The organism is Rhodococcus sp. P1Y (genome assembly GCF_003641205.1).
In the GTDB taxonomy this organism is placed as follows: Bacteria; Actinomycetota; Actinomycetes; order Mycobacteriales; family Mycobacteriaceae; genus Rhodococcoides.
The window spans coordinates 4,727,672-4,843,014 of the sequence record NZ_CP032762.1 but is presented as its reverse complement, the minus strand read 5'-3'; the positions used below and the strand labels follow the sequence as shown (position 1 = coordinate 4,843,014).

The following is a 115,343-nucleotide window of genomic DNA, read 5'->3' as shown; positions in this document are numbered from 1 at the left end:
ACGCGTACATCTTCGTCTGTGTCCGGCAGTCACGGGTAGTTGCCCGGCATCTTCACCGCTTGGATGGTTCTTTCATACGCCCAGAGAAGATGAATGGACCATTCAAGCGATAGGTCACACCTGCGCGAACTGCTTCCGATACGCGGTCGGGTTCAGCCCGAATGCCGACGCGAAATTCTGACGAAAGGTGACGGCGCTGCCGAATCCGCATACATGCGCGATGTTCTCGACGCTTCTCGTGCTGGTTTCCAAGAGGGTGCGCGCTTCGTTCAATCGCTGGTCGAGGACCCACTTCGCGGGGGTCGAACCGGTCGCCAGCTGGAACTGCCGGATGAAGCTGCGACGGCTCATCCGTGCCTGTTCGGCAAGCCTGTCGATCGGCAAGGACTGGTCCAATCGCCCGAGGGCCCACTCCAGAACGTCGGCAATGGCGGTATCTTCCGCGGCCTTGGTCACGGGCCGCTCGATGTACTGCGCTTGACCGCCCTCTCGGTGTGGGGCGACGACGAGACTGCGTGCGACGCGGGTGGCAGCCGCCGATCCGAGGTGCTTGCGCACGATGTGCAAGCACGAATCGATCGACGACGCGGTGCCCGCCGACGTCATCACATCGCCGTGGTCGACGTAGAGGACGGATTCGTCGACGTCGGTCTGAGCGTTGCGATGGCGAAGATCGTTCATCTTGGTCCAGTGGGTGACGGCGGCCCGGCCTGCGAGCAATCCGGTGTCGGCGATCGCGAACGAGCCGAGGCACAGTCCCGCGATCTCGGCGCCTCGACTGTGCGCCCCGCGGAGTTGGCTCTTCAGTACGTCTCCGATCGAGGGGAGGGTCTCCGGCCACGATGGAACGATCACGATGTCGGCCCAGTCGACGGTGCTCGGGTCTGCGATGTCGCCGAGCGTATAGCCCTCCATCGTTCTGACGGATCCAGGCTGATCCGACCACAGCTGTGTTTCCCAATCGGAGCTCAAGTGCAGGCGTGTGACCTCGCCGAAGACCATCAGAGGCGCGGCGAGATGGAACATCGTGATGCCGTCGAAGGCGTACAGGGCAATCTTCACAGTTGTCTCCTCAGTGGCACGGTTGAGTGCCCTCGGTGGCGCTTTACCGTGCCACTAGAGTATTGGCGCAAATCCATCGTAAGTATGCATCTGTGCCACTCGTAGATGCAACCTTCGGAGGTGCACGATGGAAACCGAGCCACTCATCACTACGTTCAGGAGCGAACAACATGACCTCACCTCGCCGCGCACTCATCGTCATCGACGTTCAGCAGGAATACTTCGAGGGTGTGCTGAAGATCCAGTACCCACCACGGGACGAGTCGCTGGCCAACATCCTCACTGCACTCGAAGTGGCGACGGCGCAAAGCCTTCCGGTTGCGATCGTGCAGCACGAGATGCCGGAAGGTGCGCCGGCGTTCGTGAAGGGCACGCCGACGTACGAACTGCACCCCGACATCGAGGCGCAACTCCAGCCGTCGTGGAAGCGTGTCGAGAAGAAGTTCAGCAGCGTCTTCGCCGGCACCGACGTCGCCGAGTGGTTGAAGTCCGAGAACATCGACACCGTCAGCATCGTCGGATACATGACCAACAACTGCGATCTTGCGACGTCGGCCGACACCGAGGTCCTCGGCTTCACCGCCGAGATTCTGTCCGACGCCACCGGCGCGATCAACCTGTCCAACGAGGCCGGGACAGTATCTGCCGAGCAACTGCACAAGGCGTTGATGGTGCTGTACCAGTCCAATTTCGCCGCTGTCGCAACAACATCCGACTGGACCGAGGCTGTGAAGTCCGGAAGTGCTTTGCCGTCGAACAACCTCGTCGTATCCGCAGCGCAGGGAAACGAGGCTGTGGGCTAGACCAGGACGACGCGCAGACCGAGGCGATGCGCTATTCCGGGACGGCAACCAACGTCCGAGTAAGCGGCGGCGAAGAAGGCAGCGGATGATTGGTCGGCGCCGATCGTAAGGCGTCGATCATCAACGCAGCGAAGCGCCGGGCGGCGCGGACTCGGTCCTTCGTAGGGGTTGTCGACAGTCCGCGGCCCGCGCTCAGGACGAGAACCAAATCGTCGACGACGAAATCGGACCGCAACTTGCCCTGGGCTTGCGCTCGACGAGCCAGGTCCGTGAATGCGCGAAGGGCTTCGCTGCGGTGAAGCGCGAGGTCGACAGCTTCCGGATACTCGGCGACGAAGGCTTCGGTGAATCCTTGGTTCTGCGCGTTCAGTTCGCTGAGTTGTTCGATGATGTAACAGAATCCGCGCCACGCATCGGGGTGATCGTAACCGTCGCGGACGATCTGCCGACATGTACGGAATTCGTCGAGGAAAGATTCGAGGATCAGGTCCTTCTTTGTGGGGAAGCGGCGATACAGAGTCGCGGGTCCCACCTCGGCGCGGCGCGCGACCTCGCGCATGGATACGCCCAGACCGTCGGAGGCGAACACCTCTCGCGCGACCTCGAGAATACGGTCACGGTTTTCCTTGGCGTCGGTGCGCAGGTTCTGAGTCAAACTCTGGGCCATGACTCTCACTTTACGGAAACGGACGGGGGTGTCCATTACCGTTCGAACGATGAAAGCAATCGCGATCCAGACCTTCGGAAGCCCCACCGGTATGCGCGTGGTCGACCTGCCTGTCCCGACGGCAGAGCCGGGCCAGGTCCTCATCGAGGTCGAGGCTATTGGAGTGGGCGGCGTCGATGCAGTCATTCGCAGAGGGGCGCTGAACAGCCTGGGATTGGCTGCGGGATTCGTCCCGGGCAGTGAAGTGGCGGGAGTCGTCACTGGCGCCGGCGACGGCGTCGACGACGCCTGGATCGGACGACGTGTGTGGGCATTCACCGGGATGGGTGGTGGGTACGTCGAGTATGCGACAGCGGCAGTCGGCGACATCGTCGCCCTACCCTCGGATCTGACGAGCATCGACGCCGTAACGCTTGGAAGTGCGGCTCCGGTAGCTCATTTCGCATTGGAGCGAGCGAACCTGAAGGCGGGGGAGTCCGTACTGGTCCGAGGTGCAGCCGGAAGTCTCGGCATTGCTGCAGTGGAGATTGCTGCGCGAACTGGATCGGTGACCGTCACGACGTCGTCGTTTGAACGTGGGGATCGACTCCGCGCGCTCGGTGCTACTCATGTGCTCGACCGTGACGGAAACGGCGACGGGCCAGAGGACTTCGACGTGGTGATCGACGTCATCGCTGGTCCCGCGCTACCCAGGTTCGTCGAGAGGCTCGCGCCGAACGGCCGACTCGTTCTCATCGGAATCGTTGGTGGGCCACTACCGCTGGACCTCGTTGATACGTTGACGGCGTCGTTCCGAAAGTCGCTGTCGATCAGCACACTCAGTCTCGATACCATCCCGATTGCTGACCGTGATCGTGTGCGCGCCGACTATTTCGCGTCGGCCACGCGCGGAGAGATCCACGCCATCGTCGACGAAGTCCTTCCGCTCGACCGAGCCGCCGAAGCGCATCGGCGCATGGACGACGGACAAGTATTCGGGAGGATAGTGCTGACGCCGTAACCGTATCGAACAGGGGGTGCCGCTAGTTGACCGCGATCAACACGATCCCACCGAGCACCACCGCGGAACCTGCAAGCCGTCGTACGGGATTGGCTTCGTGGAACAACCACCACGCAAGCAATGAGCCGACGACGATCGACGACTCTCGGGCGGGCGCGACAACCGACAGCGGAAGAGTCTTCATCGCCACCAAGACCAGAATGTAAGCAGCTGGTGACAGAACTGCGATGATCGAAATCTCTCGCCAGTACGTTCTGAGCATCTCCCGCAGCTGAGGGCCCTTGCCCAGTGTTTTGGGCGTGAGGAGGAGGGACTGCATCGAGACCGCCAGTGCAAAGTATGTGACAGGCGAGATGTTCAGTGTCACGACGGAGTAGTGGTCCCACAGCGTGTAGGCCGCGATTGTTACGCCGGTCGCGGTACCGAACAGCACGCCTGTTCGGACCGAACCGTTTCCGCGCCGACGAAAACCTGTCACGACGAGTATCCCGATCAGGATTATCAGGCCACCTAGCAGCGGTAATGGGCCAGGTCGCTCACCGAGAACAGCGACCGCGACTACAACCGTCAGGAGCGGGCCGACGCCGCGCGCCACCGGATACACGACGTTCAAATCAGCACGTGCATAGCCTGTTTGGAGGGTGATGGAGTAGGCGATGTGCAGGACCGCGGTGACGAGGGGGCCGACGACGAGAGCCCACGACACAGTCCAGTCGCCGAAAATCCATGCGACCGGCAGACACAGCGCAGCCGAGACGGTCATGTACATCCAGACGAACAGGGCTGCATCGCCGGTGAAACGTTTTGCCGCAATGTTCCACACGGCGTGGAATACGGCCGCCAACCCGACGAGCCCCAGAGCTGCGTGATTCACTGGGCCGGGGTGTCGAAGCCCATCGCCTCCGCGCGGCGGGTTCGGTCCATGTCCGCCAACGCAACTCCGGCGTGGAGCATGTCGACGACGGTCAGGTGCGCGAGCCGGCTACTCGACTGAGCGAGTTGCAGATCCAGCTCGGAACCTCCGGCGACGAGCGCGTGATCAGCGATGTCGACGAGCGGCGACGCAGTGAAGCTGGTGATCGCGACGACCGTGGCGCCGACATGTCGCGCGGCCTTGGCCACGGCGACGGTCTGCGGAGTGATTCCGGTATGGCTGACCGCGAGGAGGACGTCGGACGGGCGGAGCAGGCGGGCGACCACCAGTGTCGACAGATTGTCCACCGGCGCTTGAACCATCAGCCCGATGGAGGTGAATCTGAACGCCGCATCTGCAGCGACGGCGGCCGACGTTCCCGAACCGGACACCAGCACACGGTCCGCTGCGTCGAGAGCGTCGACAACCTGTTGCAGCGCAGTGCTGTTCAGTGTCCCTCGGATTGCCTCCACCACGCTGACGTGGCTCGAGACAATGGAATCGACCAGCTGCGTTGTCGTTTCGACGTCCGACAGTCGGGGAGGAGGTACGAACATCCCTGCGCCTCCGGACGCGCGGGCGACAGCGAACTTCAAATCGCTGAACCCGGTGAAACCTGCTGCGCGTGCTGCACGCACCACGGTCGCGTTCGAAACAGATGCGCGCTCGGCAACTTCCGCTGTCGACGCATTCTGGATGAACCCCGGTTCGTCGAGAACCACCCGGATGACCGACGCGTCACTTGCCCTCAGGCTTGGCAGAACCGCACGCAGAGCAGCCTGAAAGCTCGTCATGTCGAACGGGTGAGTCGGCTGGGTCATCGTCGGGAGGCGCTTTCGTCGTACTCATGGCTACGGAAGCGAAGGTATCAGTGTTTCCTTATCGCTGCAATGTTGGTAATGAAGTTTCCGGCAGGTGGCGAACGGAGCGGCACCAAGGCCGGAACGACGCCTCGCAAGTCGGGAGAGCGCACGGTCACCGAAATGGCGAATTTTCTTGTCGGTACCCCTCGGTATGGTTCGACCATCATCTTCACCGCGTCCCGTAGACGCACATTCAAGTCGCACTTCTCCAGGAGGTTCTTTTGACCAATCCACAGCTGTCTCTCGTCGCCGCTCTGCTCGACCGTTCGGGTTCAATGAACGGCATCGCCGACGACACCCGCGGCGGGTTCGATTCGTTCATCGCCAAGGAGCGTGCGTCCGACGGCGAAACGAAAGTCACGCTCGCGCAGTTCGACGACCGGTACGAGCTGGTCTACAGCTCCAAAGCGATCGTCGACGTGCCGCCCCTCGTGTTGGAGCCACGCGGCATGACCGCGTTGTACGACGCCGTCGGCAGGCTCGTCACGGAGGTCGGCGCCGAGCTCGCGGCATTGTCTGAGGACGAGCGCCCGGGTTCGGTCACCGTCCTCGTCATGACCGACGGTCACGAGAATGCGAGCAAGGAGTGGACCAATACCGCTGTACGCGAGCTGATTGCGAGCCAAGAGCGGGACTATCAGTGGGACTTCGTGTTCCTCGGGTCCAACATCGATGCGGTCGAGGTTGGTGCTGATCTCGGTTTCGCGCGGGACAAGTCGATGACCTACGTGTCGACAACGGTCGGCGTCACTGCTGCCTTCGATTCGGTGTCGAGTTATCAGGACCGCAAGCGTGCACAGGTCATGGGAGCCCCTCCGGCCCGTGGGTTCTCCGAGTCCGATCGTCGCCGGGCGCGTGGGGAGTGAGCAAGAACGGCGGCAACGATGCAGCAGAAGGGATTCTCGGGTTGATCTTCTTTCTCTGCATCGTGGTCGCGGTAGTGGGATGGGTGTTCGGCTGACCTCGTCGGCTTCCGAGGGGGTGTATACCGTGAGCGCTCCCCCGGGGCGAACAAGCCCAATGCCCTGGCTGGCAGGGTCGTGGAGATTTCTGTGTTCGAAAGCCGTTGCAGTGCAAGCCCGTGCGACAGGGCGACCGGCGAGACCGCAAATTCGTACGGCGATAGCGTCAACTACAAACCGAGGCGCCCGTCGAGGTGGCAGCGGCGATAAGGGAGTTCTGACATCTCGTTGCACCGACTTACGACTCACTCCTCGGCTCGGCTGCGGCCCTGCTGCAGGCCAAGCAGTTCGCCGAGGGCTTCGCGTGCGGAAGTTCGGAACTTGTGCTCGTCGATTCCGCTCGGGCTGTTCGGATCCTGGAGATTTCGATACGCGAAGTTGTCGACTTCGCAGAACAAGTAACGCAGTGGTTTGGTCACTCGCGGGTCCAGTGATCCCCGCTGCTCGTTCAGCAGCTCGAACAAACGAGATTCGAACTGGTCCACAGAGATTCGCATCTCGACGAAGTCCTGAAGTGGCGCAATGAAGGCCGCTCTTTGTAAGGCTAGGGTGTCCATGAGTCGACTCCTGCTTCCGCGTGTGCACTCGATCTGTATTGGGCAACAACCGAATAGGGGATGACATGAATGCCTAATACCCTGCCCGTCGCGCCAACCGAATGGATCAGTCATGAAGTTTGACGCCCGGATCATCGGATCGGTTCCATACTGGTCCGTCGGAGAAGCCCGCACACACCGAGAGCGCAGGACTCAGAACAGCGTCGGTGCGGCGTAGCTCCCGTCGCGGGCCTCGCGGAGTCGTGCGCTCCACCGCTGCACGAGCCACATTTCGACGAGTTCGGGACTAGTGCCGATGTCGGTCGCCCATCTCGCAAGGAGTGCGACGTAGCGGTCGTAGCGTCGTCTGGTGAAGCCGGTGACGGCGGGATCTTCGAGCCATCCTTCGTGGATGAGGGTGGAGACGCCGTACTGGTCGATCAGCTGCGCACGTCCTCCTTCGACGGATCCCTTGACCGCCCACATGAACGTGGCGATCAGCGAGACTCCGACACCTGGGGTGTCCGGCCATCCGGACCACGATCCGGACGGGGTTTCACGAAGGATCCGGTCTCGCGCGCAACCGTCGAGAACTTTCAAGATCTTGGCGAGCGGATTCTCGTCGGGATCGGCGAGATGAGGGTTCCGCACGTCGGGGAATCGTCGCATCGCCTTGCGGTTGCGGTGACTGCCCTGCCACGCCGCGCACAGGAACAACAGTCCGAGAGAGTCCTGCTCGCAGTGAGCAAGATCGGTGCCCATCTTCAGGTCGTTTCGTTGGACGGTCGCGTTCCCGCGGGTAACGATCTGCCCGTCCAGATCCCGTCCACGCAGTCGAACATCGAGGCCGACCTCGCGTAAGTGCCGATTCCACCAGTCGAGGTCCACCTCGACACCGTCGTCGAGTACGTGCAGATCGAAATTGCGAAGCTGGCACCACTGAACACACGCGGCAGGTGGGTCGAAGCCCTCGTCGAGTCGAGACATGACGCCATCTTGGCAGCAGCCACCGACACGGATGTTCGATCGAGACCCAGGCAATTCGTTCGACGGAGGCAAGGGGATCTGGGAGGCTGCAGGACGTGGCACGTTCATTCGACGAATTGGTAGCCGAGGCAGAATCCGCCTCGGTCGATGGTTGGGATTTCAGCTGGATGGAGGGCCGCGCCACCGAAGAGCGTCCGTCGTGGGGATACCAGCGCCTGATGGGGGAGAAGCTCGGGCAGGCGAGCGCGGCGCTCGACATTCAGACCGGCGGAGGTGAGGTTCTCGCCGGCGCGCCGGCGATGCCTTCGGTGATGGTGGCAACCGAGTCGTGGCCACCGAATGTCGCGAAGGCAACCACGTTGCTTCGTCCGCGCGGCGTGGTCGTCGTCGTCGACCAGGATGAGCCGCCGCTGCCCTTCGCCGATGATGCCTTCGATCTGGTGACGAGTCGTCATCCCGCGACGGTGTGGTGGGGCGAGGTCAGTCGTGTTCTGCAACCGGGCGGAACGTACTTCGCTCAGCACGTCGGGCATTCCAGTGTCTTCGAGCTGGTCGAGTATTTTCTAGGGCCGCAGCCGAAGTGTGTCCGACGTAGCCGCCATTACGACGACGAAAGCGCCCAAGTTCTTGCTGTCGGACTCGATGTCGTAGACCTCCGATTCGAGCGCCTGAAGGTGGAGTTCTTCGATATCGGGGCAGTGATTTACTTTCTGCGCAAAGTGATTTGGATGGTCCCAGGCTTCACCGTCGACCAGTACCGCGGGCAGCTGCGGGAGCTGCACCACCAGATCGAGGACGAGGGTCCGTTCGTCGCGCACTCAAGTCGATTCCTGATAGAGGCACGCAAGCGCTGAGCCTTCGTTCGCAACAGCTTTGGGCCATTCGTCCGGGGCGGGTATGTCTCAGCTCTGACGACGCTCGACGCGTCGTCGGTCATCGAGATGTGCGCTGCGGAGAGCATCCAGAGCGCGATCGAGCGTCGAACTGCCGGGATTCACCACGCAGACCCACCCGTACGCGCCGTACAGCGGGTGAGGGTTGAACACGTCCTCGGTGCTGTAGTCCAGAGCTGCCGCATCGATGTCGCCCGGCGCGTATCCGATCAGTTCGGAGAAGGCTGGCGCCCCGACGTGGATGTTCAGTCGCCAGCGATCGGGTGCTTCGAGACGGGAAGCCGTGTCGTCCGGATAGTTCTTGGTGACGACCGTCGCGTAGGGCTGGCGGTTGCGCGGAACCTGGCCGTCGGGCGCGTAGTAGAAGAAGTGATCGCCCCACGAGATCTCGGGATGTTCGCTCCCCGGTGTGGGTGCGAGTTCGAGGACACCGTCCAGGGTCCGTAGTCCTGCCAGAATCTGCTGCATCGACATGGTTCCAGTATCATCTCCGTCGCCTTCAGATGTTTCGATGGGGTGGTGTCGGCCGTCAAAGTACGGTCACATCTGGCGCGCCGTTGACGTTGGACCACTGTTGCAGCGCTGTACCTTCGAGAACAATCGTTGCTCGCCGCCAACGTCGATTGAATGCCATGCCATCTGAATCGCGGTCACACAGAAGATGGTCGACGTGTTCACCGCACATCGAGGTCGTGCTGTGCTCGTCAGTCAGATCGAGGCCGGGGGAGTGGGCCTGAACATTCAGGCCGCCTCTGTAGTGATTCTCACTGAGCCGCAGTAGAAGCCGAGTACCGAGGTCCAAGCAATCGCGCGAGCGCATCGGATGGGCCAGGTGCGGACCGTGCAGGTGCACCGGTTGCTCGCAAAAGACATGGTCGACGAGCACATGCGTCGGGTGCTCGCTCAGAAGTCCGAGCTGTTCGACGAATAGGCACGCAAGAGTCAGGCGAACGAGACCGGCCGAGCGTCTGGGATTCATGATGCCGGCGTGGTCGTTAGATCATCTAAATAGCCTGCCGTGCTAATTGTTTCGCTACGCATAGGATGACGTAGGGATGCCTGCTTCGGCTGATCGAGTTCGCGGAAACGACATGTTCGAGTGCGTGGAAGGGGACAATCAATCAACACGCTGGTCGAGGGTCGGGAATCCTACGGAAGCGAGTGACTATGAAGAACACTGTGCGAGCGATGTCGGTGTTCGCCCTCTGTCTAGGGCTGACTGTCGGTTTTTCGGGTGTCGCGTCGGCGGCAGTACAGCCGACGGGATCGATCACCCAGGAAGGCAACCGGGTCTACGTCGATGTTCAGGGCGGCGATGAGGATGTCTTCTGCACAGCGAAGGCAAAGCAGGGAACGGCCGATCGCGCATTTGCGAGAGTGCAGACGGTGGAAGCGTTCACTTCCGCTACCTTGACATTCGAGTTGGCGCTCGCCGGCGATTACGCCGTCTCATGGGAGTGCTACAACAACCAGAACTCCTATAACGATGGTTCTGCCGCGGTAACAGTTGCCAACGATCTGCCGCAGGTGAGCGCAATCGGCCCGTTCGAGTTCTCGACAGGTTCCGCCAATCCCTTCGCCTCACCAGTGCCCACTGCGCGGCTTACACAGGTCGGCAACGACGTCACCTGGCGGGTTATTGCAGGCGATACCGAGGTCAACTGCAGAGCGCGGGTATACGACGGCGGGGGAATCGCGACCGAGACGCAGACCTATATTGTGCCGGCTCGGGTGGCAGTCAACCTCACGATGGTCGTTCCGACGGACGGCGACTTCACGACGAGCTGGAATTGCTTCACTCCGTCGAATGCGTGGGGCAACGAGCCGACTCCTGCTCCGATAGTCGTCCCGGGAAATGTGACCCCGCAGTTCGGATCGAGCTGATCGGTCGTACAGGTAGCGCGAATTCTAGCGATCAAGCATAGGCCAGCAAACGGAGGCCATCTGTTTCAGATGAAGCAGGACTGAGTGGATTAAGGGGGATTTCGATTACTGCGTCTCGCCGGCGATCAGTGGTCGACGTCCAGCAGTGGATGTAACGGGTTCGGCTGGCTCGCGATCTATTTCGCGTTGCTTCCGCTGCGACCGCGCGCGGACATCTCGGAAGTATGGAGAACAATCATGTTCGGCGAGTCCCTCCGTAATGCCAGCCCCTTCTTTCGCGGACGCGTCGTGCGATCTGTGAGCATCGCGGTTGCGGGGGTGGCGATGGCGGGCGTCGTCGCAGCATGTGGGTCCGCGGACGAGCCGTCGGCGGCGCGTGATACGTCGACTGTCGCTGCGACCACAACGGCTGAAGCAACCACAACGACGCCCACAACGACGGTGCCTCCGGCCGCACTCGCACCGGAACCGGCCGTGGTACCGCCGGTTGTCGCCGCACCGGAGGTCGTCGCTGCGCCAGTGCTGATGCCACCGGTGGTGTGTATGAACCTGCAGGCTGCTCAGAACCTCATTCAGGATGCGGGAGTGTTCTTCTCGCGTAGCGAAGACGCGACCGGTGCCGGCCGCGCGCAGATCAACGATTCGAACTGGATCGTCGTCGATCAGACCCCGGGCGTCGGCGTTCCGATCGAAGAGGGCGACGCCGTGCTCTCTGTCGTCAAAATCGATGAGCCCAACAACTGCTGAAAGGCTTTACCAGCGGTAGCCGGAGATCCGTTCGAATCGCGGATCCCGGCTCCCACAAGAATTGTGCTGGCTTCAGCGAGCATGGACCCGGCCTGCTACAAGGTTGTGCGCAAAGCAAGGCCGACGCGCGGTCGACGACCTCGAGAATTTTTTCGAGGCGAGACTGCTGCAGAGCCGGATATCGGGGTGGAATCGGATCAGCGATCTACAACGAGGCCGTCGAGCAACCACTATGGTCGTCGTGTAACAAATTACCGACCAGGGGGTATTGAATATCCGTGACTACACCTGCTGGTTGGTATCCAGACCCCGAACGTTCCGAACAGCTTCGGTGGTGGGACGGCCAACAGTGGACATCGGCTCTCCAGCCCCAGCCTGCACGTCCGTCATCGACTCAGCCAGCTTTCGGGTCATTTGCTCCACCTCGTACGGATCCGCCGACCCGCAAGAAGTGGCCATGGATCGCGGGAGCCGCGGTAGTTTTCGTGGCCCTCGTGGGTGCTATCGGAGCCCAGGGGTCGTCGTCCGATGGCACGTCAGCGAGCAACGCCACAACTTCGCGCGTCACCACGGAAGCGTCGGCCCGGGTAACACCTGCGCCCGCGATCTCTCGGCCAAGTACGCCTGCGCCGACGGCGTCCTCAGCGCCGGCGATCACAACAGAAGCACCTGCGCCGTCGGCAGCGCGAGTGGCTCCAGTGGTTCCAGTTGCGCCGCAACCAACCCGAGCGGTCGAACCAGTCACTACTCAGCCTGCTCCGGCCGCGCCCGCGATGAGCGCAGCGCGAAGCAACGCGGTTCAGTCGGCCAGGAGCTATCTCGAGTTCAGCGCTTTTTCGCGGAATAGCTTGATCGAGCAGTTGGAGTACGAGGACTACACAACGGCGGATGCGACCTTCGCCGTGGATTACGTCGACCCCGATTGGTACGAGCAAGCTGCGCTGAGCGCTGAAAGCTACCTCGACTTCACGTCATTCTCACGGCAGGGCCTGATTGATCAGTTGATATACGAGGGCTTCAGCAATGACGAAGCCCAATTCGGTGTGAACAGCGTTGGTTTGTAGGCCATTCCGTTCGATAGTCATCACCCCCAGGGCCTCTCCGCAGCTATTGCAGGTCGTAGTGGTCGAGGCTGCGACGGCGCTTCGTTTCGCGAAGGCTCTCATCGATGCCGGTTATGCGGTGGCCGGTTGTGGGCGACGACGGTGCAGCCGTCGAACCCGTCCGGCCACCTGCACCGACAACGCATTCATTGGTCACCAATGATCCACGCCATGGGCAGGATGCTCCCAAAAGGTCGAGTGTCCTGAGATAATCAGTCGCGCGTAATTGTGCTGCTGCTTCTACCTCTCAGCTTGAAACCATTGACAAGAATCCGCGTGTCTGCTTAGCGCCTGAAGACTTGGAGAATCCTCACTCGCGACAGGTATTCGTAGCGAAGAGCCGTGGAATCTTTTGTATTCACTGCTTTTCAGGTCCGGTGAGATACGCACCGTGTAATTTCGATCTACCGCAATCAGTCGTAAATCGAACAGAGCATGTAAGTCGCTTCGTAACAGAATTCCGTTAGAGATGTGGTTGCCATGGTCGCCGAAATATCGGTAGATATGAGCGGCCTCCAGTACCGGTTCGACGTCTGAATCCGAGACCGCGCACTTGCGGTCATATGCGTCGAGAAGTGACTGTCTAAATCGTTTTTGACCACGTCGGACGACAATTTCACGTTCGGCCCGGTCGCGCAAATCATCACCGTAGCTAAATGGATTGCCCGAAATTGACGGGAAAGTGATATCACTGGGACCCACAAAAAGCGATCGAAGAAACTGCTGGCCTTGAGGGTTGTCGATCTTGATCCGGCCATTTCCTGCAGGCTTGTTCGTCCCGGCGCCGGCGGCCATGGCTGTCCATCGGATCGTAGACTTCACCTGCTCGCTCACCATGTCCAAGTGAAAAACGGTACTGATAGCCGCCGCTATCGACATCGTGCCACTGCGCACGAGGGGAGTTGGCTGAGATTGCGAATGAATCGGACGTTGCGCGCGCTCAGCCTGCAAGCGTGCCGCGTGACCGCCAGAAGAAGATGTCGTCGCCGACGGATACAGATGGGTTGACTCGCGTGTCCCACAGCCGGTCTGAGCGAGCGAAGTTCAGGTGATCTGGATAGTCGGGTGAAATGTGTAGATCCAACTGGTCAAGACAGGGCCTATCCGGGATCGCACCGGGTGGAGGCGTGTCCTAGACGGAAGCCTGTCGGGCCGTGTTCGAAGTTTCAATTCGCGGAAATCTACTTTGGGTCGATCAGCGAGTGAAGGGCTTTCCTCGTTTCTGCGTCGGTGGAGTACAGAATGGTCCCAACCATTCCACGAGTTAGCAGTACCTTGTAAATGTTCCGGATCAATAAGTCAACGCGGATGTCGCTGATTTTCTTGGTGTTCTTCAGGTCGGGATCTCGGTTCGCTTCCCGCTTCACGGTTAACCGACCATCGCGCCAAACCAAGTCGGGCCCAAAGATCACACCATTCCAGTCGTACTCGAATCCCTGGGCAGTGTAGACACATCCGACTTGGTTGAACCCGCCATCCTCGGTTGCCCAGAGCGGGGCAGGAGGCGCATCGCCGACTCGCCTGTCACTCTTGCTATTCCAAGGTCGGGACCAATTATTGATCGTGACGTCGTTGACAAGCGACCCGTCGTCGCGGGCGTTGCTCCAACTCCAGCAATAGCCAGCTGTCATTCGTGCTGAGTAGCCGCGCTCCATCTGTTTGGCGAGTATCCGTTCGAGTTCCTCAGGACTGTCAGCAACTTGCACTTCGAACTGAGGATCGCCAGGCCAGGGGATTGGCCCGCCTTCTGTCAAACCAAGGAGGCGCTTCGTCCAAAGGACGTATTCTTCGCTTCCTCCGCAGCGAAACTGCTCACCGAGGTGCACGTGACGCGATGTCAGTCCAAGAGACTTCGCGTACTCCTCGATCTGTTCGAGCGAACCCATTTCACCGGGTCTCACGATCTGATGCTCATCGAGGAGGAAAACGGGAACGCGGGCGGCGGCAATGAGCTCGTCCACCTGTGGGCGGTCAGTGCGGAGCTCAGCCCTGGTATAGCGGTCCACGGATGTTTCGCGGATCCGATGCGCTTCATCCAGGATGAGCACGTCCAGGCTGTTTCGCTCGACGGACATGAACTGATTGAAGTACTTGAACATCTTCTGAACGCGTGGAGCGCGGTGACCGGCAACTTTTCGCAGCGTCTGGGTGAAAGAACGTGATCCGGTTGCGTGCAACACTGCGCGGCCACGTCGAGCCAACTCTCCGACGAGGGACAGCGCGACCACGCTCTTGCCGCTACCGGGCCCACCCGTCACGATGATGACCTGCTTGCTGTCAGCTTGCCGAGCTTGCTCGACAGCGTGAAGAACGAGGTCTACGGCGAGTTGCTGCTCACCCAGCAGATGGAACTGCGGGCGGTCACGAACTTCAGCCGCAGCGACCTTCAAAAGCTGCTGCGAAGGCGCGACTGCGGATCGGATCAACGTGTCTGCGGGTGAGTGGCTGCTGCCTGTGGCTGACAACCGTGACCGAAGAAACGCGTGTAGGTCTTGGCGATCCGCCGCGGTAAACAGCCGTCCGTCAGTCGATGGCGGTAGGGCACGCAGATCTGACACGGCTGTTGGATCAAGCGCGTTGTGTAGGTAGGCGACACCTGCCAGCGCGTCAGGCTGGTCGGCCAGCGACTTGGTGAAGTCAGCCATGTATTCGCAATATCCGCGCACCTGGGCGACTGGATGTAGCTTCGGGCCGCCCGGCATCCCGGGCACATCTACTAGCTCTTCGTTGCCCTCGAACTTGAACGCAGACGACCACTGCTTCAGCTCCACCAAGACGTAAGAAGCTGCACCGGTCACTGGATGCGTACCGGCGAGCACTACGTCGACACGTCTTGAGGTAAGTGGGAGCTGATACTCGATGAGCATCTCGACATTCGACAACCCTGCGTCGATGAGGTCACGCGCGAAGGCCGGCAGGCTCTTGCTCCACGACGTTTGCTCGGAAGGACTTGCGCGTCGACCGGTGCGGAAGAGCATCTGTTCCAGCAATTGCTCACTGACCGACGCAGGATCTGCCATGCCGACAATTCTGTCAGCGGTAGTACGAAGCAATGTCACGGAAATGTCCCCAAGGCAGCACGAATCGAGTCGTGCGGGTGGGGGCATGTCCGTAGCTGCTTCTCACAGCGGAAGTCCGTCGGGCCGCAGTGGAAGGCTATCTGAAACGGATGGTCTGTTGTTGGACCGACGACGCAGTGGCGCGCCATGTTGGCGGTTACGTGCGGTCGGCGATAGCGTCCTTGGCATGGCCACGCTCCAGCAGGTGATGGACGACCAGCGAGAGTTCGCGATCGAACGCGACTGGGGCCAGTTCCACACCCCAAAAAACCTGGCTATGGCTTTGGGTGGCGAGGTCGGAGAGCTCTCTAACGCGATAGCCGACGCGCTCTCCTCCCCGGGTGACAAGGCCGGGCTGGCATCCTTGGAGTCAGTGACCAGCGAGATTGCAGACGTCACGTTGTACCTCCTAAGGCTGTTCGACGTTCTGGGGTGCTCACTGCCTGACCGGCAAGTGCAAAGGGGCCAGGGAACCACTGCCTCCGATTCAGAGCGCCTGCTGTTTTTGGCTCTTGCAAAACTCGTAGGGGCAGTTGGGGAGATTCTGGAATTCTGGCAGTGGTCAGCGGTTGGCGAAGATGAAACCTCGCTCGAACGCGTCGAACGCCGAATTACTGCGGCCTTCGACCATCTGGCTCGTGTTGCTGGGCTGGTAGGTGTAGGGCTAGCGGACGTCGCAGAGGCAAAGCTCACCCATAACGCGGACAGATACCCAATCAGTAAGAGCTTCGGGGTTCACTCGAAGTACACCGAATTCGATTGAGGAAAAACCAAATTCGGATCCGTCGTGCTGAGCAAGTATGGCCATCGCTTCCCGAATAGTCCAGCAAAGGCGAATAGCTCGGGGTCGCTGCGCGAGGTTTTGCACTGTGCGGACTTAAAATTCGCACAGTGTCGGTTCGAGTCCGACTGGTGGCGCCAGAGTCCATATGGATCCAGAATTCTGCACCAGGACAGTGCTTTTCGGGTGGTATCGTGGTCTTCGGTGGTCTCCCGTGGATTTAAGTGGACAACCGAGACAGCGGATTTCAGATCCCAAAAGTTTGCCGATTTCATAAGCTATAATACGTATCTCCCCAGGTGCGCGCTTGCGTGTGGCTCACGTTGTCGTTCGGTGTCACAACGCTGTCGCAACTGCTTCTTGAGGCTCCATCTGAACCCGAACCGACGTCCAGGGACTCGGCACAATTACTGCGCGCGTCGCTCTCGTGCCTCAGCAATCGGGCGGCCGCGTGGAACGGGCATAGTGGGTTGGGTGAATCGGTCGGACGCGGGGCCACGCAATTGCATTTCCGCCCCTTCGATCCCGAAATGCCAGTTCAGCACAGTTTTCGCTAGCCAGATCTGTCGGTGACCTGCGCTAGGCTGCGAGTGTGGCTTCCGGCCAGACCGAACACCCTCCACAACTGCTTCTGAAGGCGTTGTAGGGCATCCGCAGACGGCAGTGGAACCTAAGATCCCGCCCGCAGTCGCGAAGCGGATCGCAAAAGCAGTCGAATCGTCACGCTCGGAGGGCACCCGTAAGACCTACGGCGCCGCGTGGCGCCGCTTCTCCGGCTGGTGCGACTGAGAGGGGCACGTCGCATTACCGGCACACCCGGTTTCCGTCGCCGCGTATCTCGTCGACGCCGCCGACACCCGCACCGAAACGGTGCGTTCGGCGCGTGAACAGGCATCAGTTCCATGTCGCTTTCTTCCCGTAGCTGTTCCCAACGCTCGTTCCTTCTTGCCAAGGTTCGGTCGCACATCGTCGTGGTCTACCGAGAAGTCGAACCGATCGGGCTCGGACATGGCCTTCAGAAGCATCCACATCGCACTGACGGCGTCGGAATACCTGTCGTCGATGTTGGGCTCGGTGCTAGGGAAGTCGATGTCGATCGTGATGCGTCTCGTCGCGAAAGAGCAATGGTCCCAGGCACGAACGCCCCGTGAACCTCTCGATCGATCGAACAATCCCTTCACTCTCGGTCAGGTACCGGACCGGACGACCGTCGCCTGGCTGCTCCCGTGCCCCCCTGCCACGCATACAGCCCTGGCGCGCGTGGGAGCGTGGACAGGTCGTCGAGGCGCTGGGTGTCATTCGAGTTTGTTCATCGCCGCTTCCCAAGCCTGCCGTTGCTCTGAATTGCGGGGTCTGGTCGCAATGGCTGCACGACCTGCGATGCGGGCTTCGGGGTCGAGATCGAGCGATGCCGCCAGTGTGGCCGATACGTGCGGGTCTTTGTGGACGCGGATCCATTGTGTGAGCGCGGCTGTGGCGAGAGGGATGATTCGATGTCGATGACCGTCGACTAGGGTGCTCGCGAGGACTAGTTCCTGGGCGTTCTCGACGTCGCCGGCGGAGCCCGACAGTGCGCGGTCGATGCCGGTGTACAGATGTTCGGCGTCGTCGCCGGTCAGTGGAGCGAGCACCGCAGTCCACGCTGCGTGGCTTGCGTAGGTGTCTCCTGCAAGTTGCCCGTCGATCTCTTTGTCGACAGTGTGGGTGTACTCGCTGGGGTAGTGAGATGCGATCAGTGCTGTAAGCCCCGGGTCCTCAACGCCAGATTCTGGGGTCGGGTGCGCCAGAAAAGTGCGCAAGAACAGACTGACAGCGGTGAGCTGATCAGGTTGTTGCGCAACGGCGTCGACGAGTGTGTGTCCCATTCCAGGGGATTCTGTCGCCACTAGGATTGCTTGCTCGAATGGTAGTGCAAGGGTGAGGTGGTCGATGCCGGCGAGGGCCTGATCTTGTCTGCCTAGTTTGACGATCGCATCGCGCAGGCCGGCGGCTAGCTCGTTCGGGATGGCCGGTACGGGATTGACAGTGCACAGCTGGCGCGCAAGGGCCTCGTAGTCTCTCTCGGAGACCGTGGAGTGGTACTGAGCTAGAAGCTGTAAAACGCTGGACCACATAGTGACCGGCCATCTAAGTGTGGTGAGTGCTGACGCGGCTGTGGATTGGCTACCGCTTTGAGAGTACAAGGGCCGGTACGACTCCAAGACTGCGCTGGCTTCGTTGTCGGGAACATCGGTACTCGTGAATATTGCGTTGAGCGCTAGAGTGGCTCGCTGGGTGGACTCGGTGTTCGAGTAGGTTATCTGCGATCGCAGGCTCTCCGTAAAAGTGGGGATCCATGTCTTGCCGGTTGCTGTGCTGAGTACGGCGGTCACTGTAGTGAGGTAGGCATCGACACTTTCCTGTGTTGCCGCCGGTGCGGTCGCGGTGACGAATGCGTCCCGGACCGCTGCCGTTGTGGGCTCGTCGAGTTCGTCGAGATAGGGGACGACGGCACCGAGGGTGGTGTGGGCTGATGCGTTTCCGATCACCCCATCTTCGTTCCAGGCGTTGACGAACGCTGAAGCCAGGATTGATCCTGCCGCGCTATCCACTTGGATCAGTTCGATCAGGAGTTGGCGGATCGGGGGTCTGGGGTCCTCTCCCTGTTGCGATTCGAGGACCGCGGCAGCGAAACGAGCTGCCGCGACGGGGACTGTGACTTCCTGCCCTCCGATGGTGAACTCATGGGCAGAAGAGTGTGCGACAGCCGACCGCATCAATTCGACGGCAGCTGTTTCCGCGTCCGGTCGGATGGATCGAGTGAGTGTTCCGTCGTCTGCGAGTCCGCCGTTATAGATGGCGAACGCAACGTCGGCCAACTCCTGTGGGTCGGTGGAGTTCCACGCACTGAATCCAAGAAGCGCGAGTCGGCCTACCTGCGATGCGATGTCGTCGCTGCCGACGATTTTCGTTATCAGTTGGGTCGCTTCCTCCCGGTGTGAAGGCCCGGCTGGATCGAAGACGTTTAGTGCCTTGTCGGCCCATGAGTTCGAGATATCGTCGTCGGTTGCGTCGATGCCGCTTAGCACTGCCCAACTCAGGATGGGATGTAGGTCGGGCGCTGGGGAGGCGTCGACTGCGTCGAACCATGATTCGAATGTGTCGTAATCGGCGGAGGTGAGGTCGGTGATCCGTTCGTTGAGGAATTGGGTGATGGTGTCTGGTCCGAGGATGGCTGCGAGGTCGCTTCGGTGAGCGAGCACTGTCAGGGCTCGGGTCGTGGCATCGTCTTCTGCAATGGCGGTGCTCAGAAGATATTGTGTGATTGATTGTGCGAGTTCATCTTCGGTGGAGCTGGTAGCTAGTTCTACAAGTCCGTCGAGTTGTGGGTCGGTGCATGTACTGCGGGCCAGTGCGCGTCCGAAGGAGTCCGCTATCCGCGGGCGCTCTGGTGCTGGCAGCTGGTCGATGATGTGGGTTATCGAGCCGAGTGTGTTGGCCAGCTCAAGATCGTACACAGTGTCGAGGGTGTCGATGATCAGAGGGACGAGGCGGTCGAGTTGTCGAGTCTGCGGGTCGGTGTTGCGACGGGACAGTAGCTGGTTGAGGCCCGCGATCTGGTTGTTGACCAGCAGTCGTCGCATTTCGCGGGCGTCTCTGCTGCCGGCCAGTCGATCGACCTCGTCTTGGCCCAAATAGATGAAGGCGAGGATATCATCGACAGGATGGACGAATCCCTTTGTTCGCGAAACGAATCGGGATAGATCTGCGTACCATGGTGTGTTGAGTGGAACGCCGTGCTCGGCGAGCCGGTCGGTGTTTCCGTCGCGTGTGGCCTCTGCGACGAGGTCCAAGATTTCGGTGTCTTCGCTGAACTTTTCGAAGAACTCGGGAAAGTCCACCTTCAGTACGGTCATTTGCGCGAGGGTGCGTGGGTGCGCGGTGACTTCGCCCGGAGTTATGGAGCGGGTACGCCGATGCTGTTCGCGTTGTGTTGCCAGTCGGTAGTCGCCGAAGAATGCGTTCAGCAGCCGGATGACGTGGCGTGGGTCTGTGACTCCGTCATGGATCAGCACTGCGAGCGTGTTGTCGAGTTCTGCTCCGAGTGCGTGTGCTCCGGCATGATCGACGGTAGCGAGCAGCTCGCGTGCGTAGGTGCGCAGATCCCGGCGCGAATGTGGGGGCATCAGCTGGCGCTGGACGAACAACCGGTCAAGGAAGGCTTTCGCAGCCGCTCGGTCTTCGCCGGGGCTCGATGCCAGCCCAGGGTGCGCTTTGGTGATCGCCTGACGGATTACGGCCTCATCGGCCGACACGATGAAGGTGGGACGTTTGTCGGCTGGGCAGGTGAGCTGGAAGCTTCTGATTGCGTTCAGTGCGGCGAGTACCTCATCGGAGGACAGTCTGTCGATGTCGTCGATCGCGATGACGACGCTTTGTTTGACTCTGCCGATAAGTTGGGCGAATGCGCGCTCGAATTCGTCTGCGGCCTCGACTCGTGGCCGCGTCGACGTACTCTGGCCTGGTCGTAGCCACGAAGAGATCCAGGAATCACCGTTGCTGACACTCCACAATGTCGACAGGGTCGGTGCGAGGATCGCGGTAAATCCGGCGCCGAGGGTGATCCAGGTCCACACTGCTTGAGTGATGTCGACACCGATGAGTGAGAGGACCAGGGTGAGAAGGCCTGCCGTAGCGATGATCGCCAGTATCCAGAGCAGGATGTTAATCAGAAGTCGCCCGCTGGCGTGCCGTAGTTTCCGAGCCCAAATCAACAGAGGTGCTGCGGTGGGGTCGACGGTCATCATCGACGACGACATCTCGAGCTCACTCAACAGGTCTTCTGCTGTGGCATCGGTGATGCATTTTTCTTCGACCAGTTTCTCGGCGAAAGAGTAAATCAGCGATCGATGGAGACCGGCATTCTCGTGACGCTCGGCCGAGATCCGCACGAGGGCGTGTGTTCGATCATGGCGCAGGTCTGATTTGAGCAGTTCGATCACGGTGCTCTTACCGACCCCGAAGGGTCCGAGTAGACCGATGAGAAGTCGCCCGTGGGTGCGGCTGCGCAGCATCATCTTGAGGTTGGAAGCAACGTCGGTGTGGCCGAACGCATCGCGCTCGGCATCGCTGATCGGCGCGTCGACGATGAACCATCGTTCGGCCTGTGTCACGTCTGTCTCCCCTGCTGTTGCGACTGTGTGAGCTGAACTAGCAATGCAAATTTGGTGGGTTGGTGACAACTCCGCCACGTCGAAACCTTATCCAATTCATCCTTGGCCGAGTTGGTTCGGCAAGACCTCCGATCTAGCGTTCTGGGCGTCGACGGCGGCCACTGTCTCAATGCGGATCTGCTCCGCGGCTAGGTGTGAGTTACAAGGTGAGAGGCGTTGTCAGCAATATGAGTCTGAGGTACGACAAACTACCGATTCGAATGCGCGCGAGGAGAGGGAAGTTGCAACGCCGTTTGCTGCTTTCGTTCGGGCGTGACGGGGAGTAGTCCGTCCGCTGCCCTCGTGGTGCATGGTAAGGGTGCGAATCGAGGATGAGCGGATCGGCCTTTGCTCGGGTGGCCGCGATGCCGTCGCGCAAGTGACTGAGTCGGAAGCGCATGTGCTAATCGATTAGCATATGGCTCGTTGGTCGACCCTACGTCGAGGCCACCGAAGCGCGGCGGTTGACCGGCAGATTGCGGTTCGCATGCCTACCGACACCGGCCTCGCTTGAGCGATTTCGACTACGACGCCGCAGGACAGATGCAGTGCGCTACGCGGAGCGCTCACGCGGCGATCTGCTCGGTCGCTGCGCGAGCGAGGTCGGCGACCGATGGCCAGTCTCCGTCGAGTAATGCCTACCTGGGCGTGCGTCCGCTCAAGTTCGGGTTGCTCGGTCATCAGAAACGACGCGGCCATCCACCCACCCGGATCAGCACTCGCCCACACCCGCAGGGCGTCTTTGCTGCCGAGGATCGGCCGTACACACGACGGCCTGCACGTCCGGCTACGGAAGTCGAACACCGGGCTCGTGTTTCGGAAGCGATGGCCGTACGACGCAGACTCGAACGGATCGGAAGGCTTCATTCGACGGCTGGATGTCATCGACTCGGGGCACCATACGTGTCAGGGGTGGGCAACCGCCGTCTCCGTCTGGATGAACCGTCCTGGATCTGATGGAGACCTGGTTCAAACCACCTCGCGGTCGGAGGTGGCGGTCGAGCGGTTCTGACGATACTTATTCTCGTAGTCGACGGGCGAGGGGTAGCCGATCGAGTAATGCAGCCGGCCGGTATTGAACCAATGCACCCACGACGCTGTTTCCCGTTCGATCTCCGCCCGTCCGGTCCACGACTTCTGCCGATCGACCAACTCCGTTTTGTACAGCCCGATCGTCGATTCCATCAATGCATTGTCGAGAGCATCGCCGACGCTTCCGATCGACCCGGCGAGCCCGGATTCGATCAATGCCTCAGTGAAAGCGAGGTCGCTCCTACGGCGGGTGAACAACGCTTGCTCGAGAACTCCGGACACCAACGGTGTCGCCTTCGTCGTCATCACCCGCCACCCCAGAATCCGGCGGGAGAACACATCGACGACGAACGATGTGTACACGAACCCGGCCAGAGCCCAGCAATAGGTGAAATCGGCAACCCACAAGTGATCGAGACGGGTCGGTGCATTCCACTGACGGTCGATCAGATCCGGGTGCCGAGGTGCCCGGTCGTAGCGCAAATGGTCACCGTTCGCCGCCGTCCGCGGACCACACCGACGGCGCCGCAAATCGTCATCAGCCGGCCGACCTGATCGCGGCCGACGTCGTGACCAGCGCGTTTCATCGCATGCCACATTCTCTGCATCCCGTAGAGCCGCCTGTTGGCCACATAGAGCCGGTGCACGGTGTTCGCGGCGTACGCCTCCTCGACGGCAGCCGCTGTGATGGTGCAGCGTTTCTTGACGGCGTAATAGGTGGACGCGGCGATTTTGATGCCGTGCTCGCGGAGCACGGTGCAGATCGGGACGACCGGCGAACCGGTCGCGGTATTCGTCGATGTAGACGACGATCACCGAAGTCGGCGGTCGACCTCCGCCGCTGCGAGAAACGCTGACGCTGTCTTGAGAATCTCGTTGGTCTTCACAATTCGGAGTTCTCGCGCCGGAATGCTTTCAGTTCGGAATCGCGATCGCCCGCCCCTGGTGACTGTCCCGCGGCGGTCACCGGGGGCGTCCTTTCCGACCCAGTTTCGGATTGTGGCGGGATTGACATCGACCAGCGCTCCGACGTGTCTTCGAGCGCCGACCTTGGTGTCGCCGTGCTCGGTCAGACGGTCCAGATACATCCGAACCGCTCGCTCACGCGTCTCGGCATCGAACTTCCTTGGTGCACCCATATCTGCATTCTCCTGGTGAGATCACAGTCTCCACCAGTCCCAGGACAGTTCATGGTGTCGCCACGGGGCTGCGAGCGTTTTGGTTTCAAGCATCGTCGCAGGACGGTGTGGTTCGGTCATGGTCCAGCTACCGTCGGAGGCTTTGCGGACTCCGAACCCGAGGTCTCTCAGGTATCCGAGCACATCTCCTCCGGCCGGCTCATCTGGAAGTGAAATGCGCACGGATCGGTGTCTGGACATAACTTCCGCTGTATGGCCGGGCCGAATCCGTCGGGGTGACTGACGAGGATTTCGCGCGTCATCGATCTGCGGGTGGCTAGCCGATTGGTTTACACATGTACTTCGGTCGGTCCGGGCACCAGTCCAGTCGTTGCTTTCGAAGAATTGCACACGGTCAGAGTGGTGAGCACCGCCGTCGGGCATCAATCTGAGCCGCGTCTTCCCTTCACCCACGGCCCGGTCGACGAACTCGGCGAGTAGGAGCTTGCCTACTCCGTGTCCTGGCTGTTTCGCTGCTAGGACCGCTACGAACGCGTCGGTTCCGTTCTTGGCCAGACGGCCTGCAAGGAACCCAACGTACTCGCCGTTTTCAACTGCCACCATCCGCTCGTACTGCTCGGAATAGGAAGCGCGGCCGGCAGGTGCTTCGCCATCGTGTGGATCTGGAGATGGTGGTGGCCGGTTGGGGACGTCCGCTGCCCAACTTGTGTCGAAGTAGTTGGTGTCCTCTAGGCGCGTTGCAGCGTTGGTTGATAGGGCGTATCGCAGCGTACCGAGTTTATGCAGGTCGATGTCTGAGTTACTCAGGAAGAAGATGGCTCCGTTTTTCGACATGCATAAAGTGTGCCGCAGAACCGGCAGCGACTGCGGGAAAGTTCTGCGACACACGCACAAGATGAGGCGACCTGCAGCGTAAACACTGGGTCGCCTCATCTTGGTCGGTTCATTCGGGTGCTTGGTCGTGCAGTGGAGACAGAGTGTAGTAGGTCAGAGCCAATCGGAGCGGTCGAAGAACTCTTGCCAATTGCTCGCACTTGAATCGACCCATCCACCCTCGACCCATCCACCCCCGACCATCGCCGTTCGTGCAGGTTCAGGAAAGTTCGGAGCTCCGAACACGAGTGCTCGGTGTCACGGGAGTGTCACAAGTCGGTATGTTCGGAGATGGACCGGTCCGGACGGTGTTGCACGAAAAGCGTCGCAAAAAACAACTATTGAGTCCAACGTAGTTCAATCGAATCCACCCCTAGGGACATAAAATTCGCACCGTGTCGGTTCGAGTCCCCCTGGGGGAAGCCGAGCCCATATTGATCCATTCTCGACTGCGGCACAGCGCATTTCGATAAGTGTCGATGTACTGGGTGAACACTCACGGATGTTTATGGGCTTCGTGGCGCAGCGAGTTCTGCTCGATGTCATAGAAATCATGCGTTTGGATTCAAAGCCCTGGGGGACATGCTTTGTGAGTGCGCCTTCGGCCAGAAATGTCCGGTTCAGAGTCACCGAAAGTCACAAGCCACTGCAAACTGGACGGGTGCGACACGAGCCGGCCAGTCGGGGCGAGGGTTTGGGTGGCATCGTCGCAGCGAAACTGTTCCGACGCGGAGCCATGGTCGAGCGCCACGGCAACTAAGGCAGACCGGCTAACGCTGACCACATCGACGTCATGGAACGTTTGACTCTGACGGAGATAACACTGACCCTCGACCTGAGCCTCGGTGGCGTGATGGTCGCGCGCAACTATCTCCAAGGTGTGGATGGCAGTCGTCGAGATGGAGTTAAGTTGATTGCGTCTACGGTTCGGTCGCCGCCGACCCATTTTTCGGTGATCGCCCGCCATATCGCAGCTTCCCGTCGAGCGGGAGGAGACGCAGTCAGCGCCAATGGCACTGCATGGGCAGGCCGGGTGTAGAAAGGTCGCCACCACCGGTCCGTGTCGCCCGCTAGGGAGGGGCACGCATATCTTAACCGCGAGTGGGCCTGCCCCAAGGTCAGTTGACTCGTCGGGCTATGTGTTCATCAGCTCAGGCGGAGGGATGATCAGGGCGGACCGGGGTGCGTTTTCAAACTTCGGGCAGTTGGGGAATACCAACTTGGAATGGCGTTCTCGGTGCTCTCTGTCCGGCTCGTGCTGAATCATTCGTCTGCCACGGTTGGTCGTGGCTACGCGGACTGGGGTGTGTTTAAGCTCGGGCCCGTCGAGGTGGGATGGCAGGACAAGCGACCGGCGCGGTAGCGTTTACGTGAGATACCAGGAGGAGGACCGTGAGAATCGAAGTGTTGCCCACGCGCCAGTTCCCGTTTGAGCTGGGCGATCGTGCCCTTGTCCTTGTGCCGGACTCCTGGAATGACTTTCACTACACAACCCTCTATGACCTGTGGTGGCGTGACGGGCAGGACAAGATTGTCCAAATTGGACAGATCAAGATCGGCAGGACAAATCTAAAACATGGTGAGAAGCCTTTAGAGCCGGGCAGCATATTCGACAATTCTCTTCCTCTTGATTGCTTCTCGCTGGGCCAAGGGCATGAGTTTTATGCGAGGGTCAGGGATGTTTTTCGGGATGAAAGAATTGAAGTTCTAAAAAGTCTTCGTGACGTCGCCTTAAACGCCGAAATGTTCGATCAGGTTATCGACTACGACGTGACGACAAAGTCCTTGCTGCGGTCATACAAAGCTAAGACTGTGCGAAATCAGTTTCGACGTATCGCTAACGGAGGACCTAGCCTCAAGGAATTCAGATTTGCATACCGCTACCCGCCGCAAGGGTTCGCGTATATACCGCCAGTGCTTGAATTCGAAGTTGAGCCTGAATCCAACCCGCCCACAAATGTCCATGTAGTAATCGGTAGAAACGGCTCGGGAAAGACAACCCTTCTCGGCAATATTGCCAAAAGTATTTTAAGTCCATCTACGGTCGAGAACGGGCAAGTTTACGACCAGATGGCAGGCGGAAAAGCGCCTTTCGTAAATCTGGTGTCGGTGGCCTGGAGTGCGTTCGACCCATTTGATGTGCCAAGTACCGATATGCAGTCTGGGACCAAGATTTTCTACAATTACGTTGGCTTGAGAAGTTCTCCAAGTAATAGTATGACTGGTGAACAATCCGACGAATCGAACTTGAACCAGAAATTCATAAAGTCCCTTGATGAAGTAATTGCAGCAGGGCGTCATGCGCGTTGGTTGAGTGCGATCGACTTGCTTAACAACGACCCAAATTTTGCCGAGTATGCGATTTCGGAGATTTTGGGTGGTCCCGCTGTACCGCAGGGCAGCGAGTCGCCTCGTCCTGATTTGAATGAAGAATTGGCTTCAATGCAATTTAATAGAATGAGTTCCGGCCACAAAATTGTTCTACTCACTGTCACGAAATTGGTCGAGCTCGTAGCCGAACAATCGCTGGTTCTACTCGATGAACCAGAATCCCACCTGCATCCGCCGCTACTTTCGGCGTTCGTGCGCGTGCTCTCCGAATTGTTGGTTGAACGAAATGGTGCCGCAATAGTGGCAACACACTCGCCAGTGCTTCTGCAAGAGGTACCTCGCTCCTGCGTGTCGATTCTGCGTCGAAGCGGAGACCTGTTAATAGTCGAGCAACCCGAATTGGAGACTTTCGCTGAAGCGGTCGGCGTGTTGACACACGAAGTTTTCGATCTAGAAGTCAGCGGGTCGGGTTTCCACCGGGAGATCGCTCGCGCAGTGCAGAACCACGACTTGTACGAAGATGTGCTCTCAGCGTTTGGAGGGCAGCTTGGTGGGGAGGGGCGTGCCCTGGTTCGCATTATGTTGAATTCCAAGAATAGACAGCGGCGTTGATGCGCGGGCTGCCAATTCCTAATTTCGACACGGAAAGAGTTGTGATTGAATGCATGTCGGGTTCCGCGGACACGGCAATGCAGATTAGGATTTTAGACGGCCTTGCGGTGTTCAAGCACGCCGAGGCCAGGTTCAAATCGGCAAGCTCGTCCCACACGGTCCATCTACTACCTGTGGCTGCGTTTGCACTACCAGGAGTGAAAGCAAGCGATCTTGCAGAAGAGTTGTATAGCCGTGGCATGGTAAACCGCAGAGCAGGAAGGCGACTCTACGACGCACTGATGCTAGTCCCAACTCACGGTAGGTGCCCACTCTGCGGAGTTGGGAGAGTGATGACTCTGGATCATCATTTACCAAAGACCAAGTTTCCGCTCTTATGCGTGACGCCACTAAACTTGGTGCCCGCCTGCAGGGACTGCAACAGTGCAAAGCTTCAGGGGTCGCCCACTACTGTTGGTGAACAGACCATCAATCCATACTTCGATCGACTATCATCCGGACAGTGGCTACACGCCAGGATCTGCGGTGGAGTACCGCCCGTGTTGGAGTTCTTTGTCGAACCTCCAGGGCATTGGGAGCCCCTTATGGCTATGCGCCTGCGTAATCACGTAGACGTTTTCGAATTACTCGACAGATTCTCGAAGGAAATGGCTAGTATCATCCCTGATCTGCGTTTCCGACTGCGAAATCTTCTGTGCGCAGGAGATCCCGCGGAAGTCTCATCGTATTTAACGAGTGAGGCAGACACGAGGTTAGCGCGCGATGGGAATAGTTATCAGGGGGTTGCGTACAAAGCGCTGGCAGCCGACAGATGGTTCTGCGGAGGAGGTTTCGAACTATTCATGTAGCGAGACGAGCTGACGGCCCGCGTGACAACGTCATGGGCAATCCCACGAAGCGAGTTCGCCTCGTGAGACATTCTCCTCTTGACAGGCTGGCTGACGCTGGCCGCAAAGCGGTTAGGAAATTGGGCGGTACTGGTCGGGTCTCCGTTCACAGCGTTCTCCTCAGTCAGAAGCCTAGTTCAGGTCTCCCTGAAAACTCGATCGGGCGTAAACGCCGCCGCAAACTCCCACAAGCGTGATCCGGGCCGGTGCTCTCGCGGCCCGGATCACCACACGCTTCCAAATTCCGTCTAAATCGCGCAATTCAAAGCGAGCCGTCCGCGTTGGCATCTTACAGAAAAGCAACATGATCGACATATTCCTAAAGACCAAGTCGGTTCTCCAGATATTTCTGTAGGGTAGCTATAGACGCTGCACTCACCGAGCGCCCAATGGACGAGAGAAAGCCACGTAGCTTCTGTCGAGCGACAACCCGATCCGAATTTCGGGCTTGTTCGTCTTCGAGTTCGTGCAGGCTGGACTCCAAAGAGGCAGTTTGCGCTGCCCCGTGATCGCGAATAAGAGCCAACAGCTCTTGAGCGTCCATTCCGAGATTTGCCGTGCCTTGAAGGTTTTGCAATACGTTGCCGCTTACCGTGCCTATAAACTGCTGGTTAACGGTAATTTGAACGCTCGAATCCGGTTGGCGTGTTAATCTGGTGAGATCCCGCAGTGCAGAAAATGCCGGGCTGGCGTCAGGAACGACTTGATTTAGCCACTCGATGGATTGTGCAGTTGCCGTAGAATTATCAGTTAATAATTCTTCCTCCATCTGATGGCGCAGGCTCAGTATGCGCTGCTCCCTTGTTTGACGTAGATCCAGGTGCAATCGACGACCTGCCTTTGCGTACCGCGTCACCATCATGTCAGCTGCCCGCGACTCAACGCCAGCGGCGATTAGACCATCCAATGCTTCCTCCGGCGCGGACTGACATGAATCCAGGAAGTCCGAGAAGTCCTGAAAGTGGCGACCAAGCTCCCCTTGCGGTTGTGTCTGCTCTCCAAAAAATTCGTAGACCTGCCCCGAGGGTGTCGAGTACCCGTCTTGACGAATCGAATCACGGCCGGTTTGATTCAGCCAGTCACGGAACAGGCCGAGCAGGGTAGAAGCCTCTTCGGCGTAAAGTCGACCGGCAGGGATATAGATTCGAAAGAATAAATTTCGATCAAGGTCTTCCAAAAATCTTCCTGCCATTACTGACCGCTCCGCGTTTGTCCTATATGGCAGCACATTCAATTGGTGGGTTGCGAGCATCTCGTTGACATTATCCCTAAGCTCATCGGGCACCTCTCCGAAAAATTGGTCTGGCGTCATATCGTCGTACCAATTGAAACCAGCATTGGCATTCACGGGTGGTTCGTACTCTGGACGTGTTGGTCCGGTTCCCCGTTGTTCTTTTTGGAGGAAGACCTGCTCGTGAATAAATATCGTGTGTGGAACCTTGGCCAGAGCATCCAGCATTTTGTCGGCAACCAACGCATATTCGTCGTCTAACAAACGATTGTAATCGTTGCCGGTAAGAACCACGATCACAGCTCGGAGCCGAGATTCTCCAAGAATGTCAATTATCGCCTGCCAGTTTTTGGGTTTCGAGTGTAATAGCTTGCGCCGATAGTGGAGACCCTCCGCTGTGATTCGACTTGTCGTCGACTCACTGTTTGCCCCACCAATTATCAAGAAGAATTTGTCGGTAGGTGGCATCGTTTGGTCCTTAGAGTTCGTCAGTAGCGGTTTAGCGGTCAGCGTACCGGAGCGGCACTCCTGGTCAACCCGTGGTTGTCTGCGCCCTTCGCGTCGTGTGGAATGGAGCCAATTTAATCGGCTACGTCCGCGTAGACGGAAAGATCGGTTGATCTGGGCGTATTGCAGCACCGCCAGACTGGTGACCGCGTTGTACATCAAACGCGATACCTTGGCCCTGCACTAGTGCAGTCGACCGCGCCCCGAACACGACTGGTGTCGATGAGTCGTGGCGGGCGGCAGCAGTGCGCGAGCCGATGGATCGCGTGAGAGAGCTCGGTGCCGTTCCGGGTCGAAGTCCCGAGACCGTTTTGTTGACGATGCAGTGTCGGTCGAAGCCCTAACTAGTCAGGGTTTTCTTGAGGGCGACCTGTTAATCAGGTCACCACCGGCGAGATTTTATCTATGCCAACCCGACCGACGTGTTCCATGCATTACGGCGCAACGTCGGTGATGTTGTTTTCCTTACCGACGAACCGGAGGCTGAGGAGTACTCGATGGGGATCGGAAGAACCGCGCCGTTCTGAGACGACACGGTAGTCACTGTTTGCGGGTCATTCAGCGTAGAAGTAAGCACGGGATCATGCCAATGACGCTTCGGGAACGGCGGGCGAAGCGTGGGGCAATTTTTCGGGCTACAAGCGCCAACGCTCTATGTCGGTGGCAAGCGAAGACGGGAGGCGAAATTGGCAGCTCCTGTTGTCGCAGGAGCCATTGTGACTCAACTGCTTTGGTTGATCGCTTGTACGCCACGCACCAGCGCAGCCCCCTGCGTTCGTTCAGGGTGGTCTGAGGTGAGGAAGTGTGTGGGCGTTCGGTGTCACGAGGGTGGCACAAGGCAGCACGATTCGGATTGGAGCGGCTTTGATGTGTATGGGTTCGGGACATGGTTGACAGATCGGCTTCGGGACATCTTTTACGTGGCACGGGGTCGGTGGGCGATGACGTTGCGGATCGGCTTTGTCGACGTTCGAGCACGGAGTGCGAGTTCGGTGGTTCCATCGGGTACGCGAAAGTAGTGGTCCTCGACCAGTACCGTGACGATCATGCCTGTGTGAGCGCGCCCGACTTTGATGCGTTGGCCGGCGACCATGAGCTTGCCGTCCTTCGGCACGCGGCGTTGCACGCTCTGGGCGCCGGCTGGTGGTGGTGCTGGGACAGTTCCTGTTGCCGCCCGAACATTGGTCAGCGACGCTATCTCATGACGGGTCAAGGGGTTCGGAAGTGTGGCGAGAAGGATATCTCCGGCGGTTGCATGAATGAGTCAGCCGTCGATTCGCAGGGTGACGCGGGTTCCGGCGGCCGCTACTCCTAGACGAAGCTGGTGGTGGGCGATCACGACGATGCCGTCGCGGCTTGCAGTACGGTCGATCTCGATCGGGACGGGTCGCGAGACCGCCTTGCTGGGGTCGACAGCATCACTGGAGGGTGCGGGGCGACCCGGACGAGCGCCGCGCATGGCGAGTCGTTCCAAGTCGATGGTGGTGAGCCTGGACAGTATCGTCTTGATGACTACGTCGTCTGCAATGACGTGAATGCTGGTCAGATCCAACCACAGCGTCACCGCGCGTGCTGCGTGATTCTTTCCGATCCACATCTGTTGTATTCCGGCGATTCCTATGACTCCACTTGGAGGAACTCGGACGTCGAGTTCTATTGCCTGCGACCTTCGTTGGCGTGTCGGTGCAGGTGGATGAGCTGCCTGGAAAGGCTGTTGGGTCGAAGGCTGTGGTGCGGCCGCAGAATCGGGCGGCGCGGGGTGGTCACGGGCCCGAAAAAGACTTGTAGGTGTAGCCATGTCGAGGCTTTGATGCGGACGGACGGTGTTGTAGGCGTGCACCCATTCGTCGAGCGCTGCCTGGGCGGATTCGATGTCGGTGAAGGCGCCTGCCTCGTCGAGGAGTTCCCGGCGAAGGGTGCGGTGGAATCGCTCGATCTTGCCGGTGGTGGTGGGTGAGTGTCGTTTGGTTAACTTGGTGCTGATTCCCAACTCTCGGCACGTCCGTTCGAATAGAACCTCTACTGGCAGCGGTCGTGTGTGCTTGCCGGTGAACTGCTTGCCGTTGTCGGTGAGGACTTCGAATGGAGCACCCCATCGGGCGACTGCGGCGAGGAATGCCTCGACCACGGCGTTGCCAGAGGGGCGCTGCAAGATCGTGGCGGTGACGACGAACCGGGAGTGGTCATCGATGCCGGTGAGAATCTTGCATTCGCGTCCATCGGCAAGGAACAATCCGCCGACGAGATCCAGCTGCCACAGATGCATCGGGGCTTCGCGTTGCCACCGTTTGTAGATTCTTTTGTGTTGTTGCTTTTGCTGATTGATCAAACCGTTGCGTACGAGTGCTCGGTAGACCGTTGATCGGGACGGCGCTCTGTCGCCGATCTCGAGAGTGAGTTGGTAGGCGATACGGCGTGCACCCCACCGACGATGATGGCGACGCATCTCGCAGATGAGTGCTTCGACGTTCGGATCGATTCGCGCTGGACTCGAGTGTGGTCGCCTCGATGCGTCGACAAGACCTTCGAGTCCCTCGGCCTCGTACCGCTTGCGCCACGTTGTGACAGTTTGACGACTGACACCGAATCGTTCCGCGACGTCTACGACGGGTGATCCGTTGATCACCTCGGTCACCGCACTCAGGCGCACCTCCACCGTGACTCTGGTGGTCGTGTCTGTTTCCGACTCGCGAGGCTCTGAATTCTGCATGAGCGGACGTTGGCAATCGGTTGTGAAGCGTCAAGGATGTCCCGATGACGATCCGTCAAAGATGTGTTGAACCCTTACACGTCAGCTTGAACGGTGATGTACGACAACTGCTACAAATCAACGAATGTCGAGGCCAGAGGGGTTCAGTGATTCCATTTCCAGGACCTAAAATCCGCACGGTGTCGGTTCGAGTCCGACTGGGGCACTGGTAGGCGGCTTGCCGTCCCGCTTCGATCAACGTCAACCCGGTCCCACCCCGGCGATGCGGCGGGTAGCCAAGTGGATCGACCGCCGAAGTAAAAATCATCTAGGGGATGACAAAGCTCGACCACTTCGACTCGCCGGACTACATCGGGGCAATCTGACGGGACGGGTATTTGAAGCCCACGGAGTCCAACATCAGCTTGAAACCGGAACATGCCGGGCCAGACGTTGCCTGGCGTACGACCAACTCCGAGCCGGCGCCGGATACGATGGGCTTCGCATCTGACTTCCGCGACAAGCTAGCTATCCGGTTAGTTGTCGAGTCACCCAAAGGTATGTTTCAAGTGGCATGAGTGGGCGCGGGCGCACGGTCCTAGTGCAGCAACTGTTCCGACTCGGGCGACGGTGGGCGGAGTGTCGTCATGGTGCGCGTGTGTGCGCTCCGTCCAGCAGAGAAAGTGGTTGGAGGTCTTCAACTTTCGGACCGGGAGGTGAATGGTCGGCGAATTGGATTGGGAAGCGAGCAAATGGGGCGTGTCCGCGGCTCGTCGGTACGGCGATGGTCGTCGGAGAGGTACGCCTGCACCCGCGTCGCCAGCCCCGGCGGCGATGGCACCATACTGCGAGACTTGCGCGACTTTGACGTGGTGGCCACCCACCGTCCGTTCTCACGTTCCTTGGTCCGGCGCGCCTGCGCGTCGCACCGCACCGTGGACGCACCCGTCCGCGCTCGTCGGCCCGGTAGTAAAGGTAAGGTCGCCAACTTCTAGGCCGGTGTTCTCGGCGGCACGGACGCCGCTGTACGCGAGGTAGTCCACCATGAGCGCATAGTGGGGGTACGACGGCAACCCGTCCACCTCACCCGCGACGGCTGCGCTGGCTTCTGCCACCTGTGCCGCAGTAAGCGGGTGGTGCTCAATGCGTTCTCGGTCGCTGGTGGAGCGGTTCCCGGAGAAGTCTACCCGGTCAGCGGGGTTGGACGCATTCGCGTTGATCAGACTAACGACGAAGGCAATTGACTGAGCGCACATCCCGGGTCTGAGTAGTCAATGCGCTCCCATAGGCCAGTATGTCTCACAACCCCTCCACCCAGTACGCCCATCTCGGGTCCGACATTTTGATCCGCGCCCGTGCCAGTTTCCACGACCCGTATTTGTGGTAGTCGAAATCCCAGGCCCCGCTGAGCTTGTGGTTCACACACCCCCACAGGCCCCACTTCACGTCGGCTAGGAAACTACACACCTGCACCCGGGAAATCATGGGCCATTCCGCGCGACCGAAGAACTCCTCGATCAACTCCATGACCTGCTGCTCGCCGTAGAACATCTCGGTGACCAACACAGCGAGCTCGTAGGCCCGATCGTTGTTCGACGCGAACTCGTAGTCCACCAACTTCATCGGCAAACCGTCACCGATTAGAATGTTGCCGGGCATCGGGTCGTTATGGCATGCAACCAGATCCAAGCCGGACGCCAGCATCGCTTGCTTCACCTGCCGGTACTCGGTCAGGATCACCTCGGCATCACGCGGCAGCCGCACGCCCAATTCGGCAACCTGTTCGAGGTGCTCGTCGATCATGTCGAAGATCGTCTTCGTCACGCTCAACTTGCTGCCCGAATGCAACGTCCGATACACATCGATCATCCCCAACGGAATCTCCGGACGCTTCAGATCACCGTTCGTGCACGCACGATAGCCCTCCAAGAACTCGATCACCTCGACACCGGTGACCGGATCGAACAGCACCACCTCCGGCCCGATTCCCAGGGCCCCGGCACGACGTGCTGCTTCGTTGGCCAGCGTGCGGTCGATGAACGAATCCGTTCCGGCACCGGGCAGCTTCATGAAGTAGCGCTTGGGTTTGCCTTCGACGGTGATGCGCCAGTTGCTGTTCATCAACCCACCGATCACGGGGGAGTAGGTGAGGTTCAGCCCCTCCCACTCGGTGACGGCAGCGAGAACCTTCTCGACCTGACGCTCGGGCTCGGTGCGGGCAGATCCGACAGCTATATCGTTCATGGTCACCTCAGATGTTCCGTACTCGGTCGTCGAAATGCGGGTCGCGCAAACCAGCGCGGGCGCGCAGGAACTGCCAATCGGAGAACTTCGAATACTCGTGCGTTCCCGGTTTTACTGCATCGCAATACAATCCGATCAGCGCCCACCGCAGCGAGTCCGCAATGCCGTAGATCCGCGTCCGATCGAACAGCGCACTGTCGAACGAACCCCACGCCATCTCGAACACCTCACGCGCATCCGAATCGAAAGGCCGAATCTCCGCCAACAACGCACCGATGTCCTGCAACGGATCCATCAACGCCGCGACATCCCAATCGACGAGCCGCATGCTGCCGTCGTCGAGCATCAGCACGTTGGAGACGTTGCCGTCACCGTGGCACGGGACTGCGTCGAAACCGGCGGATTCGATCCGAGCCTGCGCCGGGGCAAGAGTGCGCAGCATCCAGTCGAAGTCGGCCGGCAATGCTCCGCCGACCTTTGCGATCATCCCTTGCACCACAGCGAGGTCGTCGAACACTGATGCTCGACGCATCACCCCGGCCAACCCGTGCACCGACTTCCGCAGCGCCACCAGTTTCTCGACGTTCGCGTACTCGTCGAACAGATCCAGGGTGGCGGTGGAGGAGACACCGGTGAAGTCCTCCATCACGAGCACGCCGGAGTTGGCGTCGGAGGTGAAGACCTTCGGGCCGATTCCGGCGTCGCCAGCGGCGGTAGCGGCGGAGAACGTCGCACCGAAGTCGACGTAGTCGCGTGCCTGGGGTTCCATGACCTTGACGAACGCGGCCGAGCCCGCTGCGTCGTCGGCGATGTCGGCTCGTCCGGAGTAACGCTCGGAATCAGCGCCCCACCAGCTCGGGCTCGCCATGGTGGGTCCCGCGTCCAACACGGCGTCGCCGGTGGTCCAGACGCCGATGTCGCTCAATAAGTTTCGTACAGTCATCATGCTGCTCCGATCTTGTCTGACGCCACGTCGACCGGCCAGTCCATGGCGATCTCACGCTGAGTTTCGAGCCATTTGGTCAACCGCAGCACGGCCTGGTCGGCGAAGCGAGGCCCGACAACCTGGATACCGATGGGCATGCCCGAGTTGCTCCCGAACGGGCTGCTGAAGCCGAAGCACAATGCCGACGCGGGTTGCGCTGTCTGGTTGAACCACGCGGTAAAGCTGCAGTGCACCAACGGTTGTAGGGGATCGAGCCCGACTTCCTCGGCGCCGAATCCGACGGTCGGAATCACCGGACTGATCACGAAGTCGAACTCACTCGTCTTCGCTCGCACGAACTCCTGCGATCGCATCACCGAGTCGGTGTCGCGCGAGAAGTCCGCAGCTGAATAGCTCGCCGCCCCGTACGCCCACTCCGCCACGGGAGGCAGGACCTCGAACCGTCGCGCCTCTGGAATGGATTCCCACTCCGTCCGCGCACGCACCTGGAACAGGCGATCGAGAGCCGGATAAGGATCGTCGGTGAACACGGGCGGCATCTCGGTGACGACGGCACCGGCTGCGCTCAGCTGCGCGGCAGCGGTGCGCACCACGGCGGCGACGGGTTCGCTGACGCTGTGCCCATAGCCCATGTCGAGCATGACGCCGATCTTCAGTCCTGCAGGTGACAGTGGCGCATGAATGTCGGCGGTGTCCTCGTGCGGCAGGCTCCACGTGTCCCGCGGATCCGGCCGGGAGATGACGCGATACAGATCGATGAGGTCGTCGACGCTGCGTGCCATCGGGCCAGCCGATCGCATCGTCGACGGCGCCACATGCGGAATCCGTCCCTGCGTCGGCTTGAGCGCCACCAACCCGCAATGGCCAGCGGGCAGCCGCACCGATCCGGCGATATCCGAACCGACAGAACCGAAACCGATGCCCGACGCCAGGGACGCTCCCGCACCCGAGCTCGACCCACCGGTATTGCGGCTCAGATCCCACGGGTTACGCGTGATCCCGTACAGCGAACTGACGCCCGCGGCCATCATGCCCATATCGGGCATCGTCGTCTTCCCGACGATGACAGCCCCCGCCTCCTTGAGACGCGCGGCCGGGGGAGCGTCCGTCGTCGACATCTTCAGATCCGCGTTGGCAGCGACACCGTGACGCCACGGCATCCCTATCGCATGCACCGAGTCCTTGATCGTCACCGGAATTCCGTCGAGACCGCCGAAAGACTGCCCGGCGCGAAGGCGATGGGTGGCAGCCTGGGCCGCAGCACGTGCGCCCGATTCGTCGATGTACGCAATCGCGTTGATCACCGAATTGGTGACCTCGATGTGCTCGAGCGTCGCGTCGAGCACATCGAGGGGCGTGGTGTCGCCGGAGGCGAACGCGTCGCGAAGCTCGGCGATGGACTTGGTGAGGAGAGGATTCATCGAAGGCCTTTCGAACCGAGCGCGTCGACTCGCGAGCTGCCGGTGATGACGGCAGTCGTAGCGGGCAAGTCGATCATGTGCGCCTTCTTTCTAAGACGAAGTGTGGATGCTGTTGACCAGTTCCGCAGTGTGAGCTGCGCCGATATCGCCCCGGACCATGCGCGCGACGGTTTCGGTGAGCATCTTCACGCCGTCGAGCAGGTCCTCGTCGTGCGTCAGTTCTTTCTCGCTGTGCGAGATGCCGTCGACGCTGGGGACGAAGAGCATGACCGTCGGGACGACGTCTTTGAGGTTGACCGAGTCGTGCCCGGCCATCGTGAGCATCCGGCGATACGACAGGCCCAGGTCCTTCGCTGCCTCCTCGGCGAGTTCGACGCCCTCGAGCTGGTAGCTCGTCGACGGTCGCAACGACGAAGTGTCGATGCTGACGTTGACCTCGGGCACCTCGGCGATCGCTGCGAGCAGCATCTCGTGAGCCTGTTCGAGTACGTCCGGATCCGAGGACCGGAGGTCGACGGCCAGGGTGACCTTCGACGGTACGACGATGGGGGAGTTGGGTTCCACATCGAACTGCCCGACGGAGGCGAGCAGGAGTCCGTCGTCGAACTTGGTGGTGAGTTCTCTGGCGGCGAGTACGACGCGACTTGCGCCGACCAACGCGTCGCGTCGCAAAGCCATATGCGTTGCGCCGGTGTGCGACTGCTCGCCGTGCACGGTGATCGAGTACTTCCGCGCTGCCCAGTTGGCGGTCACGATGCCGATCGTCGTACCTTCCTTCTCCAGGATCGGGCCCTGCTCGATGTGGATCTCGGCGTAGGCGACGGCTTCGGGCTGTCCATCGTTGCCATGGAAGCCGATATCGGACAGGGCATCTCGCACACTGATGCCGGCGCGGTCGGTGACCTTCAGGATGTCGTCGGCGTCGAACTTGCCGATGAAGACCCCGCTTCCCATGAGAGAAGGCGAGAAGCGAGAGCCTTCCTCGTTGAACCAGTTGACGGCAGCGAGGTTGAACTGAGGCGTCAGCGAACCGCGTTCGACATGTTCCTTCAGATGGTGCACAGCGTGGGCGGCGGCGAGGACACCGTAGGCGCCGTCGTACTTCCCGGCTGTCGGCTGGCTGTCGAGATGCGAGCCGACGAGCACGTGGGGAGCACCGGGTACGAATTCGACACTGCCGTAGATGTTTCCGACGGCGTCGACGCTGGTGGTGAGGCCGTGCCGGTCGAACCAGTCGGTGAGAAACCGCCTGGTTCGGCCGTCGTCCGCGGTCGCTGCCTCCCGGTCGACGCCGCCGGCTGCGGTGGCGCCGAACGAGGACATCGTCGCGAAATCGTCAAGAAAACCCATCGTCAGATCTTCTCCGGGGTAGCGGCGAGCTCGTCGATCTGGCCTTCGAAGGACAGATCGGCGGGAGCGGTGCGGGTGGGGCGCTTGCCGACCTCGAACATGGCGTCGACGCGGGCCTTTTCCTCGGCCGTGGTGCCGGTGACCTTGGAGACGATGAGGAAGACGGCCAGGTTGACGGCCATGCCGATGACGCCGCCGGTGAGGCTGCCGAGGCCGACGATGTCGTCGGGAAAGATCGCGGTGAGCACGAGGGCGACGGTGAAGCCGGAGACCATGCCTGCGACCGCACCCTTGCCGTTGCCGCCGCGCCAGAAGACGCCGAGGAACAGCGGGATAGCGAGCTGCACGACGCCCTGGTACGAGATCTGGGCGAGGAGCTGCAGACGCGTCATGTTGAACGTGGCGTAGGCGACGACGGCTGCGGCGGCCATGAAGCCGAGCATGCTGATCTTCGCGACCTTGGTGAGCTGGCTGTCGGTGAGCTTGCGCTTGTCGGAGTTGACGAGGTCGTTGGCGATCTGCAGGCCGCAGACCTGGACGCTTCCGTCAATGTGGCCCATGGATGCGGCGAACACCATGGTGGCGGCGAGTCCGAGCAACCATGTTCCGCCGTAGCTTTCCGCGATGGTGAACCAGCCGGTCTGGGGCGATGCGACGACGTCGGGCATGACCGTGCTGGCGATACCGACGAGCATGAGCAGCGAGTAGAAGACGCCGGAGATCAGGACGGTGCGGATGGTGCCGGACTTGACGGCGCGCACGCTCGACGCGGTGTAGATGCGCTGGAAGCTCGTCGGCCAGCAGAGCGATCCGACGACGCCGGTGAAGATGAGGGCGAAGAGGTAGAACGGGCCGTATGCGTCGCCGTCGCCGGGGACCTTAAGGTACTCGTCGGCGACATCTCCGAGGGTGGAGAAGCTGATGGGGCCGCCGGCGACACCGGAGAGCAGGATCAGGCAGAGCGCTGCGGAGAAGACGTAGGCGACGATGCCCTGGAACATGTCGGTCATGATCAGGCCGCGCATGCCCATCTTGACGGTCCAGAACTGGCGGATGACGATGACGGCCAGGCCGACGAACAGGCATGTGGTGACGGACCATGCTCCGGCGCTGGCGACCTGGAAGACCTCACCGAGTGCCTGCATGCCGAGAACGACCCACGGGAACAGCGAGACGATGCCGATGACGCTAGCGACGATCTTGGTGCCGCGCGAGTTGAAGCGAAGGCCGAGCAGATCGGGCTGTGAGCGGAGGTTGTATTTCGCTCCCCAGCGCCAGGCGCGGGTGGCCATGAAGTACATCATCGCGACACCGAGGCTGGAGTATGCGAGGCCGTAGAGTCCGAATACACCTGCACCGCTCGCGAGTCCGAAGAACGCGATGAACACCGATCCGGGCCACCACGAGTTGACGTAGCTCATCGCGACGTACCAGGGGCCGTAGGAGCGGCCGCCGACGGAGTACTCGTCGAACGTCGGGCTCGTCTTCTGCTGTGTGGTGTAGAGGATGAAGATGACGATGGCGTAGAAGACCGCCAGCATTCCCAGCATGATCAACATGTCATTCTCCAGTGAGGGGTGCGGTAGCGGGGAGGAGGTCCTCGTCGAGTTCGCCGCGGATGTCCTCGACGATGTAGAGGCCCCAGAGGGTCAGGCCGAGAACGAGTCCGTTGATCAGCCAGTACATGATGGCGAACGGAATGCCGAGGATCTCGAAGCGAATTCCGCTGCCCCACATGTAGAGCGGAGGGAACAGAGCGAAGAGCAGAGCAAGAGCGTAGATGCTGCCGAAGAACGTCATGATGCTCTTCTGGCTCAGGCCGCGAATGTACTCTTTCATGTGCGTCATCCTTGGTTGACTATTTTGAGAACCGAGTCGTGCACGGCGCCGTTGGAGGCGATGCCGTTGCCACCGTTGAAGTCTCGCGCTCCGTCGAGCGAGGTGAACATGCCGCCGGCCTCTTCGATGATGACCGGCATGGGGGCGAGATCGTATGCCTGCGTGGTGTAGTCGACGATCGCTTCGGCTTGGCCGCTCGCGACCATCATGTAGCCGTAGGCGTCGCCCCAGGTTCGGATGACGGCGCCCGCGGACTGAAGGTCGACGATGGAGTCCGGGTGCCAGTCTTCGAGCCAGGTGGCCATGACGTAGGCGCCGTCGAGTTCCGTCTTGTCCGAAACGTGAACCTGCTTGCCGTTTTTCCAGCATCCCTTGCCGCGTTCGGCGTGCATGAGCACATCCGCGCTGGGCAAATTGATGACGCCCGCGACGATGGTGCCCTCCTCTTCGAGGGCGATTAGGTTGGCGTACAGCGGAACTCCGTGGACGAAGGACTTGGTACCGTCGATCGGGTCGACGATCCAGCGGTACTGTGTGGTTCCGGTGGTTTCGCCGAACTCCTCGCCGAGGAAACTGTCGTCCGGGTAGTGCTCGGCGACCTGGGCCCTGATGTACTGCTCGATCTCGCGATCCGCCTGCGTAACAGGGGAACCGTCCTGTTTCGACTCGACCGCGAGGGCCGACGTGTCGAACCAGCGGCGGGCGATCTCACCCGCCGAGCGGGCGAGCTCCACGCCGAGTGCGGCGCGGGCCGACCGAGAATCTTCCACGATGCCTCCTTTGTGCGGCTGCGCCGCCTGTGCGTGCGTAATGACACCGGGCGGTAATTCCTCACTCACGACTAGAACAATGGGCGTAGACCATTTCTGGTTTTGTTCGTGAAGTGTGAACTGCGTGTAACGCGTCGCCTGGGCGAAATGACATAGGACACCAGCGGTGTTAATCGTGCGTAAATCAGCAGGCAGATGGTCGTTTCCTGGTCCCGCACTCCATTAGATTCAATCCACAACCAGACAGGAGGTGGACCGATGCTGATGATGGTGCACACCCATGCCGCCCTACTGCGGCTGGTGGAAGAGCTCGAACAGCGCTCGGTTCCCCGGCTACCACCAGAGCGTGAACTGGCCGAGCGACTGGGTACCTCGCGCACGACGGTGCGCAAAGCCATGGACCTGCTCGAACGCGATGGAGTGATCCGCCGCATGAAGGGCCGCGCCGGTGGTGCCTACCTGACTGCAGTGTCACCGGGTTCGCCCTCGCCTGAGAGCGCGCTGTCGGTATGTCAGAGCCGGCGACTGCTCCGAAGCTTGAACACCGTCAAGGGTGTGCCGCAGATGTTGCACGAGCAAGGTTTCCGTGACGGCACCAAGGTGATCTCGGCGCGGATGACGAGTCCTTCGGTAGACGCTGCTCGAGTGCTCGGCGACGGACCGGTTGTGTCGTTGCTGCGCTTGAGGTTTGCCGACGGCGACACATTGTCGCTGGAGCAGATGTATCTCAGCGGCAGCATCTGCGGGCGTGTGCTTGAGACGCCGCTGAACTCCGTCTACGAGACGCTGCGGACGTTGCTCGGTATTTCGGTGTGCATGGCGGACGAGTCGATCGAACTGGCGACGGTGACCGCACCGGTCGGCGCGCTGCTCGGGCAGCCGGAGGGCACGCCGATCCTCAAGCTCGAGCGCATCGGGTACGACCAGCAGGAGAGGCCCGTCGAGTACTCGGTGGATCTGTTCCGGGCCGATCGGACGCGGTTGAACGTGCGGACTTCGTCGTTGGTGAGCGCGACGCTGACTTAGGAGCCGTCATTCTGTTTCAGGGCTCTTGCGTGATCGCTCCCGGCTGGAGGATGGTCGACCGCCACGTCGAGTAGCGACTGGGCTGGATCGACCGCGGGCAACCAGGCTTGAAAGTCGTTCTATTCGAACGTGATCGAATCTGCGATTGGCCAGTCTGTCGGTGTGACCCTACGGCCTTGATCATGTTGACCAATGTGCTCATGATTGAGGTGTTCGTGTTGGCTGAAGCCGGAGCTGCTCAAACGCTGACGCAAAAGACGTAGCGGAGCGGCGTCGATAGGCGGATTTCGGCAAGCGCGTGAGCCGCTCCGGTTCCTGACTTGCCCGGCAGTTGGACAAGCGATTGCTGAAACGATCTTGTTCCCTCGATCTCGTCGATGTTCGTCCCCCGCGTCGTATGCTGAAGCGCTGTCGTGCATATCGAGGGGGAGTGCCGCGTGGAGTACGAGATCGGCGAGTTCAGTGTTCGCGCACGTCAGGCGGTGAGTCCCTACGAATTGGCTAGTGAATGCCTGCGATTTGCCTCTTCGGAAGTCGGAGTCGTCGACACGTCGAAATTTGGATCGCACCGCGCCCTGGACGACATTACGAGCCAGAGTCTGGCGGCCGCAGTCTTGGCAGGTGTTGGCCCGGCTGGCCCAGTCCTCATGAGTGCGGACGTCGAAGCCATCGTTGCTGCGATCGAGGGCTATGGGTCGCCACAACTCGCGGCATGGTATGTCGCACAAGCTCTATCCGTGGAAGTCGGCGGATTCTTGAAAGCATCGCTCTCACTGTTCGAGGACGGACAGATTCTTGTCGAGGGTGACGCGGTGCCGGTCTCACTCTCAGGACCGCCTGTGTTGTACGGGTTGGTCCGGGCGGGCGGGAGAGTTGCAGCGAGCGGGTTGACCGCGAAACCGAGCATCATGCGGAACCCGCGAGGAACTGGGAAGGTGCCAGGTCTTGCGCTGTGGGACGATGGCATGCGTCTCGACGTCGTCGTCGACACAGTCGCGGGAAATCGATTCGATCCGAAAAAGTCGGCCGGGGCAGGCACCGACGCGGCATTGACTATCGGTCTCGTGTTTCCCAATTCGTCCATGATCGATTTGGACGTACAGGAGCTCATACAAGACCATGAGGCGCACACGGTGTTCAATGTTCAGTTCGCCCTCCGAGGTGCTGATGCCGACGGTGCCGAATCGGATTCAGAGGTTGTCGAAGGCAGGTACCTTGCGTCGGGGTTAGAGAGGCTTGCTTCCGCAGGCGCACAGGTTGTTATGTTTCCTGAACTTTCGTCGACTCCAGTCCGTCAGCAGATACTCGGTCGGGCAGTGCAATCTATGCTCGACGGGACTGTCGACCGAAACATGCTCGAGGTCGTGATCGGCGGCAGTCTGCATCACGTCGACGCATCGGGTTCGCGGAGGAATTCGTTGACGACGTACTTCCCCGGTAAGCGCACGATTTCGGATCGAACACACGACAAGGTAGGCGCCTTCGATTTCAACTTCGGGACTACGAGGTACCGAGAAGACGTAGAACTTGGCCGCAGCGTCAGATTGTTCTTGGGCGAGACAACGACTGCGATGGTGCTGATTTGCTCGGACTACCTGGATGACGATGTGCAGAACATTTTGCGGACTGTCGCGCCTACAGTTGTCTACGTTGCGTCGATGACGCCGCGCGTGGAGGAGTTCCTGGGGCTCGCGCAAGGCTTGTCCGCAGCCGCCCAGGTATCCACCGTTATGGTGAACAATCCGAAATCCTGGGAATCGATGATCGATGGGTGCAGTCCAAGCTCCGCGTTGTGGGTCGGACCGGTTCGTGCAACACGGGAGTCACAGTACGCAGCGGAAATTTTTCCGAGCGCCGCTCTTCTGAGGGTCGGAGAAGATTTCGAATCAGTCAAGATCATTGACTAGTACTTGACATCGCTGCGTTTTGCAGGTGCAATAGGGAGTGCCTACTGCCTACGAGCGATTCGTTGACGCTTTCCCTCGCCTGCTGAACCGAACGCCGGATCGCCGATCGGCGCCTATTTTGGGCCAAGCGATCGCAGACGTCCTGCAGAGCGAATCGGCCGAGCGCGACATTGCGGATTTGCTGACTGACTTGACCCAATCGCGAGACCACCCGACTGATGGTTCCGAGACGGCGTGGCAACCCGTGTTGTCGGCATTACTGGGCGTCGTCCGGCAGTACGTTCACAGGCGCGAACTCGACGAGGCCGCGGGAGATCCCTCGAACGCCTCAGTGCGCGCGCGGATATTGTTGGCAATCCAGGCCGGTGCCCGTCGACCGACGGACATCGCGAAGACGGTGGGTTCGCCCCCTACCGTTGTGTCACGCGCTTTGCGCATACTTGTCGAAGACGGGGATCTGCGAGGCCCGTCGACTGACCCGAACGATGGGCGGTTCCGAATATATGAGCTTTCAGCTGGTGATCAGGGGTCGGTGGTTCCCGGGCGAAACATAGTCGAATTTCGATCGACGCAAACAGAAGCAGCTCGAGATGCGCGGTCTGCCGCCAGGGTGAAGCCTGCGTTCGGGCTTCCTTATGTTTCGACCCTGAATCGGGTGGGGGCCGACAGAGCTATCGATGCCGCAGTCCGAGCGGACTCGCTCTCGGCAGCGTGCATGGTTTTGCGTTCCAATCGCGCACTGACCGAGGCTCGTACTGTCGCAGAGCAAATTTCCGAACTGGGGGACGACACCGGAGACGACTTCATCCAAGCCGTTGGCCTGTACGAGATTGCACGAACGACGGTGGAAGACCCGGAGGGTGACCGCGCTAATGCATTTGATCTGCTCACCCAGGCAGATGCGCTGTTGAAGGGTCAGGAATCCAACAGCGCGGCGATGCAGCGAGCATGGATTTTGTACTCTAAGGCTGTATTTACCCCAACAGGTCTTTCTGCCGCTGTTGATCATCTGTTCGAGTCTCGAACCCTTTTCGGTCAGACGCAGGACCGTTATGGCGAGTCTGCGTGCGACATGGTTCTGGCGCGTTTCTACGCCGAGAAACTTGACTTTTCGCAATCGTTGCAGTCTGCGCGTCGGGGATTCGAATTTGCAGACGGTGGAAATTTTGTTCGACTCACTGCCGAGTGCGCTTTGTGGATGGGCTCGGCGATTCGAGTTGCGCTGTTGTCAGGAGTGTCCAACCACGAGTCGCCGGTTGTGTATCTGGAGCTGGCTGAGCGCCGGTTCGGAGGGCTCGGATTGGCCTCCTGGGCCGCGATCGCCCAATCCGAACTCGTCCTCCACGGCCGCTTGGACGCGCAGTCCTTGCAAACATTCGGGCCTGAAAACGAGAAACTGGTCGACGCCTGCTCAACGATTGAATCTCTCGCTCAACTGGTGCACGATCTCCCAGGCGCCAGTTCATCGTGGGCGGCCGCCTCGTTATACCGACGGGTAGGCGTCCTGTGCAGGCTGAGCGGTCGGTTCGAGCATGCCGTGCGATGGTTCGATCTCGCATACCGAATACACGAAACTCGACGTGACCTCTTCGGGATGAGCATTGCCTTGGCAGGTAAACGGTCTGCGCAGCACTCGGTGTTCGAGTTGTCTATGGAGGCGATGTACGAGCTCCCCTCCGAGAACGGCCGAGACACGCTGAACCAAATTATGAAAGACCCCGCCTTGGAGCTGCATATGGTCTGAGGCAGAAGCCTTCTCGGATCTCAAAACATCTAACGCAAGAAGTATTGTTGTTTTGCTTCGCTTTGTGTCGGGTTAGTAGATTTGTCGACAGGCTAGTCCCATTCGCCGGGCGCCCGAGTGCGGTTCTCGGACCTGCTGCGCGTCAGCAATGGAACAGCTTCGACGACATCGCCGCCGTTTTCGACACTGCACCCGATCCGACGCTTGCTGCCGATCTGGCAATGATCGACGACCCCGCCCGCGATCCGTGGCAAGAGTGAGGACCGTCCTCGACACGAGTGTGCTGATCGGGGACTCTCCCGAGCGTATCGAGGGTGACCTCGCGATAAGTGCCATCAGCCTTGCGGAACTGCATTTCGGCCTGCTCGTCGCACTGACGCCGGAGCAGCGCGCTCTACGACTACAACGGCTCGTAGCCATCGAGCGAACTTTCGAGCCACTCGCGGTCGACGACAAGACTGCGCGAAGTTATGGGCAACTCGCCGCAGCCGTCCGCGCGACTGGCGGACGTCCGCACGCGCGCGCATTCGACCTGATGATTGCAGCAACTGCGCACGCCCGCGGCGCACGTCTCGTGACGCGAAATGCGCAGGACCTGAAGGGAACCGAGGCTTTGCTTCGAATCGACGCTGTCTAGCGACTGGACGCGGCTTTGTCGTCGACGTAGATCGGATACCGTGGTCACCGATGAAAAGACACGAAGATATGGAAGCCGCCGCACTCGCTGTTCTCCGTGTCCATGGTGCGTTGAGCCAGCAATAGGGCGGTGCATGCCTCTAAGCAAGCCGACAGTCAGGCGCGATCGAGGTAGAGCTCTGCAATTTCGGTTGCCACTGCCGCCGCGGAGTCGGTGATGGCATCCTCGGAATCCCCATCGTCGACGAGTGCGTTCGCAAGTTCCGCCCCTCTGAGATCACGCGACCGCAGAAGCTCCCATGCTCGCTCCATGAGGCGTACCGATGTCGCGAAGTCCAGACCCGGTTGATTCGAGCGAAGCGCGGTTGCGGCCCAATCGGCATCGAACGTCCCTCGGGGCGGGCCGAACACCCGTTCGCCGGATGAGTAACTCTGCGGTTCCATGCCCACCGATGCTATCCGTTGCCGGCTGACACCGTTCCGAAGCTGGAACTTCCCGCCCGCACGCGAACGAAAATACAAATCTTACTACGTATTTCCACTCACATGCGACGGAAAAGCCTAGCAGCAGTGACCACCCACCTTCGGGGTCTCCGGCGCCAGATCGAGCATCGGGTTCCCGTCGAAGAAACCCGTTGGCTTGAGGTGCAGACTGACGTGACTGACCGGCATGACCGGCCAATCCTCCGGACGCACGACGTGGTGCGCTGCGACCGTCGGCCAGATAACCAAGTCCGCGCCGTCGAGTGACCGGTCCTGAGCGGTGTAGGCAACGAGGCCGTCGTGCCCGGGGTTCTGGGCGACGTACTCACCGGCCGCGTATCGCTCGCGTTCGGTGAAAGGTGTTGCCCACATGTGCTTGGTCGCGAAGCCGCCGCGGCGCGCCTGCTGCGAACCGGGCTGCGCGAGAGGCAAAGCCACCGCTCCCGAAGGTTCGATCTTGTACCCGATGTGCCCACCGAGCTTGTTCGTCCTGTCCGCATTGGCGATCAGCCAACTACGAGCCTTGAGCGGATCTGCGACCCGCTGCGCCTCCGATTCGCTGGTGAGCTGACGCTTGGTCTGACGCCACGCGTTGCCGTGCGGATTCTCGGGTCCGACTGGCACAGCCTCGGCTTCGAGCTCGTACAGATTGTTGCGCTCGCCGTCGACTTTCATGTCCAGCCGCACACTGAAGAAGTGCTGGTGATGAGGCCCGTACAGGCCGGGTGCGACGAGGGTGCCGAACTCGGGAACCTGGCCCTGCTCGATCGCGCCGGTGGAGATGATGCCGGTCAGCTTGATCTCGAACTCGATCGACCCGTCCAAGTAGAGGTTCCAGTAGAAGCCGTAGTCGTAGTTGCCGACCGTCGCGAAGAACGACACGACCAGGCGGCGATTGCGACGAACTTGCCCGAGGTTGTCGCGGAAGTCGGTGTGCTTCCAGCCGATGCTGTAGTCCTCCTCGTGCATGCAGATCGCGTTCGGCAGCTCGATGGGTTGGCCGTCCTGATCGTTCACGTACGCGTCGAAGTAGTGAATTTCGCCCAGGCAGTCGCAGCCCAGCTGAAGTGAATTCGCGAGAACGCCCAGCCCGTACTCACCCTCGTCGAAGACGTTCTTGTTCCATTGACTGTCACCGGGATCGCCGTAGGGGACGTACATTTCCGACAATGACGCGCGGTGGATGACAGGACGGACTGTGCCGCGATCGACGTAGCTGACGTCGTGCAGAACGAGACCTTCGCGCGGCGTGAAACCCACGCGCAGCCGCCAATTGGCCCACTCGACGTAGTGACCATCGACGGTGAACGACGGCCCGTCGGGCTGGGTGATATCGATCTTCTTCATTGGAGCCCGCTGCTCAGCGAACTCGGGGACGTTGCCAGGGCGTTCGTAGAAGCCGGGGAGGTAGTTGCCGGGAGTCCGGGGGATGGGTACGACGCCGGTGTCGGCAACGTCGACGACTTCCATCGCGTCCATATCGACTGTCACGACCAGGTTTTCGACGGGGCGGGCGTACCCGTTCTCCTGGGCTTCGCTGCGAACGAAGGTGAGCGGGCGGGCGAGGCGTCGACCACCGGGGTTGTCGTCGTCGGTGGTGTGACCGCTGGCCCATTTGTCGACCATCGCCAGACTGAAGTTGGTGACGCCGCGGTTGATCATCGCGTCCTGCCAACGCGGGTCGGCTTTGATGACGTCCTCGCACTGCAAGAATTCTTCGAGAGTGATGGGTGGTTGGGCATCGGCGATCTCGGTGTAGCTGACCACCGCATTCTCGGTGAGGGAGACGACCGCCTCGAAGGTGGCATGTGCGTCGCGGTCACGCAGGACGATGAAGGCCCGACGGTCCGTATGTGGTTGCTTCAGTTGTTCTTTCGACGGTTCGTTGAGCTCGATGTAGACGAAACGTGCAGAGGAGGTGAGGTTCTGCTCGCGGATCACGATCGCCGACGCCAGCGAGATCTCCTGCGGGCTCAGCGGCGCTAGTGGGTGGGTGGTGACGGGCGCGAACGTGTCGGTCATCGAAGCTCCTGCAGTCTGTAAGGGCGGAATTCGGGGTGAACGTGGCGGGTTCGGAAGAAGACGACGGATGCAGCGAGTACGAGTTCTGCGGCGGCGACGGCCGAAGCTATCGTCATGCTGGACGTTCGGCTGACGGCGGTGTGATGGTGCGTCGGGAACGATGAGTGCGCGAGCAGCATGCCGGCACTCGTTGCAGCGACCATCACCCATGCTCTGTTGCCCCCGGACCGGAGCAGATCCACAGCGCAGTAGACGCACAGAAGGGCCATGGCCGTCACAAACGCACTGGTGGCGTCGGTAACGCCCATTCGCAGGTGTAGAACAGCTGACGCCAGGGCCAGTGCTGCGGCGATGCGATTGACCCACACTGTCGTTTGCTCCCGTCCGTCGTCTGTTCAGTCGACGGTAGGGGTAGACCATTACTGGTTTTCGAGACTCGTGTGAGGGGTGTGTTACTCGGGGTGTCGGATCGGGCCAGCTGGCTATTCGGTCGGCCGGTTGTCCCGGGTGGTCATTCGTTCGAATGAATCAGGACACGAAATCGAAACATTCCGACCTTTCGGTCCTATAACTACGGAGCACCACTTCGACCAGAGACCAGGACTCCATGACGTTTCCGCACGACCCCAACCAGCCCCAGCCCTCCGGACAGGCACCATACGGTCAGACTCAGCCCTTTGCGCAGACCCCTCAAGGGCAGCCCCAGGCTCCCTACGGCGCCCAACCGCCGCACGGTCAGCCCTACCCGCAGCAACCGTACGGCCAGCCGCCCGCGAAGAAGAAGCGGAAGTGGCCGTGGGTTGTGGGTGGCGTCGTGGTCGTGCTGATCGTGGCCGGGATGGTCGGTGGGGGTGACGAGGATAAGTCGAGCACGACAGCACAATCCACATCATCTGTCGCGGTTGCACCTCCTGCTGGCGCGAACGCATCGTTGGAGGCCGTGGCGGCGCCCGTCGAACCGGCTACGTCTGCACCGGAACCCGAAGAGGCGGTTCCAGGGATCGGCCAAGAAGTGCGTGACGGCAAATTCGGCTTCGTCGTGACCGGCGTCGAGACGGGTGTAGCAACTCTCGGAGATAACCCGTACCTGCAAAAGGACGCATTGGGGCAATTCGTCCTGGTCAGTGTCACGGTCACCAATGTGTCCGACAAGGCGCAGAGCTACTTCGGCTCGAATCAAAAGCTGATCGACGCGCAAGGGCGCGAGTTCGAGAACGACGCAATGGCTGCGATCAACCTCGAGGCAGAAACTGCTATTGGAGGCGACATCAACCCCGGACTGTCGCAGAACATAACAATCGTGTTCGACATACCAGTGGATGCGGTACCCGCGACGCTCGAGGTGCATGACTCCGTGTTCTCCGGTGGGGCCGAGATCTCCCTGCAGTAAGGCTGAAGTCGTCGTCAGCCGGGCGCCGCTCAGGTGCCCGGCCGTTCGTCGGCCATTTACTGGACGTCGAACGTAGCGACACCGACCTTGCCGGAGATCCGGTCCACAGCCGTGACCGTGTACGTACCTGGCGCCGTGACTTCGATGCCGTTGTCACTGCCGTTGAAGCTTGTTGCGAAGTATCCGTGGCATTCGGCGCTCTGCACCATGGGAAATGCGGTGGGTCCGGTGATCGTGACTTCGACCTGACAATCGTCACCCTCGTAGTCGGCCTCGGGATCGGACATGACCGGGATCCAGTTGAACGCCACATCGGCCGGGCCCCGGTCGTTCAGTCCGTACAGCGTGGGTCCGAGCTTCTTTCCCGTGATGACTGGTTCCGCGAGTTTGGTCGACACCGTCAGTCCGACGATGTCTCGTGCGGAGAGCTTTCCGGTAGGAGCATCGACGGGCGATGGAGCGTTGGTAGGCGTTGTCGTGGAACCGGACACGGCGAGTTGGACCGTCGCCGTGTTGGCCCCGGTGAACTCACCGATCAAGCCCGAGATGGAGTTGGCCAGCAACGCTGCGCCGCCGGGAAGCACGGTGAGAACGGCCGCCAACGACCGAGTCGCCAGAGACGCAGTCTTCTCCGCTGTGACACCTCCCGCGCACGTCGTGAATCCCTTGACGAATACGCCCACGTCCGCTGCACCACTGAGCGACCCGTTGCGCCCGACCAACGTGGACATGCACTCGGCCATCGAATCGAGCTGGAAGAGAGCGGCATTGGGATAAAGAATGTTCAGACCGTAGATGAGAATGTTCACGAGATTCATCGCAGCGTCGACTCTTAGGGTCACCGTGCCCGGCAAGGTGGCGGGATCGAACGTCAACGACGTGGACCCTCCTGGAAGCAGGAATGTGCCGGCCCCGACGACGGGTGCAAGGATGGTCGAAAACGTGGCGGCGGTCGCGATCGACTCGAGATCCGCGGGAAGGTTCACCGCCGACGATGCGGAGTTCGGAGTCGACGAGACGGTCCATCCCTGCGACGAGAGCGACGCCAGTTCGACGCTGACGTTGGAGCCGGACGCTGTAAGGCACGGCTGAACGACGGTATTCGACGACGTCTCGGCAGTAATCGTTCGTGCACCGATTGCGACGGATTGCGTAGTGCACGCGGGCGGTGGAACGGCCAAGCCCAGAAAGCCGTTGATCGCGGACGTGAACGCGGACGACATGGCCTTCGCGTCGAAAACAGCAGGAAAGAAGCTGGACAAATGAGTCGTGGTGGCAGTCAGTATCTTGCGGTCGGGGTCCCACGTGGAGGGCAGAATCTCGCTATCCGATGACCCATCGGCTACGGCAACGATCACTGGAACCTCGGATTCGCTGTCGGCAAACGTCGTCGAGGATGACGACAGGTCGAAAGCGAGAGTCATCGGTTTCGCCGGTTGTTCACCGTCGCCGAGCGTGATGTCGACGCCGGATGCGATGCCGGAGACGTACTTCGGAGCGCCCGTGGCGGGGATCGGTTCGGCGTCGGCGACCTCGACCGAGGTGCCTGCGGCCGCGATTCCTGCTGGCGCGGTGATGGTGAGTGCGCTCGTCTCGAGACCCACGCGGGCGTTCAGTCCATTGGCGTCGACAGATACGCTCGGAGAGGCCATCTCTGGGGCCGAAGCCGGCGCCGCGTCCGACGAGCAAGATGCAGTCGCAATTGCAACGACGAAGGCGACAGTCATTGCGATCGGACGTTCAGTACTGCGCACTGTGGACCTCCCGGTCTTTCGAACTCGGCGACCGGGATCGGTCGTGCATCGATTATCGATGCTCACGAACCGATCCGATGTCCGCTATTCGAATGAATCGGTGGCGAGTACAGTGTCGCCTGGCCGCGCTTCGAGAGTCGACGACGGTCCCGAATGTTATTGGGATGGCCTCGTCGACGTGGACCAGGGCGACAATGCACTGCAGGACACATCATCTAGTCAGTCGCGCATCATCATTCGTCTTGCTTTCCGCCCACCCGCGTTGGGTGAGCCGCCGATCGTCACAGGCGGCGGGTTCAGGTCACACGATGTCGAGAACCAAGCTCCTCCGCCGCACAGCGCCCACCATGCCGGTCGGAACACCGTGCCGTTGCCGGATCTAGAGAGCCGCGATCAGGATCGGTCAAGGTAGAGCTCGGCAATTTCGGTTGCCACAGCCGCCGCGGAATCCGTCAGGGCATTGTCGGAATCATCAGCGTCAGCGAGTGCGTCCGCAATCGCGGTACCCCGGAGGTCACGAGAACGCAGAAGTTCCCACCATTCACGACCGATAGTCTCCAACGACAACCCGTACTCCGAAGTACAATTCAAAACGTTGAAGTATCTTCGCGATTTCTCGCCATCGTTTGCCTCCCTTGATGATGCCCGCACATTCCTGGCCGGATTCTTCAAAGAACACAACCACATTCAGCACCACTCCGAGATCGGATGGCACACGCCGGCATCGGTGCACTTCGGTACCTCCGACGCGATCGGCGAAGTCCGACAGATCACGCTCACCGAAGCATTCCACGCCAACCCGGCCCGACTCTCGACCCGGCCGACACCACCGAAAATCCCGCACGTCGTCTACATCAACGAACCAGCACTCGAACCCCAGATCAACTGAACGACCAGTGTCTCACTTGACTTGATTAATTCCGCGGAAGCTCCCATGTTCGCTCCATGTGACGCACCCATGTCGCGAAGTCGAGCCCCGGCTGATTCGCGCGAAGCGCGGTGGCGGCCCAATCGGATTCGAACGTTCCCCGTGGCGGGACGAAGACCCGTTCACCGGATGAGTAACTCTGGGGATCCATGCCCACCGGTGCTAACCGTTGTCGGCTGGCACCGTTCTGCAGCGAAGGAGCCACCGGACAACATCGCCCAACCAACTTCGTGAACTATGGCGCGAGACCGAGCGTGCTTATCGACGAGCTTCCAGATCGTGGGACGACGAGAGTGATGCCTGATGTGAAAACAAGTGCGATCGCGTCGTCCCCGTCCGAATTGATCGCACCCACCTCCATTCCAATGAGAGCTACGAGTCTGGATGTGTGCGCGGCGAGGCCAATCGGAGACGCAGTTAAGGTCGAGCTCTCACCGTCAGCGCTGCGGAATCCGAATGTTCCGGCGACAGATATCGAACTGTGGTCGGAAAAGTACAGGGTGAATCCGGAATCGAGGGCTTCGCGCACGACCGTGCTACCCACCGTCGGGCCAACCGCAACGGATACATTTTTCATTTCATCGCCCATGTCGACAGGTCACCTTCCGGGCCCGAGATGATGTGTCGACCGTCCGATCCGCTGAACTCCCACGCCTCGCCATCGCTATGTGGGGCCGATATCTTGGTGCCATCGACGAATATGACGGTGAGGTCACCGGAATCGTTGGTCTCCGCCGCTGCGCACGTTGTACCGATCAGTTGCAACAAGGCAGCGAGACCCTGCGCGATGTTTCCGAATCCGACGTTCAACGCACCAGTGGCCGAGTCTCGCGGTCCGTTGATCGAAAAGTCGCTGAGTGCGATGGTGTCCCCGCTTTCGAACTCGAGATAGAGGTCGAAGTCGACGAGCACTCTGGCTAGCCGTTGTCCATCCAGTCCAAGTTGCATCGCTACCATCCTGGCGGGGTCGGGTAGGAACCATCCTGGTTCCTCGGGATGTGGGTTTCCGGCGAGTTCCGCGGACCCGGCTTCCCGTTGATGTCGAGGTATTGGCCATGTTCGTCTGTAAACCGCACGTACCCGTTTGGATACCGTCCGTCGCCGTCCATGATACGAATCGAGTCGGCGCGGCGTTCAGCTGCGTTCGTTCCATTCTCGGCTGCGCCGGGCCGCTGCCACACGGTTCCCTTTCCATTGTCCGCGGTACGTGCGACCCAATCATCCTTGGCGCCGGGCGGACGCCCTCCAGCTGAAGGCGATGTAGTCGCTTTCTGTGGTTGGGCTGCGTTGTCTGCCTGGTGCTGGGTCTTCTGCCGCAGCGCCTGCGATTCCTTCGAGATCCGGGCTGGGCGCTCTGCAACTCGTTCGCGGGCCAGGAATCGTGGGACCTTGGAGTGCAGAGCAGTCAGTACCGGTCGAATGAGCCGGCCTGCAGCCGCAATCGCTCGGGATACGTTTGCACTTCCCGCGATAGCTGAGGCCCCAAAGCTTACGAATGCGGCCAGCACGGTGACCGCCACCGTGATGCCCAGCTCGATTGCCAGGCTGTCAAGTATCGGAACTATCTGGTAGCGGGTCTCCTCAATTGCATCGCGGTGTTCCCGACACGACTGCGCCAATCCTCGGGATGCATCGCCGAGGTCAGCGAGCAGCGAAAGAAGCGTCTCGCAGTCTGCAATCGCGAATTCGACTTCCGGGGAGCGGACCTGATCGAGATCCTCGATGAAATGAGAGACGACGTTAGCTGCGTCGTCGACGATGTATTGCGCGACCTCGTCCCATAGTCTCGCTGCGGCTGCGAGTTTGTCGACGTCACCGTTCGGACAGGGCATGCCTATCTCATCGATCAACTCTTGAGAAGCCTGCAGCCCCGAGTTACCTTGACCGACTGCGGAGGCCGGATTGGTCGGACTGATCGGACTCGCCGATTCGGGGTCCGGTGGAAGCGCAAGCGATGAGTTGTCACCTAAAGTTGCTCCGTGCTCGGCAAGTGCATGATTTCGTCCGGCCTGCACGAACAGCCGTGCATGGTTGTCGAAGGCCAGGATCAAATCGTTTGCCGCAGTAAGCACATCGCGGACCTGCGCGTCGTAGTCCGTCCCCCACATCGAGCCCGCGTCGTCACTGCCGCCCATTGAAACGCAACCTGCAAGTGACGATGTGACCTTCTGGTACCCCGTCGAAAGCCTCTGTGCTGCTGCCGAACATCCGGTCGCGGCGAAATAGAAGTGCTCGGAGTCGACCTTGAGCACCGTGACCGGAGCCAACGCTACGCCCTGAACATTCGCAGATTCGCGGCGACGGCTGATTGATAGCTATCGCGAGCTGTCCGGGCAACTCTTCGCATTGAATCGACGCCCTCGCGCATCTGGTGCGCACCGGCGGCCCATTCGGTATGGGCGGTACGGTGCGCTTCCGCCGCGTCACCCGTCCAGCTATCGCGTAAGGAAGCGACTCGGTGATCAAGTGCGCCGAGCTTGTCCTCCAGGTACTCGACTTATGCGCCCAGCCTCACCACAGTCGCATCGAGCTCTTCGAGATCGACAATAAATCTAGCCATCAAAGAAGTCCATTCAAAACCGACGTGTGCTCGGCGTTGTTCAATTCGGCTCGTTGATAATTCTCAGTGGTCGCACCCAACAACTCCGACATGCCGGCGAGGGCGTCGAGAATCTCACAGGCACCTACCTGGACATCCGACCAGCCGGCCTCGTATGCATCTGCGGCCCGTCCGTTCCACGTCTCTAGCAGCTGATTGACGTCGTGAGCGACGGAGTCGAGTCCAGACATCAGTTCGCTCGAGACCTCGCGAACGAATCGACCGGCCTCGAGAACGTGGTCGGGTACGACCATGACAACAGATTCCCCCACTATGCCTCCCCAGACATCCCTCGGCAGATCGTAGCCGAGATTGCCACCGGTCGCACGTCATGCTCGACGCAATTGGCGGGGTCGCTGAACAACCGTTTCGGCGTGTGAGGGGTGTGTTAATCGGGACTCTAGTTGCTACCGCTCAGGCACGTCTCGCAACGCTTGACCGAGGCCCGCGCGAGACTTCACACCCAATTTGGGGAATATCCGATACAAATGAGCCCCCACTGTCCGAGGTGACAGGAAGAGCTCGGTTGCAATCTCCTTGTTGGACAGGCCCGCAGCGGCGAGTTCGGCAATCTTGTGTTCTTGAGTAGTGAGGGCATCCGACCGTTGCAGTCCTCCACCGGCAGCACGCAACTCTGTCCTCGCGCGGCTGGCCCACGGCAGTGCGCCGAGGTGCTCGAACCCTTCGGCTGCGAGGGTCAGCATCTCCCGAGCCTCCGCGGTGTGCCGTCGACGCCGCAACCACATGCCGTACGACAGTCGAATCTTGCTGCGGTCGAACGGGAACTCGGCCAAACCTGGACTATCCATGGCCTCGACGTACAACACGCTTGCCTCGGAGTCGGGGGCTGTCATCGCATCGACAGCGGTCACCACCGCCTTGAGCCGAGGAGAAATGTCACGGAGCCTCAACCGCTCGGCCTCGACGATGTGGGCCCGTACCGAATCATGTTGATGCACATGCGCAGCGGCTATGCCTCAGTCCAACAGAACATCGATCGCCGCATGCGATACGGCCGGAACTCGCCGGCTGGCGTGATGCGGAGAGCTGCAGCGTAGGCCTCACGTAGTCGCCGTCAGCGAGGGCAACGAGAACGCTCGCACGATGTACGAAGCCGAGCAACAAGCCCAGTCGTCGCGGCCCTGCCCATGCGCCGACCTCGGCCGCACACGCCCGAGCATGGACGACATCCCCGGCACACGCCGCGCGGAGGCCGTCATACGCGATGAACTGGTAGCGGAGCAGCTCGTTCTGGTGGGTGGTCGCCAACTCCACCCCAATCTGTACCGAATTCTGCGCTGCGGACCAGTCCCCGGTTCCGATCTAAGCGTCTACGGAGCACGCCGAATCACCGCCGAACTCCATGACCGGGGCGAGGTCATCACCGAGAAAACCGTCGCGAAGATCATGCGCTCCCTCGGCATCGTCGGGATCAGCCCCCGCACGTTCAAGATCCGCACCACCGTGGTCGACTCGTTCCCCGACGACCTGGTCCAGCGCCGGTTCGATCAAGGGCACGTCGATGCGGTGTGGACCTCGGACATCACGTACCTGACCTGCGGAGAGGGCTATATGTACCTGTGCGCCATCAAGGACGAACACTCGAAAAAGGCCCTTGGGTGGGCCATCGCCGATCACATGCGCACCGAGCTCGTCCTGGAAGCTCTGGACATGGGAGTTGCCGGCCGTGGCGGCGACGTCGCGGGCACAATCATGCACTCGGACAGGGGAAGCCAGTACACCGCTGAGATCATAAAGGAAGCGTGCGAACGGTACGGGTTGCGGCGCTCGATGGGTGAGACCGGCATCTGCTGGGACAACGCCGGAGCGGAGAGTTTGTGGTCGACATTCAAGCACGAGTACTACTACCGCCACACGTTCGCGTACAGGACCGAATTGGTTGCTGCAGTTGACAACTGGATGAACTTTTACAACACTCGACGACGGCACTCCACAACCGGAATGCTCAGCCCCCACAGTTACGAACAGTCACTGAACGCGCCCATTATGGCCGCGTAACCACTGTCCACTTTTCGGGGGGAACCTCAAACGTCGGCATTGCCCAGATCGTCGACCACTACGCGGACCTCATCACCGCAGTCGATGGGGAGAAGCCGGTAGTCGTCGATCACTCGTTCGGCGGATTGATTGCGCAGGAGCTCTTGGCGACCGGTCACGCTGCCGCGGCAGTTGCGATCGACCCCGCACCGATCAAGGGCGTGAAGGCGCTGCCGTTCTCGCAGTTGCGATCGGGCTTCCCAGTCCTCGGTAATCCGGCCAACCGGCACCGCACTGTGTCGTTGACCGCCACGCAATTCAAGTACTCGTTCGGCAACACCCTGATAGAGGAGGAGTCGAACGCTCTGCACGACCGCTGGACCATCCCAGGACCGGGACTACTTCTTGTTCGAAGACGCCGCAGCCAACTTCTCGAAACACTCGCCCGCGAAGGTCGACACCCACCTCGCCGACCGTGGACCGCTGCTCCTGACCTCGGGCACCGAAGATCACACGGTTCCGCTGAAGGTCACCAAGGAGGTATTCGGGTTGTACGCGAAGGGGGAGTCGGACACCGAGTTCCACGAGTTCGAGGGGCGTGGGCACTCACTGACAATCGACAGCGGGTCGCATGACGTCGCCGAGGCGGTGCTGGCGTGGTTGGACCGAAAGGGGTTCTGAGGGAGGGCGAACGCATGACGGGCTGTGGGTGGCGGCAACTAACTGGCTCTCTCGGATGTCAGGTAAGTGGCGCGGCGTTCGCGTCAGTCGTCGGGTTAGACCAACATCGACGCGAGGATCGATCTCGCCAAACGATCGGAAGCCGTCCGACCGTTCTGCCGACCGTGGACGGATGCCCTCCTGATTCGCGACCGCGCGGCGAACTGGAACCGTTTCGATGATCGGTGCGTCTAACCTGTTGAACGACGTGATCAAGGGGGATGGGTGCGTAGACAGGTGGCGACGCTGGCTGCGATCTCTGCGCTGCTGGCAGGATGCGGTGGGGGTGTCGACGGGAGTCCCGTCGCAGCTGAGCGTTGGGATCCGTGCAGCATTACGCCGGAGGCACTCGAGGCGACAGGTTTGGATCCGGCGTACCGAGACGAAGGGTGGGAAAGGGGCATCGAGGTCCCAGATTGGGGTAGCTGTGTGTTTCACGCGCCTGGGGGCGTGTACTCGCCGTACGGATTGAGCGTGCTGTCGTCAACCGACCATACGATTGCCGAAGCTCGTGCTAAACCGGGAAACATGGAGGGGCGTGACCTACAAATAGGTGGACGCGACGCCTACATGTTCAAGACAGAGTTCGATCCTGCGATAAGGGATTGTCAGATCGCACTCGAGGTGCCGGGCGGTGTCGTGGTGTTCAATGCCCTCTACAACGAGGACGACGGGGTAGACGCCTGCGAAGTGGTCCTGAACCATGTCAATGATTTGGAGTCCGCGGTTCCTGCCGCATCCAACTAAGGGGTTTCGATGGGCGGTCCGGGCGAACCGGCAACGTATTGGCAGGCACTCGCAAATGCCGCCGATCAAGGTCAGCTGTACCTCAACGCAGAAGCCGCTGAACGCTGCTTTTCAGCTTGTGACTCATACGTTCAGAAGCTCAGAAAGCACCAGGAGAAAGCCCGAATCCTCGCGAATATTAGCGGCTGGGGCGACTTCGACATGGGACTCCAGCTACGTCAGATCTTCGCCGAGAAGGCTGTAGGCGGAGAGAACAACATGGTCGACGTACTCCAGAGCCACATCGATGTCGTCGAGGAGATGAAAGTGGTCTTCAGCAAGTTCTTCACGTCGACCAATGCAGTCGATGTAGCGAACGCCGGGGGCATACAAGCTGAAGGGCCGCGGTAGAGGTTGGAGCCGGGTGCGTCCGTTGCGAGCACTGTTCCGCGTCGCAATTATCCGAGAACTGCTCCAGCGCAACAAGTTCCGTGACCTGATTCCTTCGCGGATGCCGAGATGCGGTTTCACCTCCTGAACTCCACCGACGGTGAACTCGAGCCACTGATGCTGCGTCGTGCCTCGGCTGGTCCTCTCGATTGTCGCGCAAAATCCGTTCGTCGCATGTGCACGTTTTTAACTGCATACCCTGCTATGTATTTCCGTTCACAGAGGCCACGATCAGGATCGGTCAAGGTAGAGCTCGGCAATTTCGGTTGCCACTGCCGCCGCGGCGTCCGTCAGAGCCTTGTCGGAATCATCAGCGTCAGCGAGTGCGTCCGCGAGCGCAGCGCCTCGGAGGTCACGCGACCGCAGAAGTTCCCATGCTCGCTCCATGAGACGCACCGATGTCGCGAAGTCCAGACCTTGCTGATTCGAGCGAAGCGCAGTCGCGGCCCAATCGGCATCGAACGTCCCGCGAGGCGGGCCGAATACTCGTTCGCCGGATGAGTAACTCTGAGGTTCCATGCCCACCGATGCTATCCGCTGCCGGAGTCCGACTGCGCCTGATAACGGCTGCGTGATTGGCTGAGCACATGGACGTGGAGCTTTCCCTGCTCAGACTGTTGGTCGAGATCGACCGTTCCGGCTCGATGACCGCGGCGGCCGAAACCCTGATGTACACCCCGTCTGCAGTGTCGCAGCAGATCAAACGTCTCGAAAGTATCGTCGGCACACGCGTCGTCGAACGGCACGCGCGCGGCGTTCACCTCACGGACGCAGGCCGGCTCGTCGCCGCCAAGGCGGTCGCTATCGAGACCCACTTGTCGGCGCTGGCCGTCGAGCTCTCCGATCTTCGCAACGCTCGCGCGGGCCGTGTCGACCTGGGAGTGTTTCCGTCGTTCGCTGCCTCGCTTCTGCCGGACGTCATCAGCAATTTCCGTGCGGCGCATCCTGGAATCGAACTGGGGATCATGTCGTCGAGGCTGCGCGACCTTCAGCAGATGCTGCAGGCGCGAACCGTCGACGTGGCACTTGCGTGGGACTACGCCCAATTGCCGATGACGGCACCTGGCGTCGACAGCGAGGTCATCGCCGTCGACCAGACCGTGTTGCTGGTGCCCAGCGGATGGAAACATCGGGGGAGGGTGACGCTGTCCTCGCTGGCATCCGAGCAATGGATCGTCCGGACCGGCGGGCATGCGATCACCACAGTCTTTCGACGTACGTGCCGCGATGCGGGTTTCGATCCAGACGTGTTCATCGAATCCAACGACTACATGGAATCCCAGGCGATGGTGGCTGCCGGCCTCGGGCTCGCTGTCGCACCGAAGCTGACGACGCGCTATCTACGCGACGGGGTGACCGCCATGGACCTGGCCGAACTGCCCGAGCGGCGAATACTGTTGTGTCGGTTGGAGGGAAGCGCACATACTCCGGCCGGCCAGGCGCTTCGAGCGATCCTGATCGACGTTACCTCAGGTGTGAATTCTCCTTAAGTTAGGTGTGAGTAACTCTCTCTGGTCTTCATGCTCGATGAGCGGCACTGTGTATGGCAGCGGTCACACCGGTGGCCGAGTCCGCAACGAAGCGGACGTGAACAGCTGGAGACACCTTGACCCACGAATCGCCGACAACGCCGCGCAGCAACGTGCTCGAACTGGTCGTGCTCGACGGCGACGGAATCGGCCCCGAGATCGCTGACGCCACAACCCGGGTTGTCGACGCCGTACTCGCCCCCATCGGGATCACGCCGCACTTCCGACGTGAGCTCATCGGGTTCGACGCCCTCCGCGCGTCCGGAACGACGATGCCGCCCGAGGTCGTGGACATATCCCGCGCCGCCGACGGTGTCATCCTCGGCCCGGTCTCGCACCTCGACTATCCGCCCAGCGCGGAAGGAGGCGTCAACCCATCGGGGATCCTGCGGCGCCGGCTGGACCTGTACGCAAACATTCGGCCTGCACGCACGGTCGATGCACTGCCGAATCCGCTGAACCGCTCGTTCGACCTCGTGATCGTGCGCGAGAACACCGAAGGCTTTTACGCCGACCGAACCATGTTCGCGGGCGGTGGAGAATTCATGCCCACCGAAGACCTCGCGCTCGCGATCCGCAAGGTCACCAGGGCCGGCTCGGAGCGAATCGTCCGTCGTGCATTCGAACTCGCCCGCACGCGCCGATCCAAGGTCACCGTCGTACACAAGGCAAATGTGCTCAGGCTCAGCGACGGTCTCTTCCTCGAAGCCGCGCGGCATGTCCGCGCAGACTTCCCCGACGTCACGTACGAGGAACTTCTGGTCGACGCCGTCGCCGCACTGCTGATCAGGAGCCCGGAACATTTCGACGTCATCGCCACCACGAACATGTTCGGGGACATACTCTCCGACGAGGCTACCGAGCTTTCGGGCAGTCTCGGCCTCGCCGCATCCCTGAACGTGGGCAAGGGCCACGCCGTCGCACAGGCACAACACGGCTCGGCACCGTCCATCGCAGGCCGCGGTGTAGCCAACCCCGCCTCCCTGATCGGTTCGGCTGCAATGCTGCTGACGTGGATCGGCGACCAACGAGATGACGCCAGGCTGACGGATGCAGGTGTGCGGATTCATCGTGCGATCGATCTCGCTGTCGCATCACCGGACACTCGGACCAAGGATCTTCGCGGAACAGCAGACACCGAAGGCTTCACCACGGCAGTCATCGGCCACCTCGCCGCGGAGCGCTGAGACATGCTGGCAATACTCGGCTTTGCCTCGCTGGCGTCGTTCATGCTCGTCGTCATCAAGAAGTGGGCGACGGCTCTCGTCGCGGTCGTTTTCATTCCCATCATCGTTCTGTTGATCAGTGGTCGGGGCGCCGATCTACCGGAGATGGTCGCGGTAGGGATCGAAACCGTCGCCCCCACAGCAATTCTTCTGCTGTTCGCCGTTCTCTACTTCGGCGTCATGATGGACGCTCGCCTTTTCGACCCGGTCTCACGTGCCATCATCCGCTTGTCCGGCGGTGACCCTGTCAAGATCTGCGTCGGCACCGCTGTACTCGCGCTGTTGGTCGCGTTGGACGGTGACGGCACCACCTCGTACATGATCATCTGCTCGGCGTTCCTGCCCATCTATCGGCAGTTGGAAATCAATCCTCTTGTCATCGCGACGATTTCGACGATGGCATTGGGTACCATCTCCGGAACGACGCCGTGGGGAGGGGCTGCGACTCGAGCCATCAGCGTGCTGGGTATCGACGCAACCGACTACTTCGTCCACATGCTTCCGGCGATGCTGATGATGTCCGCATCGATCATCGGGCTCGCGTATCTGCTGGGACGCAACGCACGCAAGAACATCACAGCCGAACGAATCGCTGAAGTCAGAGCTGACATCGGCTCCGGTGGTCACCAGCGGTCCGAGGACGGAACCGTGATGACCAAGGCAACGTGGCGAACATGGGCCAACGCGGCCTGCACCGTCACCTTGTTGGTGTTGCTCGTTCTCGGTGTCGCCGACCTGCTGGTGCTGTTCATGCTGGGCTTCATCATCGTTCTGGTGCTCAATCACCCGCGCCCTTCCGATCAAGGGGAGGTCATTCGCGCACACGCGGCCAACGCAGTCCCCGTCGTCATCCTCGTGCTCGGTGCCGGTGTGTTCACCGGGATTCTCACCGAGACCGGTATGACAACGGCCATGGCGAACGCTCTGATCTCGCTCATACCGGACGGCGCCGAAGGCCTTCTGCCCGCGGCAGCAGCGGTGATCGGTATTCCGTTGAGTTTCTTCATGGCCAACGACGCGTACTTCTTCGGAATCGTCCCGGTGCTGGCGGAATCGGCGGCGCAACATTCGATTCCGCCGGAGGAGATGGCCCGCGCAGCTGTCATCGGGCAGATGGCTCATTCGATCGGACCGGCGTCGGCACCGCTGTGGGTCCTGCTCGGCCTCGTCAGATCCTCACTCGGCGACTTTCAGCGCTTCGCATTCCTGTGGGTTCTGACCGCATCGCTGCTCTACGTAGTCTTCGCCGTCCTCACCGGCGCCATCTCGCTGAGTTTCTGACACAAGGCGGAACCGATTTCCACTTCCCCGCGTCTGAATCTGTAGGACCGGCTTCCACGCCGGAGCAGGGGAGGACAAACGCGTGAAGATTCCATCAGATTTTCCACCGGTGCTGTATGTGCCGTGTCATCAACACGTTTCGGATCCATCGGACGCTCGTGTGTTGCTCAACAACACACGCGACGGCAGATCCTCGCTGTTGGTCTACTCGGCCCTGGACCGCCTGCACACGTGCATGGGCAGGGACCAGCCGTGGATCGTAATTCCCACCAGCTACCTGTCGTCGCTGAGGGATGTGGCGCCCTTCGACCTGGTGTTGCTCGACGTCGTAGTGCCCGAGGAGGCACGCGCATCATGAGCATCGTCGTGGATTACGAAGAAGTACACGTGCAGGCCGGCTATGTGAACGACGCCGCGATTCGGGTCGACGCGATTGCGCCGTCGATACCCACCGCCGTCGACGGAGGAATCGGGACTGCCGCGATACTCGGCATCTTGGCGAATTTCGTGACCTCTGCGGGTGAGCTGGTGGTCGGCCTTGCAGGGATGAGCGGCGTTCTGAACGAATGTGCCACCCGATACGCCGAGCAAGACATCGTCGCAGCCGACGAAATCAACGTCGCGGCGTGGGCGGAGTAGGTCATGAGCATCGATACTCACATAGACGGTGACCCCGAATCTGTCCGCCAGGTCGCTCGTTTCCTACGAGACCGGCTCGCTCCGGCCGTGGATGAATCCGCAGACACGGTGTTCGCGGCCCGGAACAGAATCGACGGAGCGTGGGACGGGCCCGCCTCCGACGTGGCGATACCGAAGATGACCCTAGGTGCCGAGAGCGCCCTGAAGGTGTCTTCGGCGGCTCGAGATCACGCTGGGAAGGTCGACGATTTCGCCACCGGACTGCAGAAAGCATCGGACATGATGGCCGGTGCGCGACGCGACGCCGCCGGGGCAGGGCTGACCGTGGTCGGCGACGTCATCGAGGGAACATCGTCGGGAAACTTGGCTGCCGCCTACGGGCATGCGTTCGACGCCACCGATGCGGCGCGAACCGTCGAACGTGAGGCGGCCCAGGCTCTGATCGGAGTCTGGACCAACCCACTAGTCGATTGGCTCTTTCTCGCAACCGAATTGGTAGATGCTGCAGCCCTGTCGGTCGTCGATATCCAGGCGTGGGCGCTGAACGACAAGTCGGCGTGGCTGGTATCGGAATCGAATAGGTACATCGACCTCGCCCGGAACGCCCCTGAGGGGACGCCCGCCTCGGTGGTCTATCGCGATTGGGATTACGCGAGCACCACCGCCGCCAGAGCGGTAGATGTCGCCGAGACTGCAGAGGACCTTGCGAAGAAGGCGGAACGCATTTCGCTCCGTGCAGGTGGAGGGCTGGCTGCCGCTGGTGTTTTGTGGGACATCTACAGCGGGAAGCCTGCAGGTCAGGCCATCGTGTCCGGCGGGGCGAGCTTCGCTACATCGGTCGCAGCCGGAGCGGCTATCGGAAGCTTCTTCCCTGCACCGGTTCTCGGTACGGTCGTCGGTGCGGGAGCAGGAGCCATCGTCGGAATATTCACGTCCGGTGCAGTCGACACGCTGTACGAAGACGGGATCGGCAGTGCCGGCGATGCCGTCGTCGACGGTTGGGACGCGGTGTACGACGCCGGGGCGTCCATCGGCGATCTTGCGACGGGAGCGTGGGATGTCCTCTTCTGATTCCACAGTTCAACCCTTCGTCATGCAACCGAAGCCACGAATCAGATTGGTCCTGGGGAGCGTCCTGGGGCTTCTTATTGCTGCGGGCCTTGTCTACGGCTCAGTTCCGCATCTCTCCGAGAGCACCTGGGAGGCAGGCGGACTGGGTTTGTCGATGGCACTCTGCATCGTCACGTTTACCACGTATGCGTGGTTCAATCAGAACTCGTCGAAAATCGGTTCGGCAGTGCTGTCCAGAGTCCGTGGATCCACCATCCGGTACGAGCGGTGGGGACTGCTTTTGCGAAGCGTTGTCATTGCGTCGGTCGCGTTGATGTGCTGGTTCACGCTGTGGTTTCTCGTTCCACTGTGGTTGACCTTCTACGTATCGCTGGCGTTGCGTTCGGTGCGGAACGGCTGGGTCCAATTGGATGCCGACGGAGTGCGTCATCGCGGCTGGTCGTTCGACATGAGGGCACCGTGGGACTTCATCCAAACCGTGCAGATCGAAGATCGCACGGCTCGGACCCGGCACGGATTATGGACGGTCACGTACCAGTGCGTGGTGTTGAAGCCGGAGATCGTCTTTCTGGCGCCCGGACACAACACAGCGCGCTTGTGGCGAATCGAGAAGATGCCGCTCCTCACGATCGACCTCGACTGCCGACGCTTCGACGTCCACCCCGTGGTCTTGAAAAAGTGGATCGAGTTCTACCTGGAAAACCCGAAGATGCGGTTCGAACTCGGAACAGACGCTGCCGCGGAGCGGTTGGCTGCCATCACCTTGTGAGCTGCCTTGCCTGCTCAGAGCTGTCTGCACAACGTCATGTTCGCGCTGACGCCCGATTGGAACCGATTCGGCAATCGGTGCGTCTAACCTGTTGACCGACGTTATAGAGGGGGATCGTGTGCGGAAACGGGTGGCGACGCTGGCAGCTGTTGCAGCCGTGCTCGCAGGATGTGGCAGCGGTGTGGAGGGGAGTCCCATCGCTGCTGAGCATTGGGATCCGTGCAGCATTACCCCTGAGGCCATCGGGGCGACAGGGCTGGACCCGGCGTATAGGGATGAAGGGTGGGGGCGGGGAGTCGACGTCCCAGATTGGGCTAGATGTGAGTACATGCCGCCAGGGGGCAAGGCGGCGTACGCACTGAGCGTGAAGTCGTCTGTCGAACATACGATTGCCGAGGCTCGTACGAAGCCGGTCAATCGCGACGGTCATGATTTCGTAGTCGGTGGGCGTGATGCCTACATGTATAAGACCGAGTTTGGCGCTGCGATCAGGGACTGCAACATCGCACTCGACGTGCCGCAAGGAATTGTCGTGTTCACAGTTCTCTACCAAGAAGAAGACGGCGTCGACGCCTGTGGATTGGCTCTGAAACATGTGAACGATTTGGAGGGCGCAGTTCCACCTGCGCCCAAGTAGGGGGACTCGGTGGGGAATCCAGGCACACCAGCGACACATTGGCAAGCGCTTGCAGTTGCCGCCGATAACGGTCAGCTGTATCTCAATTCCGAGGCAGCGGCGGCGTGTAGTTCGGCCTGCGACACTTATGTCGAGAAGTTGCGGCTACATCAGCGACACGCAAGGGAGCTCGCCAATGCCAGCGGCTGGGGAGACTTCGACATGGGTCTCGAGCTGCAGACGATTCTTGCGAACAAGGCGGTCGGAGGAGAGAACAACATGGTCGACGTGTTGCAGAGCCACATCGACGTCGTCGAGGAGATGAAGGTGGTCTTCAACAAGTTCTTCACCGCAACGAACGATGTCGACGACGCCAATGCCGCTGGCATCAAAGTCCAGGGCCCAAACTAGGCAGTCATCGGTTGCGATCGATCCGCGCATACCAAACGATATTGAGTTAAAGCTTGGTACGTTGCCGTCATAGCCAATGATCCGAACAGCGGCCTTGCAGCCGTCGAGTACGAGAATTGGCCGTGGGACTTGCAGGCTGCGCATGTGTCCCGAACCCAGCGCAGGTTGCACGCAGGGGACTACAGAGCTGCCGTTCCTCCCGTGATCGTTGACCTCGAGCTTCGGTTGTCTGCTGAACTATCGGCTGAATCCGAGGACGCGCTGCGTGAAATTGTTCGGTTCGACGAGTACGCGTCTCAGCGCCTCTGTTCGACCACCGAGCTTGCCCCGATGAGCTCGATCCTGCTGCGATCCGAGAGCGCTGCGTCGTCGCAGATCGAGAACCTCACCGTCGGTACGCTCGACCGCTTTCCCGAGCGGACCCGCAGAGGGAGACGGTAGGCGGCGTCAGCCGAGAGCCTCGGCGATCCTCGGAGCAAGATTGTCGATGGCATAGGGGATCGACAACACCGAGTTGTACGTAATTGCCCCGCGCTGGTCGATGGTCGCGGGAACGATTGCGCCGTTGCGTCCGGCAGTGGTGTTCGCGAAAGATGGGTTCTCGGCGACGATGTCGAAGTTCTCGTCGGGTCCGAGGACGAGCATCACGTCGGCGTCGAGCAGGTTCACATTCTCCGCAGACACTTCCACGTAGAAGGTGTCGCCGGTGTCTCGGCTGGTGACTTCGTCGGGGATGTTGAAACCTAGTCCCGTCAAGAATTGGCCGCGGCCGTCGCCAGGTAGGAAGCCCGCGTAGACGCCGTCGTAGGACATCACCGCGACGCCCGTCTTCCCTGCGAACTGTGGGTATTTCGCGACTGTGTCCGTGATGAGTTGGTCGGTCTTCGCGTTCAGCTCTGCACCCTCCTCGGGCATGCCGAGAGCGGCGGCGATGGTCTCGGTCGCCTGAGCGCGAGGCACCGCGTAGGCGGCAGTTCCCTGTGGTCGCGCGACGGTGGGTGCGATCTCGCTGAGCTTTTTGTACATGTCCTCGTCGAACCCAGCGGCAACACCGAGAATCAGATCAGGTGCCAAGCCTGCGATCTGCTCGAGATTCGGCTCGGAGTCCGACTCGATGCGCGTGAGTTCGGCGTCGCCGACCAGCCCTTCTGCCCACGGTCCGAGGCCCGTCTCGTAGAAGACGAAACCGGTGTTTCCGACGGGTACCTGGCCCAGCGCGAGGACCACATCGGCGTCGGATACGCCCAAGGCGACGATGCGCTCGGGCTTCTCCGGCACGATGGTGCTGCCGAAGACGTGTTCGATGGTGACGGGGAAGGCGCCGGAGCCCTCGGTCGTACTCGACGTGGCTTCTTCGGGCGACGAGCACCCCACCGCCAGCGCCGCGCTCACCAGCAAGGCACCCAATTTCCATGAACCAATTCGCACAGTCTTCTCCAGACATTCTGTCGCAGGAAGGCAACCCTAACTAGTCGTCGAGAATTAGGCAAAACGACTCGGTCGAATCCGATGAGCGCCGAGTCTTCGGAAGAGGCCGCAACATTCATCCCCGGGCCCTCATCGAGGGACGGCGAGATCTTCATGTCGATGCAGCCGACCTGCGCTAGGTTGAGGCATCCCCAAGCAGAGGAGCGCCCGATGGGCAAGGTTGTCATGTACAGCTCGGTGTCGGTGGACGGCTTCATCGCGGACGCGAATGATCAGCCCGGACCCTTGTTCGACTGGCTGCTCAACGGCGACGTGCCCTTGACCGAAAGTGGTGCGCTCAAGGTGTCGCAAACGTCCTACGACTACACCCGGCCGTACTGGGACAGCATCGGAGTGACGATCGCCGGCCGCCACGTCTTCGACATGACGGACGGCTGGGACGGCAAGCCTCCAAGCGGGGTCGACCACGTCGTTGTGGTGACCCACAGGCCGCAACTCGAGGACTGGGACCCTGCCGCGCCCTTTCACTTCGTCGACAACATCGAAGCAGCTGTGGCCACGGCGCAGGAACTTGCGGGCGACCGCGTCGTCGAGGTTGCTGCCGGCGACGTCGGCGGGCAGATATTCGCCGCGGGCCTGATCGACGAAGTGCGTATGGACGTCGTACCGGTGATGTTCGGGTCTGGCAAACGCTACTTCGGGTCGGTCAGCGTGCAGCACCTGTTGGATGGTCCCGTCGAGGCACGTCAGGGAGCCAAGGTGCTGCACCTGCGGTATCGGGTTGGTGTTTAGAGGCTTAGTAGGAGAATGCCCGCCGCCACTGCGACGTAGAACACGTTCACGGATAACAGGAAAATTCGTTCCGAGATGCCAAATGCATAGCGCCGCAATGGCCGCACGAGCAGAGCGAGAACTAGGGCGATCAGCGAAACCAGGGCAACCCAACCGCTGGCGACGAGAGTCGTCGTGACGGGTGCTGATGCGTCCGACCTCAGAAGCTCGGTGAAGTCGCTCATGCAGCTGTAGCTGAGGGCAAACCAGGCGACGGCGGCGACGAGGTGAAGCCGGCCAACTGCCGTGGCCTTCGAGTCTTCGAGGTCGGTGGGAAGAAATGGAAGCGCCACGAATATCGCTGTGAGCGCGACCAATCGGATCACCACGGACGTCAGGCTGTCCCAGTTCGGGAACGCGAAGATCGTGGCCAGAGCGAGAGCGGCCCAGAATGCTGCCGTCGTCCAGGTCATGATCGAGCTCAATCGTCGTGTGCGCCCGACTGCATAGTCGCTGACCGCGTGCTCGACTATGTTGTAGTTGCTGGGAACGAGGTGCAACGCAATGAACATCAGCATGCGCGCAACCCCCAGAATGATGGCAAGTGTGCTGAGGGTGGTTGTCATTGAATATCTTTCGTTCAGGATGTGTGCGTACGAGTGGTACGCACTTCGTCGTGCAGTGCGTGGATATCGCCGGCCAATTTGGAGGGGTCGAGGCCGATAGCCCGCGCGTTGTCGTCGAGTGACGATCCGAGCAGTGCCGAACATCGTGTGAGGGTGGTGGAGCCGTCCGCGGTGATGGCCAATCTTCGGATGTGTCCGTCCCCGGTGTTCGCGCGATTTTCGACGAGGCCTGCGTCGAGAAGTGTGCGGACAATGCCGCTCAAGGCTGCCTCGCTCACGCCGAGGGCATCGGCCAGGATTCGACCGGTGACGCCAGGATGCTCGGACACGATGACGAGTGCGACGTACCGGTTGTAGGTGAGGCCCTCGGGTTTGAGGATGCGCTCGGCCCACTTGTCCAGCGTGCGCACCAGATCGTGGAGCTCGTGGGCAAGGTTCATGGCACTAACTTAAGTGATTAAGTTAGTCGGCGCAAGCCCATCACTCGGTGCGTGGCCGCCTGAGATCTACCGATCAGCCTGCAGGCTCGATGACGGACACCGACTGCCCGGCATTGTTGCTGGTGAAGAACAAGCCGGTGTCAGGATCGGTCGCGATAGAGATCGGTTGATCTCCTACGTCGATCGACGTGATCGGCGCCCACGTCGCTGGGTCGTACACCGTGATCGAGTCGGATTCGGAATCGACCGTCCACAACATTCCCTCCCGGGAGACTGCCATGTCGGAGATGTCGATATCCATTGCGCTCCGGCTGATTTCGTCGCCGCTGAGCGTGTCGTACGTGACCATGTCGGTATCGGTGTAGACGTAGGCACGTTGTTGCTGTTTGTCCAGTGCCACGTTGACCGAACTCGAATTCGACGCCTTGACCGCTCTGGGCGCCGAGAGTGTTCCCGGGCTCTCGGTCGAGAAAACCAGGGTCCCCATCCAGCCTCGGATCAACGCGATATGCGTGGCCGGGTCGATATCGACACCGTACCCAGCCAGATCGATCGTGTACTCGCTGATGACGTCGAAGGTGTCGGTGTCCACTACGGACACCCAGGACTCGTTGCTCGGCGTCTGCGTTTGGTCGTCGGGGCGGTTGACGACGAATGCGCGCCGGAGCTCGGAATCTATACCGAGGGCAATTACCGGTCGCTGGAACCGGATCGTCCGGGTCGCCTGTCGCGTGGCTGTATCGATGACGGTCACCACGTGACTGTCGGGTGCATTGTCCCTAGTGTTGTTGTGTGTCCACACAGTCTTTGCGACTGTGTCGAAAGCGATGTCCTTCGATCCGCTCGGAACTGCGATGAAGGGGTCGAGCGCGGTTCTGTCGCTGTTGATCACGCGAATGTCGTATCCGGTCGTCACGTACAGTTCTCGGTTCCATGGATTCAGTGCGACGTACTGCGGATAGGTTCCGGCTGGAACATCATTGACAGTGAAGCTCGTCGTCGCAGAATCGGACGCCGAGAACGATCGAACGCCCCAGATTGCCCCACCTACTACCAGCGCGGTCACGACGACAAGCACCGGAACCGCCCAGAGCCACCGATTGCGGTGCGGTTTCGCAGCAGGATAAGGCGAGTGACCAGCTGAAGTAGCGAAGGCGGCGGGGAGGTGGTGGCGGAGGAGGGGCGGTGGCAGCGGGTTCACGAGTTCCTCGATCGATGTCAGGTTCCTATCGAACCCGAAGCTACCTCTACGAGGCAGCCAGGTCTGTCGGTCGATTGGAGGACTCCTGATTGTCCGATCCGACGGTGGAGGGAGTATCGCCGTTGGGGTCAGCTGCCAACTCGGCTCAACAGTCCAGACCCGAAATAGACTGTGTCGAAACTGTAGTCGATTCGGTCCGGCACGAGTTTCAGAGTGAGGTCGACGTATTTCAGGCAGCCGCCGTTTTTCGTGATTTCTTCCTGGATCGTCAGCACGCCCGAGATCAAGTCGGCTTTGTTCAACACCCCACTGCACGATAGTTCCGGGTATTCGACGAGTCCGACGACGGTAGTGCCGTCATGAGCAAGCGTCATCCGAACCGAATACGGCTTCGATCCAGATTGATCGATCGGGCCGCTCCACTCACCGAGCCACGGCTCGACGTCCGCGCGTTCGATCGGACTGCCAGTACCGACGGGGAGTGGTATGGCTTCTTTGGCAGACACAGTGAATGCCAGCTGATCGAGCCCCGTTGCGGACCGTAGCAGGCCTTCGAGTTCGGACCACAGCGCGGCCGGCGCGGCGGCCAGAAGCCCTACGACCGCGCCTGCCGCACCACCGACTGCCGCGCCGAAGCAACGAAGGATCGCTGCGAATCCGGTTGCGCTCGGGTCATCGTCGACGGCACCGGAATTGATGAGATCAGGAAGACATTCGGCGCGCCCGATGGAATCGATTGCCTCGTCGGGAAGTAAGAATCCGAGGCCGAGCGCCAAGGTCCTGACCTGTGACATGACTGGATCGACGGTCATGTTGATTGTCGTGCTCGACAACGTTGTCGTTTCGAATTCGGACGTTTCGCCGGGCAGCATCATCTGTTCGTCCAGAACATCAGGCGACGTGGTCCTCCATGTGCTGAGTGCGAGGAGGTTTGCAGCGGTGTACGCAGTGGGAGTGCGCATTTCCCACGCAGGAGTACTGGACAGTCGCCATGCCACCGAGCTGTTGGATTGCACGGACAGACGAATCTGGCTTCCCACCTGCTCTAGACACGGCCACACGACATCGCCGAGCACCTTCGTCATGCTGGCACCGAGATCGGAGTAGTTCCCGTCAGGCCGAAAACAGTCAGGGCGAGGAGTAGTCATCTGCAGCGCGTCGCTTGCAGCAGTGAAAACTGTATCCGCCAGGTCGGAGATCTTGACCAGGACTGGCCAGAACCACGACAGATGGTCAGTTTCGACGACAAGGCTGCCGGCTCGGTTTGGAGACAGCACATCGATTTTTCCGTTCGATTCGCTGAGTACGAAAATGTCGGAACCCGCGTCCACACCGTCGAATCGAAGAGTGATGGGAGATTTAGGTTGCTCGCCAGCACCGAGAGTAATTTCGACGCCGTGTCCCACACTTTCGGCGAACTGGCCCCACACACCCGGTAGAGGCCTTTCGTTCTTTTCGATTTTGACTCGAGTACCGGCCGCTGCGACGCCGGCAGGCGCCTCGACCGTCACCCGATCGACCATGGCGGTGAAACCGTCCCGCCCGACCTCGATATCGACAGCTGAACCATCGGAGGACGATTGGTCATCCGGTTTCGTGAGCTCGGCCAACGTAGAGCATTGCGTCAGTGTCAACAGTGCGACAAGTGCCAGTATCACGACGAGTATCGATCGCATCGAACCATTCCGGCATCGCATTGATGGGAATGTACACACAGTCACGTGGCCGAGGTTCATTCGATTGAGCGACTGCGTGATTCATACACAGTCGAATACTCTGCTTGTTCGGTACCGAAGATGTGGAGACGAATGCCTGTTCCTGAACGCCAGGTCGACGGCCCGAGCCCGGGACCTCCTCCGCCGCCGCCGCCCACGGGAAACGATGGCTCCAACAAGAACTTACTGATCGTGATTGCGATCTTCAGTGCCGTGTCCGCATCGGTGCTGGTGATCGGCCTCGGGTACTGGGGGTACAGCTCGTGGCGAGCGAATCAGTTGATCGCCGAATCGATCACGCCACTCTCTTCCGGCCCCGACCTCACCGGCACATGGGAAGGTTCGACCAAGTATCCGAGTGGTAATCAGGCAACGATCTCCGCCGTGCTGAGCGCCTCAGATCCGATACGCGGGTCGTTCACCTTCACGTTCGAAGGCCAAGACTGCATCGTCGATGTCTCCGAGACGAGTCGGCAGTACGGAACTATCTACGTGGACACGCGGACCACTGCAGGTTCTCTTTCGGAGTGTGCTGATTCGGGTGAGTGGCAGCTGACATCGGCTGGAAATACGCTCACAGGAAGTCTGACCTGGTCGAGCGAGCCGGACATCGAAGGTATGTCCTTGTCGATGCACAAGAACTGAACGGCTCGGGGGATGAGTTCCACCGTTGCGGTTGCCGTGAACCCGTCGATTGTTGGAGCTCCGAATCATCCGAATGAACGACTGCCGGATCTCAGTTCTGCGCACTAGATTTCCGTCATGCGCATTGGACGGCTTTCTCGGTGACTATTCCGCCGCCCCCCCCTCCCGCACCACCGCCACCAGCCCCATCCGAAGGTCAAGGGCAGCCGTACTGGAACGGGCAGCCGACGTACGGGTACCAGCAACCGCCCACCACCAACGGTCTTGCTATCGCGGCCTTGGTGGGCGGCATATTTCTTGCTCCCCTCGGAATCATTCTGGGGCACATCTCGCTGTCGCAGATCAAACGGACGGGCGAGCAAGGACGCGGACTGGCTATCGCGGGTCTGGTGATCGGGTACATCTTCACCGCAATCTGGGTGTTCTCGATTATTTGGCTTCTTGCCCTTGCCAACGCAGTCACCAACGCATTCGACGACTACGAGTCGGACTATTCGTCCGACTACTACACATCCCAGTCGTACCCCACGTATTCGACGTACACGACGACTACCACCCCGTCGTACGACGTCGACGACACGTCCGCCGTCATCTCCAATGCTTCTGTCGGTGACTGCATCATCCGCACAGAGGGCAAGGACAACGGCGACGGGACCAGCGAAACGTTCGTAACACCGGTGTCCTGTAGTTCGAGTAGTGCGACCAACCGGGTGATCAGTGTGGGGACCTCTACGTCGTCCTGCAATGGCGACTGGGTCAAGACCGACAGCCCCCTCACCGTGCTGTGTCTGGTCGAAGAATGACCGAACGCACCGAGTAGAACGCGTGAATCGATGACAATCTCACCCCTCCGCCTCCTCCGCCCCCACCACCCCGCACCAACCGTCGCGAGAGCCGCAGCCGCCGGCCCCGGCTGCCGGAACGTCAGGGACACGGAGGCGGGGCTGGATCGTCGCGGCCGTATCGGTCGTAGTGGTCGGAGCCTTGGCCGCCGGAGGGCTCACGGTCGTCAACCTGCTGCGGTCATCCGACGCAGAAGGCCCGGTAGCTGGGCAATTGACGAACACGTATCCGGCTCAGCCGCAACCCGGTTGGAGTTTGGCGGTTGACGACGTCTTTCCAGGTGGCGCGTTTCTGTGGCCGGATTCACTGGGCGCAACGTACGGCACCGCGAAGTTCACCGATCTCGGCGCGACTCTGGTGACCACTGCCGGTAGCGGGCCCGGGCAACAGAGCGAGGTCGTCGCAGTCGACGCCGAGACAGGCGCTGTGAAGTGGACTACCCCGGTGGACGGCACCATCACCTGCGCAACCCAAGCCATCGGTGGCGCTCTACCGTGCGTGATCAGCCCGCGAGGCGTGACCGCCGCAAGCGTTCAGTTCTTCGACCTTGCTTCGGGCGATGTCACCTCACGTGTGGACCGACCGTCTGCCTCGATGGTCGAGGTCTCCGATGGTTCCGTGTTCACAGTGGACAGCACTCAGGGGAGCTACACATTCAGCCGGGGGACCCCGGGCGACCTCGAAGCCCAATGGTCGACGACCGAGTCCTGGGACAGTGATTGCGTCGGCTCCGGTGACGCTCACTCCTTCGAAGTGCTCGACGGTCTCGTTCACTTCCAAAGCATCAGAGACTTCGTGCTCAGCGCTGCCGATGGTCGAATGGTCTCCGACTCGAACCTGGGCAGCTTCGCATCACTTCCGGGCCAGGGTTTCGCCGGGTCGTACTGCCAAATGCCGCCGCCGAGCGACGGATACACGACCATCGTCGCAGCGCGAGGCGGCGAGGAGAAGTTTCGCGTCGAGCAAGATTTCCCCGCTGAGCCGTGGTTGGTATCGAAATCGGACAGTCGCCCGTACATCGGTTCGCACGGCGCGTACGACATCGAGGATGGAACAGAGCTCTGGACGGTAGAAGGTGGCGAGTACTTTTCGCTCGAGAAAGTCATCGGCGACATCGTCCTCGGTCAGAATGTGGATACGCTCTCGGCCTATCGCATCGACACCGGTGAGGAACTCTGGTCCATCCAGGTGGAGGACTATTTCGAGTTTGCCGGATCTGATGGAGAACGCGTCATTCTGTCTGCGGAGGACGGCCTCGTCGCAGTCGATCTAACCGACGGGTCGACGAGTTGGACGATGGCAGGCGAAGGCACCAGGTGGTCGTGGGGCAAAGCCAACGACGGGCTTGCCAACATCACCAACGACACCCTCACCTACTACCCGCCGACGGGTGGTCCGTCCGGTGCGCCCGGAAAGCTGCCAACCGCCGACGAGGGTGGCGGTGAGGATCAGTTCGTCACCAAATGCGGCAAGACCCCGACGCTCACTCCGGTCGAATATCGGACGGAAGCAGCAGGTCTCGTCGTCAGGATGGAGATGAAGGCGTCGTGCCCCGGCGGTGACATCGTTTCCACGAACTCGATGCGTGTGTCCATCACGGACAACGGCGCGAGCGTCGCATCCGCAGTGTTCGATTTTTCCGATTCACCGATCTACCTTCCGAAAACCGACAGCACCAATACGACCAACTCGATCGAACGCGATTTCCTGTACGAGCTCGACAGTTTCTGGCGACTCCCCAACAGCCTCGGCTCGGCGTCGAGTCTCACGAATTCGACAGCGTCGGGGACGCAACTGGTCGAGTGCGAGGACGAGGGAACCAGCGATCCAAGCCTCACGTCCGGTGCGCCCTCGCAGAGCCGAACGAACACGTCCATCAAGGCGGTGAGAAGTGCGGCGCCGACTACAGCGGACGTCGAGAAGACCAGTTTCGACGCCTTGAGAGCACAGGCGAACGCCGATTTCCCCTTCGTTCAGGGTGATTTGTCCGATAAGTGGGTCGCACAGATCTCGGCGAAGCGGATAGGGCTGGACGCGGCCGACATCAACGGTGCTCCCGTGCGCTGGACAGCGGAACAGATTCTGCGCCAACATCTGCAGCTACGACTGATGTACCCCGAGGTGCGTCTGCTGTGGAGCGATGAATGGCGGACCTTCGATCTGCAAGGTTGGTGGATCACCGTCGCCGGACTGACATTCGCCGACGCCGATGCCGCGAACGGCTGGTGTGATGCGAAAGGAATTGCACTGGATCAGTGTTACGCCAAGATCGTGAGCAACAACCGAGATTCATCTGGTACCACCAAATACCGAAGATGACGCAAGCAGAGTCAACGGTTGTTCGAATGACTGTTCTCCTAGGCGATCCCGCCGCATAATTCAGCCCACTGTCCACACCCTCGAGGAGCTCGGCGCGTGCCCGGAGAAAATCCCTATCAGTACGGTCAACAGAACCAATACGGTCCGTCGACCTGGAACGGTGCGCCGCAACCCACGTCGTTCTATCCACCTCCGCCCGGCTACCCGGGTGCGCCGACTCCGCCGATCCAGCAGCAGAATTACCAGCCGAAACAGTCGGCATTCACAGACATTCCTGTCGGTGACTACATTCGAGACGGCGTTGCCGCGGTCCTTCTTTTCCTGTCGTTCTTCCTGCCCTGGACAACGGGATTCGGTATCGCCCAGGGAGGTTCAGGCGGGATCATTGCGTTGGTAGTCCTGCTGACGCTGCTGTCTCTGGCGTCGCTCGGTCTGCCGTACTTCGCCCGACTGGGCATGTTGGGGCAGAATTGGCAGGTTAGCCAGGTTCGAGTTCTTCGGTTGGCGGTCAACGGACCGTTCATATCGATGGTCGTCGTCTTCCTGTTCTACGACGTGATTCGGGGGATGTTTCGCTTCAGTGAGACGTCGACGGTCTTCACCGGCGACGGCATAGGTTCTGCCGCGTGGTTCGGGTTGGCGGGCGCTCTGCTTGCCGCTCAGCCGCGGGCCGCGGAACTCAAGCTCGACTCCCGCGCGGGCCCACGATGGTTGGGATGGATCAAACCGTTGACGGTCGTCGCTACCGGACTTGCTGCGGTATCCGGACTGCTGGCCCTGATCTTCATTCTGGTGACCGCTGGTCGGTACGACTACGCGGACGGTGCCCAGACCCTGGAGAGTCTGATCGTGTCCCTGGCCTCGGGTGCAGTACCCGTCGCCGTACTGGGTGTCGTTGCCTTCGGCGTGGCGCGGCGGTTCGACTCGTGGAGATTGACGATCGCTGGGTTGTCTGTTGCGCTTCTGGTCGGTGGGTTCTTCCTGTCCTTCGACGACCTCGCGAGCGTCGAGCTCTTCCACACAGTGACGATCAATCCGTATTACGCCATCACACTGTTGGTTGCGGCTGGAACCATCGCTTTTCTGCCCTTCGGATTTCCCTCGGACTCCGATGCAACTCACGCCGGCTATGTGTGGCTCGACGCAGCCCGAAACGGCGTGCGGATCATCGCCGTATGGAGCTTCGGAGTCGCGATTTCTCAACTTGTCATGGCGGCGACCGGGTTCGGTCTGGTGTCGGTGGGCGAATCCATTGCTCTGGCGGTGTTTTCGCTGTTGATCGGAATCCTGGCTGTTGTCGGAACGAAGGCGCTGGCGCTTCGATACTCGACGGCGGATCCCAGGCCGTCCCGTGAAGTGGTAATCGGAATTTGCCTCGGACTGCTCGTGCTCATGATCGGTCGCCTCGTCACCCAGTCGATCATGTACGACTACGGCTATCCCAGTGTGTGGACGATCGACCTGGCGGCCACGGCCTCACCGATCTTCATCGCACTCGCGGTTGCGCTCGCACCCGCCGTTCGTGACCTCTACCGAGGTGTCCCGTTGTTTGCCTCGGTCACGGCTGGACCTTCACCGGTCACCGCATTCGGCCAGCAGGTGCCCCAGCAGCACTACGCGCAGCCCGTCCAGCAGACCGCGGGACCAGCTGCTGCAGCGTCCGATCCGCGAACAGCCGCAGCCACTCTCTTCGAGATCGCGACGAATTCGCCCGAGCTTCGGCCTGCCGTCGCAGCGAACCCGTCGACGTACGACGATCTGGTTGCGTGGTTGGGCAAGCTGGGTGACCCGGCGGTCGATGCAGCGCTTGCTCGTCGAGCAGCTGGACAGTTCGGCCTCCCTGCCGAGACGGTGGCTCCAGTACAGGAATCGCGCTCGGAGTCCACTGGTGGCATAGCGCCCGAATCCGTTGCGCGACCGAACCTCTCCAAGGCGTCCGCCGGTGACACCCACACTCAGCAGGCGGCGACCAATGCTCCGGTGAATTCTCGCGAGTTGGTAGCAGCGGACCCCAGTACTCCTGCCGCCACCCTCTTCGAACTCGCGACGAACTCTCCTGAGCTTCGACCGGCGATCGCAGCGAACCCATCGACGTACGACGATCTGCTCACATGGCTGGGCAAGCTCGGAGATCCTGAGGTCGACGCAGCACTGGCGCGTCGCACGAACGGAGACCCCGGGAGTACGACGCAGTCGCCCCGCGAACGTGCCGCCGCGGATACCGCTACGCCCGCTGCCACGCTGTTCGAGATCGCGAGCAACTCTCCCGAACTTCGGGCCGCAATTGCGTCGAACCCGTCGACCTACCCGGATCTGTTGTCCTGGCTGAGCAAGCTCGGGGACCCGTCCGTCGATGCAGCCTTGGCTCGCAGGAGTTCCGGAAAGTCCGGACCCGATGATTCAATGTCCGCCGGTGAGAATGCCGCCGGTAGTGAGTCTGCTGAATCTGAAACCACAGAGACCTCAGAGACAGTTGCGACCTCGGGTGTACTTCAGACTGTCGCACCTACCGAGGTCATCGACGCGGACGAGGATGCGCGTGCCATTGCGGACCCGACGTGCTCGGCGGCAATCCTGTTCCGCGTGGCCGAACACCGGCCAGAATTGCGAGCCACTGTTGCAGCTCATCCCAACGCGTATCCGGGATTGCTCGAATGGCTCGCGGGCCTTGGTGATTCAGCAGTGAACGACGCTCTGGCCGGGCGGCGATGACTGATTTCGGGCCGCCGCCACCTCCGCCTGGCCTCACATCGGGTACCACGCCTGCGCCCCCTCCGCCGCCGCTGTATGCACATTCGCCGAGCTATCAACCTGCATACGTGCACACGGCCGGAAGTGCTCTGAAGCACACTCCGAAGTCGCCGTCAGTGCTGTCGATCGCGATCTTGGTCGTGGCCACTGTTCTTGGGCTGATCGCGTCGATGACGATCCGAGTTCAATTCGAGTGGGCTGTCGTGATCGGCGGGGCGGTGTCCATCGTCGGATTCATTGGGTTCGCCTGGATGCAGGATGTCAGTGTCGGACGCAGAGTATGGGCAACGGTACTGGCGGTCCTGGCGATTTGGCCGCTGTCCACCGGTCTTGTAGTCGGAGCATGGATTCTTCTTCGGCGTCGATCCTTGGTTCCGTTGTTCGTGTTGCCGTTCGCGGTCGTGGGAGTTACAGCGCTCAACATCGTCCTGTGGAACCGCGTGTCAGGTGCCGGATTTAGCCTCACTTTCCTTCAGATGATTCTCTCGGTGACGGTGTTCGCCTGGATCGCAGTGGGAATCGACAAATTGATCAAGGATCCCGCCGTTCCTGAGCACCCCGACTACGCTAGGCCCGCGCTGGTACAGGTAGGTCAGACGCCGTCGGGAGAACCGTTGTACGGGTACGCAGGCAACCCCTACGGGCAGGCAACGCCGTACGGTTTCGCGCCGCACACGCAGGCAACCAACAGCCTGGCAGTTCTGTCACTGGTTTTCGGCCTCTTCGGTTCGGGCATCATCGCTGTGATTCTCGGCCATGTCGCTCACGGGCAGCTTCGGCGAACGGGGGAGCGGGGGTCCGGAATGGCCACAGCGGGGCTCATTCTCGGATACCTCGCTGTAGTGATCTACATCGGTGTGCTCATCGTTTACGGTGGCCTCCTAGGAATTTCGTTTTCGTGATGCTCGAGGTCTCGAAAGAGGTGCAACTGTGGGTGCAGTCAGTCCGTTCCATCTATTGATTGTTCTTGTGGTGGTGGCTATTCCAGTCATCATTATAGGAGCGATCGTCTACGCAGTCGTCAACTCGAACAAGAGGTCGCCGGCGCCGCAGCCTATGCCGAGTGCTGCGCCCGGCTGGTATCCAGATCCAAGCAATCCCCACCAGCGTCGCTGGTTCGACGGGGTCACGTGGACGGACGCTACGTCGCCATAAGGTTGGGCCGGTTCACCGGCGTGCAGATCATTCGAACGACAGATAGCAAACGGTCGTAAGTCCTGTGAGGCTTCGAAGTAGACCCTCGAGCATTGGATCCCTCGTGACCTATGAACAATCTCAGAACCCCGATCTGCCGCGGAACGCGACACCCCCGCCGCCGCCTCCGCCTCCCAACTTCGCGGCGCAGCAGTACATGCCGCACGCGCCGCAGAACGGACCGGGTGCACCCCAGTTCGGTGCACCGGCCCAGCCGCCACACTACAATCCTGCTCCACAGCAGCGATACACCCACGACGGCGTTCCGCTGGCCACCACCGGTGTCAGGGTTGCAGCGCGGCTGATCGACTTCGTTCTGCTCGGTCTCGTCTCGATGATCGGCGGAATGATCTCATCAGCAGCATTCGGGAGCACCCTCGACTACGACGCGTACAAAGTCACATCCGGCCTCATCGGTCTTGTCGTCGCTCTCGGATCCATTGCGTACTTCCTGGTGGGCGAATCCGTTTTCGGAACCACTCTGGGTAAGTTGATTCTGGGCTTGAAAGTTCGATCGGTCGAGGGTGGTCAGCTCAGTCCTGCGCAAGCGTTCAAGAGGAATGCATTCGTCCTGCCGATGTACCTCGGCTCGGCGATCTCTGCGCTGGTGTTGCTGGGTAGCAACCAGGACCTCGCCGGCGCGCTGACCTCCTTGTACTACGGAGGGACGGTGGGAGTGCTGGGAACTATTGCAACAATCGGTTTGTCGATCGCGGTGATCGTCACGATCAGCAACTCGCCTGTTCTGCAGGGCTTTCACGACAAGCTCGCCGGTTCGTCGGTGGTCACCACGCGCTAGGGGCGGAACTAGGTCGAATCTGCTACGAAATGGGGGATGATCACATGCGCGTCATTCCCCATCTCGCTGTAACGATGGCATTGTTGGCACCGTGAATCAGCAAAGTAGCCGACGCCGCACCACGGCCCTCATTGTCGTTGCGGTAGTGGCCGCAGTCGTCGTCCTCGCGGGCATCGGGTTTACGGTGTTGCGCTTGGTCGGCGGCGAGACGGGCGGCGTTGCGACCGCCATCGACGAATCACTGACGCCGACCAAAGCCGTCAACTCGGCACCGTCGCTGAAAACCACCGGATCGGCACCGAGCGTGCAGCAGTCCGTGACGTCCGCGCCGCCTGCGCCGACACCGACGCTTCCGGCGCAGCCTGCCCGCGGCGACCTCGGACTGACGGTCCCCATCAGTGTGCCCGCCTGCACTGGAACCGGAATAGTGGTTATCCAGTCCGCGGTGGAGCCAGCGTCCTACACACAGGAGATCTCGTCGGCGTTGGCCGCGAACCCCGGTGCTTCATACCTGCGGACGGACAATTCCTGCCCGTCGCTGAGGCAACAGTCCGACGCAGGAAATCCCATTTACGCGGTCTACCAACCGGCGGGGTCGACGACACAATCCATCTGCGCCGCTGTCGCCTCGGCACCTTCCGGTTCCTACGGAAAGTGGCTGGACCTCACGACCGATCCGACGGTCATCGTCGCCTGCTGATCCCCTGCAGACAGCCATCTCTCGGGCGGTTTCGGTAGCGGTGGGCGTTCGAACAAATCCCAGACTCCAAGAGCCTGTCGGTTGTTCGACCGATAGCGCAGTCGTGCCGGTGATGGCATCGTGGGCAGGTGCTCTCGTCGAACAGCGCAAATGGTGAGAGTTGAGGAGTAGTCGATGAACGTGCCAGGACCGCATGGTCAGGGCCAGCGACCGTACAGCCCGTACGGCTCACCTGCGGCCCCGAACATCCCGCCTCCGCCCAGTCGTCCAATTCCCCCTCCACCGCAGCGCTTTCCGTCCGGCCCGGGTTATCCGCCGAACGGACCAGGTGGGCCGTACGCGCCGCCTTCTCAGGTCCCGCGACCCCCGGGTCCCGGGGGCAGCAGAAACGTCGGCGTGATCGTCGCAGTCGTTGTGGGTATGGTCGTGCTGCTGGCCGCGTTGGGCGTGGGAGGGTGGTTCCTCTGGCAACAGAACGTCGCCGACGACGTCGCATCACCGCCGCCGACGCCACAGGCTGTTGCTGGACAAGCGAATCCGAGTTCGGCGGTACCGACCCGTACGACGGTGCCGCGTGCGTCTCTGCCTGCGAACGCGCAGACGTGTCCGGCTGATTTCGGTCCGGCAGGTGAGTACATCTCGTCCGCGGTGGGCACGACGATCACCTCATGTCCTTTCGCGGAGGCTGTGCGCGTCGCGTATGCAGGCAGCGGGCAACCCGGAGTGGCGCGAACCGTGAACGCTACGAGTCCGGTGACCGGCCGGTCGTACGCAATGAACTGCTCACCGGTTGCGGGGCTCGTGACGTGTACCGGTGGTGAGAACGCAGTCGTCTATGTCTACTAGGCGTTGGCGCTTGGGACACGTCGGGATATGTGCCGCAGTTCTGATTCTTGTTGCCGCATGCACGATCCCGACGAACACCGTGGACGGCAGTGCTGTCGCGCAATCGGACTCGGGGACGCCGCCGCCTATCGTGCCGACCGCGAATGCGCTCGAAGCGCCACCACCGTCTGCGTCGTCGATGCTGCGTGACGAATTCGAGGCCATCGCGTCCTCGTATTCCGGTCGGCTCGGAATGGCCTACGTGCCGGTCGGGGGTGGTCAAGTGCAGGTACTCGGTGATTGGTCGACAGGTGTGGCCTGGTCGACCATCAAGGTCCCGCTTGCCGTAGCAGCTTTGCGACAAGTCGAATCGAGTAGCTTGTCCTCGGCGACTTCGGCGATCATCGACTCCGACAACGGTTCGGCCGAGGATTTGTGGTCGAGTTTGGGAGATCCATCATCGGCCGCCCTTGCCGTCGAACAGGTGCTGATCGATGGCGGGGACGGTTCGACGGACGTGCAAGAGAATCGAGTCCGATCCGGCTACACACCTTTCGGTCAAACCGAGTGGTCACTTCCGTCGCAGGCTCAATTCGCCTCAGAGCTGCAGTGCGTGGACGGCGGCGCTTCGGTAGTCGAACTCATGCACCAGATCTCGTCGGACCAGTCCTGGGGCCTCGGGCACATCGCCGGGTCTGCGTTCAAGGGAGGCTGGGGGCCCGCCGAGGATGGAAGCTATTTGGTTCGCCAGCTTGGAATCGTCGACGTGGCCGACGGTTTCACCGCGGTGGCAATCGCCGCCGAGCCGGAATCCGGATCTTTCTCCGACGGAACCGTCATGCTCGACGTTGTCGCCGAGATGCTCGCAGACCATCCCGAGTTGCTTCCCTACGGAAGGTGCGCTTGACGGAGTAGCGATCGGGTGTACGGCGGCAGTGTCACACTCGCCGACGCAACCTTGCTACAACTAACTTCATTGCTACGTTGATTCGAACCCGCAGCTCACACCACTGTGCGATAGTGGCCCCCACCCTCCGCGTCGTCGCGGGGACTGCCAGCGAGGACTCGTTGCCATGAATGTGAAGCCAGGGTTTCGTATCGCTGTTTGGACGGCTTCGGTCGTGCTTGCCGTCAGCTGCTCGAGCGCTGAAACGACTGACTCCTCGGGCACCGATGTGCCATCTTCGAGTAGCGAATCGGTGCCGAACCCCGGATCGGTGTTCGAGGGAACATACGAGGCCAAACAGGTTCAGGAGGAACGGCCAGATTTGGCCCCCACGCCGGCGGAATACCAAACGTCGGTGTTCTCGGTGAAATCGTTCTGTGCCAACGAATCCGGACCGTGTGTAGCGTCGGCTCTGGTGACGTACCCCGATTTCGTACCACCGCCTGCCCCTCAACCGGTCGTGCTCGACTTCGTCGACGGCAGATGGATCGCAAACCTCGCATTGCCTAGTTTTTCCTGCTCGACAGTGAGCGGGACTCCGCTTCAGGCGTCGGGCTGGCAGGTGTCCAGTTTCGAACAGGCCGACGGGGTGGACGACGGTTCGTTGATCACGGGGACGGGAGTAACACACGCTGGACCTCCGTGTCTGAAGGAGTACTCGACCGCGTACACGTTCACCCGCACCGGGCCGCTCGATCCAGTCATGGTGATTCCGTCACCCGACGAGTTGCCGCCGCTCGTGGATTCGCCAGGTTCGGCGTTGTCCGGGACGTACGATCTCGACCTGACGCCGTTGCCAGAACCAGGAAACGTGAACGCGCAACAGGTCACGGAGTCGGGCAACTACCAGAGCTCATGCACCCGGACAGGGGACCGCTGCGTCTCGATACTCGATGCGGAGACGGACATCCTTCCGACGTTGGAATGGGCCGATGGGGCATGGTCATCCGACGCCACCTATGCGTCCGCGCCCTGCGAAGACGGCTCGGGCCAGCAGCAAACCACGATCCGTGTGTCCCTCACGAACAACGACGCGTCCACGTCGCCTGCCCAAGCGCTCACGGGCGAAGTGCGCAAGACTTACGCAGGCGATTGCCCCGGCGAAGTTGCGTGGACGATCGCGGCGACGCGCACTGGCGATTGAGCACGCGACCGAACAGTTGGGCGGCCGGTCCAGGGCTGGTGAACTTTCGGTGGAGATGGAACCATTCGGCACGACGGTGCGTCTAACCTGACGTACGAGTCCGACGGAGGGGGTCCGTGTGCGGAAGTGGGTTCCGGTGCTGTGCGCTGCGACCGTGCTGCTGGGGGCGTGCGGTGACGACGTCGAGCCCAAAGCTGTCGCTGAGCCGACGCGATGGGATCCGTGCAGCATCACGCCCGAACAAATCGCTGCGACGGGGTTGGATCCAAATTTTCGTGAGGTCGGTTGGGGGAGGGGCATTGCAGTCGAGGACTGGGCGCGGTGCCTATTTTCACCGCGCGGCTTCGATGTTCCGTATCTACTCAGCGTGAAGTCTTCTGACGTCAGAACGATTCAGGACGCACGCGATGATCCTTCCAATCTAACCGGGCGCAATCTCGCAATCGACGAGCTGGACGCATTCCAATACACCACAGACGTCGCCGACTCGATCATTGACTGCAATATCGCAATCGACCTGGACCCAGGTGTCGTGGTGTTTACCGTCAACTATATGAGGGTCGATGACGGCGTCGATCCTTGCCCAATACTGGTTCGACACACGAACGATCTCAAGAGTGCGTTGCCTTCGGCGACCAAGTAGGAGGAACAGTGAGCAGTCCTGTCGAACCAGTTTCGTACTGGAAGTCGCTCGCCGTGTCCGCGGATCAGGGGGATCTATATCTGAATCCGGAGGCCGCAGAGGCTTGCAGTCGCGCATGCGACAACTACATCAAACAGTTGCAGCTGCATAAAGCCTCAGCAGCAGACTTGGCAAACGCCGACGGCTGGGGCGAGTTCGCGATGGGTCAGCAGTTCAGGCAGATTCTTCGTGACAAAGCTGTCGGCGGCGAGAACAACCTCGTCGACGTACTCGAAAGCCATGTTCAAGTCGTTCGCGAGATGCAGGTGGTCTTCAATAAGTTCTTCACCACCGCCGAGGCCGTGGATCAGGACAACGCATCGGGTCTCGGCCAGCTCGGGCCCAAGTAGTCAAGATCGAAAGTACGAGCCCGATGAAAGATCCTCTGCCAGAGTGGGTCCCATCGGTGCCCAGTTCAACAACTTCTGGGTGATCGAGCTCGACGAGGAAAGGTCCAGTGAGAAGAAGCGGCCGATGAATCCGAAGTGCTGTACTGCGTCTTCGGGTGCGATGGATACGGTCGGCAGATCGAGACCGCGGCCGATTGCCTCGGCGATCTCCTTGGACGACACGCTGGTTTCGCCTACTGCGTGCAGACGGGAACCCGTGGGCGCCTTCTCGAGCCCGAGTCGAATCATCGTGGCGGCATCCGCGCGATGCACTGCTGCCCACCCGGTGGACCCGTCGCCCACATAGCCCGACACACCCGTCGCGCGAGCAGCAGCGACGAGGTACGAGATGAACCCGTGGTCACCGTCGCCGTGCACTGTCGGCGCAAATCGCAGCGCAACCGCGCGAACCCCTTTGTCCACGTAGTCCAAAGCGAGGTTCTCGGTGCCACCGCGCATGGCCTCGGGCCCGCTGAACGGCGACGCATCCGCCTCCGTGCTGGGTCGTCCCTGCGCCAAACCGGCCACACCCGATGCCAGGAGAAACGGCCGATCGGAGCCCTCCAACACGTCGAGCATCGTCTGAACAGCAGTGCGCTCGGCGCGGTTCGACTCCGCCATATCGGTCCAGTCGTGCTTGTTGGCAAGGTGGATGACCGCGTCGGCGTCGGACGCACCCTGACGGAGGCAATCCACGTCGTCTAGGTCTCCTCGAAGTGCGTTGGCGCCCTTGGCTTTCAGTGCGGTCTCGGCCGCATCGGTGCGTGCGAGGCCGGTGACCTCGTATCCCGCAGAAATCAACTCGTCCACGGTGGCCGAACCGATCCACCCTGACGCTCCGGTGACGAAAATGCTCATTGCGATGTTTTCCTGCCTCTAGCTCGAACGTTGATGTCAGCAACTGACATCAACGTACACCTGACGACAGTTGCTGTCATCACTAAGATGATCGTCATGGTCCGATGGGAGCCAGGCGCGAAAGACCGCCTGCGAGCTGCAGCGCTCGATCTGTACGCCGAACGCGGCTTCGACACGACGACGGCGGCAGACATCGCCCAGGCCGCAGGCCTGACCGAACGCACATTCTTTCGGCACTTCAGCGACAAGCGGGAGGTTCTGTTCGACGGACAGGAACAGCTGCAGGAGATATTTGTCGACGTCATCGCCGCGGCGAAGAACCCGTCCTCGGCCGTCGAGCTGGTCGCGCGCGCGATCGCGGCGGCAGCGACATTCTTTCCCGACGAGAAGCGGCAGTACTCACGGGCGCGTCAGGTCGTCATAGACGCAAACCCAGGATTGCAGGAACGCGAACTGCTCAAGATGGCCTGGTTGGCCAAGAAGATAACCGAAGCACTTGCCGAGCACGGAGTCGCCGAGCCAGGAGCAACTCTCGCCGCCGAAACCGGTGTGACAGTTTTCGGCGTCACGTTCAAGCAGTGGATCGCCGACGGGGAGCAACGTGCCTTCGCCGACATCGCGGAAGACATCTTCGGCGAATTGCGCGCTCTCACAAATCTTTGACGTCTAACCCGGATCTGCTCTCACGTCACCTCAGAGAAGATTGATGACCTCGAGAGCGCCGTCCGCGTGAGAGCTGCGCAGGCGCTTCTTGTCGTACTTCCCGACGCTTGTCTTGGGCACTTCCTCGATGAACGTCCATCGTTCGGGTAGCTGCCAGTGGGCAACTCGGCCGGCGAGAAACTTCTGTAGGTCTTCGGCGGACACGGTTTCTCCGTCGCGAACGACGACGGCGACGAGAGGCCGCTCGTCCCATTTGACGTCGGGAACGCCGATGACCGCTGCTTCGCGGACCGAGGGGTGCTCCATGACGTGGTTCTCCAGTTCGACGGACGAGATCCACTCGCCGCCGGACTTGATGATGTCCTTCGACCGGTCCGTCAACGTCAGATATCCGCCGGAGTTGATGGTCCCCACGTCGCCCGTGCGGAGCCAACCGTCGTCGAATTTGTCGGTTGCGTCGCTTCGGTAGTAGCTACCGGTGATCCACGGGCCGCACACCTCGAGCTCGCCGACCTGCTTGCCATCCCAAGCGAGAACCTTCCCGGCGTCGTCGACGAGCCGTGCTCGAACTGCAGCCACGAAACGGCCCTGCGTGCAACGTAAGTCGAACTCGTCCTCGGGCGTCAACCCTGCATCGGGCTTTCCCGACGTACCGAGCGGCGACGTCTCGGTCATACCCCAGGCCTGGGTGATGTGGATGCCGTACTTCTCGTGGAAGGCGCGCATCAGACTCGGCGGACATGCACTGCCGCCGACCAGGACGTCGCGCAAGCTCGACAGATCCGCGGGGTGCTCGTCGAGATGGACGAGCAGAGCCTGCCAGATCGTCGGAACCGCCGCAGCAGCCGTCGGACGAAGCGTCGACATCATCTCCGCCAACGGCGCGGGCTGCAGGAACTTGTCCGGCATGATCAGCGACGCACCGACCATCAGCGCCGCGTACGGCAATCCCCACGACATGGCGTGGAACATCGGCACGATCGCCAGGACCTTGTCGGCCTGGCCGAGCCCCATGGCGTCGGACATGCAGGACTGCATCGAATGAAGCCAGATCGAGCGATGCGAATACACGACGCCCTTGGGATCGCCGGTGGTACCGGAGGTGTAACACATTGCGGCAGCTGAGGTCTCGTCCAACTCCGGCCAGTCGAAGTCCTCGGGCTGGCCGGCGAGTAGAGCGTCGTAACCGAGGACCTCGATGCCATCGGGTGCATTCACCTCGGCCGGGTCGATCCCGACGACGATCAGGTGACGCACGGTGTTCATCGTGGGCAGGAGCGGCGTGAGGAGGGGGAGCAGGCTGGCGTCGGCGATGATCACTTGATCTTCGGCGTGGTCGACGATGTAGGTGAGCTGTTCGGGGAACAGTCGAATGTTGAGGGTGTGCAGTACGGCGCCCATCGCAGGCACGGCCATGTAGGCCTCCATGTGCGGTGCGTTGTTCCACATGAACGTCGCGACGCGTTGGTCGCCATCGATGCCGATGGACCTGAGGCCATGGGCGAGTTGGGCCGCTCGCTTGCCTAGGTGCGCGAAATTCACCGTGGTCGGGCCGGTCTCGCTCCACGTGGTGACCTCGGCCGTGGGGTGGATCGTCGTCCCGAACCGGACCAGCTGACCGATCGACAGCGGGGTGTCCTGCATGGTGCTTTTCATGAAGCCGTACTCCTCTGCATAGTGCTCTGCGTCACAAGTTTCACAGTACGTACATTGCGTGCCCAAGCACGGGGATTTGGTCGAGCGCCCCGTCGACCACATGGCGTTGCCACCGTAGGGTGATTCGATGCGTCGTCGGCGGGTGATTTTCGGGCGGATGATCACTCCGACGGGTCGGTTCGGCCGCATCATCGAGCAATGACGTCATACGACACCGAAGTGCTGGTGGTGGGTGCGGGACCGGTCGGGTTGGTCCTCGCCGTGGACCTTGCTCGTCGCCAGGTTCCGTTCCGGATCATCGACCGCCGCACCGAACCGACGGACGAATCCCGCGCGGTCGTCGTCCATGCACGCAGCCTCGAAATGCTGGACATTCTCGGTGTCGAGGACGAGGTCGTCGCGTCGGGACGTACGACGACCGGGGTTCGTTTCCACGCCGACGGCAAGGAACTCGCGCACATTCCGCTCGACACCGTCGACAGTCCTTATCCGTTCTCGGTGACGACGGCGCAGACCGAGACCGAGAGGATCCTGACCGAACGACTCCGCGCACTTGGCGTCGAAGTGGAGCGAGGCGTCGAGCTGATCGATCTCACTCAGGACGCGGATTCTGTGACGGCCACAGTGGGCGAGGAGACGATCCGGTGTCGATATCTGGTTGGGACCGACGGGGCGTCGAGCGCAGTCCGTCACCATCTCGGCCTGAAGTTGGAGGGCTCGTTCAAGGGCGAGCACTTCCTGATGGGCGACGTCGACGCCACCTACGATCTCGACACCAGCTCGATGCACATCAATGCCTCCTCGGGCGCAGGCCCGATCATGATCTTCCCGATGATCGGCGATCGTGTGCGCATCATCGCGGCGATCGGGCAGGCCGATCATGGGCGGCCCGCGAGTCTGGAGTGGCTGCAGCGGGTGTGCGACGAGCGTGGCCTCGAGGCGCGGGTGCGTTCGCCGCGGTGGCTCACGACCTTCGAGATCCACCACGCGCAGGTTGCTCGGTACCGTACCGGGCGAGTGTTCTTGGCAGGCGACGCCGCCCACGTGCACAGTCCGGCGGGCGGCCAAGGGATGAACACCGGGATGCAGGATGCGTTCAACCTCGGGTGGAAGCTCGCGGCCGCGGTGGCTGGGACCACCGGGTTCGAAGTTGTGCTCGACAGCTATCACGACGAACGCCACCCCGTCGCAGCGCACGTGATCAAGGAGACGACGGTGATGACGAACGGCGCCACCGTGGAGTCGAAAGTCGTTCGAGTAGTGCGTAATCAGGCGCTACGACTGATCGCGGGTACACAGTTCGCCCAGCATCGGATAGCGAACGAGATGGAGGAGTTCACGGTCGCGTATCACGGCAGTCCCATCGTGCAGCAGGGCGTGCACGGTCACGTTGTGCCCGGTGACGCAGCCCCGCCGGTTCCGGGGACGGGGTTGTGGTCTGCCGTTGCCGATGTGCGCCGCAAGCACCCGTCAGATCATGTGTTGATTACCCTTCACGCTGAACCGGTTTCGATTCCGGGGTGCACAACACTTGTCGTCGACGATCCGGAGGGCAAGATCGCCGGACGCTACGGCGTGACGCCGGGTGGTGCTGTCATCGTGCGTCCCGACGGGTACGTCGCGAGGATTCTGCGTGCCTCAGAGATCCCTCAGACATAGTCGTTACTGTCCTCGGCGTCGTGGTTGTCGAGGTGAGGGTGTGCATGTTCAGGACGGTCGTTCGGGTTCTCGTCGTCGGGGTGGTCGGGGTTCTCGTCGTTGTGCTCGGGTCGGCTGCGTGGATCGCCTTCGTCTCGTTCGGGCGAGTGCACGAAATCGCGGACGCTCCCGAGGCTCCGGTGGTGATCGTTCTGGGTTCACAAGTACGCGACGGCAAGCCGATGAAGTATCTGTCCGGACGGCTCGATGCCGCGGTCGCGCTGGTGGATTCGGGACAGGCGAGGGCGATACTGGTGTCCGGGGATGCGAACGGCCGCTCCGGCAACGAGATCGAGGCGATGACGGAGTACTTGGTCGATGCAGGAATCGATCCTGACGTCATCGTCGGCGACGACTACGGACTCGACACCTACGATTCCTGCGCGCGGGCGTCCCAGACCTTCGGCGTCGAACGGGCTCTGGTCGTAAGCCAAGGCCTGCACGTTTCGCGGGCCGTAGCACTGTGTCGTGACGCGGGAATCGATACCGATGGAATCGACGCCGCGTGCGAGTGCAATCGCCTTGCGCTGCTGCGCAATTTCGGACGAGAGTGGTTGGCGCGCCCGAAGGCGATACTGGATCTGCTCTCGGGGCGGGACCCGGCAGTCGTCACCCCACGGACAGAATCTCTCCTCGTCCCAGGGTGATGGTGGCATCGGCGCGACGCGCATCGTCGACGTCGTGAGTGGCCATGACCACGACGGCCCCGCGGGACACCTCGTCGTCGACGACGCCGTTGATGATCTCGCGGGCTTCGGCGTCGAGACCCGTCGTCGGCTCGTCGAGAAGGACGAGATCGCCGTTCTCGACGAGAGCCTGCGCGAGAAGTGCGCGTTGGCGTTGGCCGCCGGATAGGTCGGAGAGTCGCCGTGACTCGAGATGCGTCAGTTGGAGTCTGGCGATGGCGTCGTCGACGGCGCGTCGATCCGCTGCGGTGGCGCGGCCGAGGATTCCGCGTCTCGGCCATGTGCCCATCGCCACGACCTCGCCGACGGTCAACGCCATACGGTCGTTGACGTCGCTGCGCTGCGGGACGTAGCTGACGCGTCGACGACCTGTGCGCACGCTGCCCGACGAGGGTCTGATGATCCCGGCGAGGGACTGCAGAAGCGTCGATTTGCCGGACCCGTTGTGCCCGACGAGTGCGGTGGCTGTTCCGGGTTCGAAGGAGGCATCGACGTCGTGCAATGCGATGGTCGACCCGTATCGCACGGACAGGGAGTGCACTGACACCGATTCGCTCACGACAACCATTATCGCATAGGGTTCAGCGCCGTGGACTGGCTACTGGACCCCTTCGCTGTGTCGTTCGTGCAGCGCGCCCTGTGGGCGGGCATGCTCGTGTCGATACTCTGCGCGCTGGTGGGGACGTGGGTCGTGTTGCGCGGCATGGCTTTTCTCAGTGACGCAGTGTCGCACGGAATGCTCCCCGGCGTGGCGATCGCGTACCTGATGAGCGCCAATTTGCTGATCGGCGCGGCGGTGAGTGCGGTCGTCATGATCGGCGGAGTGGCCTGGGTATCGCGCAATTCCAAGCTGTCCGAGGACACCGGAATCGGACTGCTGTTCGTCGGCATGCTCGCACTGGGGGTGGTCATCGTTTCCCGCGCCCGGTCCTTCGCGGTGGACCTGACGTCGTTCCTGTTCGGCGACGTGCTGTCCGCGACGTCTGCGGACCTGGTGTTTCTGTCGATCGCAGCGATCGTGGCGCTGGTGGTGTCCGTGGTGATGTACCGACCGTTCGTGGCGCTGGTGTTCGACGAGCGCAAAGCCCAGACATTCGGCTTCCGTCCGCGCCTTGCACACATCGTTCTGCTGGCCTTGGTGGTGCTGGCGGTGGTCGCGTCGTTCCGGATCGTCGGGACACTGTTGGTGTTCGGCTTGCTCGTCGCACCCTCGGCGACGGCCTTCCTGTTCGGGCGGTCGATCGTGCCGTCGATGGTGATCGCAATACTCTTCGGATGGTCGGCCACCTTCGTCGGACTGCTGGTGTCCTGGCATGCCAACACCGCAGCCGGCGCCACCATCGCCGGACTTGCTGTGCTGCAGTTCTTCCTCATTGCGGGCGTCAAATCTGCGCGGGGTCGTGGGTCCGGGGCGGGCGGGTGCTCGGGGTGACCGAATGAGTCGTTCGCTAGTGCTCGGGGTGACCGAATGAGTCGGTCGCTAGTGCGCGGGTGACCGAATGAGACAGTCGCACACTCTGAGTGACTGAGACGGACATTCGGTCCGGCCAGGTGACCGAATGAGACATTCGGTCCGGCCAAGTGACCGAATGAGACATTCGGTCACCCCCCGGACGGCCAATGTGAGTGAACCTTGAACAATGGTTTAACATTAACGACAATCGTTATCATTCCTGATAGGGGAGTCTGTGTTCGCGCGCAAGAGTGTTCTGACCGTCGGCGTCGTCGCCCTAACCATTGCGGGGTGCAGCAGTGCAGAACAGCCCACGGAGGAACCGTCGACCGGCGCTGCACGCGCGGGCAGTGACCTGGCGGCCGAAGCTGGATCGACCGAGGTCGAGGGGCCCGAGCCCCGACTCGTGATCGCCGACGCCGACTCCGGGCGCATCGAGGTCATCGATGTCGCGACGGAAGAGTCCGTGCACACGTTCGACGGCGAGAACCCGGCCAGTCTCACGACTGTCAACAATCGATACGTGGTCGCCACCGATGACGAGAGTGCGCGTCTGCTGGATCCGGGATCGTGGACCATCGACCACGGCGACCACACTCACTCGTACACCAAAGATCCCGGTGAGATCGGAACGGTGAACGGCGACAAGCCAGTTCACGTCATTGCGGGGGACCGGAAGGTTGCGGTGTTCTTCGATGGCAGCGGTACCGCCGAGGTCGTCGACTTCGATTCCCTCAGCAAGGGTGAATCGACGGTTGCGGCGACGATCGACAGCGAACCGCACCATGGCATCGCGGTGCCCTGGCCGACCACTTCGTCGTCTCGACGGGCGGCACCGAAGAGGACCTCCCGACCGGGCTCGAACTGCGCAACGAGGCAGGCGAAGTCGTGAAAGCACTGGACGGAAGCTGTCCCGAAATGCACGGTGAAGCGGTTTTCTCGAACTACTTCGTCGTCGCATGTGCGGACGGGGTACTGAAAGTCGACTCGGATTTCACTACCGCCAAATTCGCCTACCCGACTGCTGACGTCAGGGCATGGTCGCTCGAACACGGCACCAGGGGATCGCTCGTCACAGCGCCGACTGCCACCGGTGTGCTCGTGCTCGACACCAGGTCAGGGGAGTGGACCTCGGCCCGAACGGCGGACGAGGCACTGGCGTCGGGAATCTCGAGTGACGGGAAGACAGTGTTTTCCATTCAGGCCGACGGCACGTTCCGGGTCTTCGACGCGGTGACCGGGGCAGAACTGTCTTCGACGCCGGTGCTCGGCGCCCGGTGGAAGGACGGCGATCCCGAACCGACGATGCAGGTCGCCGGTACCCGCGCCTACGTCTCCGATCCGGCGGCCGACACCGTCCTCGAAATCGACTACCGCGATTCGGGCCGACTCGCTCGGACCTTCGACATCGGCTTCTCGCCTGCGTCGATCGGCGTGGTGGGATCGTGAAAAAGCTTCTGCTCTTAATCGTCGCCGCGCTTGCTCTGGCCGGCTGTTCCAGCACCGGGAGTTCGGGTAAACCCGTCATCGTCGTGACGACCAACATCCTCGGTGACATCACCTCGAACATCGTCGGGGATCAGGCGGATGTCCTGGTGTTGATGCCCCCGAACTCGGATCCGCACTCGTTCGAGATCTCCGCTTCGGAAGCTGCCCGCGTGGAATCCGCCGACCTGCTGATAGCCAACGGTCTCGGGCTGGAGGAAGGCGTTGCGAAAACCATCGACGCCGCGCGATCGGAGGGTATCGAGGTGATCGAAGCAGGACCGGCGGCTGATCCGATCCAGTACGCGAGTGGGCAGTCGTCCGGCGCCGAGGACCCGCACATCTGGACAGATCCGGAGCGAATGCGCGCCGTCGTCAGTCTCATCCGCGACGCCGTCAACTCGAACGTCGAGGGTGTGAACGTCGACGACGCTGCAGCGGAATACGATTCGCGGCTCGTCGAATCGGACGCCCGAATGTCCGAGCAGTTCGGCGCCATAGCGCCCGAGCAACGGAAGCTGGTGACGAATCATCACGTCTTCGGGTACCTGGCCGATCGGTACGACTTCGAGGTGATCGGTGCGGTAATCCCCAGTGGAACGACGCTCGCATCGCCGAGTGCATCGGACTTGTCCGACCTCGCAAGCACCGTCCGAGGTGCAGGCGTGCGCACGATCTTCGTCGACTCCTCTCAGCCGGATCGGCTCGCACAGGTGATGGCGTCGGAAGCGGGCGTGCAGGTCGAGGTTGTGAAGCTCTTCACCGAATCGCTCGGAGACGAAAACTCCGAAGCCCCTACCTATCTGAAGATGATGGAATTCAACTCGACGGCAATCGCGGCAGGCTTGAGCTGACCTCTCCCCGTGCGCGCGTAGTTACGTCGGGGCGTAACTACGCGCGCACGGGCGCGGAGCGCCACACATGCAACTGTGCGCACTATAGGCTTTGACAATCATTTGCAAAGACCTGTACTTCTTTGTGTATGAAGACCATTCGCTCCTATCGTTCGCTCGGCGCAGTCGTCGCGTTGGGCACCTCGGTTGCACTGCTCGCAGCCTGTTCATCCGAATCCTCGACCGACGCAGCCGCCGACGCGCCTACCGAAACCGCTGCCGCGGAGAGCGTGTCGCAGGCAACTCCCCGGATCGCCACCAGCTACGACGGCGGAGTTCTGATTCTCGATGCCACGACATTGGACACCGTCGAGGACATCACCGGCATCGACGGTTTCACTCGGCTCAACCCGGCCGGCGACGGACGCCACGTGTTCGTGAGCGGATCGGGTGCGTTCACCGCCCTGGACGCTGGAACGTGGACCGAGGGTTCGCAGTACTACACCTCGACGCCCGCGCTGACCGACATCAAGTTCGACGCCACCACTCCCGGTCACGTCGTGCGTCACGACGGTAAGACCGTGTTGTTCGACGACGGTACCGGCAAGGTCGAGGTGTTCGAGTCCGCTGCATTGTTGGAGGGCACCAAGCCCGAAGCCGAGTCCTACACCACCCCGGAAGCTCATCACGGTGTAGCCGTGGAGCTTTCGGACGGATCGCTGCTGACTACCGTCGGTAACGAGGACGAGCGCACCGGCATCGTCGTACTCGACGCCGACCGCAACGAGATCGCTCGAAACGAAGACTGCCCCGGCGTGCACGGTGAGGCCGTCGCCGCGAACGAAACCGTCGTCGTAGGGTGCCAGGATGGCCTGCTCATCTACCGCGACGGCACGATCAGCAAGGTGCAGAGTCCGGATGCCTACGGCCGCATCGGAAACCAGGCCGGCGACGAAAATTCGCCCGTTCTCCTGGGTGACTACAAGACCGATCCCGACGCCGAACTCGAGCGTCCGACGCGCGTCTCGCTCACCGACACGGCGACTGGCGAGCTCACCCTCGTCGACCTCGGCACCAGCTACACGTTTCGCTCGCTCGGGCGTGGACCGAACGGTGAGGCGATCGTGCTCGGCACCGACGGTGCGCTTCATGTGATCGACGTGAACACCAAGGCCGTCACCAAGACCATCCCCGTCGTCGGCGCGTGGGAAGAGCCCGTCAAGTGGCAGGAACCGCGTCCGGCGCTGTTCGTCCAGGACGGCACCGCGTACGTCTCCGAGCCGGCCACGGACTCCGTCCATGCCGTCGACTTGGCGTCCGGAACCATCTCGGCAACGGGGGAGCTCGCGCACACCCCGAACGAGCTGACCGGCGTCACCGGATAGATCAAGCCCAGGCATCAAGCCCGGACGCAGCGACCGTTGCTGCGTCCGGGCTTCGTCGTATGTGCGCACCCTTCCCATCCATGCAGGTTGTGTGTAACTTGGATTACCAGCAACGTAGCTTGTTTTCGCATGGTCGAGCTCGGACCACGTCGAAGCCAAGTATCTGGAGAGAAAGAGGGCGCATGGTTACCGTTAGTCGCAGCAAGAAGCGTCGTCGCACCGTCGTGGATACGAGGCCATCCGTCGAGTCCTATCGAGAGATGCTCGACGTGCTGTCGGAGGGGTCGGTCAGGCGGAACTTCGATCCCTACCTGGACATCGACTGGGACTCGGCCGAGTTCCAGATGACTCCCGACGATCCCAGGTGGGCGCTGCCCGACTACCACCCTCTCGGCGGTACAGCCTGGTATCAGGGCTTACCGGCGGATCGTCGAATCGAGATCGGCCATCATCTGCTGATCAACGCAGTCAAGGTCGGCGCGGCCTTCGAGAGCATCCTTATCCGCGGAATGATGCAGTTCATCATGGCGATGCCGAACAATTCGCTCGAGTTCCGATACTGCCTCCACGAGATCACCGAGGAGTGCAACCACATCCAGATGTTCCAGGAGCTGGTGAACAGGTCGGGCGCCGATGTGCCGGGCATGCGCACCGACTTCCGCCTGGCATCGCCGGTGATGGGGATGCTGGGGGCCTCGCTCCCGCTGATCTTCTTCGTCGGGATCCTGGCTGGGGAGGAGCCGATCGATCACTGGCAGAAGGAAGTCATCCGTCAGGGCAAGGACGTTCCGCCGGCAATGTTGCGCACCATGGAGATTCACATCGCCGAGGAAGCTCGGCACATCTCGTTTGCGCACCACTTCCTTCGTCAGCATTATCCGAACCAGGGCCGGGCGACGAAATGGCTTGTGTCGGTGTCGACGCCGATCATCATGCGCTGGCTCGCCGGAGTGATCATGGCCCCCTCGCGAAAACTCGCGAAAGACCTGGGAATTCCGCGCGAAATAGTCAAAGAGGCTTACTGGGACGGGCCGACTGGGAGTGAGCAATTGCAGTCGTACTTCGGTGACGTCCGCATGCTCGCAGTCGAACTCGGAATGATGAACCGCGCATCACGATACCTGTGGAAGAAGCTCCGCATCGACGGCAGCGTCTCACGGTTTCGTGGGGAGCCAGACCGATCCGTGCGCTGACCGACAAGTCAGGGCAGCGGCTCCAGCTTCACCACTGTGGACCCGGACTGCAGAAGGTACGAGCCACCGCTGCCTTCGACGAAAGTGTCGAGCGAGGAGTCGGCGTCGGGTGCAAGCTTGCCCGGCTCGAGTGTCCACAGGACCGAACCGGTGCGCACATCGACTGCGCCGAGTTCGCTGCCGGACGAGAAGATGACGGTGTCGGCGTCCGTGCCGATGAGCGAACGCGTCTCAGCCGTTCTCCAGAGCTGCTCACCGGTGCGTAGATCGATACCGATGGTGCTGCCGTCGAATCCGAGTAGACCCACGTCGCCGATGACAGCGGTCAGGGTTCCCTGCGTGCGCGGTTCGTTGTATTCGTCACCGGGATAGTCGAATACGAGAAGGTCGTTCTGCCACAGCTGTTCTCCGGTGGTTCGGTCGAAAGCGGCGTCGCCCAACACGACGGGAATCGAGATGTCCGACGGCTGGTCGGTGGACAGGCTGTGCACGGCCGGTCCCTCGCGGCTGGCCAGAACGTCGCCGTCCCGAGTGAATGCGGTTGTCCCGGTGACCTCGCCGGAGGTGCTGCCGCACTCGTACGTCGATGCGATCGCGAGGTCGCCCGCGGTTCGGTACTGAGCTGTCAGACAGTCGTCGAGCACATCCGTCGACCATGTCTCGCGGCCCGTCACCGCGTCGAAGGTCGCGAATCCGCCGCCGAGGTCGAAGTAACCCACCTCGGACCCGACTTTCAGTTGGTCCGCATACTGGTCCTCCCACCCCGCCCACACATAGATCGGCTCACTCCAGTCGGCGTCGAAATCTTCGAGTGTCCCGCGATGCAGAGTGACCTCGGCGCCTTCCAGATCGCCTTCGGCGACGTACAGGCGTTCGTTGGCTACTGTTGCCGCGAAAATTTCTGACGCGGTGTCGAATTCGCGGGACTCGCCGGTCTCGACGTCGAAGGTGACCAGACCAGTTTGCTCGCCGTACGACGGACGGTGGCACACGAGTTGGCCGTCCAAAGGCTGTTCCGAGCATGCGGCCAATCCGGGCGCCGGCGTCAACCATTTCTTGTCACCGGTGTGCGCGTCGAGCCCGATCATGTGTGCGTCCGAGTTGCCGAGATACTCGTCTGGAACCACGGCGAGAGTGATCAGGGTGTCGTCGATGTGGATAGAACCGACGCCCCACGAGTACTCCGAGCCCGTCCGCGGGTCGGCGAACATTGCTCCTTCGACGCCGAGGTCGGAAGGTGTGGTCGACCAGGCGAGACCGGGTGCCGCCGGAGATGCGTCGGTGACCCGCTTGATCGTCGTCGTGCGGTCCTGCGCCAGTACGACTCCCGCAGCGACCACGCTCACCGCGGCGACGCCGGCCGCTATCGTCAGGCGGGCAGTCTGATTCACGGTAGGTCCAATCCGGGAGTCGAGGCAATTCGTTCCAAATCTGTTGGATCCCAGGGCTGTTCGGTCTCGACCGTGACGCCCTTGCCGGAAGGGGTGGTGACCGAGACCGACGTGCCGCCGCCGAACGAACCAGGATTCAACGGAACAGAGTCGGAATCGCCCGCAGCCGGAGCGGGGGTATCGCCGAACGACACCGACAAACGTCCGGCAGCGCTGTCGACGAGTTGGCATAGCCCGCCTGCCCAGGAGCCAGTGGTCAGGGCGCCGAGCGGCGGCGACGGAACCAACGCTCCGGTATCGGCGCGTTGCAAAGCGGTGTTCAGCACTTCGGTCTCGGATGCCGAGTAGAGACGTCCGCTGTCGGTCGCCGCGCCGTACGTGCATTCCGCGACGTTGCCCGGGGTCCCGGCGGGAGGGGCGGGCGTCGTGGCGAGCCCTGGATCGAGGGCGATTCGAGTCGCTTCTTCGAGTGACAAGGGCAGCTCGCTCTGCTGGTCGGCGCCGGAGACGTACACCGTGATCCACGATCCGTCGGTGCGATAGGCCGTGGCAGACCGCTCGTACGTACGGGCGCCGTTCACCTCCCGCCAGGTGTCATCGGTGTCGACGACGGTGCGGTCGGGCAGCGATTTTCGTTCGTCGAGGTTGCCGGCGACACAGGACGGGACGCCGCGGGCGGTCTGTGCGACGCCGACGCTGAAATACCCGGACTTGCCGTCGACCGAGATGTCGGCGTACGCGCTGGTGGAGTCGACCGGGTCCTCCTCGCCCGAGCCCTCGATCATGGGAATCGGTCCGAAGTACGGAACAGTGTTGCGGGAAAACGTTGTGTCCGCAGGTAATGCGGCGACCAAAGCGGCCGACATCAGATGAGCTTTCGGGCCGCTGAACCATGGCGCGACCGGATTGTCGTACAACTCCTCACCGTTCGATGCATACGACGAATACTGAGGCTCGATCGGTTCGTCGACGGTGTCGCACCCCGGAATCGCCGTCGGATACTCGACCTCCGGATAGACCACCACGTACTCCTCGACGGGCGGGAGGGGCTCGGTGGGAGTCGGGGTAACGGGCTGAACCGTCAGCGCGGGTTCCTCCGGTGTTGCGGTGAGGCCTGCGACGACGATGCCGGTTGCCACGATCGAGGTGATGACGAGCGCCGTCATGAGGGTGTTGTGCCGACCCGGCGGTGTGTTGTCGTCGACGTTGCTCGCTTGTGTGGACACCGATTAGTCATACCATTCGTTTTGTTAAGGACGCGCGATTGCCGACCGATAGAGTGAGCCGTCACCACCCGTCACATTCCCAGGAGTTGTATTTCGTTGAGTTGGATTCGCCTGAACGACGTTGCCAAGGGATACGACGGGAAGGTGATGCTGCGCGAGGTGTTCTTCAAGCTCGCCGACGGTGATCGTGTGGGTCTGATCGGCCGAAACGGCACCGGCAAGACAACGCTGCTGCAACTGCTTCTCGGCCGAGAGACGCCTGATTCCGGCACCGTCGACGTCACCGAGGGCGCGCGGATCGGGTACTTCTCGCAGTTCTCGGAACTCGACGGTGGACGCAGCATCCAGGCCGAGCTCGAATCGCTGTTCACTGCTGTCCACGCGATCGAGACCGAACTCGCCGAGGTGGAAGCCGCGCTCGGCGGTGATCTCGACGAGAAGCAGATGTACAAGCTCGTCGACCGCCAGGCCGAACTGCTGGACGCGATGGAGAACAGCGGCGGCTGGACCTATCACCAGCAGATCGACACCGTGCTGTCGATGCTCGGCTTCACCGCAGAACGACGCGAACTCCCCGTCGAGCGGTTGTCCGGCGGTTGGCGGAACCGCGCAGCGTTGGCCAAGATTCTGATCGAATCACCCGACGTTCTGCTGCTCGACGAACCCACCAACTTTCTCGACGTCGCGGGTATCGCATGGCTCGAACGATGGTTGCGCGACTTCCGCGGCGCCCTGCTCGTCGTATCCCACGACCGTGCGTTTCTCGAGCAGGTCGTCACCGGCATCGTCGAGATCGAGAACCACCACCTCCAGAGCTACGACGGTTCCTACTCCGAATACGTTGTGCAGAAGCAGTTCCGGCTCAAGAATCTCGAACGCGAGTTCAGCAACGAACAGCAGCTCCTCGCCTACGAGCAGGAGGCGATCAGCGACCGCAAGGAAGCGGTCAAGAACCCCAGCGGTGTCCTCAAGCGTCGCCTCGCGAACATCAAGAAAAGCAAAAATCCGAGGCCCGTCGATACCGTCGTGACCGCCATCTACGGGGGCCTCAATGTTCCCGATAACCTCGCCGAGGTTACGTCGATCTCGAAAAGCTATGGAGATCAACAACTTTTTCGCGATGTTTCGTTCACCGTTCACCGCGGTGATCGGATTGCGATCACCGGACCGAACGGCTGTGGCAAGACGACTCTGGTGGACATCCTCACCGAGGCCGAGAAACCCGACAGCGGCAAGATCAAGTGGAAGACGAAGGCGCCGTCGTTCATCTACTACAACCGTGTGCTCGCCGATCTGGACCCCGACGACACCGTCACGCACTCGGTCAACGCCATGCCGGACAGTCTTGCGCTGACGGCGACGAAGAAAGAAGTCAATCGCTTTCTGACCCTGCTTCAGTTCTCCGAGATGGACCTCAAGACGAAGATCGGTGTGCTGTCCGGTGGGCAGAAGGCGCGTGTGGCGTTGGCTCAATGCCTGCTGTTCGGAGCAGGCGTCATCGTGCTCGACGAACCGACCAACCACCTCGACCTGCAGAGCACTCAGGTCCTCGAACGCGCCCTCATGGCATTCCCGGGTGCGGTGATTCTGGTGAGTCACGACAGATTCTTCGTCGAGAAGGTGGCGTTCCGGCAGCTGTCGTTCGACGGCAAGGGTGGGGTGGAGGAGATCGCGGGCGTCCAGATGGCCTGAGCGTAGGATGGCGGTGTTCCTAGGTGGAGTGCCTATAAAGAAAGTAGCCGTCATGTCCGTGCTGGAAGCCAATCGTTACATGCGCATCGTCGCCCCCGAACAGGCGGAAACCGTCGAAGAAGCACAGGTGCCGACGCCCGCGGACGACGGTGTAGTCGTCGATATTCGGTACTGCGGCATCTGCGCGACCGACACCCACGGGTACTCCTCGGCGGCCCTCCCGCCTGCGGTGTTCGGTCACGAATGGACCGGAACGGTCACCGCTGTAGGCAGAGATGTCACGACGATTGCTGTCGGTCAGCGTGTTGTCGGCGGCGTCGGTCCCGCTTGTGGTCGCTGCCCTCAGTGCACGGCAGGGCACGCTGCCCAGTGCGATCTCGCGTTCGCCGAGGCCAACGGCATCACTGACGACGCACCTGCACACGGCGGGTTCGGTACCACGTTGTCGGTCTCTGCACGCAGGGTCATCCCCGTTCCCGATGTACTCACCGACGAAGAAGCCGCGCTCGTCGAACCTGCCACGGTGACGTTTCACGCGGTCAAGCGAACTGCGATGACACTCGGATCCACAGTCGTTGTGCAGGGCGCCGGGCCAATAGGGCTGTTGACTGCTCAGCACGCTCGAAATGCGGGCGCCGGACGCGTGATCGTCTCGGAACCGTCACCACACCGCCGCGAGCAGGCCGTGAAACTGGGTTTCACCGATGTGGTCGAACCGGCTGACCTGAACCGTGTTCTCCGCGAGGCCACCAATGGACTCGGTGCCGACGTGCTCTTCGAATGCACCGGCGTCGCAAGCCTTTTACAGCCGTCCGCCGAGTTGGTGCGGCGCGGAGGGATCCTGTCACTTCTCGGATACCCCGGGACCGATTCGCAGGTCAGCTACGGCGACTGGCAGAGCCGGGAGCTGACGGTCATCGGCTCGCTCGCGTACTCGCACGAGGATTTCGTCGGATCGATGACGGCGATCGCCGAGAAGCGAATCGACGTCCTGTCGCTTCACACCGGAACCATCGGACTCGATGGCTTGACTGCGATGTTCGACGAGCTCGACTCCGGGAAAAGCGTCCACGCCAAGGTGCTGGTAGACCCGCGTCAGACCTTGTAGTACACCACCTGATGGCTTGTGGCCAAAAGCTTCTCGTCGCTTCCCCATAGTTCGGCGGACTGGTCGAAGTAGCCCTTGTGGAAGCGACGCGACTGCGCATGGGCGAGGACGTACGAATCGGCCTGCGTTTTCAGATCCTCGGCTGTAGCGAAGTAGTGGATGGTCAGTGAGATCGTGCCTGCGGGAACGTAGGTTCCGAGACGCTGGAAGACCCTCGGGTAGAAGATGTCCGCTATCGAGGTGAGCGAGGCGAAGTCCAATGGCCGGGAGGGTGTGTCGCGAACCCACAGCGTGATGGTCGAGTCCTCGGACTTCTCCTCGCTCAATGCGCCTGCAGCGAAACGCATCTCGTAGTTTCGAGCCCAGGCGATGAACTCCGGGAACCCACCGAGCTCTAGTTCGGAGGGCGCGGGTGCTGCTGGGGCAGTGGCTTCGTCGTCGTCCCACGTTTCGCGACGCTTACCGAACACTGCTGTTGCTGTCGTGGCGATCTCGCCGTTCTGACTGAGCTCGAGATACCAGTGTTGATTGCTGCGGTTCGTACGCACCGCGCGTGTAGTTATTTCGAACTCGCCTTCGGCGACCGGTCCCGCGAAGTTGATGGTCAGAGAAATCGGGTCGCCGAGGCGGTCGGGGTGCCTCTCGATCGCGCGGATGAACGTCGCTGCAGTGAGCCCGCCGAACGGCCCGACCATGTTGTTGTACGGCGCAGACGTCCTACCGATGTAAGTGCCGGGGCTGAGTCTTTCCAGCTCGAGGGCGTCGTCGAACGGGTGTGGGGCGGTGGCGTCGGACATCGGGCTCCTGGGTTGGCGAGCGGTTCTATGCTGCGCGTCATAGTAGCCGAAAGGCGCTTCGCGCCCGTGCGCGCGTAGTGACAGCCGAACGTAATTACCCGCGCACGACCCGGTGAGCAGGTCGTGCGCGCGTAATGACCGCGGGGTGTCACTATTCACGCACCGTCGGCAATCCAACGATGATCTTCGCCCGCTCTCCGAGTCGTACATCATGACGACCTAGGAAAGGATCATCATGGCCAAGCTTCTGTATTCGGCGACCATGTCGCTCGACGGGTTCATCGCGGGCGCCGGCGGTGACATGTCGTGGCTCAGCCAATACGCGAGCGAGGAGAACGACACAGCGGATCGGCTACTGACGCAGGTCGGCGCAATTCTCTGCGGCGCAGTGACGTTCTTCGGCGACGATCCCAATCGTGGGACCGACGCAGAAGGCGCCTTCGGTGGCCAGTACGACGGCCCGGTTGTACTCCTGACACATCGTCCTCCGGACAACCCGATCCCTGGCGTCGAGGTGTCCACCGATCTGCACGACGCCGTGCATCGGGCAAAGAACGCGGCAGGGGAGAACTACGTCAACATCCTCGGCGCCGACGTGGCCCGTCAATGCATCGAGGAACAGCTGCTCGACGAGATTCTCGTCTTCACCGTTCCGATCCTGTTGGGCGACGGAACTCGGTTGTTCGACAAACCTGGTGGGGCCGAAATCCAACTGGAGCCGTTGCCGGACGAGACCGAGGGCTGGTATCGCGTCGTCTACTGAGACAGACCGCGCAGCAATAGGTTTCCGATGAACGTCGCATTCTCCTCGGGGCTGACATTTCGCCGGGTGAAGCATCGCATCAGCAATGTGTTGGTGATTCCGGCCGCGAGGTCGACGGGAGTGCCGATAGGTGCGAGCGTTCCGTTGTCCTGGCCTTGCTGAATGATCGGCCCGATGATGGCAGGGATGTTCAGCTTCTGCTTGACCGACAACAGCCCTTCGGGCTCGCCGTAGGTGTCGTGAGCGACCGCGACGAGAAGTGCATCCATGAACGCATTTTCGTCGGCCGCGAGTTGCGCGCAGCGAAGCAGAAAGTTGTTCATGATCGTGAGCTCGTCCAGACCGATGAGCAGGTCGTCGGCAACGCTCTCTCGTAACGCGTCGACCCTCGATTGCAGCGCGGCGACGAGGATGTGAGGCTTGGTCGGAAACAGCCTTTTCATCGCGTCGCGAGGAACGCCTGCGTCGTCGGCAATATCGTCCAGACGTGTCATGAAGTAACCCCGCTTGCCGAATTCGGTGCGGGCTGCAGCGATGATGGCTGCACGAGGGTCTCGGGGAACCGCCCTCGGCGCCGATCCTTCGATCGGCTCGACCATGTCGTCGAGGTGCTCGTGGCCGCCCGAGGTGTCGACCGTAGAACTCAGAAGAGCAAGGATCGCGTCGGACACGACGTCGGCGGTGACTGCAGCTGGGTCGGCGCTGCTGCGGATGCGGAAGCCGTCGAGCAGGGCGACGACGGACATCGCGAGCGTGCGGGTGGTGAACGGTCGCCGCAGGGCGGCATCACTTCTCTCGAACAGGGCCTCGAACACTGCGAGCACCAAGGCGTCCCGTCGCGCGTAGTTGCTCTTGATCGCGTAGGTATTGCCGAAGACGCGGGCCAGGGAGTCGGTGGCCGTGATCGCCTCGTCGGTGAGGTTCGCGAACGAGTCCGCGACCAGCGAAATGACCGTAGGGCGCAGGTTGCCCTCGTTTGCCTTCATTCGGGCTAGGACGTCGTCCCTGACGGTGTCGACCGAACTACGTTCCGCTTCGGTGAGCTTGGCGACGACGGCTTCGATGAACTCCGATTTGGTGCTGAACTTTCGGAAGAAGGTGGCTTGCGACGCGTTCGCCTGATTGACGATGTCCTCGCTGCGAAGTCCGCGTTCGAGTACCTGCCGGGGCTGCTGGATGAGGGCGCGAACACCCGCATCGACGAACAGGACTCGTGTTGCGTCCTCGGCCAACGTCTACCCCCTGATGCCCGTATCGACCCCTGTGAATCGTCACTGTACGACATGTTCGTGCAGTTCCCAGCGTCGATGAGAGTGGTTGCTGTCACTCGAGCGTCGATGCACTCACTACTCGGAGTGACCCGTCGGCCACGCTGGGATTGCATGGTGACTGCCCGCGCACTCGCGTCACCGTCGAAGGACGGATGTCGCCCGGACAAAAGGACATCGCTATGAGCGTCGCCACCTCCCTCACCGGATTCAGTTCTTCCTTCACCTGGACGCCCCGCCGCACCGACCCCGGCCTCAGCGCGCGAGAGGTGGAAGTACTTCTTGCGTGGATCACGAACGACCACAAGACGGCGGTATCCGAGGCTCTTTTCATTGCGCCAGGCACCGTCAATACGCACCTCAGCCGGATTCGCGCTAAATACTCGGGTGTGGGTCGGCCCGCGTCGACCAAGGCCGCGTTGCTGGCGCGAGCCGTTCAGGATGGACTGATCGGACTCGACGAGCTATGACGTCGTCGTAGGTCCGCATGGTCGATCCCGATATCACGCAGCCGGACCCGAGATGGTCGACGTTCATGACCTCTCCGATCCCGCCGTATCTCTCGGTGTGCGAGATCGTGGTCGCGCGCTGCACGTGCTCGGCGGACGTCGATGGCAAGCGCCTGCGCCAGGCGGTTGCCGATGCCATGTGGGAACGTCTGCAAGAACTGACGTACAACCGAACGGACGTGGCTTGGGCGGGTCTTGCTGACCTGCGGACCGTGCCCGACCCGAATCATCGACACCTGACTGCCTACCTCAGCACCCACGGCGCGGTCGGACTCGCACTCATCGACAAGCTTCGCTCGTATCTGCTGTACGTGCTTCCCCGATTACTCGTGGATGCGGTGGAGCGAGGCATGTTCGACGTGTGTGACGTGCGCGCCGCTCGGGAGCCGTGAGTCGAACTTTCGGGCACAGTGGAAGCGGTGACGCTCGATACCCACCGCATTCTCAGGCCTGCTTCGTTCGGGGCACTGTCCATCGTCCTCGGCGCATTCGTCGTTCTCGCACTCGATCTGCACACCGCGTCCAGTAACGCGGCACACCTGCGGCGGACGATCAGCGAATACGGGCTCGGTGCGCAGCAGTGGGTGTTCACCGCAGGGGTTCTGGCCCTTGCCCTAGGATCGGCGGCGACTCTCGTCTCGGCGATTCGGTTCTCCCTTATGCCCGCGACGTCTGTCGCCGCTATCGCGCTGACGCTGTGGACGGTTGGGCTCGTTGCTGTCGTGGCAGTGCCCAAGCAGGACTGGAGCAACGACGCCACGCTCGGGATCGGGGGAGCGATCCACCGGCTCGGCGCAGCCGTGGCGTTCGTGAGTATTCCGATCGCCGTGCTGGCGTTCGCGATTCCCTGGCTTCGGGATACCCGGTGGAAGACCTGGGCACGGGTGACGGCGTCGTTGGCGGCGCTGTCGGTGGCCACTTTGTCGCCGATCGTCTACGCATTGGTGATCGGCCTGACGACCTCCACGCCGTGGTATCGCGTCGTCACGCTCGGCTACGTCGAACGAATCCTGGTGGTTGCCGAAGTGGCGGCGCTGATCTCGCTGGCGCTGTGGGTGCGTGCCGCTGCGCGGCCCGTGCGCGCGTAGTGACACCCGGAGGTAATTACGCGCGCACGAGGGTCGTGCGTGGGTAGCTACGTTCGGCGGTACTTATTCACGCACGGGCGGCGAAGCCGCGTTCCGAGATCGGTACGCCGCCACCGCGGTTCGATTTCCGCACGCAGTACTGCAGAACTTGCGGGAACGATTGCGTGAGAGATCGAGAACGATGCCGTCGCAGTCTGCGGCGCAGAGGTCGAGGCGTGAGAGTTCGTCGGCTCGGATGACGTCGATCATCGCCATCGCAGTTTCGACTGCGATTCGCTGCGCAAGCGGGCTGTCGTCGCTGACGGCATGAAGATGCCAGTCCATGTCGCCGTGACGTACAAGGCGCGGCAGGGCGTCGGCGCCGGCCAGGATCTCGTTGACGAGTTCCACCGCGGCGTCGCGGTCGCTTGTGAGCAACAGGCGAAGCGAGGGTCGTAGATCCCGCACTGCATCGAGTTCGGCCTGGTCACCGTCGAACCGTCCGGTGTAGCCCTGCTCGATGAAGAACGCCGACAGCTGTTCGCGGCTGGTCAACGTATCGGGTTCCTCGGCCGAGTTCACCAGAGCGACGGCAGAGGCGAGCGCGCTTTCCGTGTCATGAGTGAAAACCATGTTGACACCTTACAGCGCTCTGTTTATCGTAATGACCCATGACCGCGTTGACTGATGACATCACCGCCTCCCCGCCGTCCCGGATCGCGTCGGGACTCGGCCTCGCCGTCGCGTCGTCGGCGGCATTCGGGCTGTCGGGGCCATTGGCAAAAAGCCTGCTCGACGCCGGGTGGTCGGCGGGGGCTGCGGTCACGGGCAGGATTCTCATTGCCGCGGCAGTTCTTCTGATACCTGGTGCGTTGGCGCTGCGCGGACGCTGGATCCTGCTGAAGCGCAATGCCGGAATCATTCTCGCGTACGGTGCCATCGCGGTCGCCGGATGTCAGTTGGCGTTCTTCAATGCTGTCGGATACATGCCGGTCGGTGTCGCCATCCTCATCGAATTCACGTCCCCGGTCGCGGTGATCGGGTGGATGTGGTTGCGCCACAAGCAGCGACCCACTCGCAAAACGGTTGGGGGTACCGCTCTGGCGGCAGTCGGGTTGGTTCTCGTCCTCGATCTGGTCGCAGGCGCATCCATCGATCCGATCGGGGTGCTGTGGGCACTCGGCGCGATGGCCGGCGCCGCGGTGTACTGGATCATGTCCGCGGACGAGGGCAATGGGCTGCCTCCACTTACCCTCGCCGCGGCCGGGTTGCTCTGCGGCGGAGCTATTTTGCTGCTGGCGGGCGTGGTCGGGATCGTTCCGTTCGTCGCCAACGCCGACGACGTGCTGCTCGCGGGTCTGACGATGCCGTGGTGGCTGTCCATCCTCGGGCTCGGTGTGGTGACCGCGGCGCTGGCCTACGTCTGCGGCATCGCGGCGATCAGACGCCTCGGTTCGCGCCTCGCCTCGTTCGTCGGACTGACCGAAGTGGTGTCGGCCCTCCTCTTCGCGTGGCTACTCCTCGGCGAAACGCCCCGGCTGATCCAGGTGGCCGGCGGGGCGCTTATTCTCGGTGGAGTGATCTTCGTGAAGCTGGGTGAGCCGAAGACCGTCTGAACACGAGGCCGAGCCCGGCGGGAACTGTGGGCTCGGCCCTGGGGGCAGCGTCAGGAATTGACCGCTACCGCAAGTTCTTTCAGCCGGGGCAATGCCCGGTTGGTGAGAAGATCTTCACGGGTCTCGGCGGAGACAGCCATGCTGTCCTTCCACAGTGAGCGACCCGCCATCGCGCCGCTCGCACCGTTGGCCACGGCGGTGCGGACCTGCTCGATGAACGTCTCGTGGTCGACGCCCGCGGACAGCACTGCCCACGGAACGCCCTGTGCCGCTCCGGTGACGGCCGTGCAGGCTTCCGCCGAACCCGGGTACGGGAGCTTGAGAACCTTGGCGCCGCACTCGACCGAGATACGAGCCGAGTCTGCAATCAGCTTGCCGAAACCAGCTTTGTAGTCCTCGTCGGACTCGCCGTCGAGCTTGTAGGTCAGAATCTCGACGATGAGAAGCAAACCCTCCGACGAGCATGCCTTGACGATTTCGCGGATCTCCTCGGCCACGCGAGAATCTGCGCCCTGCTTGTCCGGGCGCATGTAGAAGAGCATCTTTGCGACGTCGCCACCGAGGTCACGTACCACGCGGGGAGTCACGCCGTCGACGTAGCGGGTGTAGCGCAGGCCGCCGGTCTCTTCGAAGCCTGACGCATCCATGCCGACGACGAGCGCTGTGTTCCGCGAGAGGGTGGCGTCGTCGACGATCTTCGGCAGCGCGACTTCAGGGTCGAGCAGGATTGCAGGCGCGTAGTTGCCGAGATAGCGAACCAGGTCGGCCTTGGCGTCGGCGAGCTGCTCGAACGTGACCGAGCCCGGTCCGTCCGGCGCGTCGGTCATGACTGCCTTCATGCCGTTGCGCTGATCGCCCGCGACGATGAGCATGTTGCCTTCGGGCGTGGAGATGGAGGCCATTCCGCGGCGTTCGAGGGTGGTGAGCTCGTTCATGATCTTCTCCTGTTGTTGTAATGGATTCCAACGCACGAAGACAACGTTGTCTCAGTGCAGAAATGTGGGCTCATATCTCGATGAGCGTGAGCAGTCGCGCAGCGAAGAGCGCTGCGCCGAATGCAGTGTCCTGAGACCTGGTCGACACGCTGACGTCCGGCAGTACCTCGGACCGTGCGTCTCGAACGCTCGTCATCCCGGCCCAACCGCCGGTGAGCAGCGTGCTCCGAGCGGCGGGCACCTCGGCGTCGAGAGCCTCGATCAGCCGGGCGATTTCGTCGTTTCCGTGCAGGAGAATCGCACGGAACAGCTCCGCCGAATCCACCCCGTCGGTCCGCAGTGTGATGGACAGAACGCCGTCGTCGTTGCGGGCACCGTGAATCTCGATGCCGCCCTCACTGACCGAACCGTCCGAACCGAGCGCCGAGACGCGTCGGTCGAGCAAGTCGCGTCCGGTTCGATCACTGATGTCGCAGAGCTGCAACGCTCTTCGCATCAACAGGCCGGTTTTCACCCCGGCCACGAGGACGTGCTGCCCTGGAACCACGTGTCTCACGGAATTGATCAGATGATCTGCCAAACGAGTGCGTGCAGCGGGGGAGAGCGGTTCGTCGAGAACTCGAAGCAGGACTTCCGCAGTTCCCATCGACACGTGATAGCGGTCGTGTCCGATCGCTCCACCGGACACTGCGGAGACCAGATGATCGTGACCTGCGACGGTGAGGCGGGCACCGGCTATTGCGTCGGGAAGCGTGGGGGAGTAGGCAGTTCCGAGATCGGTTCCTGCGTCCGTCAGCGGTGGCAGAAATTCTGCGCCGACGCCCAGATAGGCGAGCATCTCCGCCCACGGCTCTCCGGTGTCCTGATCGAGAAGGCCGGTGCGTGAGCTCAGTGAATAGTCCGCGACTGCCCGGCCGCCGAGTGAGAGGACCACGAACTCCGGCAGGTTGAACCACCGTAGTCCGGTCAGGTCGAGTCCGTTGTCGCGTAGGTGCAGGATCTTGACGACGGACACCTGAACTCCGACGGGAAGTCCGGTTCGGCCGGCGAACTCGTCACGCAGATGCAGAGGGAGGGCGTCGACCTGCCGCTGACCCCGAGGATCGAACCAGGCAAAGGCGGGCACCGAGACAACGTTGTCTTGCTGTAGAAGGAATCCCGTTTCACCCATGCCCGAGACGGCTATGGCGGAGATGCGCGCCGCGGAATCACCTGTTTCCTCGGGCAATCGGCGCGCTACGGCGTCGAACAGGTCCTCGATCGTCGCGAGCAGATCCGCAGCCGCGAGGTCGGTGGTCCCGCCCGGGCCGTGACGCCACGGCGTCGGGCGTTGCTCGATGAGCAGTTCGGCGCCGGTCTCGTCGGTCACGAGTATTTTGACGCCGGTGCTCCCGAGGTCAAGTCCCGCAACAAGTCTGGAATTCACGGACGTGGTCTCTTTTCTAGGGAGTCGGGGGGAGTGCGTGAGAGAGTCGTTCCTTCAGAACTGTCGGCGCGATCTGTTCCTCCGGTTCGAGGTACGGGTCCTCGAACCGCCGGACGAGCCGGTCGAAGGCAAGATTGCCGATGCGGTACGGATCTTGGTCGATGCACGTCACGGCCGGATTCACGGCGTCGGCCAGGGAGAAATTGCCGAACGACACCATCGCGACTTCGGTGCGGCCGATGGCGTGCAGGACCGAGACGACGGCGGTCGCGTGCCTGGCATTGGCGACGAACAGAGCAGTGGGAGGACGTTTGGCGGCCAACAACTTCTCGATCACAGCCCGCACTGCACCGACGGAGTGGGAGACCTGCGGCACGAAGGACGCGGTCGACTTCACCCCGTTGTCTTTCAGAACGTCGAGGTATGCCTCGCGTCTGCGTCGTGCAGTCTGTAGCCGGTCGTCGAACCCGATGAGCGCGATCGAGGTGTGGCCCGACTCGACGAGTTTCTCCACCGCTTGTCGGGCGGCGCCGTAATCGTCGACGATCACCGAGTCGAAACCGGTGATCGAACGGTCGATGGTGACGGTCGGCAACGTTCGACGCCGCGGTACGAGGAAGTCGCTGTGATCGCCCACCGGCGCCAGAATGATTCCGCGGACGTGCTGGCCGGCGAGCAATGCCAGCTGGTCCCGTTCGCGCTGCGGATCGAAGCCGGTGCTACCCACGATGACGGCTAGGCCGTGTTCGAGTGCGCGGTCCTCGACTGCGCTGACCAGCGACGCGAAGAACACGTCGTCGATGGAGTCGACAACGATGCCGATCGTGTTGCCCGACCCGGACTTGAGCGACCGAGCCGCGGAATTGGGCACGTAATTCAGCGTCTGCACCGCAGCTTCGACGCGCTCGCGTAATTCGGGGAGAACGGTGTCCACCCCGTTGACGACGCGGGAGACCGTCTTGAAGCTGACGCCTGCCAATGCGGCGACGTCTTTGATGCTTGCACGCTCGGTCACGGGAACTCTCGATTGGATCGGTTCGATGGCGAACTGTGGTGGTGAGACAACGTTGTCTTGTATGATTCACACTATGACTCGTTCCTGTCAAGGCGCTCCCGAAAATGATCGAGAAGTCAGGCCCGTGCTCATCGTGGCGGGGGCTGCCGGCAGTGGCAAAACGACGCTCGGAAAGCAACTGGCACAGATATTTTCGGTCGCACTACTGGACCTCGACTCCCTGACCAATCCGCTGCTGGATCGACTCGATCCGTTGATCGACGGTCCGCACTGGAACAGTGCGGGTCCGCACTCGGAGGCGATCAGAGAAGGCCGTTACGGCGTACTCCGTTCGGCTGCAGCAGATTTGGTCAGCCTGGGACAGCGGCCGGTGCTTGTCGCGCCGTTCACTCGTGAACTTACGGCAGGACCGGAATGGGACGAGCTGACGCGTGGTCTGGCGCCCGCTCAGACTCTCGTGGTCTACGTCGACGGCTCGCCCGAGCTTCTCGCGAGTAGGCGTGCCCAGCGGCAAGCGTCGCGCGATCTGCACCGGCCTATCGACGTGCCTGTACCGCGCCCGAAGGTTCCACACGTGCGCGTCGATGCGTCCTTGTCGACGGACACGCAGGTCGAATGCGTGCTTTCGCAGCTCAGGTAATAGTGTAATCGCTTTTGGGCGAGCATGATTCGCGTACGACAAGTTCGACGCCAAGGATATTGCGTCGCCGATAGCGTTTGGAAGGATACTCGATGCGTCCGAGCAGTCTTTCGATCGCGAGCCGTCCGAGCTCGGCGGGATTCTGATCGATCACTGTCACCGGGGGCCGCACAGCGTCGGCGAGCGGAAAATCACCGAATCCGACGAACGCCAGGTGCAAGAGGTTCATCTGCTGCAGTACCGGTACGCACGCCATCGACACGCGGGCGTTCGATAGGAACAGCGCTGTCGGCGGAGTCCCGAGCGCCATCAGCTCAGCCAATGCCGAGCCGGCGTCGTCGCGATTCTGCACGCCGAGCGCCACCAGGGCGTCGTCGAACGCGATGCCGCGAGAAGCCAGCGCTTCTCGGTAGCCGTCCAATCGGTTCCGGCTCGTGGGAATGCCTGCGCTGTCGCCGATGATCGCGATACGCGTGTGCCCCAGATCGAGAAGATGAGCGACCGCGAGCACAGCTCCACCATGATCGTCGTCGACGAAGCTGTCGGTTTTGAGGCCGTCCGGTGCGCGGTCGACGAACACCGTCGGTGTTCTGTCGATCCACCGTTCCAGATACCCGTGATCGTTCCCGGTCGGGGCGATGATCAGGCCGCTCAGCTGCCTGCGCAACAGTGACTCGACCAGCGCCTGTTCCTGGCTGCCGTCGTGGCCGAGGCTGGTCACGAGGACGGCCATGCCGTCGACCCGCGCTCGGTCCTCGACCGCTCGCGCGATGGAAGAGAAGAACGGATCGTCGATATCGGGCACGGCGACGCCGACCGCAGCGGACTGTCCGGTGCGGAACGACGTCGCCATCGTGTTCGGAACGTAGTTGAGCGACTCGAGGGCATCGGTGACGCGCGCGCGAGTATCCGGATCCACGTGCGGATCGTTGTTGTACACACGTGAGACGGTCTTCGCGCTGACCTTGGCCAGGGCGGCGACATCCTGCATGGTGGTCATGGTCCTACCCCTGTCTGCTCGTCATCGGCTGGTGTAGCCACCGTCCACCGGCAACGACACCCCGGTGATCATGGAAGCATCATCGCTCAACAGGAACGAAATGGGCGCTGCGATCTCGTCCTCGGTCGCCCAGCGGCCGAGCGGCATCTGCTGGAGGAACGGTTCTTCGATCTCGGGGCGTCCCCAGTAGAACGCCGACATCTCCGTCATGACGACGGTCGGGTTGACGCCGTTGACGCGGATTCCGTGTGGGCCTAGTTCGAGTGCTGCGACGCGCGTGATGTTGTCGAGCGCAGCCTTGGACGAGCCGTAGG

The 115,343-nt window shown here is 61.4% G+C and carries 113 protein-coding genes, 3 pseudogenes and 1 other annotated feature (2 of these 117 running past the window's edge); of the genes and pseudogenes, 62 read left to right on the top strand and 54 right to left on the bottom strand.

What is annotated here, in order from left to right:
- Together D8W71_RS22325 and D8W71_RS22320 are read right to left on the bottom strand one after the other, a co-directional pair.
- On the bottom strand, positions 1-2 hold a 2-nt sliver of the coding sequence (locus tag D8W71_RS22325) for an adenylate/guanylate cyclase domain-containing protein (RefSeq protein ID WP_121116666.1). It extends 814 nt beyond the left edge of the window; just 2 of its 816 coding nucleotides fall inside the window; its start codon straddles the left edge of the window (only 2 of its three bases are visible, at positions 1-2); the stop codon falls past the left edge of the window.
- Between the two features lie 112 nt (positions 3-114).
- Positions 115-1,062 carry a GlxA family transcriptional regulator gene (locus tag D8W71_RS22320; protein ID WP_121116664.1) on the bottom strand — a complete coding sequence of 316 codons (948 nt, stop codon included), beginning with the start codon at positions 1,060-1,062 and terminating at the stop codon, positions 115-117.
- 170 nt (positions 1,063-1,232) lie between these two features.
- Between D8W71_RS22320 and D8W71_RS22315 the strand changes: the two genes are divergently transcribed.
- Positions 1,233-1,865: an isochorismatase family protein gene (locus D8W71_RS22315; protein WP_121116662.1), complete on the top strand. Its 633-nt coding sequence runs from the start codon at positions 1,233-1,235 to the stop codon at positions 1,863-1,865.
- 31 nt (positions 1,866-1,896) lie between these two features.
- On the opposite strand, the gene D8W71_RS22310 is transcribed toward D8W71_RS22315, so the two are convergent.
- Entirely contained in the window at positions 1,897-2,532 is a 636-nt protein-coding gene (locus D8W71_RS22310) for a TetR/AcrR family transcriptional regulator (RefSeq protein ID WP_121119769.1), read from the bottom strand.
- 49 nt (positions 2,533-2,581) lie between these two features.
- Here D8W71_RS22310 and D8W71_RS22305 point away from each other — a divergent pair, with 49 nt between their 5' ends.
- Positions 2,582-3,532: a zinc-binding dehydrogenase gene (locus tag D8W71_RS22305; RefSeq protein ID WP_121116660.1), complete on the top strand. Its 951-nt coding sequence runs from the start codon at positions 2,582-2,584 to the stop codon at positions 3,530-3,532.
- 22 nt (positions 3,533-3,554) lie between these two features.
- Here the strand turns inward: D8W71_RS22305 and D8W71_RS22300 are convergent, their stop codons facing one another.
- Positions 3,555-4,406, bottom strand: a complete 852-nt coding sequence (locus tag D8W71_RS22300) for a DMT family transporter (RefSeq protein ID WP_121116658.1) — start codon at positions 4,404-4,406, stop codon at positions 3,555-3,557.
- Entirely contained in the window at positions 4,403-5,266 is an 864-nt protein-coding gene (locus D8W71_RS22295) for a MurR/RpiR family transcriptional regulator (protein WP_121116656.1), read from the bottom strand. Before D8W71_RS22295 ends, D8W71_RS22300 begins: the two co-directional genes overlap by 4 nt.
- 263 nt (positions 5,267-5,529) lie before the next feature.
- Here D8W71_RS22295 and D8W71_RS22285 point away from each other — a divergent pair, with 263 nt between their 5' ends.
- On the top strand, positions 5,530-6,174 hold the full coding sequence (locus D8W71_RS22285) for a VWA domain-containing protein (protein WP_236077568.1): 645 nt from the start codon (positions 5,530-5,532) through the stop codon (positions 6,172-6,174).
- A 341-nt stretch (positions 6,175-6,515) separates the two neighbouring features.
- Here D8W71_RS22285 and D8W71_RS22280 read toward each other — a convergent pair whose 3' ends face one another.
- Together D8W71_RS22280 and D8W71_RS22275 are read right to left on the bottom strand one after the other, a co-directional pair.
- Entirely contained in the window at positions 6,516-6,827 is a 312-nt protein-coding gene (locus D8W71_RS22280; protein WP_161965496.1) for a colicin immunity domain-containing protein, read from the bottom strand.
- 192 nt (positions 6,828-7,019) lie between these two features.
- The gene (locus D8W71_RS22275) at positions 7,020-7,793 is read right to left on the bottom strand and encodes an 8-oxoguanine DNA glycosylase OGG fold protein (RefSeq protein ID WP_121116650.1); all 774 of its coding nucleotides are present in this window, start codon (positions 7,791-7,793) and stop codon (positions 7,020-7,022) included.
- A gap of 95 nt (positions 7,794-7,888) precedes the next feature.
- Between D8W71_RS22275 and D8W71_RS22270 the strand changes: the two genes are divergently transcribed.
- Positions 7,889-8,647, top strand: a complete 759-nt coding sequence (locus tag D8W71_RS22270; RefSeq protein WP_121116648.1) for a methyltransferase domain-containing protein — start codon at positions 7,889-7,891, stop codon at positions 8,645-8,647.
- 48 nt (positions 8,648-8,695) lie between these two features.
- Here D8W71_RS22270 and D8W71_RS22265 read toward each other — a convergent pair whose 3' ends face one another.
- On the bottom strand, positions 8,696-9,160 hold the full coding sequence (locus tag D8W71_RS22265; protein WP_121116646.1) for a DUF6194 family protein: 465 nt from the start codon (positions 9,158-9,160) through the stop codon (positions 8,696-8,698).
- A 693-nt stretch (positions 9,161-9,853) separates the two neighbouring features.
- On the opposite strand from D8W71_RS22265, the gene D8W71_RS22255 reads away from it, so the two are divergent.
- From D8W71_RS22255 to D8W71_RS27685, 3 genes are all read left to right on the top strand, one after another.
- On the top strand, positions 9,854-10,570 hold the full coding sequence (locus tag D8W71_RS22255; protein ID WP_121116644.1) for a hypothetical protein: 717 nt from the start codon (positions 9,854-9,856) through the stop codon (positions 10,568-10,570).
- Positions 10,571-10,807: 237 nt separating this feature from the next.
- Positions 10,808-11,317: a hypothetical protein gene (locus tag D8W71_RS22250; RefSeq protein ID WP_121116642.1), complete on the top strand. Its 510-nt coding sequence runs from the start codon at positions 10,808-10,810 to the stop codon at positions 11,315-11,317.
- A 278-nt stretch (positions 11,318-11,595) separates the two neighbouring features.
- Positions 11,596-12,381, top strand: a complete 786-nt coding sequence (locus D8W71_RS27685; protein WP_201265163.1) for an Ltp family lipoprotein — start codon at positions 11,596-11,598, stop codon at positions 12,379-12,381.
- Between the two features lie 279 nt (positions 12,382-12,660).
- Here the strand turns inward: D8W71_RS27685 and D8W71_RS22240 are convergent, their stop codons facing one another.
- Both D8W71_RS22240 and D8W71_RS22235 read right to left on the bottom strand, forming a co-directional pair.
- Entirely contained in the window at positions 12,661-13,257 is a 597-nt protein-coding gene (locus D8W71_RS22240) for an HNH endonuclease (RefSeq protein ID WP_236078116.1), read from the bottom strand.
- A gap of 344 nt (positions 13,258-13,601) precedes the next feature.
- Positions 13,602-15,479 carry a DUF2075 domain-containing protein gene (locus D8W71_RS22235; RefSeq protein WP_328588805.1) on the bottom strand — a complete coding sequence of 626 codons (1,878 nt, stop codon included), beginning with the start codon at positions 15,477-15,479 and terminating at the stop codon, positions 13,602-13,604.
- A gap of 187 nt (positions 15,480-15,666) precedes the next feature.
- On the opposite strand from D8W71_RS22235, the gene D8W71_RS22230 reads away from it, so the two are divergent.
- Entirely contained in the window at positions 15,667-16,242 is a 576-nt protein-coding gene (locus D8W71_RS22230) for a hypothetical protein (protein ID WP_121116634.1), read from the top strand.
- Positions 16,243-17,555: 1,313 nt separating this feature from the next.
- Here the strand turns inward: D8W71_RS22230 and D8W71_RS22220 are convergent.
- Complete coding sequence (locus D8W71_RS22220; protein WP_121116632.1) at positions 17,556-21,413, bottom strand: P-loop NTPase fold protein; 3,858 nt, start codon at positions 21,411-21,413, stop codon at positions 17,556-17,558.
- Between the two features lie 479 nt (positions 21,414-21,892).
- Here D8W71_RS22220 and D8W71_RS28440 point away from each other — a divergent pair.
- Positions 21,893-21,989: pseudogene (locus tag D8W71_RS28440) on the top strand (IS21-like element helper ATPase IstB); the annotation flags it as partial.
- 432 nt (positions 21,990-22,421) lie between these two features.
- Here D8W71_RS28440 and D8W71_RS22205 read toward each other — a convergent pair.
- Positions 22,422-23,623: pseudogene (locus D8W71_RS22205) on the bottom strand (IS3 family transposase).
- Positions 23,207-23,339 (bottom strand) — a sequence feature (AL1L pseudoknot). Its footprint overlaps the pseudogene before it by 133 nt.
- Positions 23,624-23,644: 21 nt before the next feature.
- Complete coding sequence (locus D8W71_RS22200; protein ID WP_161965493.1) at positions 23,645-24,457, bottom strand: GNAT family N-acetyltransferase; 813 nt, start codon at positions 24,455-24,457, stop codon at positions 23,645-23,647.
- Between the two features lie 1,431 nt (positions 24,458-25,888).
- Between D8W71_RS22200 and D8W71_RS22190 the strand changes: the two genes are divergently transcribed.
- Positions 25,889-27,439: an AAA family ATPase gene (locus D8W71_RS22190; RefSeq protein WP_153275424.1), complete on the top strand. Its 1,551-nt coding sequence runs from the start codon at positions 25,889-25,891 to the stop codon at positions 27,437-27,439.
- Positions 27,440-28,645: 1,206 nt separating this feature from the next.
- Here D8W71_RS22190 and D8W71_RS22185 read toward each other — a convergent pair.
- The 11 genes from D8W71_RS22185 to D8W71_RS22135 form a co-directional block, all read right to left on the bottom strand.
- A complete protein-coding gene (locus tag D8W71_RS22185; protein WP_153275423.1) occupies positions 28,646-29,857 on the bottom strand; it encodes a hypothetical protein in 1,212 nt (403 codons plus the stop codon).
- A 1,123-nt stretch (positions 29,858-30,980) separates the two neighbouring features.
- A complete protein-coding gene (locus D8W71_RS27680) occupies positions 30,981-31,277 on the bottom strand; it encodes a hypothetical protein (RefSeq protein ID WP_153275422.1) in 297 nt (98 codons plus the stop codon).
- A gap of 51 nt (positions 31,278-31,328) precedes the next feature.
- Positions 31,329-32,774: an IS481 family transposase gene (locus D8W71_RS22175; protein ID WP_121116617.1), complete on the bottom strand. Its 1,446-nt coding sequence runs from the start codon at positions 32,772-32,774 to the stop codon at positions 31,329-31,331.
- Positions 32,775-33,646: 872 nt separating this feature from the next.
- Positions 33,647-33,868 (bottom strand): hypothetical protein, encoded by a 222-nt coding sequence (locus D8W71_RS27415; protein ID WP_153275421.1) that lies wholly within the window; start codon positions 33,866-33,868, stop codon positions 33,647-33,649.
- Positions 33,869-34,052: 184 nt separating this feature from the next.
- Positions 34,053-34,997 carry a choline/ethanolamine kinase family protein gene (locus tag D8W71_RS22165; RefSeq protein WP_121119765.1) on the bottom strand — a complete coding sequence of 315 codons (945 nt, stop codon included), beginning with the start codon at positions 34,995-34,997 and terminating at the stop codon, positions 34,053-34,055.
- Between the two features lie 7 nt (positions 34,998-35,004).
- Positions 35,005-35,943: a phosphotransferase gene (locus D8W71_RS22160; protein WP_121116613.1), complete on the bottom strand. Its 939-nt coding sequence runs from the start codon at positions 35,941-35,943 to the stop codon at positions 35,005-35,007.
- Entirely contained in the window at positions 35,940-37,364 is a 1,425-nt protein-coding gene (locus tag D8W71_RS22155; RefSeq protein ID WP_121116611.1) for an amidase, read from the bottom strand. Before D8W71_RS22155 ends, D8W71_RS22160 begins: the two co-directional genes overlap by 4 nt.
- A 90-nt stretch (positions 37,365-37,454) precedes the next feature.
- Positions 37,455-38,714 (bottom strand): M20 family metallo-hydrolase, encoded by a 1,260-nt coding sequence (locus D8W71_RS22150; RefSeq protein WP_121116609.1) that lies wholly within the window; start codon positions 38,712-38,714, stop codon positions 37,455-37,457.
- A gap of 2 nt (positions 38,715-38,716) precedes the next feature.
- Positions 38,717-40,273, bottom strand: coding sequence for a sodium:solute symporter family protein (locus D8W71_RS22145; protein ID WP_121116607.1), 1,557 nt, complete (start codon positions 40,271-40,273; stop codon positions 38,717-38,719).
- Position 40,274: 1 nt separating this feature from the next.
- On the bottom strand, positions 40,275-40,553 hold the full coding sequence (locus D8W71_RS22140; RefSeq protein WP_121119763.1) for a hypothetical protein: 279 nt from the start codon (positions 40,551-40,553) through the stop codon (positions 40,275-40,277).
- A gap of 5 nt (positions 40,554-40,558) precedes the next feature.
- Positions 40,559-41,323, bottom strand: coding sequence for an inositol monophosphatase family protein (locus tag D8W71_RS22135; RefSeq protein ID WP_161965492.1), 765 nt, complete (start codon positions 41,321-41,323; stop codon positions 40,559-40,561).
- A gap of 258 nt (positions 41,324-41,581) precedes the next feature.
- Between D8W71_RS22135 and D8W71_RS22130 the strand changes: the two genes are divergently transcribed.
- The 3 genes from D8W71_RS22130 to D8W71_RS27410 all read left to right on the top strand — a co-directional run bounded on the left by D8W71_RS22130 (position 41,582) and on the right by D8W71_RS27410 (position 46,000).
- Positions 41,582-42,349 carry a GntR family transcriptional regulator gene (locus tag D8W71_RS22130; RefSeq protein WP_161965491.1) on the top strand — a complete coding sequence of 256 codons (768 nt, stop codon included), beginning with the start codon at positions 41,582-41,584 and terminating at the stop codon, positions 42,347-42,349.
- Between the two features lie 647 nt (positions 42,350-42,996).
- Positions 42,997-44,256, top strand: coding sequence for a hypothetical protein (locus D8W71_RS22125; protein ID WP_153275420.1), 1,260 nt, complete (start codon positions 42,997-42,999; stop codon positions 44,254-44,256).
- A gap of 715 nt (positions 44,257-44,971) precedes the next feature.
- The gene (locus tag D8W71_RS27410; protein WP_153275419.1) at positions 44,972-46,000 is read left to right on the top strand and encodes a hypothetical protein; all 1,029 of its coding nucleotides are present in this window, start codon (positions 44,972-44,974) and stop codon (positions 45,998-46,000) included.
- Between the two features lie 92 nt (positions 46,001-46,092).
- Here D8W71_RS27410 and D8W71_RS28075 read toward each other — a convergent pair whose 3' ends face one another.
- A complete protein-coding gene (locus tag D8W71_RS28075; protein ID WP_236077567.1) occupies positions 46,093-46,254 on the bottom strand; it encodes a hypothetical protein in 162 nt (53 codons plus the stop codon).
- Between the two features lie 2 nt (positions 46,255-46,256).
- Between D8W71_RS28075 and D8W71_RS22115 the strand changes: the two genes are divergently transcribed.
- A complete protein-coding gene (locus D8W71_RS22115) occupies positions 46,257-46,637 on the top strand; it encodes a type II toxin-antitoxin system VapC family toxin (protein ID WP_236077566.1) in 381 nt (126 codons plus the stop codon).
- Between the two features lie 155 nt (positions 46,638-46,792).
- Here the strand turns inward: D8W71_RS22115 and D8W71_RS22110 are convergent, their stop codons facing one another.
- The 3 genes from D8W71_RS22110 to D8W71_RS22100 all read right to left on the bottom strand — a co-directional run bounded on the left by D8W71_RS22110 (position 46,793) and on the right by D8W71_RS22100 (position 49,509).
- Entirely contained in the window at positions 46,793-47,080 is a 288-nt protein-coding gene (locus D8W71_RS22110; protein WP_121116594.1) for a hypothetical protein, read from the bottom strand.
- A 117-nt stretch (positions 47,081-47,197) separates the two neighbouring features.
- Positions 47,198-49,141, bottom strand: coding sequence for a primary-amine oxidase (locus tag D8W71_RS22105; RefSeq protein ID WP_121116592.1), 1,944 nt, complete (start codon positions 49,139-49,141; stop codon positions 47,198-47,200).
- A complete protein-coding gene (locus D8W71_RS22100; protein ID WP_121116590.1) occupies positions 49,138-49,509 on the bottom strand; it encodes a hypothetical protein in 372 nt (123 codons plus the stop codon). Before D8W71_RS22100 ends, D8W71_RS22105 begins: the two co-directional genes overlap by 4 nt.
- 239 nt (positions 49,510-49,748) lie before the next feature.
- Here D8W71_RS22100 and D8W71_RS22095 point away from each other — a divergent pair, with 239 nt between their 5' ends.
- Positions 49,749-50,531 carry a DUF4352 domain-containing protein gene (locus D8W71_RS22095; protein WP_121116588.1) on the top strand — a complete coding sequence of 261 codons (783 nt, stop codon included), beginning with the start codon at positions 49,749-49,751 and terminating at the stop codon, positions 50,529-50,531.
- Between the two features lie 56 nt (positions 50,532-50,587).
- Here D8W71_RS22095 and D8W71_RS22090 read toward each other — a convergent pair whose 3' ends face one another.
- Complete coding sequence (locus tag D8W71_RS22090; RefSeq protein ID WP_153275418.1) at positions 50,588-52,183, bottom strand: hypothetical protein; 1,596 nt, start codon at positions 52,181-52,183, stop codon at positions 50,588-50,590.
- Between the two features lie 495 nt (positions 52,184-52,678).
- A complete protein-coding gene (locus tag D8W71_RS28070) occupies positions 52,679-52,852 on the bottom strand; it encodes a hypothetical protein (protein WP_236077565.1) in 174 nt (57 codons plus the stop codon).
- A 28-nt stretch (positions 52,853-52,880) separates the two neighbouring features.
- Here D8W71_RS28070 and D8W71_RS22080 point away from each other — a divergent pair, with 28 nt between their 5' ends.
- A complete protein-coding gene (locus D8W71_RS22080) occupies positions 52,881-53,174 on the top strand; it encodes a hypothetical protein (RefSeq protein ID WP_236077564.1) in 294 nt (97 codons plus the stop codon).
- A 612-nt stretch (positions 53,175-53,786) separates the two neighbouring features.
- On the opposite strand, the gene D8W71_RS22070 is transcribed toward D8W71_RS22080, so the two are convergent.
- From D8W71_RS22070 to D8W71_RS22050, 5 genes are all read right to left on the bottom strand, one after another.
- On the bottom strand, positions 53,787-54,161 hold the full coding sequence (locus D8W71_RS22070; RefSeq protein WP_153275416.1) for a DUF6188 family protein: 375 nt from the start codon (positions 54,159-54,161) through the stop codon (positions 53,787-53,789).
- 2 nt (positions 54,162-54,163) lie between these two features.
- Positions 54,164-55,480, bottom strand: coding sequence for a hypothetical protein (locus D8W71_RS22065; protein ID WP_121116575.1), 1,317 nt, complete (start codon positions 55,478-55,480; stop codon positions 54,164-54,166).
- 2 nt (positions 55,481-55,482) lie between these two features.
- Complete coding sequence (locus D8W71_RS28435) at positions 55,483-55,701, bottom strand: WXG100 family type VII secretion target (RefSeq protein ID WP_121116573.1); 219 nt, start codon at positions 55,699-55,701, stop codon at positions 55,483-55,485.
- Between the two features lie 71 nt (positions 55,702-55,772).
- Positions 55,773-56,084 carry a WXG100 family type VII secretion target gene (locus D8W71_RS22055; RefSeq protein ID WP_121116571.1) on the bottom strand — a complete coding sequence of 104 codons (312 nt, stop codon included), beginning with the start codon at positions 56,082-56,084 and terminating at the stop codon, positions 55,773-55,775.
- A 135-nt stretch (positions 56,085-56,219) separates the two neighbouring features.
- A complete protein-coding gene (locus D8W71_RS22050; RefSeq protein WP_121116569.1) occupies positions 56,220-56,771 on the bottom strand; it encodes a helix-turn-helix transcriptional regulator in 552 nt (183 codons plus the stop codon).
- A 220-nt stretch (positions 56,772-56,991) separates the two neighbouring features.
- On the opposite strand from D8W71_RS22050, the gene D8W71_RS22045 reads away from it, so the two are divergent.
- The 5 genes and pseudogenes from D8W71_RS22045 (at position 56,992) to D8W71_RS22030 (ending at position 59,667) form a co-directional block, all read left to right on the top strand.
- A complete protein-coding gene (locus D8W71_RS22045) occupies positions 56,992-57,831 on the top strand; it encodes an IS3 family transposase (RefSeq protein ID WP_161965489.1) in 840 nt (279 codons plus the stop codon).
- A pseudogene (locus D8W71_RS28430) lies at positions 57,729-58,325 on the top strand (alpha/beta fold hydrolase); the annotation flags it as partial. The gene D8W71_RS22045 and the pseudogene D8W71_RS28430, both read left to right, overlap by 103 nt.
- Positions 58,216-58,491, top strand: a complete 276-nt coding sequence (locus D8W71_RS28065) for an alpha/beta hydrolase (protein ID WP_236077563.1) — start codon at positions 58,216-58,218, stop codon at positions 58,489-58,491. The pseudogene D8W71_RS28430 and the gene D8W71_RS28065, both read left to right, overlap by 110 nt.
- Before the next feature lie 264 nt (positions 58,492-58,755).
- A complete protein-coding gene (locus D8W71_RS22035) occupies positions 58,756-59,277 on the top strand; it encodes a DUF3558 family protein (protein ID WP_236077562.1) in 522 nt (173 codons plus the stop codon).
- Between the two features lie 9 nt (positions 59,278-59,286).
- Positions 59,287-59,667, top strand: coding sequence for a hypothetical protein (locus tag D8W71_RS22030; protein WP_121116564.1), 381 nt, complete (start codon positions 59,287-59,289; stop codon positions 59,665-59,667).
- A gap of 270 nt (positions 59,668-59,937) precedes the next feature.
- On the opposite strand, the gene D8W71_RS22025 is transcribed toward D8W71_RS22030, so the two are convergent.
- Positions 59,938-60,225, bottom strand: a complete 288-nt coding sequence (locus D8W71_RS22025; RefSeq protein ID WP_121116562.1) for a hypothetical protein — start codon at positions 60,223-60,225, stop codon at positions 59,938-59,940.
- Between the two features lie 68 nt (positions 60,226-60,293).
- Here D8W71_RS22025 and D8W71_RS22020 point away from each other — a divergent pair, with 68 nt between their 5' ends.
- From D8W71_RS22020 to D8W71_RS27675, 10 genes are all read left to right on the top strand, one after another.
- A complete protein-coding gene (locus D8W71_RS22020; RefSeq protein ID WP_121116560.1) occupies positions 60,294-61,196 on the top strand; it encodes a LysR family transcriptional regulator in 903 nt (300 codons plus the stop codon).
- A gap of 116 nt (positions 61,197-61,312) precedes the next feature.
- Positions 61,313-62,422, top strand: a complete 1,110-nt coding sequence (locus D8W71_RS22015) for an isocitrate/isopropylmalate dehydrogenase family protein (protein ID WP_121116558.1) — start codon at positions 61,313-61,315, stop codon at positions 62,420-62,422.
- A gap of 3 nt (positions 62,423-62,425) precedes the next feature.
- Positions 62,426-63,742, top strand: coding sequence for a CitMHS family transporter (locus D8W71_RS22010; RefSeq protein ID WP_121116556.1), 1,317 nt, complete (start codon positions 62,426-62,428; stop codon positions 63,740-63,742).
- 82 nt (positions 63,743-63,824) lie between these two features.
- Positions 63,825-64,100: an SAV_915 family protein gene (locus D8W71_RS22005; RefSeq protein ID WP_236077561.1), complete on the top strand. Its 276-nt coding sequence runs from the start codon at positions 63,825-63,827 to the stop codon at positions 64,098-64,100.
- Positions 64,097-64,381: a hypothetical protein gene (locus D8W71_RS22000; protein WP_121116552.1), complete on the top strand. Its 285-nt coding sequence runs from the start codon at positions 64,097-64,099 to the stop codon at positions 64,379-64,381. Before D8W71_RS22005 ends, D8W71_RS22000 begins: the two co-directional genes overlap by 4 nt.
- A gap of 3 nt (positions 64,382-64,384) precedes the next feature.
- Complete coding sequence (locus D8W71_RS21995; RefSeq protein ID WP_121116550.1) at positions 64,385-65,452, top strand: DUF1269 domain-containing protein; 1,068 nt, start codon at positions 64,385-64,387, stop codon at positions 65,450-65,452.
- Positions 65,439-66,221: a hypothetical protein gene (locus tag D8W71_RS21990; protein WP_236077560.1), complete on the top strand. Its 783-nt coding sequence runs from the start codon at positions 65,439-65,441 to the stop codon at positions 66,219-66,221. Before D8W71_RS21995 ends, D8W71_RS21990 begins: the two co-directional genes overlap by 14 nt.
- 118 nt (positions 66,222-66,339) lie before the next feature.
- Entirely contained in the window at positions 66,340-66,858 is a 519-nt protein-coding gene (locus D8W71_RS21985; RefSeq protein ID WP_328588834.1) for a DUF3558 family protein, read from the top strand.
- Positions 66,859-66,867: 9 nt separating this feature from the next.
- Positions 66,868-67,248 carry a hypothetical protein gene (locus D8W71_RS21980; protein ID WP_121116544.1) on the top strand — a complete coding sequence of 127 codons (381 nt, stop codon included), beginning with the start codon at positions 66,868-66,870 and terminating at the stop codon, positions 67,246-67,248.
- A gap of 201 nt (positions 67,249-67,449) precedes the next feature.
- Complete coding sequence (locus D8W71_RS27675; RefSeq protein WP_201265162.1) at positions 67,450-67,689, top strand: hypothetical protein; 240 nt, start codon at positions 67,450-67,452, stop codon at positions 67,687-67,689.
- A gap of 6 nt (positions 67,690-67,695) precedes the next feature.
- On the opposite strand, the gene D8W71_RS21970 is transcribed toward D8W71_RS27675, so the two are convergent.
- Positions 67,696-68,676 (bottom strand): iron-siderophore ABC transporter substrate-binding protein, encoded by a 981-nt coding sequence (locus tag D8W71_RS21970; RefSeq protein ID WP_236077559.1) that lies wholly within the window; start codon positions 68,674-68,676, stop codon positions 67,696-67,698.
- Between the two features lie 210 nt (positions 68,677-68,886).
- Between D8W71_RS21970 and D8W71_RS21965 the strand changes: the two genes are divergently transcribed.
- Positions 68,887-69,468, top strand: a complete 582-nt coding sequence (locus D8W71_RS21965; protein ID WP_121116540.1) for a dihydrofolate reductase family protein — start codon at positions 68,887-68,889, stop codon at positions 69,466-69,468.
- Here the strand turns inward: D8W71_RS21965 and D8W71_RS21960 are convergent.
- The 4 genes from D8W71_RS21960 to D8W71_RS21945 all read right to left on the bottom strand — a co-directional run bounded on the left by D8W71_RS21960 (position 69,465) and on the right by D8W71_RS21945 (position 73,390).
- Positions 69,465-70,073, bottom strand: a complete 609-nt coding sequence (locus D8W71_RS21960; protein WP_121116538.1) for a DUF998 domain-containing protein — start codon at positions 70,071-70,073, stop codon at positions 69,465-69,467. The two genes, D8W71_RS21965 and D8W71_RS21960, sit on opposite strands and share 4 nt — an antisense overlap.
- Positions 70,074-70,087: 14 nt before the next feature.
- Positions 70,088-70,513 carry a MarR family winged helix-turn-helix transcriptional regulator gene (locus D8W71_RS21955; RefSeq protein WP_121116536.1) on the bottom strand — a complete coding sequence of 142 codons (426 nt, stop codon included), beginning with the start codon at positions 70,511-70,513 and terminating at the stop codon, positions 70,088-70,090.
- A gap of 73 nt (positions 70,514-70,586) precedes the next feature.
- Complete coding sequence (locus tag D8W71_RS21950; RefSeq protein WP_153275415.1) at positions 70,587-71,579, bottom strand: YncE family protein; 993 nt, start codon at positions 71,577-71,579, stop codon at positions 70,587-70,589.
- Positions 71,580-71,842: 263 nt separating this feature from the next.
- Positions 71,843-73,390, bottom strand: coding sequence for a hypothetical protein (locus D8W71_RS21945; protein WP_121116532.1), 1,548 nt, complete (start codon positions 73,388-73,390; stop codon positions 71,843-71,845).
- Positions 73,391-73,522: 132 nt separating this feature from the next.
- Here D8W71_RS21945 and D8W71_RS21940 point away from each other — a divergent pair, with 132 nt between their 5' ends.
- The 13 genes from D8W71_RS21940 (at position 73,523) to D8W71_RS21880 (ending at position 86,627) form a co-directional block, all read left to right on the top strand.
- Positions 73,523-74,074, top strand: coding sequence for a hypothetical protein (locus D8W71_RS21940; protein ID WP_121116530.1), 552 nt, complete (start codon positions 73,523-73,525; stop codon positions 74,072-74,074).
- 140 nt (positions 74,075-74,214) lie between these two features.
- Positions 74,215-74,877 carry a DUF4190 domain-containing protein gene (locus tag D8W71_RS21935; RefSeq protein ID WP_121116528.1) on the top strand — a complete coding sequence of 221 codons (663 nt, stop codon included), beginning with the start codon at positions 74,215-74,217 and terminating at the stop codon, positions 74,875-74,877.
- A gap of 169 nt (positions 74,878-75,046) precedes the next feature.
- Positions 75,047-77,236 carry an outer membrane protein assembly factor BamB family protein gene (locus tag D8W71_RS21930; RefSeq protein WP_236077558.1) on the top strand — a complete coding sequence of 730 codons (2,190 nt, stop codon included), beginning with the start codon at positions 75,047-75,049 and terminating at the stop codon, positions 77,234-77,236.
- A gap of 96 nt (positions 77,237-77,332) precedes the next feature.
- Complete coding sequence (locus D8W71_RS27670) at positions 77,333-79,948, top strand: variant leucine-rich repeat-containing protein (protein WP_121116526.1); 2,616 nt, start codon at positions 77,333-77,335, stop codon at positions 79,946-79,948.
- A 107-nt stretch (positions 79,949-80,055) separates the two neighbouring features.
- A complete protein-coding gene (locus tag D8W71_RS28060; RefSeq protein ID WP_236077557.1) occupies positions 80,056-80,889 on the top strand; it encodes a DUF4190 domain-containing protein in 834 nt (277 codons plus the stop codon).
- 154 nt (positions 80,890-81,043) lie between these two features.
- Entirely contained in the window at positions 81,044-81,142 is a 99-nt protein-coding gene (locus D8W71_RS27665; RefSeq protein WP_201265444.1) for a DUF2510 domain-containing protein, read from the top strand.
- Between the two features lie 103 nt (positions 81,143-81,245).
- Entirely contained in the window at positions 81,246-81,980 is a 735-nt protein-coding gene (locus D8W71_RS21910; RefSeq protein ID WP_121116522.1) for an RDD family protein, read from the top strand.
- 91 nt (positions 81,981-82,071) lie between these two features.
- Positions 82,072-82,680, top strand: coding sequence for a serine/threonine protein kinase (locus D8W71_RS21905; protein ID WP_153275414.1), 609 nt, complete (start codon positions 82,072-82,074; stop codon positions 82,678-82,680).
- Positions 82,681-83,076: 396 nt separating this feature from the next.
- Positions 83,077-83,526: a hypothetical protein gene (locus D8W71_RS21900; RefSeq protein WP_121116518.1), complete on the top strand. Its 450-nt coding sequence runs from the start codon at positions 83,077-83,079 to the stop codon at positions 83,524-83,526.
- Positions 83,516-84,412, top strand: coding sequence for a hypothetical protein (locus D8W71_RS21895; RefSeq protein ID WP_153275413.1), 897 nt, complete (start codon positions 83,516-83,518; stop codon positions 84,410-84,412). The genes D8W71_RS21900 and D8W71_RS21895 overlap by 11 nt, the downstream gene beginning before the upstream one ends.
- Positions 84,413-84,866: 454 nt before the next feature.
- Positions 84,867-85,595, top strand: coding sequence for a hypothetical protein (locus D8W71_RS21890; RefSeq protein WP_153275412.1), 729 nt, complete (start codon positions 84,867-84,869; stop codon positions 85,593-85,595).
- 154 nt (positions 85,596-85,749) lie between these two features.
- Positions 85,750-86,238: a DUF3558 family protein gene (locus D8W71_RS21885; RefSeq protein WP_201265161.1), complete on the top strand. Its 489-nt coding sequence runs from the start codon at positions 85,750-85,752 to the stop codon at positions 86,236-86,238.
- 8 nt (positions 86,239-86,246) lie between these two features.
- Positions 86,247-86,627 carry a hypothetical protein gene (locus D8W71_RS21880; RefSeq protein WP_121116512.1) on the top strand — a complete coding sequence of 127 codons (381 nt, stop codon included), beginning with the start codon at positions 86,247-86,249 and terminating at the stop codon, positions 86,625-86,627.
- On the opposite strand, the gene D8W71_RS21875 is transcribed toward D8W71_RS21880, so the two are convergent.
- Positions 86,628-87,524 carry an SDR family oxidoreductase gene (locus tag D8W71_RS21875; protein WP_121116510.1) on the bottom strand — a complete coding sequence of 299 codons (897 nt, stop codon included), beginning with the start codon at positions 87,522-87,524 and terminating at the stop codon, positions 86,628-86,630.
- Between the two features lie 87 nt (positions 87,525-87,611).
- Here D8W71_RS21875 and D8W71_RS21870 point away from each other — a divergent pair, with 87 nt between their 5' ends.
- Entirely contained in the window at positions 87,612-88,187 is a 576-nt protein-coding gene (locus D8W71_RS21870; protein ID WP_236077556.1) for a TetR family transcriptional regulator, read from the top strand.
- Positions 88,188-88,217: 30 nt separating this feature from the next.
- On the opposite strand, the gene D8W71_RS21865 is transcribed toward D8W71_RS21870, so the two are convergent.
- On the bottom strand, positions 88,218-89,843 hold the full coding sequence (locus D8W71_RS21865; RefSeq protein ID WP_121119751.1) for a long-chain fatty acid--CoA ligase: 1,626 nt from the start codon (positions 89,841-89,843) through the stop codon (positions 88,218-88,220).
- 198 nt (positions 89,844-90,041) lie between these two features.
- On the opposite strand from D8W71_RS21865, the gene D8W71_RS21860 reads away from it, so the two are divergent.
- Together D8W71_RS21860 and D8W71_RS21855 are read left to right on the top strand one after the other, a co-directional pair.
- The gene (locus D8W71_RS21860; protein WP_121116508.1) at positions 90,042-91,502 is read left to right on the top strand and encodes an FAD-dependent monooxygenase; all 1,461 of its coding nucleotides are present in this window, start codon (positions 90,042-90,044) and stop codon (positions 91,500-91,502) included.
- A gap of 44 nt (positions 91,503-91,546) precedes the next feature.
- A complete protein-coding gene (locus tag D8W71_RS21855) occupies positions 91,547-92,188 on the top strand; it encodes a SanA/YdcF family protein (protein ID WP_121116506.1) in 642 nt (213 codons plus the stop codon).
- On the opposite strand, the gene aztA is transcribed toward D8W71_RS21855, so the two are convergent.
- Positions 92,151-92,795 carry a zinc ABC transporter ATP-binding protein AztA gene (gene aztA, locus D8W71_RS21850; protein ID WP_121116504.1) on the bottom strand — a complete coding sequence of 215 codons (645 nt, stop codon included), beginning with the start codon at positions 92,793-92,795 and terminating at the stop codon, positions 92,151-92,153. The two genes, D8W71_RS21855 and aztA, sit on opposite strands and share 38 nt — an antisense overlap.
- Positions 92,796-92,816: 21 nt before the next feature.
- Here aztA and aztB point away from each other — a divergent pair, with 21 nt between their 5' ends.
- From aztB to D8W71_RS21825, 6 genes are all read left to right on the top strand, one after another.
- Complete coding sequence (gene aztB / locus D8W71_RS21845; protein WP_121116502.1) at positions 92,817-93,659, top strand: zinc ABC transporter permease AztB; 843 nt, start codon at positions 92,817-92,819, stop codon at positions 93,657-93,659.
- Positions 93,660-93,915: 256 nt separating this feature from the next.
- A complete protein-coding gene (locus D8W71_RS28055; protein WP_236077555.1) occupies positions 93,916-94,572 on the top strand; it encodes a hypothetical protein in 657 nt (218 codons plus the stop codon).
- Positions 94,569-95,129: a hypothetical protein gene (locus D8W71_RS28050; protein WP_236077554.1), complete on the top strand. Its 561-nt coding sequence runs from the start codon at positions 94,569-94,571 to the stop codon at positions 95,127-95,129. The genes D8W71_RS28055 and D8W71_RS28050 overlap by 4 nt, the downstream gene beginning before the upstream one ends.
- Complete coding sequence (gene aztC / locus D8W71_RS21835; RefSeq protein ID WP_121116500.1) at positions 95,126-96,019, top strand: zinc ABC transporter substrate-binding protein AztC; 894 nt, start codon at positions 95,126-95,128, stop codon at positions 96,017-96,019. Before D8W71_RS28050 ends, aztC begins: the two co-directional genes overlap by 4 nt.
- 128 nt (positions 96,020-96,147) lie before the next feature.
- On the top strand, positions 96,148-97,383 hold the full coding sequence (gene aztD, locus D8W71_RS21830; RefSeq protein WP_121116498.1) for a zinc metallochaperone AztD: 1,236 nt from the start codon (positions 96,148-96,150) through the stop codon (positions 97,381-97,383).
- A 260-nt stretch (positions 97,384-97,643) separates the two neighbouring features.
- Positions 97,644-98,576: an AurF N-oxygenase family protein gene (locus D8W71_RS21825; RefSeq protein WP_121116496.1), complete on the top strand. Its 933-nt coding sequence runs from the start codon at positions 97,644-97,646 to the stop codon at positions 98,574-98,576.
- Positions 98,577-98,584: 8 nt separating this feature from the next.
- On the opposite strand, the gene D8W71_RS21820 is transcribed toward D8W71_RS21825, so the two are convergent.
- Positions 98,585-99,967: an outer membrane protein assembly factor BamB family protein gene (locus D8W71_RS21820; protein WP_161965488.1), complete on the bottom strand. Its 1,383-nt coding sequence runs from the start codon at positions 99,965-99,967 to the stop codon at positions 98,585-98,587.
- Positions 99,964-101,193, bottom strand: coding sequence for a hypothetical protein (locus D8W71_RS27490; protein WP_161965487.1), 1,230 nt, complete (start codon positions 101,191-101,193; stop codon positions 99,964-99,966). Before D8W71_RS27490 ends, D8W71_RS21820 begins: the two co-directional genes overlap by 4 nt.
- 96 nt (positions 101,194-101,289) lie before the next feature.
- Between D8W71_RS27490 and D8W71_RS21810 the strand changes: the two genes are divergently transcribed.
- Positions 101,290-102,885, top strand: a complete 1,596-nt coding sequence (locus D8W71_RS21810; protein ID WP_236077553.1) for an ABC-F family ATP-binding cassette domain-containing protein — start codon at positions 101,290-101,292, stop codon at positions 102,883-102,885.
- Positions 102,886-102,937: 52 nt separating this feature from the next.
- The gene (locus D8W71_RS21805) at positions 102,938-103,993 is read left to right on the top strand and encodes a zinc-dependent alcohol dehydrogenase (RefSeq protein ID WP_121116490.1); all 1,056 of its coding nucleotides are present in this window, start codon (positions 102,938-102,940) and stop codon (positions 103,991-103,993) included.
- Here D8W71_RS21805 and D8W71_RS21800 read toward each other — a convergent pair.
- Complete coding sequence (locus D8W71_RS21800; protein WP_121116488.1) at positions 103,981-104,790, bottom strand: acyl-CoA thioesterase; 810 nt, start codon at positions 104,788-104,790, stop codon at positions 103,981-103,983. The two genes, D8W71_RS21805 and D8W71_RS21800, sit on opposite strands and share 13 nt — an antisense overlap.
- A gap of 235 nt (positions 104,791-105,025) precedes the next feature.
- Between D8W71_RS21800 and D8W71_RS21795 the strand changes: the two genes are divergently transcribed.
- On the top strand, positions 105,026-105,553 hold the full coding sequence (locus D8W71_RS21795; RefSeq protein ID WP_121116486.1) for a dihydrofolate reductase family protein: 528 nt from the start codon (positions 105,026-105,028) through the stop codon (positions 105,551-105,553).
- Here D8W71_RS21795 and D8W71_RS21790 read toward each other — a convergent pair.
- The gene (locus D8W71_RS21790; protein ID WP_121116484.1) at positions 105,547-106,785 is read right to left on the bottom strand and encodes a TetR/AcrR family transcriptional regulator; all 1,239 of its coding nucleotides are present in this window, start codon (positions 106,783-106,785) and stop codon (positions 105,547-105,549) included. The genes D8W71_RS21795 and D8W71_RS21790 overlap by 7 nt on opposite strands.
- A 218-nt stretch (positions 106,786-107,003) precedes the next feature.
- Here D8W71_RS21790 and D8W71_RS21785 point away from each other — a divergent pair, with 218 nt between their 5' ends.
- The 3 genes from D8W71_RS21785 (at position 107,004) to D8W71_RS21775 (ending at position 108,418) form a co-directional block, all read left to right on the top strand.
- Positions 107,004-107,291 (top strand): helix-turn-helix transcriptional regulator, encoded by a 288-nt coding sequence (locus D8W71_RS21785; RefSeq protein ID WP_328588804.1) that lies wholly within the window; start codon positions 107,004-107,006, stop codon positions 107,289-107,291.
- Between the two features lie 65 nt (positions 107,292-107,356).
- The gene (locus D8W71_RS21780; RefSeq protein ID WP_153275411.1) at positions 107,357-107,722 is read left to right on the top strand and encodes a hypothetical protein; all 366 of its coding nucleotides are present in this window, start codon (positions 107,357-107,359) and stop codon (positions 107,720-107,722) included.
- 27 nt (positions 107,723-107,749) lie between these two features.
- The gene (locus tag D8W71_RS21775; protein ID WP_236077552.1) at positions 107,750-108,418 is read left to right on the top strand and encodes a DUF998 domain-containing protein; all 669 of its coding nucleotides are present in this window, start codon (positions 107,750-107,752) and stop codon (positions 108,416-108,418) included.
- 63 nt (positions 108,419-108,481) lie between these two features.
- Here the strand turns inward: D8W71_RS21775 and D8W71_RS21770 are convergent, their stop codons facing one another.
- Positions 108,482-109,030, bottom strand: coding sequence for a CGNR zinc finger domain-containing protein (locus D8W71_RS21770; RefSeq protein WP_121116476.1), 549 nt, complete (start codon positions 109,028-109,030; stop codon positions 108,482-108,484).
- 38 nt (positions 109,031-109,068) lie between these two features.
- On the opposite strand from D8W71_RS21770, the gene D8W71_RS21765 reads away from it, so the two are divergent.
- Positions 109,069-110,013: an EamA family transporter gene (locus D8W71_RS21765; protein WP_121116474.1), complete on the top strand. Its 945-nt coding sequence runs from the start codon at positions 109,069-109,071 to the stop codon at positions 110,011-110,013.
- A gap of 50 nt (positions 110,014-110,063) precedes the next feature.
- Here D8W71_RS21765 and D8W71_RS21760 read toward each other — a convergent pair whose 3' ends face one another.
- From D8W71_RS21760 to D8W71_RS21750, 3 genes are all read right to left on the bottom strand, one after another.
- Positions 110,064-110,948 (bottom strand): tagatose-bisphosphate aldolase, encoded by an 885-nt coding sequence (locus D8W71_RS21760; protein ID WP_121116472.1) that lies wholly within the window; start codon positions 110,946-110,948, stop codon positions 110,064-110,066.
- A 70-nt stretch (positions 110,949-111,018) separates the two neighbouring features.
- A complete protein-coding gene (locus tag D8W71_RS21755) occupies positions 111,019-112,374 on the bottom strand; it encodes an FGGY-family carbohydrate kinase (protein ID WP_121116470.1) in 1,356 nt (451 codons plus the stop codon).
- Positions 112,375-112,390: 16 nt separating this feature from the next.
- Entirely contained in the window at positions 112,391-113,389 is a 999-nt protein-coding gene (locus D8W71_RS21750; protein ID WP_121116468.1) for a LacI family DNA-binding transcriptional regulator, read from the bottom strand.
- 73 nt (positions 113,390-113,462) lie between these two features.
- Between D8W71_RS21750 and D8W71_RS21745 the strand changes: the two genes are divergently transcribed.
- On the top strand, positions 113,463-114,029 hold the full coding sequence (locus D8W71_RS21745) for an AAA family ATPase (RefSeq protein WP_161965486.1): 567 nt from the start codon (positions 113,463-113,465) through the stop codon (positions 114,027-114,029).
- Here the strand turns inward: D8W71_RS21745 and D8W71_RS21740 are convergent.
- Together D8W71_RS21740 and D8W71_RS21735 are read right to left on the bottom strand one after the other, a co-directional pair.
- Entirely contained in the window at positions 114,022-115,029 is a 1,008-nt protein-coding gene (locus D8W71_RS21740; protein ID WP_121116466.1) for a LacI family DNA-binding transcriptional regulator, read from the bottom strand. The two genes, D8W71_RS21745 and D8W71_RS21740, sit on opposite strands and share 8 nt — an antisense overlap.
- 21 nt (positions 115,030-115,050) lie before the next feature.
- Positions 115,051-115,343: the 3' portion of an SDR family oxidoreductase gene (locus D8W71_RS21735; protein ID WP_121116464.1), read on the bottom strand. Its footprint extends 433 nt past the window's final position; only the last 293 of its 726 coding nucleotides appear in the window; the start codon falls outside the window, past its right edge — the gene reads right to left on this strand; its stop codon occupies positions 115,051-115,053.

Coding starts and splice junctions, on each gene's coding strand:
- D8W71_RS22280 (WP_161965496.1), bottom strand. CDS start 6,827: ATGGACACCCTAGCCTTACAAAGAGCGGCCTTCATTGCGCCACTTCAG.
- D8W71_RS21795 (WP_121116486.1), top strand. CDS start 105,026: ATGGCCAAGCTTCTGTATTCGGCGACCATGTCGCTCGACGGGTTCATC.
- D8W71_RS22140 (WP_121119763.1), bottom strand. CDS start 40,553: ATGAAAGAGTACATTCGCGGCCTGAGCCAGAAGAGCATCATGACGTTC.
- D8W71_RS22230 (WP_121116634.1), top strand. CDS start 15,667: ATGGCCACGCTCCAGCAGGTGATGGACGACCAGCGAGAGTTCGCGATC.
- D8W71_RS22240 (WP_236078116.1), bottom strand. CDS start 13,257: ATGGTGAGCGAGCAGGTGAAGTCTACGATCCGATGGACAGCCATGGCC.
- D8W71_RS22155 (WP_121116611.1), bottom strand. CDS start 37,364: ATGAATCCTCTCCTCACCAAGTCCATCGCCGAGCTTCGCGACGCGTTC.
- D8W71_RS22310 (WP_121119769.1), bottom strand. CDS start 2,532: ATGGCCCAGAGTTTGACTCAGAACCTGCGCACCGACGCCAAGGAAAAC.
- D8W71_RS21965 (WP_121116540.1), top strand. CDS start 68,887: ATGGGCAAGGTTGTCATGTACAGCTCGGTGTCGGTGGACGGCTTCATC.
- D8W71_RS21945 (WP_121116532.1), bottom strand. CDS start 73,390: ATGCGATCGATACTCGTCGTGATACTGGCACTTGTCGCACTGTTGACA.
- D8W71_RS21865 (WP_121119751.1), bottom strand. CDS start 89,843: ATGAAAAGCACCATGCAGGACACCCCGCTGTCGATCGGTCAGCTGGTC.
- D8W71_RS22305 (WP_121116660.1), top strand. CDS start 2,582: ATGAAAGCAATCGCGATCCAGACCTTCGGAAGCCCCACCGGTATGCGC.
- D8W71_RS21955 (WP_121116536.1), bottom strand. CDS start 70,513: ATGAACCTTGCCCACGAGCTCCACGATCTGGTGCGCACGCTGGACAAG.
- D8W71_RS22160 (WP_121116613.1), bottom strand. CDS start 35,943: ATGATGACTGTACGAAACTTATTGAGCGACATCGGCGTCTGGACCACC.
- aztA (WP_121116504.1), bottom strand. CDS start 92,795: ATGGTTGTCGTGAGCGAATCGGTGTCAGTGCACTCCCTGTCCGTGCGA.
- D8W71_RS22020 (WP_121116560.1), top strand. CDS start 60,294: ATGGACGTGGAGCTTTCCCTGCTCAGACTGTTGGTCGAGATCGACCGT.
- D8W71_RS22145 (WP_121116607.1), bottom strand. CDS start 40,273: ATGTTGATCATGCTGGGAATGCTGGCGGTCTTCTACGCCATCGTCATC.
- D8W71_RS21855 (WP_121116506.1), top strand. CDS start 91,547: ATGTTCAGGACGGTCGTTCGGGTTCTCGTCGTCGGGGTGGTCGGGGTT.
- D8W71_RS22045 (WP_161965489.1), top strand. CDS start 56,992: ATGGACGACATCCCCGGCACACGCCGCGCGGAGGCCGTCATACGCGAT.
- D8W71_RS21940 (WP_121116530.1), top strand. CDS start 73,523: ATGCCTGTTCCTGAACGCCAGGTCGACGGCCCGAGCCCGGGACCTCCT.
- aztD (WP_121116498.1), top strand. CDS start 96,148: ATGAAGACCATTCGCTCCTATCGTTCGCTCGGCGCAGTCGTCGCGTTG.
- D8W71_RS22130 (WP_161965491.1), top strand. CDS start 41,582: ATGCTGATGATGGTGCACACCCATGCCGCCCTACTGCGGCTGGTGGAA.
- D8W71_RS21860 (WP_121116508.1), top strand. CDS start 90,042: ATGACGTCATACGACACCGAAGTGCTGGTGGTGGGTGCGGGACCGGTC.
- D8W71_RS27410 (WP_153275419.1), top strand. CDS start 44,972: ATGGTTTTGCGTTCCAATCGCGCACTGACCGAGGCTCGTACTGTCGCA.
- D8W71_RS22090 (WP_153275418.1), bottom strand. CDS start 52,183: ATGGCCTCTCCGAGCGTATCTGTCGACGCCAATGGACTGAACGCCCGC.
- D8W71_RS22095 (WP_121116588.1), top strand. CDS start 49,749: ATGACGTTTCCGCACGACCCCAACCAGCCCCAGCCCTCCGGACAGGCA.
- D8W71_RS22275 (WP_121116650.1), bottom strand. CDS start 7,793: ATGTCTCGACTCGACGAGGGCTTCGACCCACCTGCCGCGTGTGTTCAG.
- D8W71_RS21765 (WP_121116474.1), top strand. CDS start 109,069: ATGACCGCGTTGACTGATGACATCACCGCCTCCCCGCCGTCCCGGATC.
- D8W71_RS22265 (WP_121116646.1), bottom strand. CDS start 9,160: ATGTCGATGCAGCAGATTCTGGCAGGACTACGGACCCTGGACGGTGTC.
- D8W71_RS22250 (WP_121116642.1), top strand. CDS start 10,808: ATGTTCGGCGAGTCCCTCCGTAATGCCAGCCCCTTCTTTCGCGGACGC.
- D8W71_RS21870 (WP_236077556.1), top strand. CDS start 87,612: ATGATCGTCATGGTCCGATGGGAGCCAGGCGCGAAAGACCGCCTGCGA.
- D8W71_RS22110 (WP_121116594.1), bottom strand. CDS start 47,080: ATGGAACCGCAGAGTTACTCATCCGGCGAACGGGTGTTCGGCCCGCCC.
- D8W71_RS21875 (WP_121116510.1), bottom strand. CDS start 87,524: ATGAGCATTTTCGTCACCGGAGCGTCAGGGTGGATCGGTTCGGCCACC.
- D8W71_RS22070 (WP_153275416.1), bottom strand. CDS start 54,161: ATGCAACTTGGACTGGATGGACAACGGCTAGCCAGAGTGCTCGTCGAC.
- D8W71_RS21780 (WP_153275411.1), top strand. CDS start 107,357: ATGACCTCTCCGATCCCGCCGTATCTCTCGGTGTGCGAGATCGTGGTC.
- D8W71_RS22000 (WP_121116552.1), top strand. CDS start 64,097: ATGAGCATCGTCGTGGATTACGAAGAAGTACACGTGCAGGCCGGCTAT.
- D8W71_RS22125 (WP_153275420.1), top strand. CDS start 42,997: ATGAGTGCGGACGTCGAAGCCATCGTTGCTGCGATCGAGGGCTATGGG.
- D8W71_RS21770 (WP_121116476.1), bottom strand. CDS start 109,030: ATGGTTTTCACTCATGACACGGAAAGCGCGCTCGCCTCTGCCGTCGCT.
- D8W71_RS21895 (WP_153275413.1), top strand. CDS start 83,516: ATGTCTACTAGGCGTTGGCGCTTGGGACACGTCGGGATATGTGCCGCA.
- D8W71_RS22025 (WP_121116562.1), bottom strand. CDS start 60,225: ATGGAACCTCAGAGTTACTCATCCGGCGAACGAGTATTCGGCCCGCCT.
- D8W71_RS22175 (WP_121116617.1), bottom strand. CDS start 32,774: ATGCAGAATTCAGAGCCTCGCGAGTCGGAAACAGACACGACCACCAGA.
- D8W71_RS22165 (WP_121119765.1), bottom strand. CDS start 34,997: ATGAACGATATAGCTGTCGGATCTGCCCGCACCGAGCCCGAGCGTCAG.
- D8W71_RS21800 (WP_121116488.1), bottom strand. CDS start 104,790: ATGTCCGACGCCACCGCCCCACACCCGTTCGACGACGCCCTCGAGCTG.
- D8W71_RS21740 (WP_121116466.1), bottom strand. CDS start 115,029: ATGACCACCATGCAGGATGTCGCCGCCCTGGCCAAGGTCAGCGCGAAG.
- D8W71_RS22010 (WP_121116556.1), top strand. CDS start 62,426: ATGCTGGCAATACTCGGCTTTGCCTCGCTGGCGTCGTTCATGCTCGTC.
- D8W71_RS21805 (WP_121116490.1), top strand. CDS start 102,938: ATGTCCGTGCTGGAAGCCAATCGTTACATGCGCATCGTCGCCCCCGAA.
- D8W71_RS21760 (WP_121116472.1), bottom strand. CDS start 110,948: ATGAACGAGCTCACCACCCTCGAACGCCGCGGAATGGCCTCCATCTCC.
- D8W71_RS22200 (WP_161965493.1), bottom strand. CDS start 24,457: ATGTCGAAAAACGGAGCCATCTTCTTCCTGAGTAACTCAGACATCGAC.
- D8W71_RS21745 (WP_161965486.1), top strand. CDS start 113,463: ATGACTCGTTCCTGTCAAGGCGCTCCCGAAAATGATCGAGAAGTCAGG.
- D8W71_RS22295 (WP_121116656.1), bottom strand. CDS start 5,266: ATGACCCAGCCGACTCACCCGTTCGACATGACGAGCTTTCAGGCTGCT.
- D8W71_RS21785 (WP_328588804.1), top strand. CDS start 107,004: ATGAGCGTCGCCACCTCCCTCACCGGATTCAGTTCTTCCTTCACCTGG.
- D8W71_RS21825 (WP_121116496.1), top strand. CDS start 97,644: ATGCTCGACGTGCTGTCGGAGGGGTCGGTCAGGCGGAACTTCGATCCC.
- D8W71_RS22315 (WP_121116662.1), top strand. CDS start 1,233: ATGACCTCACCTCGCCGCGCACTCATCGTCATCGACGTTCAGCAGGAA.
- D8W71_RS22255 (WP_121116644.1), top strand. CDS start 9,854: ATGAAGAACACTGTGCGAGCGATGTCGGTGTTCGCCCTCTGTCTAGGG.
- D8W71_RS22105 (WP_121116592.1), bottom strand. CDS start 49,141: ATGACCGACACGTTCGCGCCCGTCACCACCCACCCACTAGCGCCGCTG.
- D8W71_RS27665 (WP_201265444.1), top strand. CDS start 81,044: ATGCCGAGTGCTGCGCCCGGCTGGTATCCAGATCCAAGCAATCCCCAC.
- D8W71_RS21990 (WP_236077560.1), top strand. CDS start 65,439: ATGTCCTCTTCTGATTCCACAGTTCAACCCTTCGTCATGCAACCGAAG.
- D8W71_RS22150 (WP_121116609.1), bottom strand. CDS start 38,714: ATGGGTTTTCTTGACGATTTCGCGACGATGTCCTCGTTCGGCGCCACC.
- D8W71_RS22030 (WP_121116564.1), top strand. CDS start 59,287: ATGGGCGGTCCGGGCGAACCGGCAACGTATTGGCAGGCACTCGCAAAT.
- D8W71_RS21960 (WP_121116538.1), bottom strand. CDS start 70,073: ATGACAACCACCCTCAGCACACTTGCCATCATTCTGGGGGTTGCGCGC.
- D8W71_RS21995 (WP_121116550.1), top strand. CDS start 64,385: ATGAGCATCGATACTCACATAGACGGTGACCCCGAATCTGTCCGCCAG.